The organism is Pedobacter aquatilis, assembly GCF_030409415.1.
Lineage (GTDB): Bacteria > Bacteroidota > Bacteroidia > Sphingobacteriales > Sphingobacteriaceae > Pedobacter > Pedobacter aquatilis.
Genome location: NZ_JAUFPW010000028.1, coordinates 57,672 through 154,469 on the forward strand (window position 1 = coordinate 57,672; position 96,798 = coordinate 154,469).

89 protein-coding genes and 1 pseudogene are annotated in these 96,798 nt (G+C 35.7%); 28 read left to right on the forward strand and 62 right to left on the reverse strand.

Features of this window, described 5'->3' with window-relative positions; translation table 11 throughout:
- Nucleotides 1-1,252: 1,252 nt before the first annotated feature.
- The 5 genes from QWY86_RS11465 to rfbB all read right to left on the reverse strand — a co-directional run bounded on the left by QWY86_RS11465 (nucleotide 1,253) and on the right by rfbB (nucleotide 6,041).
- Complete coding sequence (locus tag QWY86_RS11465; protein ID WP_290242186.1) at nucleotides 1,253-2,524, reverse strand: nucleotide sugar dehydrogenase; 1,272 nt, start codon at nucleotides 2,522-2,524, stop codon at nucleotides 1,253-1,255.
- An 88-nt stretch (nucleotides 2,525-2,612) separates the two neighbouring features.
- Complete coding sequence (gene rfbA / locus QWY86_RS11470) at nucleotides 2,613-3,473, reverse strand: glucose-1-phosphate thymidylyltransferase RfbA (RefSeq protein ID WP_290242187.1); 861 nt, start codon at nucleotides 3,471-3,473, stop codon at nucleotides 2,613-2,615.
- 105 nt (nucleotides 3,474-3,578) lie between these two features.
- Nucleotides 3,579-4,445, reverse strand: coding sequence for a dTDP-4-dehydrorhamnose reductase (rfbD, locus tag QWY86_RS11475; protein WP_290242189.1), 867 nt, complete (start codon nucleotides 4,443-4,445; stop codon nucleotides 3,579-3,581).
- Nucleotide 4,446: 1 nt separating this feature from the next.
- Nucleotides 4,447-4,989 (reverse strand): dTDP-4-dehydrorhamnose 3,5-epimerase, encoded by a 543-nt coding sequence (gene rfbC / locus QWY86_RS11480; protein WP_290242192.1) that lies wholly within the window; start codon nucleotides 4,987-4,989, stop codon nucleotides 4,447-4,449.
- On the reverse strand, nucleotides 4,989-6,041 hold the full coding sequence (rfbB, locus tag QWY86_RS11485) for a dTDP-glucose 4,6-dehydratase (RefSeq protein WP_290242194.1): 1,053 nt from the start codon (nucleotides 6,039-6,041) through the stop codon (nucleotides 4,989-4,991). Before rfbB ends, rfbC begins: the two co-directional genes overlap by 1 nt.
- 1,052 nt (nucleotides 6,042-7,093) lie before the next feature.
- Here rfbB and QWY86_RS20120 point away from each other — a divergent pair.
- Nucleotides 7,094-7,279: pseudogene (locus QWY86_RS20120) on the forward strand (S24 family peptidase); the annotation flags it as partial.
- A gap of 151 nt (nucleotides 7,280-7,430) precedes the next feature.
- Here the strand turns inward: QWY86_RS20120 and QWY86_RS11490 are convergent.
- The 11 genes from QWY86_RS11490 to QWY86_RS11540 form a co-directional block, all read right to left on the reverse strand.
- Entirely contained in the window at nucleotides 7,431-7,994 is a 564-nt protein-coding gene (locus QWY86_RS11490; protein WP_290242197.1) for a DUF3109 family protein, read from the reverse strand.
- Between the two features lie 2 nt (nucleotides 7,995-7,996).
- Nucleotides 7,997-8,767, reverse strand: coding sequence for a DUF3108 domain-containing protein (locus tag QWY86_RS11495; protein WP_290242199.1), 771 nt, complete (start codon nucleotides 8,765-8,767; stop codon nucleotides 7,997-7,999).
- 126 nt (nucleotides 8,768-8,893) lie between these two features.
- The gene (locus tag QWY86_RS11500; RefSeq protein ID WP_290242201.1) at nucleotides 8,894-9,409 is read right to left on the reverse strand and encodes a DUF2480 family protein; all 516 of its coding nucleotides are present in this window, start codon (nucleotides 9,407-9,409) and stop codon (nucleotides 8,894-8,896) included.
- A gap of 65 nt (nucleotides 9,410-9,474) precedes the next feature.
- On the reverse strand, nucleotides 9,475-11,559 hold the full coding sequence (locus QWY86_RS11505; protein ID WP_290242203.1) for a peptidylprolyl isomerase: 2,085 nt from the start codon (nucleotides 11,557-11,559) through the stop codon (nucleotides 9,475-9,477).
- Between the two features lie 130 nt (nucleotides 11,560-11,689).
- Nucleotides 11,690-12,265 carry an LptA/OstA family protein gene (locus QWY86_RS11510; RefSeq protein ID WP_290242205.1) on the reverse strand — a complete coding sequence of 192 codons (576 nt, stop codon included), beginning with the start codon at nucleotides 12,263-12,265 and terminating at the stop codon, nucleotides 11,690-11,692.
- Nucleotides 12,265-13,578 carry a BamG family beta-barrel-assembly machinery protein gene (gene bamG / locus QWY86_RS11515; protein ID WP_290242206.1) on the reverse strand — a complete coding sequence of 438 codons (1,314 nt, stop codon included), beginning with the start codon at nucleotides 13,576-13,578 and terminating at the stop codon, nucleotides 12,265-12,267. Before bamG ends, QWY86_RS11510 begins: the two co-directional genes overlap by 1 nt.
- Nucleotides 13,559-14,293: a type III pantothenate kinase gene (locus QWY86_RS11520; protein ID WP_290242209.1), complete on the reverse strand. Its 735-nt coding sequence runs from the start codon at nucleotides 14,291-14,293 to the stop codon at nucleotides 13,559-13,561. The genes bamG and QWY86_RS11520 overlap by 20 nt, the downstream gene beginning before the upstream one ends.
- Nucleotides 14,294-14,415: 122 nt before the next feature.
- Nucleotides 14,416-15,330 (reverse strand): DUF6427 family protein, encoded by a 915-nt coding sequence (locus QWY86_RS11525; RefSeq protein ID WP_290242211.1) that lies wholly within the window; start codon nucleotides 15,328-15,330, stop codon nucleotides 14,416-14,418.
- A 166-nt stretch (nucleotides 15,331-15,496) separates the two neighbouring features.
- Complete coding sequence (locus tag QWY86_RS11530) at nucleotides 15,497-16,486, reverse strand: glycosyltransferase family protein (RefSeq protein WP_290242213.1); 990 nt, start codon at nucleotides 16,484-16,486, stop codon at nucleotides 15,497-15,499.
- A gap of 23 nt (nucleotides 16,487-16,509) precedes the next feature.
- Nucleotides 16,510-17,361 (reverse strand): UDP-2,3-diacylglucosamine diphosphatase, encoded by an 852-nt coding sequence (locus QWY86_RS11535; protein ID WP_290242215.1) that lies wholly within the window; start codon nucleotides 17,359-17,361, stop codon nucleotides 16,510-16,512.
- Nucleotides 17,362-17,943: 582 nt separating this feature from the next.
- A complete protein-coding gene (locus tag QWY86_RS11540; protein WP_290242218.1) occupies nucleotides 17,944-20,448 on the reverse strand; it encodes a YfhO family protein in 2,505 nt (834 codons plus the stop codon).
- Nucleotides 20,449-20,652: 204 nt separating this feature from the next.
- On the opposite strand from QWY86_RS11540, the gene QWY86_RS11545 reads away from it, so the two are divergent.
- Nucleotides 20,653-21,159, forward strand: coding sequence for a GbsR/MarR family transcriptional regulator (locus QWY86_RS11545; protein ID WP_290242220.1), 507 nt, complete (start codon nucleotides 20,653-20,655; stop codon nucleotides 21,157-21,159).
- 63 nt (nucleotides 21,160-21,222) lie between these two features.
- Here the strand turns inward: QWY86_RS11545 and QWY86_RS11550 are convergent, their stop codons facing one another.
- From QWY86_RS11550 to QWY86_RS11570, 5 genes are all read right to left on the reverse strand, one after another.
- Nucleotides 21,223-21,474 carry a DUF4834 family protein gene (locus QWY86_RS11550; RefSeq protein ID WP_290242223.1) on the reverse strand — a complete coding sequence of 84 codons (252 nt, stop codon included), beginning with the start codon at nucleotides 21,472-21,474 and terminating at the stop codon, nucleotides 21,223-21,225.
- Between the two features lie 86 nt (nucleotides 21,475-21,560).
- Entirely contained in the window at nucleotides 21,561-21,758 is a 198-nt protein-coding gene (locus QWY86_RS11555; RefSeq protein ID WP_290242225.1) for a YwbE family protein, read from the reverse strand.
- 1 nt (nucleotide 21,759) lies between these two features.
- Entirely contained in the window at nucleotides 21,760-23,802 is a 2,043-nt protein-coding gene (gene uvrB / locus QWY86_RS11560) for an excinuclease ABC subunit UvrB (RefSeq protein ID WP_290242227.1), read from the reverse strand.
- Nucleotides 23,803-24,243: 441 nt separating this feature from the next.
- Nucleotides 24,244-26,616, reverse strand: a complete 2,373-nt coding sequence (locus QWY86_RS11565) for a M1 family metallopeptidase (RefSeq protein WP_290242230.1) — start codon at nucleotides 26,614-26,616, stop codon at nucleotides 24,244-24,246.
- Nucleotides 26,617-26,624: 8 nt separating this feature from the next.
- Nucleotides 26,625-27,212 (reverse strand): HupE/UreJ family protein, encoded by a 588-nt coding sequence (locus QWY86_RS11570; RefSeq protein WP_290242232.1) that lies wholly within the window; start codon nucleotides 27,210-27,212, stop codon nucleotides 26,625-26,627.
- An 86-nt stretch (nucleotides 27,213-27,298) separates the two neighbouring features.
- Here QWY86_RS11570 and QWY86_RS11575 point away from each other — a divergent pair, with 86 nt between their 5' ends.
- The 10 genes from QWY86_RS11575 (at nucleotide 27,299) to QWY86_RS11620 (ending at nucleotide 36,653) form a co-directional block, all read left to right on the forward strand.
- Nucleotides 27,299-27,811 (forward strand): DUF6702 family protein, encoded by a 513-nt coding sequence (locus QWY86_RS11575; RefSeq protein WP_290242234.1) that lies wholly within the window; start codon nucleotides 27,299-27,301, stop codon nucleotides 27,809-27,811.
- Between the two features lie 150 nt (nucleotides 27,812-27,961).
- Nucleotides 27,962-29,224, forward strand: coding sequence for a DUF7033 domain-containing protein (locus tag QWY86_RS11580; protein WP_290242236.1), 1,263 nt, complete (start codon nucleotides 27,962-27,964; stop codon nucleotides 29,222-29,224).
- 4 nt (nucleotides 29,225-29,228) lie between these two features.
- Entirely contained in the window at nucleotides 29,229-29,873 is a 645-nt protein-coding gene (upp, locus tag QWY86_RS11585) for a uracil phosphoribosyltransferase (protein WP_290242238.1), read from the forward strand.
- Between the two features lie 85 nt (nucleotides 29,874-29,958).
- A complete protein-coding gene (locus tag QWY86_RS11590; RefSeq protein WP_290242391.1) occupies nucleotides 29,959-30,657 on the forward strand; it encodes a YjjG family noncanonical pyrimidine nucleotidase in 699 nt (232 codons plus the stop codon).
- A gap of 9 nt (nucleotides 30,658-30,666) precedes the next feature.
- The gene (locus QWY86_RS11595; RefSeq protein WP_290242240.1) at nucleotides 30,667-31,191 is read left to right on the forward strand and encodes a DinB family protein; all 525 of its coding nucleotides are present in this window, start codon (nucleotides 30,667-30,669) and stop codon (nucleotides 31,189-31,191) included.
- 19 nt (nucleotides 31,192-31,210) lie between these two features.
- Nucleotides 31,211-32,530 (forward strand): flippase, encoded by a 1,320-nt coding sequence (locus QWY86_RS11600; RefSeq protein WP_290242242.1) that lies wholly within the window; start codon nucleotides 31,211-31,213, stop codon nucleotides 32,528-32,530.
- Nucleotides 32,527-33,174: a class I SAM-dependent methyltransferase gene (locus QWY86_RS11605; protein WP_290242245.1), complete on the forward strand. Its 648-nt coding sequence runs from the start codon at nucleotides 32,527-32,529 to the stop codon at nucleotides 33,172-33,174. Before QWY86_RS11600 ends, QWY86_RS11605 begins: the two co-directional genes overlap by 4 nt.
- Nucleotides 33,175-33,186: 12 nt before the next feature.
- Complete coding sequence (locus QWY86_RS11610; RefSeq protein WP_290242247.1) at nucleotides 33,187-33,948, forward strand: class I SAM-dependent methyltransferase; 762 nt, start codon at nucleotides 33,187-33,189, stop codon at nucleotides 33,946-33,948.
- Nucleotides 33,949-34,232: 284 nt separating this feature from the next.
- Nucleotides 34,233-35,147, forward strand: coding sequence for a glycosyltransferase family protein (locus QWY86_RS11615; RefSeq protein ID WP_290242249.1), 915 nt, complete (start codon nucleotides 34,233-34,235; stop codon nucleotides 35,145-35,147).
- Between the two features lie 54 nt (nucleotides 35,148-35,201).
- Nucleotides 35,202-36,653 (forward strand): alpha-L-fucosidase, encoded by a 1,452-nt coding sequence (locus tag QWY86_RS11620; RefSeq protein ID WP_290242251.1) that lies wholly within the window; start codon nucleotides 35,202-35,204, stop codon nucleotides 36,651-36,653.
- On the opposite strand, the gene QWY86_RS11625 is transcribed toward QWY86_RS11620, so the two are convergent.
- Together QWY86_RS11625 and QWY86_RS11630 are read right to left on the reverse strand one after the other, a co-directional pair.
- Nucleotides 36,648-37,400, reverse strand: coding sequence for a class I SAM-dependent methyltransferase (locus tag QWY86_RS11625; protein WP_290242253.1), 753 nt, complete (start codon nucleotides 37,398-37,400; stop codon nucleotides 36,648-36,650). The genes QWY86_RS11620 and QWY86_RS11625 overlap by 6 nt on opposite strands.
- A 214-nt stretch (nucleotides 37,401-37,614) precedes the next feature.
- Nucleotides 37,615-40,803, reverse strand: a complete 3,189-nt coding sequence (locus QWY86_RS11630; protein ID WP_290242255.1) for a S41 family peptidase — start codon at nucleotides 40,801-40,803, stop codon at nucleotides 37,615-37,617.
- A 74-nt stretch (nucleotides 40,804-40,877) separates the two neighbouring features.
- On the opposite strand from QWY86_RS11630, the gene QWY86_RS11635 reads away from it, so the two are divergent.
- The 3 genes from QWY86_RS11635 (at nucleotide 40,878) to QWY86_RS11645 (ending at nucleotide 43,707) form a co-directional block, all read left to right on the forward strand.
- Nucleotides 40,878-42,158 carry a glycosyltransferase family 4 protein gene (locus tag QWY86_RS11635; protein ID WP_290242257.1) on the forward strand — a complete coding sequence of 427 codons (1,281 nt, stop codon included), beginning with the start codon at nucleotides 40,878-40,880 and terminating at the stop codon, nucleotides 42,156-42,158.
- A gap of 136 nt (nucleotides 42,159-42,294) precedes the next feature.
- Complete coding sequence (locus tag QWY86_RS11640) at nucleotides 42,295-43,041, forward strand: glycosyltransferase family 2 protein (RefSeq protein WP_290242259.1); 747 nt, start codon at nucleotides 42,295-42,297, stop codon at nucleotides 43,039-43,041.
- A 105-nt stretch (nucleotides 43,042-43,146) separates the two neighbouring features.
- Nucleotides 43,147-43,707, forward strand: a complete 561-nt coding sequence (locus QWY86_RS11645; protein ID WP_290242261.1) for a type 1 glutamine amidotransferase domain-containing protein — start codon at nucleotides 43,147-43,149, stop codon at nucleotides 43,705-43,707.
- 60 nt (nucleotides 43,708-43,767) lie between these two features.
- Here the strand turns inward: QWY86_RS11645 and QWY86_RS11650 are convergent, their stop codons facing one another.
- The 3 genes from QWY86_RS11650 to typA all read right to left on the reverse strand — a co-directional run bounded on the left by QWY86_RS11650 (nucleotide 43,768) and on the right by typA (nucleotide 48,200).
- The gene (locus QWY86_RS11650; protein ID WP_290242264.1) at nucleotides 43,768-44,958 is read right to left on the reverse strand and encodes a serine hydrolase domain-containing protein; all 1,191 of its coding nucleotides are present in this window, start codon (nucleotides 44,956-44,958) and stop codon (nucleotides 43,768-43,770) included.
- Nucleotides 44,959-45,004: 46 nt separating this feature from the next.
- Nucleotides 45,005-45,931: a lysophospholipid acyltransferase family protein gene (locus QWY86_RS11655; RefSeq protein WP_290242266.1), complete on the reverse strand. Its 927-nt coding sequence runs from the start codon at nucleotides 45,929-45,931 to the stop codon at nucleotides 45,005-45,007.
- Nucleotides 45,932-46,397: 466 nt separating this feature from the next.
- Nucleotides 46,398-48,200: a translational GTPase TypA gene (gene typA, locus QWY86_RS11660; protein WP_290242268.1), complete on the reverse strand. Its 1,803-nt coding sequence runs from the start codon at nucleotides 48,198-48,200 to the stop codon at nucleotides 46,398-46,400.
- A 399-nt stretch (nucleotides 48,201-48,599) separates the two neighbouring features.
- On the opposite strand from typA, the gene QWY86_RS11665 reads away from it, so the two are divergent.
- A complete protein-coding gene (locus tag QWY86_RS11665; protein WP_290242270.1) occupies nucleotides 48,600-49,745 on the forward strand; it encodes a retropepsin-like aspartic protease in 1,146 nt (381 codons plus the stop codon).
- A 17-nt stretch (nucleotides 49,746-49,762) separates the two neighbouring features.
- On the opposite strand, the gene QWY86_RS11670 is transcribed toward QWY86_RS11665, so the two are convergent.
- Entirely contained in the window at nucleotides 49,763-50,572 is an 810-nt protein-coding gene (locus QWY86_RS11670; RefSeq protein WP_290242272.1) for an alpha/beta hydrolase, read from the reverse strand.
- 172 nt (nucleotides 50,573-50,744) lie between these two features.
- Between QWY86_RS11670 and QWY86_RS11675 the strand changes: the two genes are divergently transcribed.
- The 9 genes from QWY86_RS11675 to QWY86_RS11715 all read left to right on the forward strand — a co-directional run bounded on the left by QWY86_RS11675 (nucleotide 50,745) and on the right by QWY86_RS11715 (nucleotide 58,309).
- Nucleotides 50,745-51,452: an esterase family protein gene (locus QWY86_RS11675; RefSeq protein WP_290242274.1), complete on the forward strand. Its 708-nt coding sequence runs from the start codon at nucleotides 50,745-50,747 to the stop codon at nucleotides 51,450-51,452.
- A gap of 71 nt (nucleotides 51,453-51,523) precedes the next feature.
- Nucleotides 51,524-52,564 (forward strand): ATP-grasp domain-containing protein, encoded by a 1,041-nt coding sequence (locus QWY86_RS11680; protein ID WP_290242276.1) that lies wholly within the window; start codon nucleotides 51,524-51,526, stop codon nucleotides 52,562-52,564.
- A 29-nt stretch (nucleotides 52,565-52,593) separates the two neighbouring features.
- Complete coding sequence (locus QWY86_RS11685) at nucleotides 52,594-53,694, forward strand: carboxylate-amine ligase (protein WP_290242278.1); 1,101 nt, start codon at nucleotides 52,594-52,596, stop codon at nucleotides 53,692-53,694.
- Between the two features lie 8 nt (nucleotides 53,695-53,702).
- Nucleotides 53,703-54,527 carry a type 1 glutamine amidotransferase gene (locus tag QWY86_RS11690; protein ID WP_290242280.1) on the forward strand — a complete coding sequence of 275 codons (825 nt, stop codon included), beginning with the start codon at nucleotides 53,703-53,705 and terminating at the stop codon, nucleotides 54,525-54,527.
- A gap of 121 nt (nucleotides 54,528-54,648) precedes the next feature.
- On the forward strand, nucleotides 54,649-55,836 hold the full coding sequence (locus tag QWY86_RS11695) for a hypothetical protein (RefSeq protein WP_290242282.1): 1,188 nt from the start codon (nucleotides 54,649-54,651) through the stop codon (nucleotides 55,834-55,836).
- A gap of 116 nt (nucleotides 55,837-55,952) precedes the next feature.
- A complete protein-coding gene (locus QWY86_RS11700; RefSeq protein WP_290242284.1) occupies nucleotides 55,953-56,111 on the forward strand; it encodes a FeoB-associated Cys-rich membrane protein in 159 nt (52 codons plus the stop codon).
- Nucleotides 56,112-56,123: 12 nt separating this feature from the next.
- Nucleotides 56,124-56,711, forward strand: a complete 588-nt coding sequence (locus QWY86_RS11705; RefSeq protein WP_290242286.1) for a Crp/Fnr family transcriptional regulator — start codon at nucleotides 56,124-56,126, stop codon at nucleotides 56,709-56,711.
- A gap of 166 nt (nucleotides 56,712-56,877) precedes the next feature.
- Nucleotides 56,878-57,408 carry a YceI family protein gene (locus QWY86_RS11710; protein WP_290242288.1) on the forward strand — a complete coding sequence of 177 codons (531 nt, stop codon included), beginning with the start codon at nucleotides 56,878-56,880 and terminating at the stop codon, nucleotides 57,406-57,408.
- A 31-nt stretch (nucleotides 57,409-57,439) separates the two neighbouring features.
- Nucleotides 57,440-58,309, forward strand: coding sequence for a pirin family protein (locus QWY86_RS11715; protein WP_290242290.1), 870 nt, complete (start codon nucleotides 57,440-57,442; stop codon nucleotides 58,307-58,309).
- Between the two features lie 54 nt (nucleotides 58,310-58,363).
- Here the strand turns inward: QWY86_RS11715 and ispF are convergent, their stop codons facing one another.
- The 3 genes from ispF to QWY86_RS11730 form a co-directional block, all read right to left on the reverse strand.
- Nucleotides 58,364-58,843 carry a 2-C-methyl-D-erythritol 2,4-cyclodiphosphate synthase gene (ispF, locus tag QWY86_RS11720; protein ID WP_290242293.1) on the reverse strand — a complete coding sequence of 160 codons (480 nt, stop codon included), beginning with the start codon at nucleotides 58,841-58,843 and terminating at the stop codon, nucleotides 58,364-58,366.
- Nucleotides 58,844-58,894: 51 nt separating this feature from the next.
- Nucleotides 58,895-60,082 (reverse strand): type IX secretion system outer membrane channel protein PorV, encoded by a 1,188-nt coding sequence (gene porV / locus QWY86_RS11725; protein WP_290242295.1) that lies wholly within the window; start codon nucleotides 60,080-60,082, stop codon nucleotides 58,895-58,897.
- 201 nt (nucleotides 60,083-60,283) lie between these two features.
- The gene (locus QWY86_RS11730) at nucleotides 60,284-62,872 is read right to left on the reverse strand and encodes an AsmA-like C-terminal region-containing protein (protein WP_290242297.1); all 2,589 of its coding nucleotides are present in this window, start codon (nucleotides 62,870-62,872) and stop codon (nucleotides 60,284-60,286) included.
- A 246-nt stretch (nucleotides 62,873-63,118) separates the two neighbouring features.
- Here QWY86_RS11730 and QWY86_RS11735 point away from each other — a divergent pair, with 246 nt between their 5' ends.
- Entirely contained in the window at nucleotides 63,119-64,774 is a 1,656-nt protein-coding gene (locus QWY86_RS11735; RefSeq protein ID WP_290242299.1) for an SUMF1/EgtB/PvdO family nonheme iron enzyme, read from the forward strand.
- A gap of 51 nt (nucleotides 64,775-64,825) precedes the next feature.
- On the opposite strand, the gene QWY86_RS11740 is transcribed toward QWY86_RS11735, so the two are convergent.
- The 9 genes from QWY86_RS11740 to QWY86_RS11780 form a co-directional block, all read right to left on the reverse strand.
- On the reverse strand, nucleotides 64,826-65,326 hold the full coding sequence (locus QWY86_RS11740; RefSeq protein ID WP_290242300.1) for an acyl-CoA carboxylase biotin carboxyl carrier protein subunit: 501 nt from the start codon (nucleotides 65,324-65,326) through the stop codon (nucleotides 64,826-64,828).
- 2 nt (nucleotides 65,327-65,328) lie between these two features.
- Nucleotides 65,329-65,913 (reverse strand): DUF4159 domain-containing protein, encoded by a 585-nt coding sequence (locus QWY86_RS11745; RefSeq protein WP_290242304.1) that lies wholly within the window; start codon nucleotides 65,911-65,913, stop codon nucleotides 65,329-65,331.
- Nucleotides 65,914-66,056: 143 nt separating this feature from the next.
- Nucleotides 66,057-66,761, reverse strand: a complete 705-nt coding sequence (locus QWY86_RS11750) for a 16S rRNA (uracil(1498)-N(3))-methyltransferase (RefSeq protein WP_290242307.1) — start codon at nucleotides 66,759-66,761, stop codon at nucleotides 66,057-66,059.
- Between the two features lie 8 nt (nucleotides 66,762-66,769).
- Nucleotides 66,770-68,125, reverse strand: a complete 1,356-nt coding sequence (locus QWY86_RS11755; RefSeq protein WP_435406635.1) for a hemolysin family protein — start codon at nucleotides 68,123-68,125, stop codon at nucleotides 66,770-66,772.
- A gap of 71 nt (nucleotides 68,126-68,196) precedes the next feature.
- Nucleotides 68,197-68,748 (reverse strand): inorganic diphosphatase, encoded by a 552-nt coding sequence (locus tag QWY86_RS11760; RefSeq protein WP_231458761.1) that lies wholly within the window; start codon nucleotides 68,746-68,748, stop codon nucleotides 68,197-68,199.
- A 2-nt stretch (nucleotides 68,749-68,750) separates the two neighbouring features.
- Nucleotides 68,751-69,407 carry a DedA family protein gene (locus QWY86_RS11765; protein WP_290242315.1) on the reverse strand — a complete coding sequence of 219 codons (657 nt, stop codon included), beginning with the start codon at nucleotides 69,405-69,407 and terminating at the stop codon, nucleotides 68,751-68,753.
- Between the two features lie 370 nt (nucleotides 69,408-69,777).
- On the reverse strand, nucleotides 69,778-70,953 hold the full coding sequence (locus QWY86_RS11770) for an ATP-binding cassette domain-containing protein (RefSeq protein ID WP_290242317.1): 1,176 nt from the start codon (nucleotides 70,951-70,953) through the stop codon (nucleotides 69,778-69,780).
- A 213-nt stretch (nucleotides 70,954-71,166) separates the two neighbouring features.
- The gene (locus QWY86_RS11775) at nucleotides 71,167-71,316 is read right to left on the reverse strand and encodes a hypothetical protein (RefSeq protein WP_290242319.1); all 150 of its coding nucleotides are present in this window, start codon (nucleotides 71,314-71,316) and stop codon (nucleotides 71,167-71,169) included.
- 179 nt (nucleotides 71,317-71,495) lie between these two features.
- Nucleotides 71,496-71,678 carry a hypothetical protein gene (locus QWY86_RS11780; protein ID WP_290242322.1) on the reverse strand — a complete coding sequence of 61 codons (183 nt, stop codon included), beginning with the start codon at nucleotides 71,676-71,678 and terminating at the stop codon, nucleotides 71,496-71,498.
- Between the two features lie 232 nt (nucleotides 71,679-71,910).
- Here QWY86_RS11780 and QWY86_RS11785 point away from each other — a divergent pair, with 232 nt between their 5' ends.
- Nucleotides 71,911-72,600, forward strand: a complete 690-nt coding sequence (locus QWY86_RS11785; RefSeq protein ID WP_290242324.1) for a LytR/AlgR family response regulator transcription factor — start codon at nucleotides 71,911-71,913, stop codon at nucleotides 72,598-72,600.
- Between the two features lie 4 nt (nucleotides 72,601-72,604).
- On the opposite strand, the gene QWY86_RS11790 is transcribed toward QWY86_RS11785, so the two are convergent.
- The 23 genes from QWY86_RS11790 to QWY86_RS11900 all read right to left on the reverse strand — a co-directional run bounded on the left by QWY86_RS11790 (nucleotide 72,605) and on the right by QWY86_RS11900 (nucleotide 95,031).
- Nucleotides 72,605-73,978, reverse strand: coding sequence for an NADH-quinone oxidoreductase subunit N (locus QWY86_RS11790; protein ID WP_290242327.1), 1,374 nt, complete (start codon nucleotides 73,976-73,978; stop codon nucleotides 72,605-72,607).
- A 3-nt stretch (nucleotides 73,979-73,981) separates the two neighbouring features.
- A complete protein-coding gene (locus tag QWY86_RS11795; protein ID WP_290242329.1) occupies nucleotides 73,982-75,463 on the reverse strand; it encodes a complex I subunit 4 family protein in 1,482 nt (493 codons plus the stop codon).
- 19 nt (nucleotides 75,464-75,482) lie between these two features.
- Nucleotides 75,483-77,384, reverse strand: a complete 1,902-nt coding sequence (nuoL, locus tag QWY86_RS11800) for an NADH-quinone oxidoreductase subunit L (RefSeq protein ID WP_435406634.1) — start codon at nucleotides 77,382-77,384, stop codon at nucleotides 75,483-75,485.
- Between the two features lie 13 nt (nucleotides 77,385-77,397).
- A complete protein-coding gene (gene nuoK / locus QWY86_RS11805) occupies nucleotides 77,398-77,727 on the reverse strand; it encodes an NADH-quinone oxidoreductase subunit NuoK (protein WP_010601897.1) in 330 nt (109 codons plus the stop codon).
- Entirely contained in the window at nucleotides 77,727-78,230 is a 504-nt protein-coding gene (locus tag QWY86_RS11810; RefSeq protein WP_290242407.1) for an NADH-quinone oxidoreductase subunit J family protein, read from the reverse strand. Before QWY86_RS11810 ends, nuoK begins: the two co-directional genes overlap by 1 nt.
- A gap of 165 nt (nucleotides 78,231-78,395) precedes the next feature.
- Nucleotides 78,396-78,899 (reverse strand): NuoI/complex I 23 kDa subunit family protein, encoded by a 504-nt coding sequence (locus tag QWY86_RS11815; protein WP_154279595.1) that lies wholly within the window; start codon nucleotides 78,897-78,899, stop codon nucleotides 78,396-78,398.
- A gap of 2 nt (nucleotides 78,900-78,901) precedes the next feature.
- A complete protein-coding gene (nuoH, locus tag QWY86_RS11820; protein ID WP_290242347.1) occupies nucleotides 78,902-79,939 on the reverse strand; it encodes an NADH-quinone oxidoreductase subunit NuoH in 1,038 nt (345 codons plus the stop codon).
- Entirely contained in the window at nucleotides 79,939-80,949 is a 1,011-nt protein-coding gene (locus tag QWY86_RS11825; RefSeq protein ID WP_290242349.1) for an NADH-quinone oxidoreductase subunit G, read from the reverse strand. The genes nuoH and QWY86_RS11825 overlap by 1 nt, the downstream gene beginning before the upstream one ends.
- Before the next feature lie 122 nt (nucleotides 80,950-81,071).
- The gene (gene nuoF / locus QWY86_RS11830; RefSeq protein ID WP_290242351.1) at nucleotides 81,072-82,439 is read right to left on the reverse strand and encodes an NADH-quinone oxidoreductase subunit NuoF; all 1,368 of its coding nucleotides are present in this window, start codon (nucleotides 82,437-82,439) and stop codon (nucleotides 81,072-81,074) included.
- Nucleotides 82,440-82,515: 76 nt separating this feature from the next.
- Entirely contained in the window at nucleotides 82,516-83,031 is a 516-nt protein-coding gene (locus tag QWY86_RS11835) for an NADH-quinone oxidoreductase subunit NuoE family protein (protein WP_290242353.1), read from the reverse strand.
- The gene (locus tag QWY86_RS11840; protein WP_290242356.1) at nucleotides 83,024-84,238 is read right to left on the reverse strand and encodes an NADH-quinone oxidoreductase subunit D; all 1,215 of its coding nucleotides are present in this window, start codon (nucleotides 84,236-84,238) and stop codon (nucleotides 83,024-83,026) included. The genes QWY86_RS11835 and QWY86_RS11840 overlap by 8 nt, the downstream gene beginning before the upstream one ends.
- Nucleotides 84,239-84,243: 5 nt before the next feature.
- Complete coding sequence (locus tag QWY86_RS11845) at nucleotides 84,244-84,744, reverse strand: NADH-quinone oxidoreductase subunit C (RefSeq protein WP_290242358.1); 501 nt, start codon at nucleotides 84,742-84,744, stop codon at nucleotides 84,244-84,246.
- On the reverse strand, nucleotides 84,744-85,286 hold the full coding sequence (locus QWY86_RS11850; RefSeq protein ID WP_039472971.1) for an NADH-quinone oxidoreductase subunit B: 543 nt from the start codon (nucleotides 85,284-85,286) through the stop codon (nucleotides 84,744-84,746). The genes QWY86_RS11845 and QWY86_RS11850 overlap by 1 nt, the downstream gene beginning before the upstream one ends.
- Before the next feature lie 149 nt (nucleotides 85,287-85,435).
- Nucleotides 85,436-85,807, reverse strand: a complete 372-nt coding sequence (locus QWY86_RS11855) for an NADH-quinone oxidoreductase subunit A (RefSeq protein WP_290242367.1) — start codon at nucleotides 85,805-85,807, stop codon at nucleotides 85,436-85,438.
- 82 nt (nucleotides 85,808-85,889) lie between these two features.
- A complete protein-coding gene (locus QWY86_RS11860) occupies nucleotides 85,890-87,605 on the reverse strand; it encodes a tetratricopeptide repeat protein (RefSeq protein ID WP_290242369.1) in 1,716 nt (571 codons plus the stop codon).
- Between the two features lie 106 nt (nucleotides 87,606-87,711).
- Nucleotides 87,712-88,614, reverse strand: a complete 903-nt coding sequence (locus QWY86_RS11865; RefSeq protein WP_290242371.1) for a substrate-binding domain-containing protein — start codon at nucleotides 88,612-88,614, stop codon at nucleotides 87,712-87,714.
- Nucleotides 88,615-88,839: 225 nt separating this feature from the next.
- Nucleotides 88,840-89,658 carry an energy transducer TonB gene (locus QWY86_RS11870; RefSeq protein WP_290242373.1) on the reverse strand — a complete coding sequence of 273 codons (819 nt, stop codon included), beginning with the start codon at nucleotides 89,656-89,658 and terminating at the stop codon, nucleotides 88,840-88,842.
- An 18-nt stretch (nucleotides 89,659-89,676) separates the two neighbouring features.
- Nucleotides 89,677-90,180, reverse strand: coding sequence for an ExbD/TolR family protein (locus QWY86_RS11875; RefSeq protein WP_290242375.1), 504 nt, complete (start codon nucleotides 90,178-90,180; stop codon nucleotides 89,677-89,679).
- A gap of 3 nt (nucleotides 90,181-90,183) precedes the next feature.
- Nucleotides 90,184-90,798, reverse strand: a complete 615-nt coding sequence (locus QWY86_RS11880; protein ID WP_290242377.1) for a biopolymer transporter ExbD — start codon at nucleotides 90,796-90,798, stop codon at nucleotides 90,184-90,186.
- Between the two features lie 77 nt (nucleotides 90,799-90,875).
- Nucleotides 90,876-91,706 (reverse strand): MotA/TolQ/ExbB proton channel family protein, encoded by an 831-nt coding sequence (locus QWY86_RS11885; RefSeq protein ID WP_290242378.1) that lies wholly within the window; start codon nucleotides 91,704-91,706, stop codon nucleotides 90,876-90,878.
- Nucleotides 91,707-92,008: 302 nt separating this feature from the next.
- Nucleotides 92,009-93,604: a phosphoenolpyruvate carboxykinase (ATP) gene (pckA, locus tag QWY86_RS11890; RefSeq protein ID WP_290242380.1), complete on the reverse strand. Its 1,596-nt coding sequence runs from the start codon at nucleotides 93,602-93,604 to the stop codon at nucleotides 92,009-92,011.
- 177 nt (nucleotides 93,605-93,781) lie between these two features.
- Nucleotides 93,782-94,132: a translation initiation factor gene (locus tag QWY86_RS11895; RefSeq protein ID WP_290242383.1), complete on the reverse strand. Its 351-nt coding sequence runs from the start codon at nucleotides 94,130-94,132 to the stop codon at nucleotides 93,782-93,784.
- Nucleotides 94,133-94,149: 17 nt separating this feature from the next.
- Nucleotides 94,150-95,031, reverse strand: a complete 882-nt coding sequence (locus tag QWY86_RS11900) for a diacylglycerol/lipid kinase family protein (protein WP_290242384.1) — start codon at nucleotides 95,029-95,031, stop codon at nucleotides 94,150-94,152.
- A gap of 227 nt (nucleotides 95,032-95,258) precedes the next feature.
- On the opposite strand from QWY86_RS11900, the gene metK reads away from it, so the two are divergent.
- A complete protein-coding gene (metK, locus tag QWY86_RS11905; protein ID WP_290242386.1) occupies nucleotides 95,259-96,545 on the forward strand; it encodes a methionine adenosyltransferase in 1,287 nt (428 codons plus the stop codon).
- Nucleotides 96,546-96,798 lie beyond the last annotated feature (253 nt).

Sequence of the window (96,798 nt, forward strand, 5' to 3'; positions counted from 1 at the left end):
CTAGCTAATTACCAATACCTGATACCCTGACCCTATTTGAATTGCTATTCAACTTGTCGCCATGAGCGTGGTTGAAGGGCATTCCTCATTTCGTCGTGCCACCCTATTTATGTACCTTTACTACTCCGTCATCATCTCAACCGAGGCGGAGAGATCTTTGAACCATTCTCGCCCTTATCTGTAGTCATGCTGAGCGTAGTCGAAGCACCTTCATAACTTTTATAAACGGGTAAGAATTTCAATTTTGAGGTAAAAAACTCACCTCCTTATTTTCAAGGAGCGTTCATCTCGACTATTCGGGAGGTTGGGGGTGGTTTATTTTATCTTTCTTGCCCCCTTGTCGAAAAAAAGTGCTTTTTAGCCAAGTATTCAATCACAGTACTGTAAATACACCTCCCAACCGTTCCCTATCTGATACCTATCCTAGTGCTATATCAGGATACTTGCTTCTAAACGCTATTCGCCTTGGATAACGCTTGATGGGAGGAGAACAGTCGCATGGTGCAGATGCGATCGAGTTTGTTTCGCCATGTATTCGCAATTAAGTCGAGAAAGAATTCAATATGGTTCACCCCTTATTCGGTTTAACTATACCAATTTTTACTTCCGCTTAACCCTTTCGTTATCCTTTAACTAATTACTGGCCGACCAAATACCTATTTGAACGTAGGTATGGGGCGAATGGTTACCGAAGCAGACCTAAATCAGGGTAAAAGCAAGAGTCAAGCAAGCATAGCCGAAACACGGACTGTACACGGACTAGAGTCGGATTTGATACGGATGTGTTAGTTGAGATTAGGAGAGTTTTTTGTGTTGGATTGATCAATCCCTTTGTAAAATCAAATATAATCAATTATGGCTACATGAATGGGATTGTTAGATTTTCCGTTCAAACGGGTGAACTTATTTTTACCTATTAGGAAGAGTAGATGTTGTAAGAAGTAAACCTACTCATCATCAACCTTTTGAGAACGATAAAAAAGTGCCAGAGATTTTGGCGAAGCGAATAAGGGTTCGGCTTTTGTCTATAAGGCTTTTGTTTAAAGGATTGCAAATCCTATTTTATAATAAGTTCGAGATGCCCTAAGGAAGAGCAAGTTACTTATTCCTTTTAAATCCTTATCGCTTGTCGCCGAGAGCTCGTCGAAGGGCACATTACAGGAAGTTCGTTCTTGTTCTTCGATTCCGCCGAGAATGACAAATTGAATGTGCTCAGCAGGAAAATACTACTTCGTTCAAGTAGACCAAAAGGTTAAAGCCTTGCATCAACAAACTCGCGGTTTATAAAGGCTTTGGTGTCAAATATGATGCAATTATTGGCTTTAGCGGTCTGGTAATCCAAATTTATAAATTGATGATGGGCAACGGCTAATATTAAGGCATCGTAGTTTAGGTTATCCAGTTTGCTTGTTAATTCAAAACCATGTTCTCGTTTAACCAACTCGTGATCTGCCCAAGGGTCGTAAACATCAACCTCTACAGAAAAGGATTTTAGCTCTTTATAAATATCAATTACACGGGTGTTTCTGATATCCGGACAGTTTTCTTTAAAGGCAAAGCCTAATATTAATACCCTTGCATTTTTGATAACCTTATCTTTAGCTACCATCATTTTTACGACCTTATTGGCCACAAAAGTGCCCATATTGTCATTTACGCGCCTTCCAGATAAAATAACTTCTGGTTTATAGCCCAATGCTTCAGATTTATGCGCAAGGTAATAAGGGTCTACACCAATGCAATGGCCGCCTACCAAACCTGGTTTATAGTTTAAGAAATTCCACTTAGTTGCAGCGGCAGCTAATACATCACTGGTATCAATACCCATTTTATCGAAAATTAAGGCCAATTCATTTACGAAGGAAATGTTAACATCCCTTTGTGCATTTTCGATGGCTTTAGAGGCCTCGGCAACCTTTATGCTTGGTGCAAGATATGTACCGGCAGTGATGATGCTGGCGTACAGTTTGTTGATTTTGGTAGCGATTGCGGGCGTTGAGCCAGAAGTTACTTTCTTAATTTTAGTTAGGGTGTTTACCTTATCGCCCGGATTGATGCGCTCAGGTGAGTAACCACAAAAGAAATCTATATTATATTTTAAGCCGGAAATTTTTTCTAAAACAGGTACGCAATCTTCTTCCGTACAACCCGGATAAACCGTTGATTCGTAAATCACAATATCACCTGGTTTTAACACAATACCCAGCATTTTGGAGGCACAAAGTAGTGGCGTAAGGTCGGGTTGTTTTAAGTGGTCAATCGGTGTTGGCACCGTTACGATATAAAGATTGCAATCGCTAATGTCTGAAAGTTGGCTACTGAATTTGATTTCATGCTTTGTAATCACTGTATTCAGCTCCTCAAGATTTGCTTCTTTAGTGTGATCATGCCCATTCTGCAATTCTTGTACACGTGTTTTATTAATATCGAACCCTATAAGCTCATATTTTTTTGCAAATGCTATTGCAAGTGGCAGGCCAACATAACCCAATCCAATGATTGCTATTTTTGTTTTTTTGTCCATTCTCTAAAATCAACTGTATAGCTTTAAATAAAAAAAGCCGTATTAATCCTTATCAGAATGAATACGACTTCAGTATTTTTTAATGGCTTTACTTTATTTGTTTCAGCAAATATGCACCATAACCACTTTTAACAAGCGGTTTAGCAATTGCCTCCAACTGCTCAGCAGTGATAAATCCCATACGGTAAGCAATTTCTTCAATACAACCGATTTTTAAGCCCTGGCGTTCTTCTATAATCTGAACGAATTGGCCTGCTTGCATGAGCGAAGTAAAAGTTCCGGTATCTAACCAGGCAGTTCCACGGCTTAACACGCCAACTTTTAAGGTTCCGCGATCCAGGTAAACCTTATTTACATCGGTAATTTCATATTCACCTCTTGGTGATGGCTTGATGTTTTTCGCAATTTCTACCACATCATTATCGTAAAAATATAAACCTGGTACTGCGTAGTCCGATTTTGGATTTATTGGCTTTTCTTCAATTGAAATGGCTTTTTTATTTTCATCAAATTCTACAACGCCATAACGTTCCGGATCTGAGACCTGATAAGCAAATACTACTCCACCTTCAGGTTCAGAACTGGCTTGCAAAAGTTTAGCCATTCCATCTCCATGAAAAATATTATCGCCTAATACCAAGGCTACCTTATCCTTACCGATAAATTCTTCGCCGATTACAAAGGCTTGTGCTAAACCATTAGGCTCTGCCTGCACCGCGTAGCTGAATTTACAACCTAGTGAAGCACCATCGCCTAATAATTTTTCGAAGTTCGGTAAATCGTGAGGTGTAGAAATGATTAAAATTTCTTTAATACCGGCAAGCATTAACGTGGATAGCGGATAATAAATCATCGGCTTATCATACACAGGCATCATTTGTTTGCTACATGCTAGTGTTAAGGGATGTAAACGTGTGCCACTTCCGCCGGCTAAGATTATACCTTTCATATTTTCGTGTTTAATTGGTTATTCGCAGAGCATTTTAAGTGTTTACCAGCTCGTATATATAACCTACTATTGTTTATTTTTTATTTGATTAAGCGATTTAAACAATTAACCGTTTAAAGCTTGTACTTTAGAAATGCATACTTCCAGACTATCTCTCCAGTAAGGAATTGATATATTGAAAGTATTTTTGATTTTTGATTTATCCATCACTGAAAATGCTGGTCGCTTAGCTTTAGTTGGATAAGCAGAGCCCGGAATCGGGTTGGCTTTAACCTGGGTTGCACTAATGTCGAATATGGCTTTGGCAAAATCGTACCAGGAGGTTACGCCTTCATTACTGTAGTGATAAAGTCCGTAACTATCAGATTTAGAATCTATAATATCAAATATGGCGTTGGCTAAATCGATGGCGTAGGTTGGTGTACCAACCTGATCGGCAATAATGCCTAATTCCTCTCTTTCTGCACCAAGCTTTAACATCGTTTTTACAAAGTTATTGGCATATTCTGAATACAACCAGCTGGTACGAAGGATAAAGTATTTATTCAAGATAGAAATTACCGCTTTTTCTCCATCCAATTTTGTTACGCCATATACATTAATTGGCTTGGCCTCATCTTCCTCCTTTAGCAACGTTACTGCGTTGCCTTCAAACACAAAATCTGTAGAAATGTGTATGAGGGTCGCATTGGCCGCTTTACATGCCCTTGCTAAATTAGCAACTCCTGTTTCGTTTACAGCCTTTGCTAAATCCGTTTCATCCTCTGCTTTATCTACAGCAGTATAGGCTGCACAGTTGATGACAAAAGATGGCTTTTCTTTTTCGAGTAAAGTATTTAATAAAGCTTCATTCAAGATGTTTGCTTCCTGTTCTACCGGAAACACAATTCCTGTAATCCCCCTCCGTTCGGCTACCATTTTAAGGCATTGCCCTAATTGACCACCAGCACCTATAACTAATATTTTACTCATATTATTTTAAGGACGAAAAGGCATTTAAAATTAAATCTTTATCTGAAACTGATGCGTCAGCCTCTGGAATCATCCAGTCTATATTAAAATCTTTATCATTATACATAATTCCGATTTCAGCAGATTTTTCATAGAAGTTATCACACTTATAAAAAAACTCCGCGGTTTCGCTCAATACAGAAAAACCATGAAGGAAACCTCTCGGTACATATAATTGAAGCCTGTTCTCTGCACTTAGTTTTACGGAGATGTGATTTCCAAAAGTTGGCGAACCCGGACGGATGTCGACAGCAACGTCTAACACCTCACCTTTTAATACACGAACCAATTTTGCTTGTGCAAATTCACCTGCCTGAGCATGTAAACCTCTGATTACTCCATAGGTAGAAAATGATTGATTGTCTTGAACAAATGCGCCAGACATGCCCGTTTTTTCTTCAAATGTTTTTTTGTTGAAGCTCTCAAAAAAATAGCCTCTTGAATCTTCAAAAACCCTTGGCTTAATAATTACACAATCCTTTAATCCCGTTTCCTGAATCTCCATTATTTGTTATTGTATTGTTTTTCGTAATAAGATTGATAATTACCTGACGTAACATTATTTAACCAATCTTCGTTTTGTAGGTACCAATCAACGGTTTTGGCTAAGCCTTCTTCAAATTGTAAGCTTGGTACCCAATCCAATTGGTTTTGCAGTTTGGAAGAATCAATGGCATATCTTAAATCATGACCCGCTCTATCAGTAACGTATGTAATTAATTTAGCAGATTCTCCTTTTTCACGCCCTAATTTTTCATCCATTATAGTGCATAACAGGTTAATTAAATCTATATTTTTCCATTCGTTATGTCCACCAATATTATAGGTATCCCCGTTTTTTGAGGTATGGAAAATCACATCAATTGCACGGGCATGATCTTCTACCCATAACCAATCGCGTACATTTTCGCCTTTACCATAAACCGGTACTGGTTTATTATTTTTAATGTTATTGATGGCAAGCGGAATCAATTTCTCGGGGAAATGGTGTGAACCATAATTGTTCGAACAATTAGAAATTACACAATCCATACCGTATGTATCGTGATAAGCACGTACAAAATGATCAGAACTTGCCTTTGAAGCCGAATATGGACTATGTGGATCATACGCGGTTGTTTCTGTAAACATACCTTCTTTCCCGAGTGCGCCATAAACTTCATCAGTACTTACATGATAAAAGCGTTTTTTATCATAATCACCCTTCCAGTATTCACGGGCCGCATTTAATAAGTTTACAGTACCAATTACGTTCGTGATCACGAAAGCGGTTGGGTCAGCGATAGATCTGTCTACATGGCTTTCTGCCGCCAGATGAATTACGGCATCGAAATTCTCTGCTTTGAACAGTTCATTCATTGCGGCAGCATCTGCGATATCTTCTTTAACAAACTTATAGTTTGGTTTATTTTCAATATCCGTTAAGTTAGCCAAATTACCAGCATAGGTAAGTTTATCTAAATTGACTATCTCATACTGAGGATAATTGTTTACAAAACGGCGTACTACATGAGAGCCGATGAATCCGGCACCACCGGTAATTAGAATTTTTTTCACGTTGTTATCAAAGATAATGGGTTTCAATCCGCTAAAATAAGATACTTATTATAAATAAGCAATTTATGTGCTAGTTATCTACAAACATAGTGCAAATTTAACTTCAACTTTTTCGAATAATTTGAAATGTTTGATCTTTTAAATATTCTTTTGCTGCATTACCAGAATAAATAATACTCTAGCATTTTTTTTAACTTCTTGTAAAGCTTGACTACTGTTTGATTTTCTGATTCTGTGACACTATTACTTTTATTTAAACCATAATAAAGCCATTCTTGCAAAGCATGCCTTATGGTTTAGTATGTTTGAAGTTTAAATATTGTTTTAAAATAATTAAAGGCTCTTTTCTTTCCTTTTGGTTTAGTAAAAGTATCTAACAATCAGCATCTACACTACTTGATTTCTGAGCCATTTTAACCCGACTTATCCAGTCGCTAAAAATTAAAGCATGTTCGCTATAGGGCTGTCTTCTTTTGTAACTTAAGTTATGTTGTATGATCAGGTAACCGGAATGGATTAATTGAACCAGTTGCCCATGAAAAAATATTAATTGATAGGCTTTCTTAATGCAATGCTGATTAGATGAGGCAGCATCAAACCATTCCTGTAAGTCACTTTTATGCCGTCCTAGGCTTGCGAGACTAAAAAAAGACTATATCATTAAATGTGGATCTTCTTTATATGTTCCTTGCAATAAAAAAGGTAGGTCAAAGACTAAAAATTTTAATAGACCTCTTAAAATTTAAAACCCAAAAAGATTTTGCCGATGCCTTAAAAATTAAGGCAGGTTCACTCTCAGACATATTACGTGCACGGGGTGGAATGGGAATTTCAGAAAGTTTTTGAGATAAATTAGACCTTAGGTTTAATGTAAACATTGAAAGGTTAGAAACCGGTGTAGGAGAATCTCTTCTTAAGCGTGGGCCTGCAGTGTCAGAGAGTAAGGAGGTTGTTCCTTATTTCGATATTAGTTTATCAGATACCGAAACCTTAATACTCAAAGAGGAGAAAGCTGATTACTTGTAAATTACAAACCATTTAATGATTGCACAGCTTACTTACCTGTATATGGAGATAGCATGTATCCTAAATATGCATCAGGTGAGATTATTATAGTTAGAGCGCTAACCAATTTTGATGTTCTACAATCGGGAGAGGCCTATGTAATTATGACCAATGAGCAATCAAATCATTTACGAAGCATTAAATTGATTTTTGAACACAACGACAAAAGTTAGTTGATTTTACGTTCTTCAAATTCTAACTTTAAGGGTGATACCATCATTCTAAAAGAAAGCATTACACCCTGTATATTATCAAAGGAAAAATTACGAGAAACCTGATTTAAATAAAAAATCACGACCTGTAAGATTGTGATTTTCTATTTATTTACATCGCTGCAACAGATTCTTCCAGCTCCTTGTACCAATGTTCGCCGTACTTACGGATAAGTGGTCCTTTAAGAAAGCTGTAAACCGGAACTTTTAATTCTCTTCCAAAAGTACAAGCATCGTGGCAAATGTGCCATCGATCGTAATTTAGCACCTCGAATTCCGGGTATTTTGTGATTCTGATTGGGTACAAATGACAAGAAATTGGTTTTTGCCAATCGACGATGCCTTGTTCATAAGCTTTTTCGATAGCACATTTAGTTATACCATTTTCAAAAAGTACATAGGCGCATTCCTTATTTTTATCTACGCATGGCGTGGTCAGGTCTCCATCTTCATCAACAACATATGCACCTTGTTCTTCAATTGCTTTTATACCCTTTTCGTTTAACAAGTGCTTTATTTTTGGATAGATCTCTTCCAAAATTGCAGTTTCATCATTATCGAGTGGTGCGCCCGAATCACCTTCTACACAGCAGATTCCCTTGCACTTACTTAGGTTGCAAACAAAATTTTCTTTTAACACATCTTCGTGCACCAGCACTTGTTCTACCTCTATCATGATTATTCTTTTGCTAAAGCATATTTTAAACCTGCTGCTGATTTCAGTTCCATGGTAACTGCACCAACCAAAATTTCTACCTGAGCCTTCACCGGTACACGGTTTCCATCATCAGTAACCCAAAGATACAAACGGCTATCCTTTTTAAAAATCCGACCTGGTTTTATAGATGGGCTAAATTTTAAACAACGGATGCTTCCCAGTTTGCTTTTCACCACTTCCTTGCCAATATATTCAACTTCCAATGCAGAAATTTCATCACCGAGGAAGTAGTTCAGTTTAAATTTATCTCCGATTTTTATTTTAGATATGTCCAGACTCCTGGCAAAATAATAAGCAGAAACCAAATCAAAAGTTTGGGTAGTTGGTGTTGTAAAGGTACCTCTGTTAGAAACGACCTTTTTGCCCTCCTGATTAAACCTTGCCTTATCTTGTCTTTTATAACTCGCCTCTCTTATGTTTTCCTGGTAAAAGTATGGAGTAAGCTCAGTTTTATCGATGTAAGAATCGTAATGATCTCTAATCTTGTAGAAGACATCAAATGTTCCAGATGTTTGTGCATCTACGGTTAGTTTGTAAGTTGGTTTATTATCAAACTTTAAATCTGAATTCTGAACCTTGATGGTTGCCTCTGCGGCAGTAATAAAACCGTAACGAAGTTTATAGCTTAACACCTCACCTTCCTGAAAAACTGCCTCCTTTTTGAGCGGAAGTTCTTGAGCACTAGTGTAAAATGAAGCGCATATGAATAATATGATTAATAACCTGTTCATTAGTTGTGTGTTTTGTTTGTGTTTTTACTGCATCATAACGTGTGATTTGCAGCTATCATACAAGATATACAAAAAACAATCCAAAATTTAATTTAAGCACATGCTCATCACCAACAATAGCAAAAGTTAATCTTTTCTTTTGTACACAGGAACGGTTGAGCAAGGCTCGCCAAACATAATACTTTTAACCACGGGTGTAAGTAAATTGGTAATCTCCACATATGCCGAAACCGGAATATCGATATCACCACAACCCTTTACCACAACACGTTCGTTAGCAAAATTTTCGGGATTAATTTTTGAAATGGCTTTTGAAAATAATATGGCCTCCAATGTTTCCAAGCTTCCAAAAACGACTTCACTCGCGTAAGGTTTTAACTTGTTAGCCAAAAGCATATAAGCCCAGGTTGGCACAATGGCATCTGTTGAACAGATAACCGAGATGTTTTTTCCCTGGTACTGCGACCAATCATGTGTTTTGATAAAATCCCTGAAATCTTTCTCCCTCAACATCAATCCATGAAAAAGATTGTCTTTAATATCGTAAACGATTCTTTCTCCCGGATGGTAATACTCTTCCAGATTTAAAGTGATTAAACCGCTGTTGGCAACCTTATTTATGATGTTTTCCTGAATCTCCATGACTTATAAATAAAAAAACCGTTCTGACTCCACATCAGAACGGTTCAAATTTACGGAATTTCTTATTAATAGAATTTCACGCGATTGTCTTTTATCTTCGCATTATCTTGTAATGCCTGGAAAGCTGAACCTAAAGAACGCTGACCAATTGTCATCAACATACTTTCTTTCTGTTTGAACATATTTGCAATTGGTGCAGGATTTGTAAATCCATCAACAGTAAATACATAAACACCACGCTCACCCTGAACAGGTGCTGATACTTTACCTGGCTGAGAACCAAATACAGAACCTACTAATTTATTCTCTTGTGATACACCAGGAATGATTGGGTTAGCGAAAACAATATTTTGGATTGGAACCACAGTACGACCTACCTTTGATGCAATTTGAGCTAAGCTACCTTTTCCAGCACCTTCAAATTTAGCAGCAAGTAATTTTCCTTTTGCAGCACTTAGAACCATCGGCTGAATTTCCTTTTTTACTGCATCCAAAGGTAAAACACCTTTTGGTTTCACATCAGTTAAACGAGCGACAACATAAGCATCACCCATCGTATAAATTTCAGGTAAAACATCACCTTTATCAGCTGCGTAAGCATCCTGAATTAATTTACGAGGATTATCCAAGCCTGGCGCAAAACCTTGCGTAGCGGTAATTCTATCAGCAACAGCAATTTTTAATTTATCTTTCTCTGCAAGTTTTGCGAAGTCGTTTCCTTTTACATTAGCTAAGAAGTTACTAGCTGCTTTGTAAGCTGCCGCTTGAGTTTTGCTACTAGCTGCCAAAGATTTCTCGATATAAGCTAATTTTGCAACTTTAGAAGAACCAATCTGTTTCTCGATTTTAATTAAGTGTACGCCAAATTGAGATTTAACAACTTTTAAATCACCTGTACTACCATCAAAAGCTGCATTTTCAAACTCAGGAACCATTGTACCACGAGCAAAAGTACCTAAATCGCCACCTTTATCTTTAGAACCATCTACACTGTAGATTTTTGCCAAATCTGATAAACTCTTTCCGCCAGCAATTAAGCTTTTCAATGAATCTGCCAGTTTAACTGCTTTATCTTCGCCACCGACTTTAGCAGGGTCGATTAAAATGTGACTTGCTTTAACTGAATCTGGAGAGAAACGTGTAGCCACAACTTTAATCACTTTGTAAGAGTTACCAGATAATGCTGGTCCATAATAACTTCCGGCAGGTAAAGAGAATACAGCTGAATCAACTGCAGGATCTAATTTTCCTTTAGTTAAATATGTAAACGGAACTTTAACATCAGAATTAATAGCTGCATAAAGTGAATCATTTTTAGCAGTTCTAAAATCAGCAGCGATTTTATCAACCTGTGCTTTTACAGCAGCCGAATCAGCCTTGGTTGGTTTTATGCTAAAAGTAACATACTCGAAAGAACGTAATTCCTGAGCATTATTAAAACGAGCCTTGTTTGCATTGTAATATTCTGAATAGTCTGCATCCGTTAATTTTACTGAAGCATCTGGAATCGAAGCATAATCAAGGCTTACATATTTAAAGTTAGCTAGTTTGTTACGATTGGTATATTCATCAGTAGCTTCTAAAGAAGTAACATAAACTGAATTACGAACTAAGTTCGAATATTTTTGTTGTAAAGCCTGATTTTTGATTTCAGTTTGCAACATTAAAGATTGACTTTGTGCCTGTGGCTCTTTAGATTTTAAAAAGCTGTTTAAAGACATTCTATCCAATTGCCCTGTTTGAGGGTTTGTAAAGTATTGCTTAATTAATGGGCTTGGGTTTTGACCAACCAATAAATCTAACAATTCGTCTTCAGACACGGTTAAGCCTAAACGATCGTATTCTTTTGTTAATAATACGTTAGCTAATTCTGCATTCCAAACCTGATCAACAGCCATTGATTGCATTTGAGCATTAGAACCGCCACCATATTGTTGTTTAAACTGATTTACACTTTGTTCTACCTTTGGACCAAAATCATCAATACTGATGTCTTTCCCGTCAACCGAACCAACAGTTTTTTGGTTGGCTGCCCAAAAAGGCTTACCCACGTTAATTGCATCACCTACTAAAAATGCAACAATTGCAAAACCAATCATGAATACAAGAATGTATCCGGCACGGTTACGCAAAAATGTCATTAATCCCATATTGTACTTTAAATTATTTAGTTTTTTTTAAGAGGGCGCAAGATACAAATTTGCCTTAAAAAAGAAAACACTAAATTTTATTTATCAAGTGTTTAATTTTTAAGCAAATAACTTGCATTTAAAAGGGGTTTTAAGGGGCGATTGCGTCTTTCATTACAGCTTGCCCGGTTGCAGAATTAAATGTATAAGTGCTAAAATCTTGGGGAGCCTCAAAATCTACACCATCCAAAACATTACCGTCGATGGTTTTAACCGTTACCTTTTGCTTTGAATAGAATATCTTCTTGGCTTCATCCCAAATCAACTCTTCAGAAGAAAAGGTATCACCCTTAACATTCTTAACAATAACATTTTTTCTGAAAATGGTTTTTTGCTCCTGAGAACGACGAATGGCATAATCACTAATCAAGGTGCCATCTATGGCTCCGGTTTGAGCGTTAAAAAAATCTATCTTAACGCCTTTAACCATCTCCTGATATTCCCCACCTGTTGTAGGGGTAACTTTATCCATAATTGGAGCATTACCTTTCGCTTTAACCCTTGCCGAATCACTATAAATGATTTCTACACCGATGGTTCTATCCCTATTCAGGCTAAGCTTTTGATTTTTAACAGCATTTGCTTTTTTAAGATCATCATCACTACAGGAAACCAAAAACAATGGTAATACCAGCATTAAACCAAATAACAATGCTTTGTGGTTCATTAATCTACTCTATACTTACGGAACCAAGTATCATTCAGTGTAAAGCCTAAATGAAAATTAATATAGCGCTCTTTTACAAGGTTGTTCGCCACTGTTCCACGCTGACCAACTTCTGTAGTAAAGTTAATTTTATAAAAAGTTGAACCAACGTTAGCAGATGCCAGCGGAAAGCCAAAACCTAATGAAGCACCCATCTGTTTTATATCCTGGCTGCCAATTTTAATGTAAGTTTTATCATAGTTAACACCCAAACGATAATCGATACGTTTAAAATAGTTATTGTATGAGGTAATATCTGGTGTGAATTGTCCACCCAATGAAGCACCATAGCTATTTTGTAAACCCTGATTAACATTATTAAGGGTTACATCTGCCCATTTACTCATTCTAAAATCTGCCCCAATTAACCATTTATCAGTTTGTTGTATGGCGATACCAAAGTTGTGAGATAATGGAAGCTTTAAATGAGATTTGGCACTAACTACAGAATTTAAGGTATCTAGCGCTGTATTTTCGTTTCCATTCTGATCCCGCTGATAAATCGTAGCAAAATAAGATTGGCTAGAATTAATTTTACCTGAGCTGCTTCCAGAATAACCTAAAGTGACAAGGGTTTTTGGAGCAATATTGAAATTATACTGAATACCGTAGGAATAATTTAATCCTCCAACGCTGTTCTTATTCTGCAATTTAGAGTTTAAGGCACCTACTTCAGCATATTCAGTTGCTCTGGTAGAAATCAAATTACCAAAAATGTATTCTACGTTAGCACCAATGCTTAAGTGATCGCCAAAGCGATAACCATAACCAAAATAAGCCTTTGACAACCCACCTTCACCTTCATAAAGCTGATCGACAGACATTGTATCAATTTTAACTGAGTTTTTGTAGCTGTAACCCAAATCAGAATACGGCAAAACCCCAAAACTGATTGCTGAACGCCTGCTTACCGGAACTGCAAAAGCAATGTGACTGAAAGTGGAGTTAAAGTTGGTTTCGCTTGCGTTATTTCTGGTAAGATTATTTAATCCGGCACTCATCCCAATATCGATTGTAGTTAAGGTAACGCCCGAATAAGATGCTGGGTTTTGCATATTGATATAATTGAACCCATTAACCTTACTTACAGCGGTCGAAATTCCTCCCATAGCACGAAGCTGGGGCAACAATGAGCCTTTAACGTTTCCAAATCCGTATCTTGAATAGGGTGATGATGTGGTAACCTGTGCTTGAACACCTAAACCACAAACTAAAACGAGTATGGCTGCAATATAATTTATTCTCTTGTACATTTTAATCTGCAATAGCTTCATTTAATCCTTTTAATACCAAATAGGAATCTTTAATTATTAGAGGCGCAAAGATGCTGTTTTGTAATTGGTTAACCAAAAAATCAGCATCACCCCCAGTTATAACCACCCTTAAGGCACTTTCTTGTATCTTATTCAGGGAAATAAACCCTTCAATTTCATTTATTATTCCTTGCAAAATGCCATTTTTTATAGCAGTTTGAGTATCCGTTCCTGCCGGGATTGACTCTTTTGCGTTCCAGTTTACCAAGGGTAACCTACCCGTAAAATGATGAACTGCTTTAAATCTCATATTAATTCCCGGGCTGATACTACCTCCGAAATACTCAAGATTTTTGTTCAGCAAATCATAAGTAATGCAGGTTCCGGCATCAATTATCAGGCAAGCTTGTACTCCAAAAACTCCCTTTGCGCCTAGCACCGCAGCCCATCTATCCAAACCTAAGGTTTCGGGTGTTTTATATTTATTCTGCACTCCATTACTCAGCAATGTCGAGAAACGTATGTATTGAGTTTGATTACTTAAAAATTCCTCCAGTTCGGTAATATCTTCATCAACAGAACTAATTATCGTTTTCTGGATATTAAACTGATTGATAATTTGTGATAAATCGTCTGCTTCCAGCACATCAAATCTCTGATAATGAATAATCTCTTTACCAGAGAAAACGGCAATCTTTGTAGAAGTATTGCCAATATCGATACTTAAATTGTGCATTTACCTTAAAAGGAATCAATTTTCAATGTTAAAAACTAATATAGAAAAGCTCAAAACTCTTCAATCAGCCACAAAGCTATTAATCTTTAACAAGTTTCGAGGTATCATTTTGTTAAAAAAGGTTAAACAAAAAGAAAGTACTGTACAGAGAGTAAAAACAAGAGAAATAATGTTTCGTAGAACCACTTTTTTTTTGCGTTGCTGAAATAATATGCTAAAAGTACGGCGCCTGGCGGAACACAGAGCAAAAAGTGTGATACTCTAAAATCAGGCTTTAAGTAAAAGCTTACACCTGCTATTAAAAACATAAAAAACAGCATCTGGAATCCCTTACGTGTGCTTATAAAGCTTCTGAAAAAGTTTTCACGAAGTTGTAATGAAGCTAAAACGATGATGACCATAACCGGAATCAATACCAGATAATCGTTATAATTAATTTTGAAAACGGCAGGAAACTTATTCGCTAAAGGTTTCCATATTTGGTAAAAGGAACTGATATTACCTTTCCAGTAGTATAGCACTGCCAAAAAGAAAAATATCGTTAAAAATCCAACTAAACCTGCTATCCAATCTCGCCAATTAAACGCTCTAAAAAGCAATAATGACAAGAAAATCATTAACAGCATTGATATAAACGGGAAATAAATTAATGTGCCTAAGCCGATTATCATACCGATATCGAATACCGCAGTTATTGAATTTTGGTTTTTGTTGAGCTTCAGAAATTTATCTATTATCCAAATTAGCAAGAAATTACAAATTAATGCCGGTGTTAAAACCATAAATGGCAGAAACAGACTTGCACCTGTTATGTACATTAATGCTGGTAAAAAGCTGGGCTTAAGTAATAAATTTTGGGTGTTTATTACCCGGTTAAATATTAGTGCCTGAATGTAAACAAGAACGGCAGCAAAAAAAATATTTGCCGTAGGCGAGAACATATTAGTAGGGTCGTAATGTATTAAAAGGCGGGCGAAAGGCTCCAAAAAATCAAAATTAATTTTATCAGGCACTTCATAAAAAAGAACTATTCGCATAACAAAGGTGTATGCGAGTAGTAATATGAGGTTAACTGGGTTTAATTTTCTAAACTGATTAATCATGCCTTGTTAAGAGAAGGGCAAAGTAAAGATAAAAAGCGCAAAGATGAAAGGGTAATGATGAAGGAGCAAGGATTAAAGAACAAAGAAGAAAATTCTAAAACTAAACTCTTGCATACTTTTTAACCATATTATCAATTATCTGAGCGGTTTCGTCAGGAAAGTTAAATTGATGTTTCTGTGGTTTTTTTACCCATTCTTTAATTATCGGTAGCCAATTTTTGGTACTTCCCCAAATAACAGGCAAACCAAGTTCTTTTAAAGCGTAGGCATTACACTGTTGCTCAAACTGAAAACGCATTGGGGCAACTAATAATTTCTTACCCAAAAACAGCGCTTCTGATGGACCCTCAAAACCACCACCGGTAAAAAGACCTGTGCAACTTGCCAAACTCTTATTGAACTTTTCGTTGTTTACCGGCTCTACAAAAACATTTTCAAACTGATACGCTTCCTTAGTATGTTTAGAGAAAACCTGCCAATTAACAGATGGAATTTGGCTTAGCAATTTTACCAAACGTTTATCGTCTATAGCTGGAAGATAAACGGTATAATGACCTAGATTTGTAGGTTGCAATTGCCTTATCTCGGAGCGGATTACGGGTGTGTAAATAAAACTATCGTATCTATCAAAATGAAAACCAATATGGTGTTTTGTTGGTGCATAATGGCTAAGTATCACTTTTCCCCAATCGATTGTTTTAGGGCGAGGTACTTTTTTTGATTTAAACGCAGCCTGGTGACTTAAAGAAACGCATTCAATTCCCTGCAATTTACAAGCCCACGCACTAACCGGCTCGAAATCGTTTACAATTAAATTATAATCCTTTAGCGGCAATTGCTTCATATCTTTTCTAAAGCGGAAAAGATTCATGTTAAGCCAGGTTTTAAAATGATGCACACCACCTTTTTTACCAAAAATAAAGCTAAAACCATGCAGTTGGTATTTTACCGGCTGACTTAATTTAACATCAGCCTGTGTTCCGCTAACCAGAATATCCAATTCACCATATTTTTGCAACAAAGGTATAATTTCCCTTGCCCTACTGATGTGACCATTTCCTGTACCTTGAATTGCGTAGAGTATTTTCATTTGAGCCCGAATATCTGCAATTATCAGGCTATTTCGTACTTAATATTTTTCAACAGTAAATTAATATCCAATTTACTTTTCAAATCTTCCGCATCAGATAGAATACCCTCGTCTGTTTCATCTTTCATAAAATCTTTATGATCGTACTTAAATATCTCCCAGTTTTTGTCCTTGTATTCTAAAGCAGTTAAACTTTCAACCCAATCACCACTATTCAAATAAGTAACGGATCCATTCTCCGCTGTAATTTCTCTTTTTTCGGATTGATGTATGTGCCCACAAACTACATAATGGTAGCCTTTTTCTATGGCCAATTCTGCTGCAACCTGTTCAAAACTGTTTATAAACTTTACAGCATCCTTAAATTTAGCTTTAATTTTTTTAGAGAAACTCATTTTCTCTCGCCCTAAAATGTTCAAAAACCAGTTTACAAAGCTGTTGATTAAGATTAAGGTATCGTAACCTACAGCACCCATTTTCGCCAGCCATTTAGAATGTTGCATGGTAACATCGAAAACATCTCCGTGAAAAAACCATGCTTTTTTGCCCTCTAATTCCATCACCAGCTTATTACTTAAGTGGAAAGTTCCCATCTCCATACCATCAAATTTCCTAAGCATTTCATCGTGGTTTCCGGTTAGGTAATGAACCTCCACCCCTTCAGAAACAAACTTCATTAGCTTGCGAATAACTTTCATATGCGACTCTGGCCAGTAACTCTTGCTAAATTGCCAGATATCGATTATATCTCCGTTAAGAATTAATTTTTTTGGTTTGATGCTTTTAAGGTATTTTAAAAGTTCTTTTGCATGGCATCCATAAGTACCAAGATGCACATCAGATATCACAACAATATCTACATTTCTTTTATCCATAATCAATATGAGCTATTGGTATAAAAAATTATTTTTGACACTAAAACCTGTGTTTTCATATTAAATGAGCTTGTTTTGTCCTGGCCGGACAGAAAGAAAAAATACCGGCTGAAAATTTTTCTATTATAGTAAGTGGGTTGGACTTGACATTGCTTACCGAAAAAATTGTTAGGCCGGGAATAGGTATAACGAAGATGTGGTATTTGGACTTAGCAAAACGTTCGTGCATATCAATAAAATTAATACCCATAATTCACATTAGTTAAGAAATTTTTGGGGGAGGGATTTTATTACCGCTTCTTTAAAGCAGTTTACATTTTTGGAAAGATTGCTACCACTCTTCTTCCTCATCGAGCTTTACCTCAAAAGGACTAAAAAAATAGATAACAATAATTAACAGGCATATCGCAAAAAATAATTCTAGCATAATATCTGATTTACAAACAAAGATAAGACGCTGTTTATCAAACAAATGTTACGGGATTGTTAAATCTTGTTACGCATTATTAAAATTTGTTAAATGCATAAAAAAACCCACAAGCGCTTTGCTTGTGGGTTTTTTATTTTCCAATACTGTCTAAATTATACCTTCGCTTTTTTCTTCTTATTTTCTGAATAAAAACCTAAACCTAAACCGGCTATTAAAAGTATCGAACCTGCTAATGAAATATTTTCACCAACATAATACGATGCCGGGTGGAAAATAAATTCGAGCTTGTGGTTCCCAGCCTCCAACTGCGCCGCACGAAGCACGTAATCTGCTCTAAAATAAGGTTTTTCTACACCATCAATATACATTTTCCAACCTTTGTTGTAATAAATTTCTGAGAAAACAGCAACCACATCTTTAGCAGAAGAATACTCATAAGTTAAGTGGTCTGGTGTATAAGTTGTAAGCTTAATAAAACCTTCTTGCCCGGTTCCTAAAATTTTACTGTTTAGTAAACTTTTAAAGCTTTCATCAACAATTGCCTCTTTTTTAGCATCGAAGCTATTAATGGCTTTCATTTCCTCATCAGAATTTTTAACGTACTGTACGCTTTGTACAAACCAAGCATTACCGCAAGCAGTTTGATTGCGCTGCATTTTGTAAGAACCATTCTGTTGATCTTGTGTGATGATGTATCTGGTGTTCAACATATCTAAAACATCCTGATTAATGCTTTTGGTTAATTGATGATCAACCAATTCCTGAAAACGCTTTAATCTTGCAGAGTGGAAACCCCCAACTGTTTTATGGAAGTAAGAAGTTTCAGCGCTTTTAAATGGATCGCCTAAAGTTAAATCGAAAACCCTGAAATTGGGATCTTTATCAGCAGCGATAAAATTATCTACATCTCTGGCTTTATAATGGTCTGTTAAATCAGATTTATTTACAAAGTTTAAATTGCTTAAGTATCTGCGATCTACTTGCCATAAATCGATAAGTATTGCCAATGCTAATAAGCCAAAGGCAAGTTGCATATTAAGTTTTTTGGTGATAAACGCCCATATTAAACCAAAACCAATGGCAATAAATAATAACGAACGCAAAGCATCTGCTCTAGCTAATGAAACCCTATCCGCAATAACTGCATCGGTAATTCTGGCAACTAATGTTGCATTATTCTGAGTAATCTGATTAAGCCAAGTTGTAATTTCAACCTGGTTTGCACTTTTGAAACTGAAAAATACAGTTGGCATTAATACAATTAATAAAGCAAAGCCACCAGTTATAGCTGCCGACCAAGTTAATCTCTTCACTAAATATTTCTGATCATACATACCATCCTGCGCTTCCTTAATCGCTAAAACGGCTAAGAATGGCACTAACAAACCAACAACAGCTAAAATAGATTCAACTGCTCTAAATTTATTATATCCTGGTAAGTAGTTAAAGAAAATATCAGAAATTAATGGAAAGTTAGAACCAAAAGAAAGGAAAAGCAACAAAATACTTGTGCCTAAAATCCACCATTTCCAACGATGTTTTACGATAAATAATCCGAATACGAATAAGAAGCAAATAATAGCTCCGAAGTAATATGGGCCTGATGTACCCGGCTTATCGCCCCAATATTGTGAGCCTGCTTGTTGTGCAATCGCATTCAGCGCTTGATTGGTGTTTTCGCCATACAACGGACCTAAAACGTTTGCTACAGTTCCATCTTGTAAAATTTTAACAAATTCGCCTTTTGGATCTAATGCACCACCACTTGCGCCACCATATAAATTTGGAACCAGAAACGTAAAGCTTTCTCCTACACCCTGACTCCATTGATAAGCATAAGCTTTATCTAAACCAGTTGCTGGCTCAGCTTTATCTATGGTTAAATTAGATTTACCACGAATAGTTTCTTTACCATATTCGTATGTTGACCATAATGCAGAAGCATTAACTAAAACACCAATAAGAATACCGCCGAAAATGTAAGCAACGGTTTTGCCAAATACTGGTAATTGCTTTGCTTTTACGGCGTGATAAAGTTCTATACACCCTAAAATAAATATAGCTATGAATAGATAATAGGTCATTTGAACATGGTTAGAACGAATTTCTAAAGCCATAAACAAAGCTAAGAGGCTCGCTCCAACTAAATATCTGCCTCTTAAAACTAAAATAATAGAGGCTAATATTGGTGCAAAAAAGCCGATTGCCAACGCTTTACTACTGTGCCCAGCAGCAATAATAATAAAATTATAAGATGTAAATGCGAAAGCAACAGCACCAGCTGCAGCAAGCCACGGATTTACTTTTAGCACACAAAACAACAGATAGGCGCCTAAAAGGTATAATAAAACTGTTCCTACTGGATCTGGAAATACACCTTTAATAATATCAATACCATAAGATGCTACGTTCATTGGATATTGAACCCAGATTTGATAAGCTGGCATTCCACCGAACATCTGATTAGTCCATAATGGCCCTTTACCAGTTTGTTCTTTAACATCCATAATTTCTTTTTGCATAGCCTTCGCCTGCAAAACATCACCTTGCATTGGTGCTTTCCCCTGTAATACAGGACTGAAATAAGCAAAACAAATGACTACAAAAATTGCAATAATGGCTAAGTGAGTGCCATTGTTTTTAAACCAGTTATTCATTAAGGTTTGTTTAAGTTTAAACGAACGTCAAAAATAAAAATTTGCATCGTATATTAAAGGAATAAATTAACTGTACTGATAATTAATAATTTCATCAATTGGAATAGTTATTGATTTATAGAAAAATCAATGTTTTGAGTAGAAATTAATAGAATATATTTTCAATAATTTTTGAAAGTTTAAGAAACATAATTATATTTGTTTATGGATTTAGCAGCGGGAAAATTAAAATTTATAGAGGCTTGGGGTAAGTTAGGCTCCGAATGGGGGATAAATAGAACGATGGCACAAGTCCATGCTTTGCTTTTAATATCCCCAAACGCATTAACAACGGAAGAAATTATGGAAACCCTGAGTATTTCGAGAGGCAATGCGAATATGACGCTTCGTGATTTAATTGGTTGGGGGCTTGTAGAAAAGCAACATAAAGCTGGTGAGCGTAAAGAATACTTTTTTGCGGATAAGGATGTTTGGAATATTGCGAGGCAAGTAGCCAAAGAACGTAAGAAGAGAGAGCTGGAACCTGTGTTAAAGATTCTTTCTGAACTTTCTTCTGTAACTGGTGATGAAAAAGACCCTGAATACGCTACCTTCAAAAAGTCTGTTACAGACATTAATAAACTGGCAAATAATGCGGATAAAACTATCGAAACCATGTTAAAAGCAGAGGAAAGTTGGTTTTGGGGTTCAATTTTGAAAGTATTTAAGTAGCAGACATTTAAAATATCTGTGGCAACACAATAAAAAAAGTCCTGATTTTCATCAGGACTTACATTATTTAACTTCTTCGTAATCTACAAAATCACCGAGTTTATCGGTTTTACTCTGGTCTGGCTTTGGTGGCATGTAATCAATTGAAATTGAACCTTCAGGTTTTTTCTTACGCTGTTGATACTGCTGACCTGTAGCTTGCTGCTGCATTTTACTTGCCATATTATTAAACAACATTGGTAATATTAAACGAATTAACATTCGGATAATCCAAAGCACTAATATTGTTATAAAAATGAATTTAACTAATCCCATTCTGATTTAACTATTATACAAATATAGACGTAGTGTTAAATAATTTGTTACTTTTTTGAAGATTAATTGCATTTTCATTACAAAACCTAATCTTCAATAATTTCGCATACCCGACCAATTTGACCATCTTCAAGCCTAACTTTTATACCTCTTGAATGAAAGGCAGATGAGGTTAATAAATTTTTAACCACACCATAAGTTACATTTCCATTCCGTTGGTCTTTCTTTAAAATTATACCCACATCAAGTCCGGGAAATATGTCTTTTCTATTTTGTCCTTGCATATTACTTAGGAAACTTTTCGTTAAACATTTTTTCTAATGCAAACATTTCATCACGCAATTTGGCAGCTTGCAAAAAGTCCATTTCTTTTGCCGCTTTTTGCATATCCTTTCTGGTGTTATCTATTGCTTTCTGCAATTCGGCTTTACCCATGTACTGCACAATTGGGTCGGCAGCTATACTAATTTCTGCATTTTCGATGTATGCCCTTGCTTTATTATCGCTGGCTTTCTGAGAAAAATCCAACACAGAAGTTTGTTCTAAAATTGCTTCGCGAGATTTGCCTACGGTTAATGGCGTAATGCCGTTTTCTAAATTATAGGCAATTTGTATATCACGACGGCGGTTGGTTTCAGAAATTGTCTTTTCCATGCTTTCTGTAATACCATCAGCATACATAATTACTCTACCCTTATCATTTCTTGCCGCTCTACCAATGGTTTGAATTAATGATTTTTCAGAACGTAAGAAACCTTCCTTATCAGCATCCAAAATGGCAACCAATGTTACTTCAGGTAAATCTAAACCTTCCCTCAGTAAGTTAATTCCAACCAATACATCAAATTCTCCTAAACGTAAACCTCTAAGTATTTCAACACGTTCAAGCGTTTTAATTTCAGAATGTATGTATCTCGTTTTAATGTTTAACCTATCCAAATATTTAGTTAACTCTTCAGCCATTCTTTTGGTTAAGGTTGTAACTAAAATTCTGCCGCCTTGCTTAATTGTTAAGTCAATTTCATCAAGTAAATCATCAACCTGGTTAATTGCCGGCCTAATTTCAATAACCGGATCAAGCAAGCCTGTAGGTCGAATAACCTGCTCAACAACCACACCTTCCGATTTTTCCAGTTCATATTCTGCCGGCGTTGCACTCACATAAATGGTTTGTGGTGCAAGCGCTTCAAATTCGGTAAAATTTAGTGGTCTGTTATCAAGCGCAGCTGGTAAACGGAAGCCATATTCAACAAGAGATAACTTGCGTGAGCGGTCGCCGCCATACATGGCCCTAATTTGAGGAACCGTAACATGACTTTCATCAATTACCATCAAATAATCTTCAGGAAAGTAATCAAGCAAACAGAAAGGACGCATACCAGGTGAACGGCCATCGAAAAACCTTGAATAATTTTCAATACCAGAGCAGTAACCTAATTCTTTCATCATTTCGATATCGAAGTTTGTCCGTTCTTCCAGTCGCTTAGCTTCTAATAAATGCTTATCACCAATTAGTTGATTCTTTCTAATTTCGAGTTCTTCCTGAATTCCCCAAATAGATTGATTAAATTTATCCTTTGGTGTAACAAAAAGATTTGCCGGATAAATCGCCATATCCTCAAGTTTCTCAATTGTTTTACCAGAAACAGGATCTATTGCCGAAAGTTCTTCAATATCATCACCAAAAAAAGAAACACGATATGCATGGTCGAGATATGCCGGAAAAATATCAACCGTATCGCCCTTAACCCTAAAAGTTCCACGTTTAAAATCAGTAGTTGTTCTGGCGTATAAAATTTCTACCAAACTGTGTAAAAACGCATTTCTCGAGATTCTTAAACCAACCCCAAAGCGGAAAACCATTCTCGAAAAATCTTCCGGGTTTCCCATACCATATATGCAGGAAATGGAAGAAACGACGATAATATCTCGTCTGCCGCTCATTAAAGATGAGGTAGTACGAAGCCTTAGCTTTTCAATCTCTTCATTAATGCTCAAATCCTTCTCTATATAAGTATTGCTCGATGCTATAAAGGCTTCAGGCTGATAATAATCATAATACGAAACAAAATAGTTTACAGAGTTTTCAGGGAAGAAATTTTTAAACTCACCATAAAGCTGCGCTGCTAAAGTTTTGTTGTGACTTAAAATTAAAGTCGGCTTTTGCGTTTGCTCTATCACATTTGCAATCGTAAATGTTTTACCAGAGCCAGTAACACCGAGCAAAGTTTGATAATTTTCGTTCGCATTTACCCCATCTACCAACTGTTTTATGGCATTAGGCTGGTCGCCGGTTGGCTTATATGCCGAAGTGATTTTAAATTTCATAAGCGGGATCTAATTTAGCTAATATTGCATTGCAAAACAATTTCAAAACCTGTTAGCATTACCAGTTAAACGTAATAAAATTCACATAGTTTTTTTATTTGAAAAGCAGGCTTCGGTGTTTCTCGGTTCCGAAAGCCCCGTTATCCGCTTTACTTGCCCGAGAAAATTCGGGCTTCGTGCCTCGCTCCTACCGGGTTTAGTTAATGGGAGTTTTAGGCATTTAAGCTGATTATTAATCAATTGCAATAGTAATATTGAAAAATAACCGTCATTGCGAGGCACGAAGCAATCCCTCAACTACCGCTTTAAGATTGCTTCGTGCCTCGCAATGACGGAAAAAAGCCCTAAAATCACGTTAGTTAAAAAAGTCTTTTCTTCAAATGGGAACTCAATAAAAAAGCCCCGAGATTTCGGGGCTTAAATCTTTAAGTCAAACTGAGCTTATTTACCTGCGGCTTTTTGCATTGGGTTCATCCCAACTGATTGACCTCTGACTGCTGTTGCAGTTTTAGCTTTAAAAACCTTGAATTTGCTTTCCTTAGCTTTACCACCCCAACTGTTGTTACTGGTATCAATATCTGCAGTTTCCCGTAGTGGGTCAATTAAAATAGATTGCACTTCTTTATCCTTAACATAAAATTTCGATGTTTTCAACTCGTTATGCCTCCATATTTGAGCTGGAATGCGATCGATTTCGTTAGTTCCATCTGCATAAGTAAATTCCACAATGATCGGCATAACCAAACCACCTTTATTGCTAAATACAAGCTCATAAAAAAACTTATTTTCATATTTTGCTTGATCATCTTTAGGTACTGTTTCTAAACTCGAGGTAGTTTCTACTTTTACTGCTGATGTAGTATCTACACTTACCAACCCTCTATCATATTTATAATAGAAATCTTGTGCTGCAGGCGTTTTATCTGTGTAGAAACTTATTTTTTTATCCGCTCTGTTTCTTATTTTCGAAATATCTTGAAAGGCATTAACCGCAGGTTTATCAATTTTTACCATTCTTGATCTTGCTTCGGGAACTGAAGTTGGAAAATCTGCCTTCGCGAATTTTACGCTATCCAATGAAATATCGCAAGGCTCTGTTCCATAAAACCAACCTCTCCAAAACCAATCTAAATCTTCGCCACTTGCATCTTCCATTGTACGGAATAAATCTGCCGGTTGTGGATGTTTAAAAGCCCATCTTCTAGAATATTCTTTAAAAGCATAATCGAATAGCTCTCTTCCCATAATGGTTTCACGCAAAATATTCAAACCTGTTGCCGGTTTAGAATAGGCATTTGGACCAAAACGTGCAATGTTTTCAGAATTGGTCATGATTGGTTCAAGCTCATCTTTCGGCAATTTCATGTAATCGACAATTGTATAAGCCGGGCCCTTTTTACTTGGGAAAGTATTATCCCAAAGTTCTTCAGTTAAATATTCAACAAAAGAGTTTAAGCCTTCATCCATCCAGGTCCACTGGCGTTCATCGCTATTTACAATCATCGGGAAAAAGTTATGCCCAACTTCGTGGATAATCACCCCAAGCATTCCGTTTTTCGTGCTTTCGCTATAGGTTCCATCAGCATCCGTACGACCATAGTTAAAGCAAATCATTGGGTATTCCATTCCGTTCGCCGCTTCAATACTTTGTGCAACTGGGTAAGGATAAGGAATCGTAAAATCAGAATACGTTTTAATGGTATGTGCAACTGCTCGGGTAGAGAATTTACTATATAAATTATAAGCTTCCTTACCATAAAAACTCATACACATTACTGTATTGTTGTTGGTTTCTATTTTCTGAGGCATGGCGTCCCAAATAAACTTACGGGAAGAAGTCCATGCAAAATCGCGTACATTGTTGGCTTGAAAAACCCAGGTTTTGGTTGCGGTTGATTTTCTGGTTTCTGCCAATTTTGCTTCGGCAAGAGTTTGAATTTCTACCGGAGCAGTTGCTGTTTTTGCAGCATTATATCTGCTTAATTGAGTTGGATTTAAAACTGCGCTATAGTTTAAGCATGCACCAGTTGAGCCCACAAGGTGATCAGCAGGAACCGTCATTTGCACTTTAAAATCACCGAAGGTTAAAGCAAATTCGCCCCTACCTGTAAACTGATGATTTTGCCATCCCTGAAAATCGCTGTACACACATAAACGCGGATACCATTGCGCCATGGTGAACAGGTAGTTGCCATCTCCTGCAAAATACTCATAACCGCCGCGGCCACCTACCGTCATTCTATCAGTAATTTTGTAATTCCAATCGATATTGAAAATTAATTTCTGTCCGGTTTTTAATGGTGCCGGTAAATCAACACGCATCATTGTTTTATTAACTGTATAACTTAGTTTTTTACCCAAGGCATCAGTTATTTTTAAAATGTTAATTCCGAAACCATTATCTGTTTTGGAGCTTAAAGCATCAACAGTTTTTGTTGTACCTGCAGCAGGCATTTTTGTAGCATCCTGATAATTTGCATTTTTACTCGTGCTATGCTCGTTTTCATCAAGTTGCAACCATATATAAGTTAATGGATCTGGCGAATTATTGGTGTAGGTTACGGTTTCGCTCCCTGTCAACAATAAATTCTTTTCATCGAGTGTACACTTAATGTTATAATCGGCTCTTTGTTGCCAATATTTAACACCTGGTGCGCCACTGGCCGTTCTTTGCTCATTTGGGGTTGGTAAAATTGTGCCCAATTGCTCAAACTTATTCCCGTGGTTGCTACCCGGATTATTTTGGATATTTTGCGCTATTGCTAAGCTTCCTGTAAAAAGCAATAAACCGGTTAACGTAAATAATTTATTCATAATGATATCTATAAAAAAGGAATTCTTTGTAACGACATTTGTAAAGCAAGACTAAAAACGGCGGCTGAAATAAATAAAACCCATTCTTTGCGTTTAATTCTTGTGTAATTAAAAATAATCCAGGTGATGGCCAGAATTATCAACACCATAAATACTTGTCCGGCCTCTAAACCTATATTAAATCCAAACAAACCCCAGCCAATATTATCGCCTTTAGCAAGCATTATCCTTATTGAATTTGCAAAACCCATTCCGTGGATTAGACCAAATACCAATGCAAGGTAGTAGTTTATTTTAATAGATTTCAGCGAAAAATCTCTACGAAAAAGATTGCTTATGGCCGTTAAAACAATAGTGCAGGGTATTAAAAATTCTACCCATTTACTATCGAAGCGAAAAACATCTGTTACACTTAAAAACAATGTAAGCGAATGCCCAATGGTAAAGGCGGTAACTAGAATTAAAACCTGCTTAAAATTTTCGTAACTGTAAATAGCCACTAAAGCTAAAATGAAAAGTTGATGATCCAATGCATCAGCACTGATGATGTGTTCCCAACCGAGTTTAAAATAAAATAAGAAATCTTGCAACGGCATTATAAATTAGCTTTGTGTAATAAGCTTTAGTATTTTTGAATCCTTAAAATTAAAATTTTAATTGTAAAAAAATTAAAATCGACGAAATGCCAGCACTAAACACCAAACTTGTTACCTTATTTTTGATTATTTCTTTACTTGTTAATAGAAATAGCGAAAAACATCCACTTCATGTAAGTACAACCGAGGTAAGTTTTAATCAAAAGGATAAAACACTGGAAGTAAGTTGCCGGATTTTTAGCGATGATTTTGAAAGCATATTGGCAAAAACCTATAAACAGAAAACAGATTTGGTTAATCCGGCCTTAAAAAACCAAATGGATGCTTTAGTAAAAAAATACCTTCAAAATCATTTAGTGATTAAAGCAAACGGAAAACCAGTTAGCATAAATTATATCGGTTTTGAAATTGACCACGAGGCCACAATTATTTATCTGGAAGTTGAAAAAATATCGACCGTTAAAACCCTCGAAGTAAACAGTTCAATTCTTTACGATCTCTTCGATGACCAAATGAGTATCGTACATTTAGTTAAAGGTGCAACGAGGAAAAGCGGTAAAATTCTTTATCCCGATAAGACCTTTTCGGCAAACTTTTAATTGTAATTTTTGTATTAGATATTAAATTAAGGTTAAAAAACCTTAATTTTAATAGATGCCCTAATCGTAAGATAATGTGAAAAGGCAATATTTGGCAGGATAAATTGTTTAAGAAATTAAGTTTATACCGCTCCCTATTGTTATTAAGATATGCACGTAATCGTCTTTTCGCCTGTATTAACACCTCGGATAAAGTATATCTTCACCTTTATATTTAAAGATATATTAAAAACTGAGCTAGAATTTACTGGGAATAAAGAATACTTTCTACAAAGCGATTTGGCAAAAATCAGCTATGCTGATAAACCTTTGGGCAATGAGCTATTTTTTAAAAACTCAAGCCTGCTTCTATCTAACAAAGTTGAAGAACTGAAGCTAAAATCTATTCAATTTGATGATTATAAGGTTCCCTTTCCAGTAGATGATTCACCTTTTCCCTTCGATGTTTTTGCAGCTTCATTTTTTATCCTAAGCAGGTATGAAGAATACATTCATAAAGAAAAAAGTAGCTCAACTTTCAAAGCCGAGAAAAGTTATCAGCATAAATGGAAACTTCTAAACAGGCCAATAATTGATGAGTGGGCCTTGATGATAAAGAATCTTGTTAGGAAGAAATATCCTTCCATTAAGTTTTTGGAAAAGAAATTTACGCATCAGCCAACCATAAACTTCACTTTAAAATCTGATGTTCCAGAAGGTTTTATACCTAAAACAAAGTTTATTTTTAGCTCAGTTTTTAACAAGGAACAGAAATATTTAAGTTCGGTTTTTGATGATATTACAGGACTGAATGTAAATCCTGACATCACAATAGAATCGCTAACAAGCATTAATTTAAATCAAAAACCCATTTACTTTGTAAATTTTCCAGCCGATTCTAAAAACAGATTAAAGTTTGAAAAAAGCAGTTCGTTTTTGAGGGATAAAGCAACCGGACTTTTCCGTCCTTGCACAAGCGATAAAGAAAAATCAGCCTCCTTAAAAATTGATTTGCTGAAATTATCAAAAATACAAAACAGCACTATTAATTTATTGAGTCAGCAAACGGAAGATTTAAGATTACCTTCATGCTACTTAAATTTACTTTCTGCCGGCATAAGTTCTGATTTTTCGATGGGTTATGAAGATACTCCAGGTTTTAGAGCCGGAACTTGCACACCTTTTAACTGGTACGATTTACAATTGGAAAAAGTTACACCAATTATTGTAAACTCTTATTCGCTCTGCGATAGTGCAATTCAATATTTAAATCTGAACGATGCCATTAAAATTGTTCATACCTTTATTGATGTTGTAAAAGTGGTGAATGGCCAATTTTACAGCAGCTGGAAGTTAAAAAACTTGTCAGAAAACGTTAAATTTAAAAAATATCGAACAGTTTATATCGAAATGATTAAATATGCCGGAAACTAAAGTTATGACATTCGATCTTAGCAAAACTAAATCAATAGCAAATACTTTTATTGCAGAACTTCGCGATGAAATTGTACAAAAAGATTCAATGCGTTTTCGTAAAAACCTTGAACGATTAGGTGAGTTTTTCGCTTATGAAATCAGTAAAACATTGAAATTTAACCAGAGAGATATTATAACACCCTTAGGAACATCAACATGCGATTTTCTAGAAACGCAACCCGTACTTGCTACAATTTTACGAGCTGGATTACCCTTGCAACAAGGCTTATTAAATATTTATGATAAAGCCGAATGTTGTTTTATTTCTGCCTTTAGGAAGGTTGAAAAAAGTGGCGATTTTATTATTCAGATGGACTATATTTCTACACCAGATTTAGATGGACGGATTTTAATAATGGCAGACCCAATGTTGGCAACCGGGCAAAGCATGGTTATGTGTTGCAAGGAATTGTTAAGCCGTTATAAAATTGCAGAATTACATATTGTGGCTGCAATTGCGAGTACTGAAGGCGTTGCGCATGTTAAAGCTAATTTACCTAAAGCAAAGCTCTGGCTTGGCGCAATCGATGAGGAAATGACGAGCAAATCTTACATCGTGCCGGGTTTAGGCGATGCCGGAGATTTAGCTTATGGTGAGAAAGTTTGAACAGGATTTATAGGATTTTAAGATTACACGATTAAGTATTCAAAACATCGCAACATTACAACCTTCAACTTTAAAACAACACAACATCTTGAAAAACAAAAAACATATATTTTTCGACCTTGACCATACAATTTGGGATTTTGACAGAAATGCAGAAGAAACTTTAAATGAGCTTTTTCATACTTATAAGTTAGGTGATTTAGGATTGAACTCTTGCGATGAATTTATTACAACCTACACAGAAAATAATCACCAACTTTGGGCAGATTATCACTTAGGAAAAATTACCAAAGAATTTTTAAGGGCAGAGCGATTCAGTACAACCTTTATACAATTAGGCATTCATCCCGATATAGTTCCACAGCAATTTGAAGATGATTATGTTAGTATCTCGCCAACAAAAACAAATCTATTTGATGGCGCAGAAAATGTTTTAAGTTACCTTCAAGATAAGTACACTTTGCATATAATATCCAATGGTTTTAAAGAAACTACACTGACCAAAATGGATTTGTCTGGCTTAAACCCTTACTTTACCAGTGTAATTATTTCAGAAGATGTTGGCGTAAACAAACCTAACCCATTAATTTTTGAATATGCTTTGGATAAGGCGAAAGCTGTTAAAGAACATAGCATTATGATTGGGGATAGTTTGGAGGCGGATATTTATGGTGCACTTGGTTTTGGAATGGATGCGATATTTTTTAATCCGCTAAAAAAAGAAAAACCAGCAGATGTAAAGAAAGAAATTACGCATCTCGAAGAATTACTGCATCTATTTTAATTTCTACAAATGAATTCAGCCAAAATAAAAGTTTCGATACAGCAAGTAGTTGATGCTTATAAAACTAAATTATCATCATATAAAGATGATAATTTTGAAACCACACCACCAATTAATGGCTGGAGCTATAGCGAAGTTTTTTGTCATATTTTCGATTCGAGCATACTCTCTACAATTACGCTTGAAAATGCGGCAAACGGTAATGGCGAAAATAAACCAACACACTTTATTGTAAAACTTATTCTTTTATTTGGCTCTTTACCTCCGGCAAAAAAATATGAAGTACCCAAAAGATTAGCGAGTAGAGTAAAGAAAATCAGCAAAACTGAGGCTTTAGATTTTATTTTAGAATTTGAAAAGGCATTAGAAAATGTATATCCACTTGTTGCTGGCGCAAGCAAAACGATGAAAACCAAGCACCCACGTTTAGGTTATTTAAATGCGAAACAATGGTTAAGGTTTATAGAAATCCACTTGAAACACCACTTGAAGCAGTTAATTCGAATTGAGCAAAGTTTTCAGCAAAGCATTTAAAATTCACATCTTTGCTTTAATGAAATTACCCACCATAAAAGGTTTTGATGAGGAGGCGTTTAACAAGTATTTAAAAAATACGGGTTGGTTAATGTTTGGTAAGATACTAAGCTTAGTTGTTGGGCTTTTTATTGCCAGATATCTGGGGCCGGATTTATTTGGAGACCTAAACTTCGGACTTTCGTTAGTTGCCATATTGGCTGCAGTTGGCGCATTAGGCTTAGATACTTTCATCATCAGAGAAATTATTAAAGAGCCTGGCAAAAGAGATGAAATCTTGGGCACTTCATTATGGTTAAGATTAGTTACAAATGCAGCGGCTATACCCCTTGCAATGGCTATTTACTACATTAGTCATAAAATTTCATCAAACCCTGGAGAACCACTTACCCTAATTGTAGGCTTACTTGCATTGGCTTCATTCTTTAAATCCTTTAACGTTATCGATGCTTATTTTCAATCTCAGGTACAATCTAAATACGTTGTACAGGTTCAAAACATTTGTCTGATTATCTCGGCAGCAGTTAAAATTATCTTAATTTATTTAGGGTTGCCACTAATTTATATCGTTTTAGCGCTTGTATTTGATGGGCTAATTTTAGCTTTGGGTTTAATCATTATTTATCAAAAACGAGGTTTACAAATTTCCCAATGGAATTTTAGTTCCAGCCGGGCAAAATCGTTATTAAAACAATCTTCGCCTTTAATTTTATCAGCCGTGATGGTGTCAATCTACATGAAGATTGATGTTGTAATGCTTAAGGAAGTTGGGAGTAAAGCTGTTGGTATTTATAGTGCTGCAGCCAATATTAGCGAGGCCTGGTATTTTATCCCGGTTGCTATTGTAACTTCTGTTTTCCCTGCACTTATAAATGCCCGCAAAAATGATTTAGAACGCTATCACAAACGATTAGGCAATTTATACGATTTACTGGTATTTATATGTTTACCAGTTGGAATTTTTATCAGTTTTACTGCTGATTACATTATCCATTTTCTCTATTCGAATAAATTTGAAGGTGCCGGCGCAATGCTTTCTATCCATATTTGGTCGGGGATTTTTGTGTTTTTGGGCAGTGCAAGTTCTCAATATCTTATTGCAGAGGGTTACACAAAAATATCTTTTTACAGAACTGCTGCTGGTGCCATTGTAAATATTGCACTTAACTTTTGGTTAATTCCAAAATATGCCGGCGTTGGAGCGTCAATTGCTACATTGATAGCTTGTTTCGTTTCAACCTTTTATCTTTTATTAATTCCAAAAACACGCCAACAAGGTATAATGATGTTAAAATCATTATTTTTGATAACTGCATTTCAAAAAATATTAAAACGTTGAGTACATTAAAAGCATTAAGCACATTGATTGCTAAACCTTCGAGGTTGAAGGCATTATTATCATACGGACATAAGGGCTACCTAAACAGCATTGGCTGGTTTACTGCTTTTGATAACAAACAAGCTGTAGATGGCGAGGGAAAAGCACTTCCCTGGGTTACTTATTCTTTTATCGATTTTATTAAAAACCGAATAAATAAAACGCACAATATTTTTGAATATGGCTCTGGCAACTCTACCATTTTTTATGCGGATAAAGCTGGTTCGGTAACATCTGTAGAACACGATAAAAGCTGGTTTGAAAAGGTAAAAAACACAAGTCCGTCAAATGCAGAAATGATTTACTGTGAATTGCAACGAGATGGAGCCTACGCTAAAAAAGCAGCCTTACTAAATAAGAAATTCGAAATTATTATTGTTGATGGCAGAGATAGAGTACGCTGCTGCAAATATAGTTTGGATGCATTAACAAATGATGGTGTAATTGTTTTAGATGATAGTGAACGTGAGGTTTATAATCCGGCAAGGGTTTTACTTTTAGAGCAGGGATTTAAGGAAATTAGTTTCAGTGGAATTTCTCCTGGCTTATTTTACGAAAAAGCAACCTCAGTTTTTTACAAGGCAAATAACTGTTTAGGCATTTAATTCACTTATACTATGCTTAGCGAAGAAGTAAAAACCGCCTACGATAATTTTTATACGAATAGCGATGTTGCATGGAGAATGCTGGGTGCAAAATACAAAGCAAAAAACATTGTAGAAGTTTGTAGGCGTATAAAACCTGCAAAAGTTCTGGAAGTTGGCGCAGGCGATGGTAGCATTCTTCATTTTTTAAACGAATGGAATTTTGCACCTGAACTTCATGCTTTGGAAATAGCAGAAAGTGGGGTAAACATTATTAAAAGCAGAAATTTATCTAGTCTGAAATCTGTTCAAACCTTTGATGGATACAAAATTCCATTTGAAGATAATACATTCGATTTGGTGATTTTAGCACATGTATTGGAGCATGTGGAGCACGAAAGAATTTTACTTCGTGAGCTAAAAAGGGTTTCGAAATATATTGTTGTAGAAGTTCCGAAAGATTATCGTTTTGGTGTAGACCAACGCATGAAGCATTTTCTTGATTATGGGCACATCAATATGTACACGCCAACATCTCTAAGGTTTTTATTGCAAAGTGAAGGGCTTGAAATTATAGAGGATAAAGTTTCGATGACTGCCACCGAAACTGTTAAATTTAATGAGTTTATCAATAAAAAAGCGCCTAAAACCTTTACCAAAAATTTAAAAATAGAGCTCGAATATAGAATTAAAAAGACGCTTGGAAACTTCCTTGGGAGAAAAAAACAGGAGCAGTTTGCAAATGCTTATACGGTTTTGACTAAAAAATCAGATTCGAATTTGCATATATTTTAAAAGGGAGTAATTAATTTAGATTGTCTTGGCCAGACAGGCTTTTTTCTTTTGACAACAAAAGAAATAAAATTGCCGGCTGAAAATTTTTGTATTAAAGTTAGCAAGTAGGCTTTGATAGTGCAACCCCAATCCCGTACGTACGGGAGGTTAGGCCGGTTTAAAGTAGAACGAAAATTTAATGCTTTGGCTTAGCTAATAGCAAATCGAGAAGCGATTAAACAGGAAACCTTTGGTACATTATAAATCATCATCCAATTCAAAGAACATATAAGTTAAATAAAAGCATGCAAAACCTTGCGCCAATAGCACTTTTCGTTTATAATCGTCCGCAGCATACGGAGCGTACTTTGAAGTTTTTACATCAAAATGAACTTGCTGTCGATAGCCGTTTATACATTTTTTCGGATGGTGCTAAAACTGAAAACGACATTGATAAAGTTGAGGAAGTAAGGTCAATCATTAAAAAAATTGATGGCTTTAAATCTGTTAAAATAATCGAAAGAAAAGAAAACGCCGGACTTGCTAATTCTGTTATAGCAGGTGTAAGTCAGTTGATAAAGGATTATGGTAGCGTTATTGTTTTTGAAGATGATTTAGTTACTTCGCCTTACACTTTAACTTATTTTAACGATGCTTTAAACCGTTATCACGCAGAAGAAAAAGTTATGCATATTGGTGCATACATGTATCCTTTGATAGCTGAAAATCTACCCCAATCTTTTTTCTTCCGGGCGGCTACAAGTTGGGGGTGGGCAACCTGGGCAAGGGCGTGGGAGCATTTTGAACCAAATATCGACACACTGTTAAATCAATTTGACGCGAAAAAGAAATCAGCTTTTGCCATTGATAATACCATGAATTTTTGGAAGCAGATGCAGGAATTCAAAAAAGGTAAAAACAATAGTTGGGCAATCCGTTGGTATGCATCCATATTTCTAAAAAATGGCTTAACACTAAATCCGGCTCAATCTCTAGTTAATAATATTGGGCATGATGGCACTGGCGTTCACTCTGGTATAAATGATATTTACAACGTAATCATCAACCCAAAACCTATAACCGAATTTCCAGAAATTATTGCTGAAGATAAAAATGCTTACCAAGCGATTAAACACTTTTTAGGAAACAGAAAAGGTAATATGGTTTCGAGAATTAAACGTTTTGTAAAAGAAAAGCTCACTCAGTACTTTTCAAAATAACAAGTAGGCTATTCTAAATAATTCTTTGTAATTTGGGTTTCCAAAACCATAATTATGAGGGTTCTAACTGCCTTATTTATATTAATCTCTATAAATATTTTTGCTCAAACAGCGCCAAAACCCTATGGTGCTCTTCCATCTAAAAGGCAACTCGCCTGGCATGATGTAGAAGTTTATGGTTTGATACATTTTACGCCTACAACATTCGAAAATAAAGAATGGGGATTTGGTGATGCAGACCCAAAAACCTTTAATCCTTCAGATTTTAATGCGGAACAAATTATTAATGCGGCTAAAGATGGCGGTTTAAAAGGCATCCTTTTAGTTGCCAAACACCATGATGGTTTTGCGCTTTGGCCAACAAAAACAACTGAATACAACATTACTAAAAGTCCATTTAGAAACGGAAAGGGAGATTTGGTAAAAGAAGTTGAACAAGCGGCTAGAAAAAATGGTTTAAAATTTGGTGTTTATTGTTCGCCATGGGATAGAAATAATGCGCTTTATGGAACTGATAAATACCTAGCCATTTATCAAGCGCAGCTTAAAGAATTGTACAGCAATTATGGCGAACTTTTTATGAGTTGGCACGATGGTGCTAACGGTGGTGATGGTTATTATGGTGGTGCTAAAGAAAAGCGTTCTATTGATAATACAACCTACTATGATTGGTATAATACCTGGGCGATAACCCGTAAAATGCAGCCAATGGCAAATATTTTCAGCGATATTGGTTTAGATGTAAGATGGGTTGGAAGTGAAGATGGTACTGCCGCAAAAACAAGTTGGGCAACTTTTACGCCGCTTCCGCCAGAAGGTAAAAATGTTGCTGTTCCTGGTCAGGCGAACTACCCGCAAAGCCCAATGGGCATTAGAAATGGTAAGTTTTGGATGCCTGCAGAATGCGATGTACCGTTAAGAAAAGGATGGTTTTACCACGAGGATGAAAAACCAAAATCATCAGAAACGCTGTTCGATTTATATTTACAAAGTGTAGGAAATGGTGCTGCTTTAGATTTAGGCTTGGCGCCTGATACAAGAGGACAATTACATAGCGACGATGTTGCCGCTTTGAAAGGTTTTGGTGATATGGTTAAGCATACTTTTGCTAATAATCTGGCTAAAAATGCGCAGATAATTCCAACCAATACAAGAGGCAAAAATTTTAATGCCATTAGCCTTATAGATGGTATTAAAAATAGCTATTGGGCCACGGCAGATGCAATCCACACAGCAAGTTTAGAAATCGATTTAAAAGACGCTAAGACTTTTGATATTATTAGTTTACAGGAATACATTCCCTTAGGACAAAGAATTGAGGGATTTAATGTTGAAGTTTTTGAGAACAATATCTGGAAAAAAATCTATAGCGGAGAAAGTATCGGTGCAAAAAGATTAATCCAATTGGAGCAACCCATAACAGCACAAAAACTACGAGTAAACATTACAAAAGCGCCTGTTTGTATTACTTTAAGCGAGTTTGGCGTATATAAGAAAAGTTTATAATGGCTTCTTAGCTTCAATTATAATATATGGCGATAAACTTTGGCTCTCAAAAGGAATTATCTTGGTGAAAACTTTGCCTGTTAACCAAACTGCTTTTTTGAATAAACGAACACTTGCAGATTTTTGACTTTCATTTTCTAACCAAACGCTAAAACGACCAAAGTAGCCTGATTTTACTTCTTTTAAGTTTGCCCTTTCACAGATTGATTTTAGTAATTCTGGATTCATACTATCGATATTGTGTTTATCGTAGTTTTCTTTGTCAAAGTTTTTTTGAAACCAGCCGTTTACCGCTTTAAAGTTTGGCAAGGTGATGAATAAAGTACCGCCAGGTTTTACAAAAGCAATATGGCGGTTTATAATATCTGCTGTATCGTTAAAATGTTCAATCAATCCGCAGCTTAAAACCAAATCATATTGTTGTTCTGGTTGATAATTAAATAAATCTGTTTCGATGATATTAATGTCTTTTTCCGATAAATTATTTTTCTCCAAAAGCTCATTTACCACTGGTGGATGAACGAAATAATCTAATAAAGTTACATCAAGCTTGAAAAACTTTTTTAAAAACACAGCATAATAGCCAGGAAAACCACCAAGCTCAATTGCTGTTTTTACGTTGTCCTTTTTTATCACTTCGGCAAGCTGCTTGTGGAACAGGTAGTTTTCTGGTAATTGAACTGCGAGTCCTTTTTTACTTTCCCAATAATTTACCCAAAAAGCCCTGTCGGTTAATAAATTTGCCATGTTTCAATAGATTCCAGCTTCAAAGAAACGGAAAATTTGGTTAACTGTGTGAAGGATAAACTGGTTAATTGCGAAATTGGTTAATTGAAAGAAACTAACGACCCAAAATAAAAATTGGGAAAATTTGGTTAAATGTTGAAATGATAAATTGGTTAATTGCAATGTGAAATCTACATCTACAATTAACCAATTCAAACAATTAACCAATTAACGTTTACTTCAAATCTTTTAAAATTTCAGCAACTGCTTTTTCTAACTGTGGGTCTTTATCTTGCAAACGGTCTTCGAAAGTATTTTTTACATAGATATCTGGCATTACACCCTCTTTTTCGATGTTTTTGCCATCCATTGTATAACATCCCCAAGATGGTAAGCGATATGAAGAACCATCAACCAAACCTTTAGCCGAAGTAAAAATAATCCAACGGTAAGTTTCTGTACCGATGATTTTTCCAAGTTTTAGCTGTTTAAAACCTGCTGCGGTCATTTCCGCATCGCTTAACGATTGTTCATTTATTAATAATACAATTGGCTTAGCTGCCGGACCAAAATTGCTTTGTGGTGCCATTTTTCCACCTCTGTATTTCCATTTCAAATAAGGTTTTTGAGATAGAAATCTCAATACTGCATCATGTACATTTCCGCCTGTGTTGTAACGTAAATCCAAAATAATGGCATCTTTATTCTCTTCCTGCTCTACCATATCTAACAGAAAGCGCTCCAATTCTCCGCTTCCCATGTTTTTCATGTAAGAATAAGCAATTCTGTTCTTGCCCCATTTATCTACATTTTCGCGGTTTTTTGCAATCCACTCATCGTAAAGATTATTTCTCAAACTTGCAGCGCTTTGTGGATGAATATTTACATTAACTTCCTTACCACTTCTGGTAAAAGTTAATGTCATTTCTTTATCTAACGAAGGCTTGCTGAAATAATAATCACGGTCGATTTTTTCATCAACTTCTATCCCATTAACTTTCTTTAAAATGTCGCCAGGCAAAACATTTACGCTACCGTAAGATGAATTGCTTTTTGCCGCAACACGATCAATTTTTAAAGGGTTTTCATTATCGAAAATGATACCTGTTTGGTTGGTGATGTAATTTAAATTTTTCTTTTCTTCAGCACCGAAACTGTTGAAACCCATGTGTGATGAATTTAATTCGCCAAGCATATCGTTTAATAAAATCCTTAAATCGCTGCGATTGTTAACGTATGGCAAATAAGCAGAATAACGAGTTTTCATTTTTTCCCAATCTACACCATGGAAATTTTCATCGTAGAAATTCTCATCTAAACCAACCCAGGTTTCGTAAAACATCTGGTTAAATTCGGCATTTAGATTTCTGGCAAATTTGTATGCATGCTCTACTTTATCAAGCTTGTTGGTTTCCAGGTTGTATTTATTTATAGCATTACCAATTAATGCAAAAAACTTATCTCCGCTTTGAATAATTGTATAATCCTGTCCATCGCCAACTTTTTCGGTTTTATTTGCTTCGAATGGTTCAATAGTCGTTCGGTATAAACCAAATTTTCCACCTTCGTGGTTAGAGCTGTAAAAAACATAAGTTTTATCGCCTTTGGCAAAAACATCTGTTCCAAACTGGCTACCAAAACCCGGACTAACTAGCTCAATTCTATCTAAAATATTCTGCGTGTTAATTGTAATAATGCTTGCAGGTTTTGGTGTTGGTTTAACATCAGTTTTCTTTTTGGCGGTATCTGTGGTTTTTTTAGTTTTTTTACCTTCTGATGGTGTAACTTCTTTTGGTGCAATTGGTGTTTCTTTAAACAAATCATCAAATTTATCGGCACGAAATGGTGCATCATAATTGTTTAGCGCCATGCGATAAATGTGAACATTTGCACTTCCGGATGGATAGAAAGGATCTGTACGAGCACTTGTAAAGTAGATATATTTTCCATCAGGCGACCAAGCCGGAGCAGTTTCTGTAACGCCCGTATTGGTTAAATTGATGGTTTTGTTTCCTTTTATGCTGTGCACCAAAATGTCTTGCTCGAAATTACGGTAAGCTGTAAAAAGCACATATTCATCATTCGGAGAAAAACTTGGCGTAGAATTCTGAATTGCCCAAAACTCATCCGTTACCAACGTTTTGCTATCAAAAGTTTTTAAATCGATAAGCTTTAATTCGTTTCTCCCGCTTAAATAAACGCCCAGAGTTTTAGCTTTATTCAAGGTGATATCTCTGTTGTTGGCTTTATCCTTCGTTAACTGCTTTATTTGTCCTTTTCCATCGCCTGTTATTGTAAACCAATTTTGGTAGCCATTCCAGGTTTGGCTAAACAATATGGTTTTATTATCAGCCAGCCATTTACATTGCAAAGCCCTTTCGCCGCTATTGGTTATTTTACGGATGAATTTCCCATCGGCATCGCTAACAAAAACTTCTCCTCTGGAGATAAATACTGTTTTCTTTCCATCTGTTGAAACATCAAAAGCCGATATATTTCCACGAACATCATATTCTTGCTCCTTGCTTAAAACCTGATTTCTTGAGGTACTAATGTTAATTTTCGTTGCTTTCTTTGAAGCAACATCATAAGTATAAAGTTGATAATCCTTCTCAAAAACAATTGTTGAACCATTCGCAGACACAAAAGGACGTTTAATTGAAGAATCAAAGTTGGTTAAAGCAGTTTTTTTACCGCCAAGGAACGTGTAAAGATTGTATTCTTCATTTCCTTCATCCGATACAAAATAAATATTGCCTTTTTGGTCAACGCTTGTCCAAAAATCTTTACCGATATAATTGGTATATTGCTTATAAGCCTTCGTTTTCGGATTGTAAGATTGAATATCAGGATTGTAGGCACCTTTGTAATGCTTACGGTTGGCGAAACGATAGCTTTCCCAAGTATCACTAAAAAATAATTCGCCGTTTGGAGCTTCGGCAATATGGTGTGTGGTGTTAAAATAATTATCGAACATGCGAACAGCCGTACCGCCATTTATACCAACTTTATAACTCGAAAATGAGTTGAACCTACCGGATGTAAAGTATATCGTTTTAGAATCCCAGCTCCAGTTATCCACTTCGTCGGCTGCATCGTTAAAAGTAAGCTGTTTAATATCGCCACCCGCCAAAGGCATTACGTAAACATCATAATTTCCAAACTGATTAGAAGAAAAGGCCATCCATTTCCCATCTGGAGATATTTTTGGATTAATTTCTTCGCCTTGCATCGCCGTTATGCGTGAAGCAACACCACCGCTAGATGGCACTTTCCAAATATCACCATCGTAGGCAAATACTATTGTTTGTGCATCCGGCGTTAAAGCTGGGTATGCGGCAAAATAAGTTTGGCCCTGAGAAAATGAATTAAACGGCAACAAAAAAGCTATTGCCGCTAGCGATTTAAATAGTTTTTTAATCATGATTTTGTTTGTTTGGCTTTAGAAGGATGAAAATACGCAACAGTTTTTATAATCGTAAACAATAAAATGTATTTTTGAGTGATTTGAAAGTTGTACACCTAAATACCTATGACGGAAATGGCGGAGCAGGAAGGGCCTGTTTACGCTTGAGTGATGCGCTTAAAGCAAGCGGTATCGATTCGAAAGTATTGGTTTATTACAAATTTGGGCAGAACCCTGATGTAGATACATTTAGCAAATCGCCATTTCAAAAAGCTAAGGCCATTTATAATATTTTTTCTGAAAGATATTATTCCAAATGGCTGAGCAAATCGGTTAAAACACCTTTTAGTTTGCAATGGTTTGGTCGCTCGGTTATTAACCACCCCGATGTAAAAAATGCCGATGTAATTCATTTACATTGGGTTAATCATGGCTTTCTTAATCCTAAATTTTTAGCACAGCTTGATGAATTGGAAAAACCAATTGTTTGGACATTTCATGATAGTAATGCTTTTACCGGTGGTTGCCATGTGCGTTATGGCTGCGAAAACTTTCATCAGCAATGCGGTAATTGCCCGATTTTAACAATAAGTGGCATAAATGATATTTCGCATAAAACATGGTTACGCAAGCAAAAAGCTTATACCGAATTAAATTTCCATATCGTAGCACCAAGTAACTGGATGGCTCGTTCGGTAAAATTTAGCAGTTTGCTCGGCACAAGGCAAACATCAGTTATTCCAAATACCATCGAAACTAAAATTTTTAAGCCGTATGTTAAATCAGAAGCTAAGAAAATTCTTAAAATTAATCCGGAAAAATTTGTGTTGATGAGTGGTTTTATGCCATCTAAAAACGACAAACATAAGGGCACACCTTATTTAATTGAGGCTTTAGAAATTTTATCACGCAGAAAAGGTGTTGATAAGGAAAATATTGAGCTGGTAATTTTTGGGAATAGGGAAAATGCCGAAATGCCTATTTTCCCTTTTAAAACAACTTTTTTAGGTACGATAAACAAAGACGAGCATTTGGCTAAATGTTATTCTGCTGCTGATGCTTTTATAACGCCTTCTTTAGAGGATAACTTACCAAATACGGTTATGGAAAGTTTAGCCTGTGCAACACCGGTTATCGCCTTTACAACTGGCGGCATTCCGGACATGGTTAAGCACATGCAAAACGGTTATTTGGCCGAATATAAAAATGCTGAAGATTTAGCCAATGGAATTGAATGGCTTTACCATCGCCCGAATAAAGAAGAATTACACAAAGCTGCCAGATTAAGTATTTTAACCGATTTTTCGGAAGAGGTAATTGCCGCTGAACACATTAACCTGTATGAAACGCTAATTAATTTGCAGCCGAAGTAATATGGAATTATCTAAACTTTTTAAAGGAAATTAAAATTAGTCCGACAGTGACGGACCAATTAGAAAATATGTTTGCAAGTGTTAGTTTTACGCATCATTTGGAAATTATCTGATACAAAAAATTAATGGATTAATAATGCCTAAACTAACCGTAATAACAATCGTTTACAATAACGTTCGGGATATTGAGCGAACGATAAAATCCGTTATTAATCAAACTTTTAAAGATATTGAGTACATTATTATCGATGGTGCATCGAACGATGGGACGCTGGAAGTAATCGAAAAATACCGGAACCAGACTGCAAAAATAATTTCTGAGAAGGATAAAGGCATTTACGATGCCATGAATAAAGGCCTTGCCTTAGCAACGGGAGATTACGTATTGTTTATGAATTCTGGTGATGAAATTTATGATATGCAAACCGTTGAAGACATTTTTGCTACGGCAAACGGAGCAGACATTTATTATGGTGAAACAGAAATGTACAATGATAATTGGGAAAGTTTGGGAAAAAGGCGACATGAAGCTCCCGAAAACTTTACCTGGAAGAGCTTTAAATTTGGAATGAGCATTAGCCACCAGGCGATTTACATTCGCCGCAGCATTCTTACACCATACGATTTAAAATACAAATACAGCTCGGATATCGACTGGATTATTAAGGCGGCAAAAAAATCATCAAATATTGTAAATGTTCATCGCTACGTGGCTAAATATCTGGTTGGTGGCATGAGCAAGAAAAAGCATCGCGAAAGCTTAAAAGAACGTTTTGAAATTTTTACCAAATATTATGGCTTAATTCCTAACCTATTTAACCATTTGATAATTGCAGGAAATTTAGCTTTCTATTTCTTGAAAAATAGAAGAACAAATGATTAAATTCCTTAATACTTGTAATCTTTAAACTACAGAAAACTTATTTATTAAAACAATATCTTCTCTACAACTGTCTTAATTACATCAACCTATTAAAAAATTAAGATTATGGCACAATTAAGCAACCGTAACATTGCAATATTATCAGAAAGCGGATTTGAGGAAGTTGAATTAACAGAACCGGTAAAACGTTTAAAAGAAGAAGGTGCAACTGTACACATTATTTCTTCAAAGAGCGGCAAAATCAAGGCATGGAATCACGACCATTGGTCGATTGAAGTTGATGTTGATAAAACCATTTCAGAAGTTAATGCAGCGGATTATGATGGATTGGTTTTACCCGGAGGCGTTATAAACCCAGACCAATTACGTGTTAATGAAGATGCAATTACATTTGTTAAGGCTTTCTTTGAAGCCGGCAAACCTGTTGCTGCGATTTGCCATGGCCCACAAACTCTAATTAATGCTGATGTTGTTAAAGGCAGAAAACTTACTTCGGTTAAAAATATTTCTCAGGATTTAATTAACGCTGGAGCTGATTGGAGCGATGAAGAAGTGGTGGTTGACCAAGGTTTAGTTACCAGTCGTACGCCCGAAGATTTACCTGCATTTAACGACAAAATTGTCGAAGAATTTGCAGAAGGTGTGCATGATGGACAGCATGCCTAAAGGGTTTGGACGCTCTTTCTAGATTACTCAAAACGGCTGACCTTGGTTGGCCGTTTTTATTTACCGCTTGGGATAAGAAAATGGCTTACCGGCCAAATGCCTGCTAATTTTACGATAAGGATAATCGCCCGAACCACGGTTTGCAAATTGAACAATTATGGTATTAGTTTTCGGATCAATGTATAATCTCTGCCCACGCATACCTTCTGCAGCGTAATCTCCGGCATCACCTTCTTGCGGAATCCACCATAAAAAATGGTGGGCAGATTTTTGCCACCCTTTGGCAGAGGCCGGCCTTTCAGCCCCGATGTTTACAGATTGATTAATCCAGTTTTCAGAAAGAACCTCTTTGCCATTTAAGTTGCCTTTGTTTAGAAATAACTTGCCAATTTTTGCAAAATCAATTGCTGCAACCTGAAACCGACTCGCGGTATTTGCCAACCCATTTATATGATCTAACCCAAAACTTGCATTATATTCAGTCCCTAAATTTTTCCAAATATTTTCCTCGAAAAATTCGGAAACCGATTTCCCCGTGGCTGCTTCTAAAACCCAGGCCAAAAGAATCGGGTCGATGCTTTTGTATTGCCAAACTGTTCCAGGTTTATTTACAAGTTTTGCCTTAAGCAATTCAGCTTTCATGTCATGTGTATAAAAGTATTTAGCTTCATCAGAAAAGAATGCTTTTGTAATACCACCCAGTGCATCTTGAAATTCCAAACCCGATTTCATATCCAACAAGTGTTTTATGGTAATATCTTCGAAAGCAGGTTTAGCTTTTAATTCAGGGATGTAAACTGTAACCCTTTCATTTAAACTTTTAATATTTCCATTATCCAATGCCTTTCCTATCATAATAGAAATGATGCTCTTTGCTCCAGAAAATACAGTTGTTAAAGTACTATCAGCATAACCATTTTGGTATTTTTCATAAAGAACAGTATCGTTTCTAATCACCAAGAATGCATTAATTTCTCCGTTTTTGATATAATCTTTAAAAGTTATGTATTGATGATTTCCATCAAAAACATGGAGCGTATCCAAATCACTTCTGCTTTTTGTTGTTCTGATGAAATAAGATGGGGAATTGCTTTTGTGAACTACAGCCTGAGGAAAAATTTTATAAGTATTTGCATCAGGTGTTCGGTATTGTAAAACACGAATTAAATATGGGTGCCGAAAAAACAATCCGACAGAAAATATAATAAGGAATAATATTAAAGTATATAAACTTCTTTTAAAAAATTTCATTAGTTGCGTGTTAACCACAGCAAATATAGAGTTTAGCTAAAAGAATTTAAGCTAAACTATCTGAAAGGTTTTGCTCCCTTTCTTTAAATCTGGCAGGCTTAACATCGCGTTTATATTTCCATCTTCTATGGCTCCATAACCAATATGCAGGCTGTTCATTTATCATTTCTTCCAAAAATCTGGTATGAAGTTCGGTAATTTCAAACTCTGCAGTTTCTTTAGGATGCAGGCAAATTGGAACACAATCTACTTCATAGTAGCCACGTTTTAAATAGTTAATTTTTAGATAAAAAACCGGACGATTTGTTTTCTTGGCAATCTTTTCCACACCAAGCTGAACCGAGGTTTCTTGATGGAGGAAATTAGTCCAGTAGATTGATTCTTCTTTCGATGGTGCCTGGTCGCTGCCGAAAGTAAACATACTTGCGCTGTTTTTACTTGCTTGTACGGCCCTTAAAGTTTGACGCATAGAAACCATTTTATTTCCAAACTTACTTCTCATATTAAGAAACCAGTTATCGAAAATTTGACTACTTAAAGGTTTGTAAATTGGAAAATGCTGACCAGAAAAATTTAAGCCAATTGCCATGCAAACCCATTCGTAGTTTCCATAATGAGAAGAACAAAAAAGCACACTTTCGTTATTTTGCAAATAAGCTTCAACCAAATCTTTGTTCTTGAACATAACTCTTTTGTTAAGCTCATTTTTTGAGATACTTTTCATTTTAATTACCTCCACGAACAAAGAAGATAAGAATTTATAATATGCTTTCTCAATAGAATTAAGTTCTGGTGAACTTTTATAGGGAAAGGCATTGTATAAATTCTCTTTTACCACTTTTCTACGATATTTTACAACGTGAAAAATCAATAAATAAAAAGCATCAGCTAATCTGTAAAGCAGAAAAAGTGGCAAAAGAGAAAGTGCGTTTAAGAAAAATATTCCCATTCGGGATAAAACCTTATTAATCATAATAGGCCTGATTAGTTTACTAGTACAAATTTAGATGCAACGTAAAAATCAATTGCCATGAAATTGTTAGAATTTTATTCCAAAAAGGAGTTTTGAAATTCCGCTGACGAAAAATCAATCAAGTGATTAATTTTTTAATGGGCTGATATGAAAATCGTTGGTTATTGCAAAGCCGAATTTCTTTAAACCTTATTGCAGCGGTATCCTTTTGGGCTGTTATCCGGAGCTTGTCGAAGGACAGCCAAAAAGATTAAGCGGAAAGAAGGACAGACATTAAGTGAGGTTCAGAAAATTGCTTTTCATAAAAAATTAACCATCTAAGAAAACTTCGAAAACCTAGGAAATATTTCGAAATTCTGCAAGCTTATATTTCTCAAATGGTTTGAATTAAAACAAAAAAGCCCATCTCAATTAAGAAATGGGCTCAAATGTATTTAAAATCCTCTTCGAGAAAATTTAGTAGTTACTAGTTTTTACTACCGTTTGCTTTACGTTGTTGCTCTGTTAAGAAAATTTTACGTAAACGCATGCTTTGAGGCGTAACTTCGATGTATTCATCAGCCTGGATATACTCCATAGATTCTTCTAAAGAGAATTTAATTGCTGGTGCAATACGCGTATTATCATCTGTACCAGAAGCACGCATGTTGGTTAACGCTTTTCCTTTAACGATGTTAATTACTAAGTCGTTATCACGGATGTGCTCTCCTAAAATTTGTCCTTCGTAAATATCAACACCTGGATCTACAAAGAAACGACCTCTATCTTGCAATTTATCGATTGAATAAGCTGTAGTTGTACCTTTATCCATAGATATTAAAACTCCATTTAAACGACCAGGAATTGTACCTTTCCAAGGCTCGTAAGCTTTGAAACGGTGTGCCATAATCGCCTCGCCAGCAGTTGCAGTTAATACGTTGTTACGTAAACCAATAATACCCCGAGATGGAATCTCGAATTCTAAGTGTTGTAAATCGCCTTTAGGTTCCATAATTAATAACTCACCTTTACGCTGCGTTACCAATTCGATTACCTTACCAGAAACTTCAGCAGGTACGTCAACAATTAAGGTTTCAACTGGCTCATGTTTTTTACCGTCGATTTCTTTAACAATTACCTGTGGTTGCCCAACTTGCAATTCGTAACCTTCACGACGCATCGTTTCGATTAAAACAGATAAATGTAGAATACCACGACCATAAACCAACCATGAATCTGCACCTTGAGTTTCAACAACTTTAAGTGCAAGATTTTTCTCCATCTCCTTCATTAAACGATCTTTGATACGTTGTGAAGTAACTAACTTACCTTCCTTACCAAAGAATGGTGAATTGTTAATAGTAAACAACATATTCATTGTAGGCTCATCAATGCTAATTACTGGTAATTGCTCTGGATTTTCGAAATCAGCGATGGTATCGCCAATATCAAAACCATCAATACCTACAACTGCACAAATATCACCAGAACCAACTTCTGTAGTTCTAATTTTACCTAAACCTTCGAAAGTATAAAGTTCCTTTACTCTTGATTTAACAATTTTGCCATCGCGTTTAATTAAAGTTACCGGCTGGTTTTCTTTAATTGTACCACGATGTACACGGCCAATTGCAATACGACCTACGAAAGATGAATAATCTAACGAAGTGATTTGCATTTGTAAGCTACCATCATTAATTGGTGCAGCAGGAATATTCTCTACAACAGCATCTAACAAAGCAAAAATGTCAGTTGTTGGTTTTTGCCAATCTGTACTCATCCACCCTTGTTTAGATGAACCGTAAATAACCGGGAAATCTAATTGATCTTCAGTTGCCTCAAGGTTAAAGAATAATTCGAAAATTTGCTCGTAAACCTCTTCCGGGCGACAGTTTTCTTTATCAACTTTGTTTACAACCACAATTGGTTTTAAACCTAAAGCCAAAGCTTTTTGCGTTACGAAACGCGTTTGAGGCATCGCACCTTCAAATGCATCGCAAAGTAAAAGTACACCATCAGCCATCTTTAAAACACGCTCTACCTCACCGCCGAAATCCGCGTGACCAGGTGTATCAATGATGTTAATTTTTACATCCTTGTATTGAACAGATACGTTTTTAGATACGATTGTGATACCACGCTCACGCTCCAAATCGTTGTTATCCAATATCAACTCTCCTTTTTGTTCGTTATCACGAAAAACAGAACAAGAGTGTAAAATTTTATCAACCAATGTGGTTTTACCGTGGTCAACGTGTGCTATAATAGCTATATTTCTAATCTTTTGCATAAAATGCGCCTATAAATTTGGCGCAAAGATAGTGTTTTTAAATGAAATTTTAAGGGTTAAGCCTACTATTTATCTCATTATGTTTTCGTTAAATTTTGATTGTCAATAGTTTAATACATCAAACCGACACCAACGCAATCAGAAAATCTCATTTGGTAAAAAGCGGGTTGTGAGCATCATAAAAATTTGTAAAGCAAAAACAGCATTTCATTTTGATGTTCGCCCCGCTATTTTTTTACTCCGCTACGCTCCGTGTTCACTGCTATCGATTTAATTAATACATTTCGGTGCGCAAATTAAACACCTGCAGAAACCAAAATTCAAAACTTATTGTCAATCAAAAGTGAAGCAACATGCAACCTATCTTTCAAATGATTCGTCATGCAGTAAAACAATTATATGAAGAAACCAATTTTAATCTTTACGATCATCCTAACCTTTACGATTAAATCTTCTTCGGCACAGAATAATCTGATAGATAGCCTTTCATTCAATACCGAAAAAGGACTTCTAATATTCGAGGGCTACTTAAATGGTGTGAAAACAGATTTTGCATTTGATACTGGCGCCAGCTTGGGCGCATTGAATAGCAAAAACCTAGATGAAGCAAAGATTGAAATATCGGGCTCAAAAAACATTAGAGATAGTCAGAAAAAATCAGCAAAATTAGATTTAGCCAAGATAAATACCTTAAAAATTGGTCCGCATAGTTTTTCAAATATTACCAGCGTTGTTGCAGATATGCCATTTCTTTTCTGCAATAAAACTTACCTTCTAGGCGGAGATATCATTAACAAACTAAATTGGAAATTCGACTTTAAGAAAAACATCGTTTATTTCTCTAAAACGGCCTTTACTCCAGAAAATAATATGCAGCAAATGCCATTTAAAATTGTTGGAAACAGGCATTTCACAAACTTAACTATTGCTAATACACCCGTAGATAATATATTAATAGACTTCGGCTATGCCGGAAATTGTACAATGGATGCCAACATTAAAAGCACTAAAGAAGTCGCTAAAAAAGTGTTGCCTGAGAATTTATACAAATTCAAAAGCTCATCAATGGGCATAAACACAATGTCGTCTGGTAAACCAACCAATACGTTTTTTATGGATTCAGTAGTTTTTGGAGGAGTTGTATTAAATAACTTTAAGATAAATGCTATGGTGAATACGCATAATAAAATTGGACTTTATTTTCTAAAAAACAATTTTAACCAGCTGATAATAAACAGTATTGACCTTAAATATTGGCTACTTCCAAATAATATTGCACCAAAAAGGCAAATGAATTTTGATGCCAGCTTCCATTTTAATGATAAACGTAAAATTGAGGTTGTTGCACTAAATGGTTCAGCTGAGCACAGCGCAAATCTGCTAAATATCGGACAAACAATTACAGAGTTGAATGCCAGAAATGCGGACAGCTTTACTGATAGATGTGATTTTTTAATATGGTATGCCGAACAAGCTAAAAAAGAAGAATTTTCAGTGATTACTGATAAGGGAGAAAAATTAACCATCAAAAAATCAGTTTTTTAATGGTTAATTTTTATTTCTTAAACCTCAAAAGCCCAGTTTAAAAAGGCAGGCATCGCATTTTCCCAAGTTGGAACGTCATGCTTTCCGCCAACTTTTTCGTAATAGAAAATATGTTCGGGGCGCTTATAATTTTTCTTCATTAATGATTTTACAACATCAATGGTATCATCAATAGAATCGATAATAAAGTTTTTGTTTCGGTCTGCCTTTTCATCTTCCGTACCCGTCATCAACCAAAATTTCATATCTGGTTTGGTAGAGGTCGTATCGATAAGTTCGTGCATAATTCTATCAGCATCGGTATAACCATCAGCTAAATCTTTTTTACGCCACCAAAAAGCACCAGAGAAAACACCTATGGCATCAAAAACAGAAGGATTTTTCCAGGCAATATCAAAAGCAGATAAACCACCCAAAGAAAAACCTGCAAAAGCAACTTTTCCATTAATTGGCATCGCAATTTTTTTCTTTACAAAAGGCAATAACTCTTTAATAATAAAATCAGAATATAAATTTGCCTTAGCACCACGACCTTTAAAATCGGGCGTACCTGCTACACCATATTCCATTAAACGTTCTGTCGATGCCTTAATGGCCACAACAATTAAACGGTGATTTCTTTTATATTGATGGGCGTCTTGAAGAATTTTTGCAAAATCCATTTTTGCAACATCCTGCCCATCATTTAGTAGTAATAATTCTATTTTTTCATTTCCCAAAATACCTTCAGGAGCATATATATCTATTTCAACTTCGTGCTTTAAATAAGCCGAAGGAACTTTAAAACTACTGGTATTAACCTTTACAGATAAAATTGTACTATACATAATTATTCAAAACCCCTATCACATGGCAACCGCCTCAAAATTTTAGGCAAAGTTACAAATCTTGATAAACTATTAAATATCAGTTACCATTTTTTACATTAAGCTTTAATTTAAACAAAAGCATTCAATTTTGTAGAATTTAATTTATACCTTAAAGCATTAAAATTTTTGTATGGTTAAAGAAGAACATAAAAAGTGGTACAGCCCAAATTTAAGTGCTGAAATCGACATGCTCATCTTTGGTCACGGTGGTATCCCTATTCTACTGTTCCCAACGAGCATGGGGCGATATTTTGAGAATAAAGATTTCAAATTGATAGATTCTGTTGAAGGATTTATCAACGAAGGAAAAATTAAGATTTATTGTCCTGACGGCATTGATAAATTAAGCTGGTACAACAAAAGCATACATCCCGCAGATAGAGTAAAAAATCATATTTGGTACGATAAATACCTATTAGAGGAAGTAGCGCCTTTAGCCCGACATGAAACCGGACATAGCAAAATTATAACCGCAGGTTGTAGTTTTGGCGGTTATCATGCAGCAAACTTTGCTTTCCGTCATCCATGGTTAGTTAGCCACATGTTTAGCATGAGTGGTGCTTTTGATATTACTGGTCAGCTAGATGGATTTTATAATGACGATGTTTATTTTAACAATCCGGTTGATAATTTAATGAACAATAGCAATCCAGAACTTCATTATATGAAAATAGTTTTGGGTACAACCGATAGAGATATGTGCAGAGGTGATAACGAGAATTTATCACGAATTCTATCTCAAAAAGGAATAAATCACTGGCTTGATATTAGGCAAAATGCCGACCATGACTGGCCAATATGGAGAGAAATGTTTCCAAATTATATTGCACAATTATAATAAACAGTTGTTCGTTGCTTGTTTTTCGAAAAACGATAGACGATCAACGATAAAACATTAAATATATACCAATGAAAAAAATAGGGATCTTATTTGGCCAGGAACGCTCTTTTCCTGAAGCCGTAATTGAAAGAATCAATCAGAAAGCTGAAAAAGGCATCATTGCCGAAGCCGTTAAAATAGAGAAAATATTCCAAAATGCACCGCTGGGTTATTCGGTAATTATCGACCGGATTTCGCAAGATGTGCCTTTTTACCGTGCATCGTTAAAAAATGCCGCCATTACCGGAACTGCTGTCATTAATAACCCATTTTGGTGGAGTGCCGATGAGAAGTTCTTTAATAATGCCCTGGCAGAACAAATTGGTGTACCTGTACCCAAAACCGCATTAATTCCATCAAGACAACATCCAACAGGAACAACAGGCGAATCTTTTTCTAACCTTGCCATGCCTTTAGACTGGGATGCCATTTTTGAATACACAGGCTTTCCGGCTTATATGAAACCTTATGATGGCGGTGGATGGAGAGATGTTTATAAACTTCATGATAAGGAAGATTTCTTCGACAAACATAGCGGAACTGAACAATTGGTTATGCTTCTACAAGAAGAAATTATTTTTGAAGAATATTTTAGATGTTATTGCATTGGCGGAAAACACGTTCGCATAATGCAATATGATCCACGCAACCCACACCATTTACGCTACGCAGTAGACACCAAACCATCGAGCGAAAAATTATTAAAAACCGTTGAAGAATATACTTTAAAACTTTGCCAATATTTAGGTTACGATTTTAATACGGTAGAATTTGCTGTGCGTGATGGTGTGCCTATCGCGATTGACTTTTGTAACCCTGCACCAGATGCTGACATTAAAAGCGTAGGCCAGGAGAACTTTGATTGGGTTGTAGAAACTACTGCTAATTATGCAATTGAGAGAGCTAAGGCACAAAAAGATGGTCAGGATAATTTAACCTGGGGAGAATATATTAAATCTTCTGTTTCAGGAAAACCACTTATTGGAAATGCAGCAACTAAACCAGCTGTTAAAAAAACTGCATCAGAAAAAGCACCTGCAAAAACTAAAAAACCAGCTGCAAAAAAATAAACGGGATTTAGAATTTAATAACCATCAGGATGAATGAATTTACGCTTGGTATAGAGGAAGAATACATGGTAATTGATCCCGTTACCAGGGAACTTACCTCGCACGACCAAAAAATTGTTGAAGCAGCGCAAAAAATACATAAAGACCAGGTTAAAGCAGAAATGCACCAGGCTGTTGTAGAAGTTGGAACCGGAATTTGTAAAACAACAAGCGAAGCCCGAAAGGAAATTTCGCAGTTGCGTTATACCGTTTCGCAACTTGCAGGCGAACAAGGTTTACGTATTGGCGCTGCCGGAACACACCCATTTTCACATTGGGAAAAACAATTGATTACTGAACATCCCCGTTATAATGAAATTGTTAACGAGTTGCAGGAAGCTGCACGCTCGAATTTAATATTTGGCTTACACGTTCACGTTGGTTTTCAATCGCGTGAGCTTGCCATACACATTGCAAACCAGGTAAGGTATTTTCTGCCTCACGTTTTTGCGCTATCCACAAATTCTCCGTTTTGGGAATCAAGAAATACAGGCTACAAATCTTTCAGAACCAAAATTTTCGATAAATTTCCACGCACCGGAATTCCAGATATTTTCAATAGCATTGAAGATTACGATAGCTATGTTAAGCTACTAATTAAAACCAATTGCATGGATAATGCGAAGAAAATTTGGTGGGACATAAGAGTACATCCATTTTTTGATACAGTTGAGTTTCGAATTTGTGATTGCCCAATGCTTATTGATGAAACAATGGCTTTTACAGCTTTGTTTCAGGCACTCTGTGCTAAGCTTTATAAACTTCGCTTACAAAACATGACGTTTATTAATTATTCGCGTGCTTTAATTAATGAGAATAAATGGCGTGCTGCAAGGTATGGAATTGATGGAAACCTGATCGATTTTGGTAAAGAAATGGAAGTAAATTGCCGAAATCTTGTTTTAGAACTTCTGGATTTTGTAGATGATGTTGTAGATGAATTAGGCTGCCGTGAAGATATAAATTACGTACATAAAATTTTAGAACACGGTACAGGCGCAGATAGGCAGTTGGCAGTTTACGAACAAACTGGTAACTTTGAAGCCGTGGTAGATTACATTACCACACAGACACTTATAGGTGCAAAGTAAAAATTATTATGGATAAAAGGAGCTTAAGGGTTGCCGTTATTGATATGAATAACGGCGCTCCAAATCAGGGCATGCGGGGAATTCAGGAAATTTTATCCCGGTACAAAATTGAACACAATATAAATTTAACCTTCGATATTTTCGATTTAAGGCAAAAGGGCGAAATCCCGGGCATAGATTACGATGCTTATATTTCAAGCGGTGGTCCGGGAAGCCCCATAGAAAGCAAGGGCGAAAAGTGGGAAAATGATTTTTTTCATCTCTTAGATAAAATTGAAGACTTCAATGCTTCCAACGATGAGAAGAAATATGCTTTTCTAATTTGCCACTCTTTTCAGTTGGCTTGCCGAAAATATAATCTGGGTAATGTAACAGAAAGACGCTCCAACGCTTTTGGTATTTTTCCAATTACCCTTACCGAAGATGGTGAGCAAGATGAAATTTTCGAAGGCATTACAAATCCTTTCTTTTCTGTTGACAGTAGAGATTGGCAAGTAATTGAACCAAATTTAGAAGCTTTTGAGGTAAAAGGAGCAAAATTATTAGCTATCGAAAAAGAGAGAAAACACGTTGATTTAGAACGTTGTATGATGTCAATTCGATTTTCTGATGAGATTGTTGGCACTCAATTTCATCCGGAAGCAGACCCAATTGGTATGAAAATGTATCTTCTGCAGGATGAAAAGAGAAAAGTTATCATCGACACACACGGAGAAGCAAAATATTACGATATGCTGAATAGTTTAGATGATCCGGATAGAATTGTACTAACTCAAAGTGTAATTCTTCCAAACTTCTTGAATAAAGCTGTAGGAAATTTACAAGAGGCATAAATGCCAAAAAATTGAAATAAAAATCTAAAATGGCCGTCATTCCGAGGCACGAAGCAATCCTTTTTTGAGGGAGACTGCTTCGTGCCCCGCAATGACGATTACGCTAACCTTACCAAATATTATGATACCTGCTCAACGTCAAAAATTCAATCATCAGTTTACTGAAAAAAAGTATCAAGATTTCTTGGCAGATTTGCAAGAAGGTTATCCTGAAATTCCATTTAGAGTTGCAGAAACGCCAATATTTGTTCCACAAGAGCTTAAAGAAAAACTGATCGCCGCAGGCGAAGAAATTATTAATTTAATTAAGCAACCAAACTTCAAAGAATTAACAAAAAGTTCAATTCCAAAGGATTGGAATGTGCCTAACGAAAACGAAAAGCCTCACTTCTTAACTTTCGATTTTGGAATTTGTAAAAATGATGCAGGTGAACTAACACCCATGCTAATCGAAATGCAAGGATTTCCCTCGTTATATGGCTTTCAAAATCATTTAGCAAAAACTTTTAGAAAGAACTATGAAATAGATGATTCACTAAGCTATCTACTAAATGGTTATGATGAAGAAAGTTACATTAAGCTTTTAAAAGAAGTGATTATCGGGCAACATCAACCTCATGAAGTTGCCTTAATGGACGTTGATGCCAAAAACCAAAAAACCGCTATTGATTTTTTTGTTACGCAGAAAATGTTGGGTATTAAAATACTTGCGTTAGAAGACATTAGGAAAGTTGGCAAACAGCTTTTTTATGTAGAAAATGGTCAGCAAATTCAACTTAAAAGAATTTATAACAGATTGATTTTTGACGAAGTTGCAGCTAACACTGAAATTTTTAAGAATAGTTTCGATCCCAGAGATGAACTCGATATTGAATGGGTTACGCACCCGAATTGGTTTTATAGAATCAGTAAGTATACCATGCCTTTTTTAAAAAGTGAGTTTGTTCCTGAAACCAGGTTTTTAAATAAAGTGAAATCAATACCCGGTGATTTAGAAAATTACGTTCTGAAACCACTATTTTCCTTCGCCGGCATGGGAGTAATTATAGATGTTACAGAAGCTGACATTAAAAAAATATCAGACCCTGAAAACTGGATTTTGCAACGTAAAGTAAGTTACGAACCTGTTGTTCAATCGCCTGATGGCGGCGTGAAAGCTGAGATTAGAATGATGTATTTATGGCCCGATGGTGGAGAACCACAGTTGTGCATAAACTTAGCACGATTAAGCCGCGGAAAAATGATTGGTGTTCGTTACAACGCAGATTTCGATTGGGTTGGCGGAACAATTGGTTTTATGGAAGAATAAGATCTTTATTAATTAATCACCATAAATTTTAATTTACTAATCTGAAAATCTGTGGCTAACCCACCTTTTTACATTTAACTGAAAGCAAAACGAGTAAAGCTACTTATATTTGTTTTATGAATACTCAAACGATTTTAGTCTTTTTACTTTTTGCGGTTGCATTGGTATATGTAGGCCGTTTGGTTTATAAATCTTTACAGGTAAAAAAAGATGGCTGCGGTGGCAATTGCAAATGTGGCGTAGATTTTTCTGATATTAAACCTGTAAAAAAGTAATTTATATTCTTTATGATTGATCAGTTTAGAAATTATCTCAAAGAGAAAATACAAATTACAGATGATCAATTTGATAGCATTTCCTCTGATTTAAAAATAAAAAAGTTCGATAAAAACGAAATTATCCAATACACCGGCGACATTACAAAGCATGGTTTTTTTGTTTGCAAGGGATTATTAAGGGCCTACTCTATTGATTCAAAAGGCAAGGAACACATTCTTCAGTTTGCACCAGAAAACTGGCTCATGTCTGATAGAAATAGTATGAATAATGAGCCTTCAGTATTTTTTATAGATGCGATAGAACAAACGGAAGTTGTAATTATGCCAAATGATTTCATGGAGCAAGCCGGCATAAAAGTTCCTTGTTTACAACCTATGCAAACCAGGTTACTAAACAATTCCATTCGTTTTATGCAAAAGCGAATCAACATGCTTTTAAGTGCAACGGCAGAAGAGCGATATCTTGATTTTATTAAATTATATCCAAATTTAACCTTACGCGTTCCGCAATGGATGATTGCTTCCTATCTGGGTATTACACCAGAATCATTAAGCAGGGTTAGAAAAGAGCTTGCAAACAAACATTTCAGACCATGATAATTTCGAATGAGAGAATGATTAAAAGAGCATCATTAATCAATCATTCAGTCATTCAAAACTCAACCCTTCTTTAATCCAGGCATTACTTACCATACATCAATTTCAAACCAAACCCCTTGCTTTACTTTTGTGTTGTAAATATTAAAAATTAAAACCAAAAGATATGGCTACTACTAAATGGACATTAGATCCAACCCACAGCGAATTACAATTTAAAGTTAAACACCTTATGATTACTACGGTAACTGGTAATCTAAAATCTTTTTCTGCTGAATTAACATCAGAAGGTGACGAATTTGAAGAAGCTCAAATTTCATTCTCTGGGGATATTAATTCGTTGGATACTGGAAATACTGATCGTGATAACCATTTAAAAAGTGGTGATTTCTTCGATGGAGAAAAATTTTCAACCATCGAATTCAAATCTTCATCAATGGAAAAAGATGGTGATGATTATATTTTAAAAGGGGATTTAACCATCAAAGGCGAAACGAAGCCTGTTAAATTAATAGCCGAATTTGGTGGTATTGCAACCGACCCATGGGGAAATACGAAAGCAGGTTTTACATTGAGCGGAAAAATTAACCGTACAGATTTCGGACTATCTTGGAATGCTGCTTTAGAAACCGGTGGTGTGATGGTGAGCGAAGAAGTTAGAATATTAGGCGAATTACAATTCGTTAAACAAGCATAATTCGGTAAAGCCGATTTAATTATTTCCTGTTATGGAAAAAAAACAAGTTGCTGAAGTATTAAAAGCGCCAGCACCACACATGGTTGGCGATGGATTTAGAGTGCATAATTTTTTCCCAAGTGGATATAAAATTGATATGAATCCATTTTTTTTAATGGATTATGGCTCGAAGATAGAATTCTCAGCTCGAAAAAATCCTCGCGGTGTTGGCGTTCATCCACACCGCGGATTTGAAACCGTAACCATAGCTTATCATGGTGCTGTTGCGCATGATGATAGTGCTGGTAATAGTGGCGTTATTTATCCTGGCGATGTCCAATGGATGACTGCTGGAGCTGGTATACTGCATAAAGAATATCACGAAGCGGAGTATAGTCTTAATGGTGGTCCGTTTCAAATGGTGCAGTTATGGGTTAATTTGCCCGCTCAAAACAAAATGAGCCAGCCAAAATATCAGGCTATTAAACAAGCTGATATGCCTGTTTTCAATTTACCCGATGGTGGAGGGAAAATCGAAATTATTGCTGGAAATTATAAAGGCATTAAAGGTTCGGCAGATACATTTACACCAATTGAAGTTTACAATGCTCGCCTAAACAAAAATGGAAAAGCTGAATTTATTTTCCCTAAAAAACACAATATAGGCCTTATGATAATTGAAGGTTCGATAATTGTAAATGAGCAGGAAAATGCAAAAGCTGATTCATTTATTTATTTTGAAAACGAAGGCGAATCGATTTCTATAGAAGCAATAGAAAACAGTATTATTTTAGTTTTAAGTGGCTTACCAATCAACGAACCTATCCACCAATATGGTCCTTTTTTAATGAATACAGAAGCTGAAATTCATCAGGCTATTGCAGATTACAACCAAGGTAAATTTGGCTATTTAGAGGAGTAAACAGGTTTAAATTTATATTACAACCGCCGGCAAGCAAAAGCGCACTCGGTTTTTTTATGTCCTTTCGATTAAACATACCGCATAAGCAACAACACCCTCTTCCCTGCCAACGAATCCCATCAGTTCGTTAGTGGTTGCTTTTATCGAAATATCCTCTGTAGAGATGCCTATTGCCTCTGCAATATTTTTTTGCATGTCTGGTATATGTGGATTTATTTTTGGAGCTTCCAAGCAAAGCATAGCATCAATATTTCCGACCTGCCAATTTTTTTCAGCTAATAATTTTACGGTTTCCTTTAATAAAATAATACTGCTGATGCCTTTCCACCTATCATCGGTATTTTTAAAATGAAAGCCAATATCTCTTAAATTTGCCGCACCTAGTAAAGCATCGCAGATTGCGTGGAGCAATACATCTGCATCAGAATGACCAAAAGCTCCTTTATGATGTTCGAGCGTTACACCACCAACAACAAAAGGATGTTGTTCTTTTAATTGATGAACATCAAATCCGAAACCTACCCTAATCTTCATAATGAATTTTATAATTATGGCACGAAATTGCCAAAATATTTCTAAACGAAACTATCTAAATGTTTTTTTATCCCCGAAATTAAAAAGGAGACTGAAGCGCAATGTATTTGCTAAAGGACTGGTTTGAGCATCTGCAATTAAATAAGCAAAATCGATGTTAAACACATTATATTTCAAACCAGCGCCTAAAGTAAAATATCTGCTATCGCCCTTTTGCGGACTTTGGTAATTATATCCTCCTCGAATTGCAAATTGCTGATTATACCAATATTCCAACCCAGTAGAAATTCCTACTTCTTTAAATTCTTCACTAATACCACCTGGAGCATCGCTAAACGAGCCAAAAATCCCCGCCGGTACAGAACGGTTTGGATCTTTACCTTTTAAAATATTATTATTGGAATCGTAAATCGGTTGCGTTGGAACCAAAAGTTTATTAAAATCTAAGGCAAAAGTGAAAGTATTAAAATCATCAATCTCTATTGTTGATGCACCACCGAGTTTAAAATTTGTTGGTAAGAAGTAATTTTCGCCACCATCCGAATAGCTCATTTTAGTACCGATATTAGAAATATTTGCCCCGGCAGAAACTATTGCATTTTTACCAAACATGGTTGTTGGCGTTTTATACAAACCGGCAATATCAATACCTAACGCATTACCTGCTCTAACCTGGCCAGTAGAAGAAAACTGACCGGAAGCAAGATTTGAATAAATATATCGCAAGGAAGTACCCAAAGAGAAGTCTTTACCGAAATTGCGGGCAAAAGTTACATCAAAGGCAAGCTCATTTGGATTTGCAATGCCTAAATCTTGCTGATTAATATCTGTTAACTGAATTTGGCCTAAAGAAAAATACCTTAATGACGCACCAATCGTATTTCTATCATCCAACTTGTAAAAACCACCAACATATGCAAGATTAATATCAGGCACTAGATTTTTTAACCAGGGGCTGTAGGAGAGCGAAAAACCATATGGCTTTTCTAAAAATGCAAGCTTTGCAGGATTTATACTTGCAGAATTTGCGTCGCCAATTATTGCTACCCCCGCATCGCCCATAGCACCAGCACGGGCATCGGGTGTAATTAATAAAAATGGAACAGCGGTAATGATGTTATTCGATTCACTACCGTTAGTTTGTGTATTGCCAATTGTTACCTGTGCATTCGCCTTGCCAAATACCAAAACTGCCGATAATGCAGAAAATGCAAGTTTACAAATGTACTTGAAATTCATCCTTAGGGTATGTATTTAAGATTTCAGGTAAGTTAATACTTTTAAAAGATATAATCATCAAACGTAAAAGCACAATTTATATTTTACAGTAAACTTACCATTTTACAAGTTTAGACTAACTAAAACTACGAATTTTTGTAAAAACTGAAAATCTTATTTACCAGATTTATTTCAACTGTTTTTCTATATTAAGTTTAATATTTAATTATTGTTCTTTTTCTTAAAAAGATTATTGAGTTTATCTGCAATAACATCCTTAACTTTTTCTGTAGCCTTTGCCTTTACGGTATCGATTTTTGCTTGCGCCTTAGTTTGTAATTCTGCTTTCTTTTCTGCTATTACATTATTTATGGCCTCCTTTGCTGTTGATTTTACATCAGCAATACCATACTTTAAATTTATTGTAGGTTTTAAAAAAGTACCACCCAATACCGCATTAACTTTAACATTATCGCCGACTGAAACATTAGTACCTGCTTTATTATTTAATTTACCAAGCATATTGTTAACAGTTTCGTTGGCTTTTGCACCAAGCATTGCTCGTGGTAAGTTCATAGCAAGATCATAATCCATAGTTTGATCTAAGCCGTTAGAGCCTTGGATATTCATAACAATACCATCCTTTTTAATATCGAATGGAGCAACATTTAGCCTTCCATCTTTGATTTTAAATTTTGTAATCACATTATTAAGCTCTAGTTTTTTCAATTTATCAGAACTTAATGAGGATGCTAATTTGTTTAAAGGTTCAAAACCATCAATCATTGCCTGAATAATATTTGTTAACCCTTCTGCATTGATGCTAGAGTAAACAGGCATCATATTTTCATCCAAATCAGAATTATACTTTAAATCAGTTGAGAAAGAACCCTTTGCATATTTTGCCACTGGAGCCAATAATTTTATTGTATTAAAAGCTTGAAAAGCTTTTTGAATGTTCATTTTATCAATTCCAAAATCAACATCAATTCTTGGTTTTTTAGGATTTAAAGTAGCATAAGTCCCATTCATTCTTAATCTTCCATCAAGCATACTCATGCCTAAATCCTTAAAAGTTATTGTATTATCTTTTACTAAAAGGATTCCATTTGCACTCGAAATATCATAATTATCATAAATTACTTTATTGGCTTTTGCAGCAATGCTAAAATTAATTTTATCTGGCACTTCAAATACTGAAAGCTTTGAATTTACATTTTTAGAAGATGTTGTTTGGGTAGATTTTGGCCCCATTAATTCGTTAACATTAACAAGGTTCGAAACCATACTAAAATTACCTTGTAGGGATTGATTTTTATTAAAAAAGTAACTTAAATAATTATTTAATGAGCCATTTGCAGCGAAATCGCTACTTCCAACTTTGGCAGATAAATTACTTAAAGTTATGTTTTTTGGGCTAAATATTAATTTTGCTGAAGGGATGCTTATCGGCATTGGAACATTCTTACCAGCATAATTAAAGTTATTAGCGATTATTTGTCCTGATGCTTTAAATGCCTGATATTGTTGCTTGTCAATTGAAGATTTACGACCAGCCGCTTTAACATCCGCATCCAAAATCCCGTTTAAAATCATATCCTTCATCGGGAAAATAGCTGTTAATTGTTTTAAATCCAATTTTCCCTTTAAAGCCATATCGACAAATGGATCGGAAACCGGGTTTTTAACCAACAGTTTGCCATCTACAGGAACCTGCCCGAACTCTAAATGAAATGATGGAACATTAATAACGGTATTATCAATCACACCATCGGGATTACTAATCTGTGATTTAATTTGAATATTATTTATAGCTGAGGGTAATGAAGGATATTTGATTTTCCCATTTTCTATATTCAAATTAAGGTTGAAAGCTGGTAATGATTTTTCATTATAAGTACCCTTAGCAACACCATTCATAGAAAATTTACCGGTTGCTTCTAAATCCTTAAAATTAGCAGCGTAAATTGATGGGATTAAAGAAAGAAAATTTTTCAATTCAGATTCCTTTGCATCAAACTTAAAATCCATTACCATATCTGTTTTATTTGGCATAGCCAAATATCCAACCGCGGATAAAAGGAGTTCGTTTAGTTTAATTTTATTATCAGCGAAAGTAAATTTCATGTTTTTCATGTCTACTTCAATAGGAAGTTCTGCATTCAACTTTATACCATTCAGATAAGGGATTCCCCCGTATTTAACCGTTAGTTTTTCAATATCCGATTCTGTATCAAGCGTAAATAAATCTTGTGTAAAATCTCCCTTTCCCGTGTGATTCAAGCTATCAAGTTTCATATAAAAACCTAATGAGGCATCATCATAAATAACAGTTCCCTGCTCTATAGAATATTTTTGTAATGCAGCTTTAAAAGTAGTTGGTTTTGATTCGTTTGAATTTTGAGCTGAATCGGGCTTCCTAATATCCCAATTTGCCTTTCCACTTTTGAGTACTTTTGCAAAAACTTTTGGTTCCTCAAGATTAATGGAATTAATTTGATAGGTTTCGCCCTTTAAAACACTCAATAAATTAACATTTAGTTGCAGTTGTTTAACATTTGCGAGTGTATCTTTATCAAAACTATCTATACCAATTATGGAAAGATTGTTGATTTTTATGCCCAGGTTGGGGAATGACGAAATCAGTGACAAATTGAGTTCTTTAAAATCAACCTTCGCATTTACATTTTTGTTTATCGATGATTTAATTTTAGCATTAATTTCCTTTTTAAAAAACAGCGGAATAGCTGCCGCAGCGACCAACAACAACACAAATAGCGAAATAACTATTATTATTATTTTCTTTAACATAAACCTAACCTTTTAAAATATATAATTTGGAGATATTTATGGCAATAAGCACACCAATCTATGTTCAAAACTTTTAATAAATCAACTTTATAAAATATTTCTAATAAAACACAATACATTGATTATTAATACGTTTTGCTTAAAAAATTATATCGAGAACAATTATTAACACAAATTTTACTAAATCATTTTAATTTCCGTAAATTTATCGGTTGAATAAGCCCTAATCCGCGATATTGCATCAATATGAAAAAACAATTACTATATTCTATTACCTTCATTGCTTTTGCTGCACTTATATCTTCTTGTGGAGGTAATAAAGGCGGCGTTTCAAGTAAAACAGGTATTCCTTATGCTGATAAAAACAACAAAACTTACGGTAGTTTTGCTGTTGCTACAAAGTACAAACGTGCACCCGGACCAGGTTTAATTCCCATTGAAGGTGGTGTTCTTGTTGTTGGCGGTAGTGCTATCGAAGTAGCCGGAGTAGAGCCAAACATTTACAACTATAAGAGACAAGTTACCGTACCATCTTTTTACATGGACGAAACAGAAGTTTCTAATACAGACTGGCTGGAATATTTACACTGGATCAGAACAAGTTATCCTGAAGATAGAGAATTTTATTACAATGAGCTTCCTGATACTTTAGTTTGGCGCCGTGCTTTATCTTACAATGAGCCTTACGTAGATAACTACTTAAGACATCCGGCTTACAGAGATTATCCTGTTGTTGGCGTAAGCTGGGAACAAGCCTCTCGTTTCTGCGAATGGAGAACTTCTCAGGCAAACGAATATATTCTTCGCCAAAAAGGTATTTTAACTGATTACAAAACACTAGCGCAAGGCAATAGCCCTGCGAGAGGGAATACAACTACGGCTGCTACTACTGCAAGACCAGACAAACCTTTCAATACTGATGCGTATCTAAATGGCCAGTATGACGATAAAGGTAAAAATGCGCCTAAGGATTACAATGCTAAAGCTGGTGCATCTGTTGGTGCTGCCGGTGGACGTGGTGGCAATGCAACACCAACAAGAAACGCAACATTGGAAGATGGTGTGATTATGCAACCTTACCGTTTGCCAACTGAGGCAGAATGGGAATATGCAGCATTAGGTTTAATTGGTAATACTGAATATGAAAACATTAACCAAAATAAAATCTATCCTTGGAATGGTTTAGGTGTTAGTTCTGCAAGTAAAAAAACCAGAGGTTTGGTTCAAGCCAACTTTAAAAGAGCTCCTGGTGATTATATGGGCGTTGGTGGTTCGTTAAATGATAAGGCAGATTTAACTGCACCAGTTCTCTCTTATAATCCGAATGATTTTGGTTTATACAACATGGCTGGGAACGTTAATGAATGGGTCAACGACGTTTACCGTACAGGTACTTTCACTGATGCTGAAGCATTTAATCCTTATCGTGGTAACCAATTTCAGGATAAACAATTAGCAGATGCAGCTAATGGTAAAATTGCTTTGGACAAATATGGTAAACCAATTAAAGCAAATGCTTATTCTGGTAAAAAATTAACTTGGGCAGAGAAGCAAGCTTTGGCAAAAAGAGCTGATTCAATTGCTAAATCACCAGATCCAACATCAGCAGTAACAAGTTATCAAGCAGATGAGCGTGGATATCGCGATAGACAGAATAAACTTCTTAATGATGAAGGAATTTCATTGGTGAATGATAAATCCAGAGTTTACAAAGGCGGTTCTTGGAATGATATGGCTTACTGGTTAAATCCGGCAACCCGTCGTTTCTTACAACAAGATGATGCTTCTGCAGAGGTTGGTTTCCGTTGTGCAATGACTATGCTTGGCGCACCTGAAATTAGTACGGCAGGTAAGCGGAACTTTAAGCAAGCAAAGCCAAAGCCATTTAATCCGAAAAGATAATAAACGCAAAAAGCCCCGAAAATTTCGGGGCTTTTTATTTGAATAAGTTTTTTATTTAAACTGAAGTAGAACTTGGTTCTTTTCTACCTTATCTCCCTTTATAATGGATAGCTTTTTTACAACCCCATCTGCTGGAGATTTAATAATATTTTCCATTTTCATGGCTTCCAGAATCAAAAGATTATCTCCCTTTTTTACTTCAGTACCTTCTTCTACGATAATATCTAAAACTAAACCTGGCATTGGCGCCTTTATTTCAGCAATTTTAGCCGATGCAATATTATCTAAACCAAGTTGCTTTAATAACTGATAAAATTTATCTTCCACTTTTAGTGTATAGTTATTTCCATTAACTTTTATAGTACAAGTCTTTTCAACTTTGTTAAAATCGATAACTTCAGTATTGAATGATTTGTTGTTTAAAATAATACTGGCTGTGTTAGGAGCTGTGGTACTTAAATTTACATTTAATTTTGAACCATCTACAAAAAATTCGTTTGACTTTTCTTCAACGTCAAACTGAAAATTATCATTAACTTTTATTTTAAACATAATTATTGAGTTAAAGCATACTGAACTAAGTTAGCGCCCATCTTAAGAGCATTTGAACGAGTTTCCTGAGTGTCTTCCGGATAAGTACCAAAATCTTCCCACCCATTACCTAAATCGCACTCGAAAGTATAGTAACAAACAACTCTACCTTTATAGATTAGAGCAAAGCCTTGTGGTCTTTTGTTATCATGCTCATGGATTTTTGGCAAGCCATTTTGAAATTTGAACTTCTGATTGTAAATAGAGTGATTGGCAGGCAATTCGACAAAACTTAATTCTGGAAATACCTTTTTCATCTGCGGACGAATAAATTTGTCCAAGCCATAATTATCATCTATATGAAGGAAACCACCACCAGTCAAATATTGTCTTAAGTTTTTGGCTTCCTGGTCGCTAAAAACAACATTGCCGTGTCCAGTCATGTAAATGAAGGGAAAATTAAATAGTTCTTTACTTCCAACCTCCACAACACTTTCTTCTGCATAAAAGTTCGTTTTTAGATTCGAATTGCAGAATGCAATTAAATTCGGAAGTGCTGTTCTATCTGCATACCAATCGCCACCACCATTGTATTTTAATTTGGCCATGCGATATGAGGGAGGAAAACTAAAAGAACAAAGAGCAAAGATTAAAGAACAATGAAGTAGAAATGATAAGATAAACGAAATAGATTTCTTCTTTCTTAGTTTCTTGAAATCGTAAATCGTAAATCGTAAATTGTAAATCAAACTCATCTGTTTAGGTAATTGATTTCAAAACAGGCTGCAAGTGCTGCAGTTTCAGTTCTCAATCTGTTATTACCTAAAGTTAGTGGTTTAAAGTCTTTATTCAAAGCATCGTTGACCTCGTTAGGGGTAAAATCACCTTCCGGACCAATCAAAATTAAATATTTTTGAAATGGTCTCACTAAATCTGAAATATATTTTTTTTCCAGATTATCAATGCAATGTGCTATAAGCTTATCGCCTTCAAATCGCTGTTTCATCAAACCATCAAAAGAAATGGCTTCATTCAATTTTGGATGATAAGCTTTAATAGATTGCTTAACTGCAGATGTTATAACCTTATTTAATCGATCCGCTTTAACAACCCTTCGTTCAGATCTATCTGTTATGATTGGCGTAATTTCATCAATACCCAGTTCCGTAGCTTTTTCAAGAAACCATTCCAGCCTATCAATGTTTTTAGTTGGTGCAACCGCAATATGGAGGTAGTGATTTCTTTTTCCATATTCGGTTTCTGCTTTAATAACTTTAAGCGTAACCCGTTTTGGATTGTCAGAAGTAATCTCGGCCGTGTAAAATCCACCAATGCCATCAACCAAATAAACCAATGCGCCAATAGGTAAACGTAAAACCCTTGCACAATGCTTACTTTCTTCTTCGTTAAGCGTATAAAATGAATCGGTTATATCTGGAGTATAAAAAATATTCATAGTTGAAATTAGTGATTATCAACCATATCTTCTTTATTAAGGACTAATTCTAATTTAACGGTTTCGATATTTTGCTCTGTTTTTTTAAGGATGGTAAACAGATAACCGTAGGATTCATTACTTTCTCCCACTTCAGGAATTCGCTCGAAAACGTGAGAGACCAATCCTCCGATTGTATCGAAATCTTCATCCTCTGGCAAATCATGCGGCAGATGTTCATTTACATCATAAACCGTTGCAAAAGCATTTACAATAAATTCATTATCAGATACCCGCTCAACCAAAGGTTTTTCCTCATCATATTCATCTTGAATTTCTCCCACGAGCTCTTCAACAATATCTTCGAGTGTTACCATTCCGGCAGTACCACCAAATTCATCTAAAACAATGGCAATTTGAATGCGGTTGCTTTGCAGCTCACTCATCAAATCGTTAATTTTTTTTGTTTCTGTAACGAAATAAGGTTTACGGATAATATCGCTTAATGTCCAATGTTGATTACCAGCTGCAACTAAAGGCAATATATCCTTGGCATGAATGATACCAACAATTTTGTCCATGATTTCATCATAAACAGGTAAACGGGAATAGCCTTCCTTTATAACTTTATCAATAACATCTTCTTTAGTAGAGGATAATTCAATACCCGAAATTTTGGTTCTCGGAACCATAATGTTTTTTACAACACGCTCATTAAAATCAAAAACGTTTTTAATAAGCTCATGTTCATTATTGTCTAAAGCACCGCTTTCTTTACCCTGGTCGAGTAAATACTGTAATTCTTCTGTACTGTGTAAAGATTCATGTCCGGCAGAAGTATCAATACCGAATGGTTTTAATATAATGGCGGCAAGGCTATTTAAAGTCCAGATAAATGGTTTAAATACAACATAGAAAATCTGAAGTGGAACCGACACAAAAAGTGTTGTTGCAACAGGTCTTTGAATTGCAAACGATTTAGGCGCTAATTCGCCAAAAACGATGTGCATAATGGTAATAAGTGAGAAAGCTACAATTGTTGAAGCCGTATGGATTGTTGCATCACTAAATCCCCATCCTAAACTATCGAAAAGATTTTTGAAAATGGTATGCATAACGCCTTCACCAACCCAACCTAAACCAAGCGATGCAAGCGTTATACCTAATTGTGTTGCTGCTAAATAACCATCCAAATTATGAATGATTGTTTTAGCCATTTTGCCAACTCGACTGCCCGATTTTGCTTTTATTTCGATTTGTGATGCCCGAACTTTAACGATTGCAAACTCTGCAGCAACGAAAAATCCATTTAAAAGCACCAAAAATAGAGCAAAAAATAACCGCCATCCCACTGATGAAGTATCAGTTTCCTGTAAGGCAACCATCGCCAAATTTGAGGATGGTAGGATTGCGTTTAACTTTAAATTTAAAAACAAACAGACCGTGGGTAAATCCATTAAGCTAATTCTCTAAATGTTGTGTTGTATAGTTCTATACTTTCTCTAATCACTTTGTGTGCATAACGTACGCCAAGTAAGTGCTCAATCGTTACATTTTTTTCTTCTAATGCTTTGTAATCCTGGAAGAAACGAACAATTTCTTTCATAGTATGTGGAGGTAATTCATCTAAATCGTTGATGTAATTTACCGACATATCATTTTTTGCAACAGCGATGATTTTATCATCTTGCTCGCCATTATCAACCATGTGCATTACACCAACAACCTTAGCCTCTATAACCGTCATTGGATAAACATCTACCGAGCAAAGTACTAAAATATCTAATGGGTCTTTATCATCACAATAAGTTTGTGGAATAAAGCCATAATTTGCAGGGTACATTACTGATGAAAAAAGAACTCTGTCTAATTTAATTAAACCTGATTCTTTATCTATTTCATATTTGGCTTTTGAGCCTTTTGGAATTTCTATAATTGCATTTACAATTTCTGGTACGTTTGCTCCAGGTGATACGCTATGCCAAGCGTGGTTTTCTTCTTTTGCCATTTTTAATTTAAATCTGTCTTTTCCTCTTCAGCAGTTGATACTTTATTTTTTACAAAGGTAATTAATAATGGGATAGTTGTGATAAGGATGAAGCCAATAATAATATATAATAAATAATCGTTTATTTGTTTTTCAAATCGTCTGCCCAAAAAATAGCCTAATAAAGTGAGCGAGCAAATCCAAAGCAATGCACCAACAACGTTATAAAGCGCAAATTTTTTAAAATCTAATTTTACAACGCCAGCAAAAATCGGCGCAAAAGTTCTTACAATTGGCACAAACCTGCCCATAATTAATGCAAACGCACCTTGCTTGTTGTAGTAATTCTCTGCGGCTTTTAAATAGCGTTTTTTAAAGAAAAAGCTGTCTTTTCTGGTATATAGCAAAGGACCGGTTCTACGCCCGAACCAATAACCTGTAAAATTACCTGAAATTGCAGCCACACATAGTCCGGCTAACAAAACCGCAATGTTTACATCGAGTTTGCCTGTCGCAACAAACATACCTGCAAGAAATAATAAATAATCGCCTGGCAGAAAAAAGCCAAAAAACAAGCCCGTTTCTGCGTATATAACAAACACAACAAGATAGAATCCGCCCTCCCTCAATAGTTTTTCGGGAGAGATTAGATGCTGAAGGTTAGTCCAAAAATCGTGCATATTGAATTATTCGTAAAACTACAAATAATTTTTAAAGAAAGAGGGGTTGATGTCTTTATTATCCATTACAATTATAACTCAGGAAAGATTTCAAGACAAAATAAAATCTCCCCCAAATTTTTCTCGCTACAATAAACATATAAAAAAATCTCCAAAAAACAGCAAAACCGTTTTAAAAGAGAAAGAGTTAGTGTCTTTTTTCATATTTATCAAATCAATGATAGCCAAGTTAATTAAAAATGTTAAATTAAATTTACATGCTAAACTTTTATAAGTTTAATTAACAACAGATTTTGATATTGGTGAATGATAAACTACTTTTATAGCAGTAGTGAGTATTACCCAATATAGAATTTCTTTTAAAGTAATCTTAATGAATCTCACTCTTTTCTTTTTGATGTTTACTTACTCCATTGTTAATTTCATAAATTCTATCGGCTATTTTTATTGTACTGTCTTTGTGCGCAATCATTAAAATAGTCATTTTGCTTTTCAATTTTATTAATAATTCTAAAATGAATTGTTCTGTTTTTGGATCAAGAGCTGCTGTTGCTTCGTCCAATAATAATAATTGTGGTTTTGTAAATAGCGCTCTTAAAAATGCTAAAATTTGCTTTTGACCGCCTGAAAGATTTAAACCATCTTCACCAACCTTTGTAAATAAGCCACTCGGAAATTGGTTAAAATAATTACCTAACTTAAGCTCTTCGCATAAATCAAAAACTGTCTTAAAATCATCTTCATTATCACTTAAACATATATTTTCTAGAATTGAGCAGTTAAATATTTTAACTTCTTGAGGAACTACAGAAATTATACTTCTCCACCTTTTTGTAGATAAGTTATTTAGGCTAAATTTTCCGTTAATTAAGATATACCCCGATTCATGTACATAGAATCTTTGGAGAATTTGAAATAGAGTGCTTTTCCCACAACCACTTTCACCTAATATTGCTACAATTTCGTGATGGTTAATTTTTAGGTTAATATTTTTTAACAGTTGACTTCTGCCAGCAAAGCGAAATGTTAAGTTTCTTAATTCTAAATGTTCAAGCCTATTATCCCATTCATCATCTTCGATTAAAGTAGTTTGAGTGTCTTCTGGTTCAATAGAAGCAAATTCATACATTCTATTATATGCAACTTTGGCTTCTTGGAGTTGAAAGTTTGTTAACATCAACCTTGTACATGATGGTAATATTCCTATACCAATTGAAAGTATAGCCATCATTTCGCCAATTTTCAATGTTTTTTCTAAGGTAAGGTATGCCGTTTCAGCCATTATTGCAATAACTATTATGGTTGATAAAACTTCAACTATCAAATTAAAGCGGTTTCCTGTTTTACCAAGATTAATACTTTTTGCTTGAAACTGAGCAAAATATGCGCTTATTCTATTTTTAAAAAGACTTTCCTTGTTAATTGATTTAATAACGGCTATCCCTTGAATATTATCAATGTAATTACTTTCGTTAGCAGCATAACCGCTCATAACTTCTATTACCCTCAATAATTTTGCATTGTATTTCCAGACAATAAAACCCATTAACGGAATAGCAGTTAAATTTGCTCTTGAAACGTATTATAGTAAGTTTCTCTTGTAATTAACCAATTATTGATAATAAAAATAAGTATAACTGTACTAATGGCTAACCCAGTGTATAAATAAATATTTTTATTAATATGCATTTGTTAAATATTAATTAGAGAAATGCTTACAGAAGGCACTCTAAAAACCAACCTTCTGTAAACAATTTGTTTATTCTGAATGGCTATTGTTCCAGCATTCAATTACCGCATTAGCATTTAGCGCTACACCAATCAATCCAAGCCATAAACCTGCAACATGATATATGCATTTTGCTCCTCCATTAACAGAAGACATTTTTTCATTTGAAATCTTTACCACTTTTTATTAATTTAATTAATTCAACCCCATTGTACATAAAAATTATTATCATGAAAAAAAACTTCCAGCTAGGATCTAAGAAATCATACTTGTCATTAAATATGATAATTACAACACTTAAAATTATTGTAATGAAAAAAAAATATGCTTCCCTTTTTTTCATGATATTAATCACTTCATTAAAAACAGTCTCCACTCATTGCAGCTAAAAATGCTCCCCCAGACAGAACAAATCCACCTGCAAAACCTAGAAGACCTACCCCACTTCCAATAATAATTGTAGCACCAGCAATCATACAATTTCTTTGATTCATGCCGCCACCTACAAGAATTTCCATTTGCTTAATTTTTAATTTTTTCATTTTGTTTTAAATTTAAGTTTAACATTAATTAAAAACTTCTGGCCAGTTGTTTCTGTAGTACAATACTGGCAAAAAGAATATTCCTTTTCTCATTTCAAGGATGAAATCGTGTTTTTCAAGGATGAAATTTTAAAAAACAATAAATTAAGCCTAAATTATTGTCTTACATTTGTTACACTAAATTTTACCAATCATCCCTTCGGTAAATGCTTTCAAAATAAACGAAGAGAAGATGACGCTAAATTGCATCGTAATAGATGATGACCCAATAGTTATTGAACAGATAAAGGAATATATAACCAATACAAAGGATTTAAAATTTGTAAAAAGCTATACAAACCCTAAAAATGCGATGAGCGACATATTAAACGGTCAGGATAAAATAGACATTTTATTTACGGATATAGAAATGCCTGAGCTTTCAGGTTTAGAGCTTGCCACTAAATTGAGGCATAAAACCAGATTTCTAATTTTAATGAGCGGGCATCTCCACTATGCAATAGATGGTTATGATTTAAAGGCAAATGGATTCTTATCAAAACCTATTGCTTACAAAAAATTCATATCGGCAACCAAAAGTATTTTTGAAACCTTACAGGTAGACAAACCATTCATCATATTCAAAATTAAAGACAGTAAAGAATTAGTGAAAATTTGGCTTGAGGAAATTATCTATATCGAAGCAAATGGAAATTATGTAATCATTAATGCTACAAAAAAACAATTTACAACGCTAATGAAGCTTTCAGAAATTGAAGAGCGACTATCATCTTTCAAACGATTTTTAAGAATTCATAAGTCATTTATTATATCTACAGCTTTTATAGAAAAGTATCAAGACGGCTTCATATACCTCTCAAATAAAAAATCCCTGTCGGTAACTTCTACCTACAGGGATGATTTATTAAGTTTTTTAGATTAAAAGATTAGATCAGATTTAAAATTATTGCAGGATAAATACCCAAAATTAAGGTAATGGCTACTGAAACTGCCAAAACAACTTTGTATTGCATTGGCGTAGAAAGTTCAACTTCAGCACCATCTTTAAACCACATAGCTACAATAACCTTAAAATAATAGTAAAAACCTACTAATGCATTCAATACTGCAAATGCGACTAATAGTATTTGATACTCGCCCATTACGTTCAAAAACATCAGGTATTTACCAATAAAACCAGCTGTTAGGGGAATACCCGCCAAAGATAACATGGCTATTGTTAGTGCCATCGCCACTAAAGGATTTTTCTTACCTAAACCATTAAAACTTTCAAAGCTATCGCTACCTGTTTTTTGCTTCACTAAGATTAATACCGCAAAAGCGATGATGGATGCGAAGGTATAAGCGGCTGCATAAACTAAAACGCTATTTTCCGAATTTGCGCTAATCACGATTAAAGAAAATAATAAGTAGCCCGCATGCGAAATACTTGAATAGGCAAGCATACGCTTGAAGTTCTTTTGAAACAATGCGGTAACATTACCAATAAATAAAGTAATGCAAACAATCACAATTAAAGGCACAACCCAAAAATCATGAAGCGGTGCAAAAGCATCAGCAAACAATCTTAAGAAGGCAGCAAAACCAGCAGTTTTAACAACTGTACTCATGAAGGTCGTAATCAAGGTTGGTGAACCTTCATACACATCTGGAGTCCAGAAATGGAATGGAGCAGCACCAATTTTAAAGCACAAACCAATCATCATCAGGATAACACCTGGATAAAAAATTGACGAAATCGCTTTGCTATTTTCTACTAAGTAAGCTTGAATTTTATCTAAATCGAATGAACCTGTCGCACCATAGATTAAAGTAATACCGAAAAGTAAAAACCCTGTAGAGAAAGCACCCATTAGGAAATACTTTAATGAAGCTTCGTTAGAGGCAAAATCTTTTTTACGGATACCCGCAAGGATATATAAACTCACTGACATGATTTCCAGGCCTACAAACAGCATCGCCATATTTTTGTACGAAACCATCATAATCATCCCCGCCAGGGCGAAAAGAATTAAGGTGTAATATTCGGCTATGTTATCGCTCTTTGAGTGGAAATAGTTTTGGGTAAGTAAGAAAATCAACAATGTTCCAACGATGCAAACGCCAGAAAAAGCCAGAGCAAAATTATCAGTTTGCATCATTCCGAAATGAATGGCATTGCCATTCCATGCAGCAGCTGTAAAGCCTAATGCAGTAAGTAAGCCAACAACGGTAAGCGGCAATAATGCTTTCTTTGCTTTAAACAAACCTGCATAAAGCACAATAAAAGCGGTTATACTAATGGTTATAATAATATTCATTGCTTATTTTACTGATGTTAATTTTTGATTTACCTGTTCTAATAAATGTTGTACAGATGCCTCTGTTAAGTGCAATAATGGTTTTGGATAAACACCCAAAACAATAATTAAAGCACAGATAATATAAAGAACCAATTTTTCAGTTCCTTGAATATCGGTGAAAGTAATGGTCAGTTCGTTTGTTTTGCCAAGCATTACGTTCTGGTACATACGCAACATATAAACGGCCCCGAAGATGATGGTTAAGCCCGCAATGGCAGCCGCCCAAATGCTATAATGATAAACACCCATTAACAATAAGAACTCACCAATAAATCCGTTGGTACCTGGTAAAGCAACAGTTCCTAAAACGATGATTAAAAACACAATTGCCAATTGAGGTGCTGCTTTAGCAATACCGCCTAATTCTTCAATTTTATTGGTTTTTGTACGAGAAAAGATAATATCTAAAACGAAAAATAAACCGACTACGTTAATACCGTGGCTTAACATCTGCACCATTGCACCTTGCATCCCTTGTAGACCAAGATTTCCAAGATTAAAGGATGCAAATATACCTGCCGAGATTAATCCCACGTGGGCAATTGATGAGTAGGCGACCAAACGTTTTGCATCTTTTTGTGTAAATGCAATTATTGATGCATAAACAATACCGATAATAGAAAGCACCATCGCCAGGCAAGACCAATCTTGAACACCTGTAGGTACAATTGGCAACAACCATCTGATTACACCGTAAATACCCATTTTTAACATGATACTTGATAACAACATCGTTCCTTGAGTTGGAGCAGCGGTATAGGTATCGGGTTGCCAGGTATGGAATGGGAAAATCGGCATCTTAATCGCAAATGCAATAAAGAAAGCCCAGAAAATCCAGCCTTGCTGTGCACTATCTAAGTTTAACTTATAAAATTCTGCAATTTCAAAATTGTTAGCAGGGTTTTGTAAGTACAAGTAAATAATACCCATCAACATAAACAATGAACCTGCAATCGTATAAACGAAGAACTTCATGTTAATGCGAACCCTATCTTTTCCACCCCAGAATGCGCAAATAAAATAGATTGGAATTAAAGCCGCTTCCCATCCGATGTAGAATAAGAAAGCATCCATTGCAGTAAACACCAATAATAAACCAGCTTGCATAAAAAGTATCAATGCGTAAAAGGCAGATGGATTTTTATAGTCGTGTTTGTAGCTCGACAAAATGATTATCGGGATTAACAAATTGGTTAGCAAAACCACCAACATACTGATACCATCGATACCTGCATGAAAGCGGATGCCTAAGTCTGCAATCCATGGTAAATTTGCCTCGAACTGTGTACTTGCATTTGGAATGAAGTTACAGGCAATAAACAAGGCTACGCCTAAAGATGCAACCGCAATCACGGTCGAAACGATTTTAGCCGACTTACCTGAAAATGCCGTAATGATAGCACCAACAAGCGGAAGAAATATAAGTAGTAAAAGTTGTTCCATTATTATTTTTGAACCCTTTTTATATGTAATAAAATGTATAAGCAAGCAATGCGATGATACCAATAATCATCATAAATATGTAGAAACCTACATTTCCGCTTTGTAATAAACGAACGCCTTTACTGGCTTCGTTTGTACTCCAACCCAATCCGTTAACAATGCCGTCAATAAATTTAGTATCGATAATTCTGTAAAAGAATTTCGAAAATGCATCTAATGGTTTTGTAATGATGAAATCGTAAATCTCATCTAAATAAAATTTGTTGTAAGATAGTTTAGCCAATGCTGAACGTGGTGCTTCATCAGCAACTGGTACGCGTGCACCTTTTACATATCTGGTGTAAGCATAAAGCAAAGCGATGATTGCCGCCACAACCGAAACACCCATCAAACTAAATTCTGTTGAATGACTTAAATCTAGTTCATGTTGCGAAATACCTGCACCAGTTAACCAATGCGCCAACCACTCGTTCCCACCGAAAACGTGAGGAATATTAATCGCTCCACCAATAGCAGCTAAAATTGCTAAAATGACTAATGGCGTAGTCATCGCCGCTGGCGATTCATGAACATGGCTTTCTTCGTGATGTGTTCCCCTATATTTTCCAGAGAAAGTAAGGAACATCATTCTAAACATATAAAATGCGGTTAAGAATGCAGTTACCACACCAACACCCCAAAGAATAGGACTTGCCTGGAAAGCATGCGCTAAAATTTCATCCTTTGAAAAGAAACCCGAGAATGGCGGTAAGCCTGCAATTGCAATGGTACCAATCATCATGGTTAAGAAAGTAACCGGAAGTTTCTTTCTCAATCCACCCATATGGCGCATATCTTGTTCATGATGCATGGCATGAATAACCGAACCTGCGCCTAAGAATAGTAATGCTTTGAAGAATGCGTGGGTTAATACATGGAAGAATGAACCTGTATAAGCACCAACGCCTAAGCCTAAAAACATATACCCCAACTGAGATACGGTTGAATAAGCCAATACTTTCTTAATATCTGTTTGCGTTAAGGCGATAATTGCAGCGACCAGTGCAGTTGCAGCACCTATTATCGCTATAATGTTTTGCGTAAATGGCGCAAGATCAAACAATACGCTTGAACGAGCAATCATATAAATACCAGCCGTTACCATCGTAGCCGCGTGGATTAATGCCGAAACAGGTGTTGGTCCTGCCATCGCATCTGGCAACCAGGTAAATAAAGGCAACTGTGCCGATTTACCACAAGCACCAATAAATAATAAAATGGTAATTAAAACCAGGGTATTATTTCCAGGCAACATATTTGCCGCTTGAGGGAAGATTTTTGAAAACTCCAAACTTCCGAAAAAGTTGAACATTAAGAATACACCTAACAAAAAGCCTAAATCACCAATACGGTTCATTACAAAAGCTTTTTTCGCTGCTGATGCATAAGCGCTGTTTGTGTACCAAAAACCGATTAACAGGTATGAACATAAACCTACGCCCTCCCAACCGATAAACATAACGATGTAGTTTGAACCCAATACCAATAACAGCATGAAGAATACAAACAGGTTCAGGTAAGCGAAAAATTTACCAAATCCTGCATCATCATGCATGTAGCTGGTAGAATATAAGTGGATTAAGAAGCCAATTCCTGTAATTATCAAAAGCATGATTGAACTCAATGGGTCAACCAAAAATGAAAGTGGAATGTGTAATGCGCCTGCGCTAATCCAATCGAATAAAAATACTTCGTGAGATTTCTGTGTATCGCCTTGTAAACTAAAGAAAATAACTACGCTGATGATGAAAGAAGCTAAAATTACACCACTTCCAATAATGCCAACAAGTCCTTTAGATAGAGAGTTTCTGCCCAGCCCATTAATTACAAACCCTAAAAGGGGAAGTAAAGGAACCAACCAAATCAATTGTTCTATTGTCATTCTTAATATATATTTACCACTTAAGGCGATTTAAAACATTAATATCTATCGATTTCGTATTTCTGTAAACCATTACGATTATGGCCAAACCAACTGCAACCTCTGCAGCAGCAAGCGCCATAATAAAGAATACAAAAACTTGTCCGGATGGGTCGTTGCTATGCACAGAGAAAGCAGTTAAAAGCAGGTTTACTGCATTTAACATCAACTCAACCGACATAAAAATTACGATTGCATTTCTACGGGTTAACACGCCAATAACACCTATCGTGAAAATAATTGCACATAAGTAGATGTAGTGATTTAGCGGAACGCCTGCCATTTGTGTAGTTAAATTTTCCATTATGCTTCTACCTCATCTCTTTTAGATAATAAAACTGCTCCAACCATTGCGGCCAATAGTAACAGAGATGATAATTCGAATGGTAATAAGAATGGCCCGAAAAGCTCCTTGCCTAAGTTTTCTACCAAACCTAATCCCTGGTTTTTTAATACCAGCGGACTATTAATGCTTGCCGCTTTAAACGAACCAACTAAGGTTACCGCTAAACAAGATCCTGCAATTACACCAACAATTTTAATCAATGGCGATTTTACGGGCTCTGTTTCCTTGTTCAGGTTAAGGAGCATCAGTACGAATAGAAATAATACCATGATGGCACCCATGTAAACAATGAAGTTTACAACGGCCAAAAATTGTGCATTCAACAATACATAATGTACCGTAAATGTGAAAAAGGTAAGGATTAAGTACAATACGCTATGGATTGGATTTTTTGCAAAAATCACCATCAGCGAAAAGATGATACTTAATGTGGCTACGAAATAGAATACTTGTGTACTCATTAATTTGTTATTTGTTTTATTTGTTTCTTCGTCCGTCATTGCGAGGTACGAAGCAATCTGTTCCATGGTTTGTGTCTCCACAAACCATTTTATATTTCGTTTCGTGAAAACACGAACTGAGGCTTACGCCAATTGCCATGGTTCGTGTCTTCACGAACCATAAAATTATTTTTTCATCTCCAACGGAGCCTCAACCAATTTATCTTTTCCGTAAATAAAATCTTTACGTAAATAATCTGCTGGTACAATTGGTCCGTCTAAATAAATCGCCTCTTTCGGACAAGCCTCTTCACATAATCCGCAGAAAATGCAACGCAACATATTAATTTCATAAGTTGCAGCGTATTTCTCCTCGCGATATAAATGCTTCTCATCGTTTTTACGTTCAGCAGCAATCATGGTAATTGCTTCCGCAGGGCAAGATAATGCACATAAACCGCAAGCAGTACAACGCTCTTTGCCGTTCTCATCACGTTTAAGCGAGTGCATGCCTCTAAAGTTCGCAGAAAATTCTCGTTCTACCTCTGGATATCTTACTGTAGCCTCTTTTTTGAATAAGTGACTAATGGTAATGCCCATACCTTTTGCAATTGCAGGCAGGTACATACGTTCCATAAAGCTCAATGGCTTTTGTTCCAGTACTTTTTTCTTATTACTTAATGATTCCATAATTAAAACTTCTCAATAATCGCAATCACAATACCTGTTATTATAATGTTGGCAATGGCTAATGGAATTAACCCTTTCCAACCTAAATTCATCAATTGGTCATAACGGAAACGAGGTATTGTCCAACGTACCCACATGAAGAAAAAGATGAAGAAAATGATTTTAGCAAAGAAAACAGCTGTTCCAAACAACGGTGCCCAGGTTGGACCTAACCAAACTGCCATCGAATCCATTCCTGGATAGTTGTATCCGCCAAAATATAAAGTTGCCATTACTGCTGAGGATACAAACATGTTGATGTATTCAGCAAACAAATAGAAACCCAATTTCATGGATGAATACTCTGTATGGTAACCCCCGATTAATTCAGTTTCACATTCTGGTAAATCGAAAGGCGCACGGTTTGTTTCTGCAAATGAGCACACCATGAAAATTAAAAAACCTAGTGGTTGATATAAAACATTCCAATGCCAGCCATGTTGTTGGTCAACAATTTCTTTTAAGCTTAAGGTATTTGTCATTAAAAGCAAAGCGATGATAGACAAACCCATTGCAATTTCATAACTGATGTTTTGCGATGCCGCACGAATAGCACTCAATAAAGAATATTTATTATTCGATGCCCAACCGCCAATCATTACGCCATAAACCCCTAAAGAAACCACGCCGAAAATGTATAATACACCTACATTAATATCAGCAACTTGTAGTGGAACCATTTTGCCCCCAATTTCCATCGGGCTACCCCAAGGAATAACTGCCGTACCAATACAGGCACAAAGTAGAGCTAAACCCGGACCAACGATAAATAACCATTTGTTAGATGATGCAGGAATAATTTCCTCTTTCATAAACATTTTAACACCATCGGCTAATGGTTGCAAAATACCAAAGGGACCAGCTCTATCCGGACCTAAACGGTCTTGCAAATAGGCTGCAACCTTACGTTCTGCATAAGTAGAATACATGGCTACAACTAAACTGATGCCGAAAATTACGGCAACCAGAATAAATTTTTCTATAACAAAACTTAACTCCATTAGTATTTTACGGTTTTATGTAACTCAATTTCATTAGCCGCTTGTAACGCCGCATTTGGCTTAATTACAGGAAGTGGTTTTAATGTTTCGTAATGGTTTGATGCAATTACTGAAGTATCATCAATGTGTGTTGGATGTTCGATAGTCCAATCTGAAGTTGCTTTTTTATCAAAACGACAAGTATTACAGATAAATTCTTCAACTTCACCAAATTGGTCTTTACGAGCAGTAACACGTAAAACATCTTCACCCTTATACCAAAGTGTTACTTTTCCATTGCATTTTTCGTGGTCGCAATTGCGATGTCCATCTACAGGTTTAGTAAACCAAACACGGTTTTTAAAACGGAAAGTTTTATCGGTTAAAGCACCAACCGGACAAACATCAATTACGTTTCCTGAGAAATCGTTATCAACCGCCTGTTGGATATAAGTAGAAATTTCTGAATGGTCGCCACGGTTTAAAATACCATGAACACGTTTGTTCGTAATTTGGTCGGCAGTGAAAACACAACGGTAACACAGAATACAACGATTCATGTGCAACTGAATTTTATCACCAATATCAATACGGTCAAAAGTACGACGCTCAAATTCGTAACGGGTCTTCTGTAAACCGTGTTCGTAGCCTAAGTTTTGTAAATCACATTCACCGGCCTGGTCGCAAACTGGGCAATCTAAAGGGTGGTTAATCAATAAAATCTCTACCACGCCTGCACGTGCTTCCAAAACCTCTGGTGAAGTAATGTTTAACACTTCCATACCATCCATAACGGTTGTACGGCAAGATGCAACCAATTTCGGCATTGGGCGAGGGTCTTTTTCCGAACCTTTTGTTACCTTAACAATACAGGTACGGCATTTACCACCACTGCCTTCTAACTTAGAATAATAGCACATCGCTGGTGGAACAATATCACCGCCTATTCGCCTTGCAGCATTTAGGATAGTGGTTCCATTGTCAACCTCTACTGTTATTCCGTCTATCGTAACCTTAACTTTTTCACTCATGGTTAATGATAATCTTTTATTTTTTTATGCTTAATGCCGTCATTGCGAGGCACGAAGCAATCTCTATATTTTTTACGTCTACCGCATTAGGATTGCTTCGTTCCTCGCAATGACGTTGAGCTTTATTTTTCTTCCGTTACCGGAGTTTTCTCAATCGGTACTGCATAACTCGCGATACCATAATTTTGTTGTTGGCTTTTAACTGGCTCTTTAATGTGCCACTCAAATTCATCTCTAAAATGACGAATTGCACTCGCCACAGGCCATGCTGCTGCATCACCTAATGGGCAAATGGTGTTTCCTTCAATTTTGCGTTGAACATCCCATAATAAATCCACATCCTCCATGCTTCCATGTCCATGCTCAATTTTATGAAGAATTTTCTCCATCCATCCTGTACCTTCACGACAAGGAGAACATTGTCCGCAACTTTCGTGATGATAAAAGCGAGCGAAGTTCCAGGTATTGCGAACCATACATTGGTCTTCATCAAAAGCAATAAAACCGCCAGAACCCATCATGGTTCCAGTTGCAAATCCACCTTCTGATAAAGATTCGTAACTCATTAAACGAGGCTCACCGTTAGCATATTTCAATGTTAAGTTTGCTGGCAAAACAGGTACAGATGAACCACCTGCAACTGTTGCTTTTAAACGTTTACCATTTGCAATACCACCACAATATTCATCAGAATAGATAAATTCTTCAACTGGTAAACCTAATTCAATTTCATAAACACCTGGTTTTACTAAATTACCTGATGCTGAAATTAATTTTGTCCCTGTACTTCTACCGATGCCAATTTTTGCGTATTCATCGCCACCGTCATTAATAATTGGCACTACGGCAGCAATAGATTCTACGTTATTAACTACCGTTGGGCAACCATATAATCCCGCAATTGCAGGAAATGGTGGTTTAATTCTTGGATTACCTCTTTTACCTTCAAGTGATTCTAACAATGCAGTTTCTTCACCGCAAATGTAAGCACCGCCGCCTGGCTGAACATATAATTCTAAATCGTAACCTGTTCCTAAAATATTTTTACCTAACCATCCGGCAGCTTTTGCCTCAGCAATTGCTCTTTCCAGAATACGGATTTGAGGCATCATCTCTCCACGAACGTAGATATAGGAAACCTTTGCACCTAAGGCAAAACTCGAAACAATCATTCCTTCAATTAAAGCATGAGGAATGTAAGTCATCAGGTAACGGTCTTTGAAAGTTCCTGGTTCAGATTCATCGGCATTGCATACCAAATAGCGTGCAACTCCTTCTGGTTTAGCCAAAAAGCTCCATTTCATCCCGGTTGGGAAACCCGCACCACCACGACCGCGTAAGCCTGATTTCTTAACTTCTTCAACAATCTCCTCAGGTGTTAAAGTTTTAAGGGCTTTTTCCACGGCACGGTACCCGCCTTTTTGGCGATAGACCTCAAGAGTATTGATGCCAGGTACGTTTATATGCTCAAGTAATAATTTGCGACTCATTTTTATTAGTCTATAGTCTGTAGTCTATTGTCTATAGTCCAAGAATCATAAAGACTCCCGACTGCAGACTTTTGACCTAGGACTTATTTTTCAAATCTTCTATCAATTTATCTACACTATCGGTAGTCAGGTTTTCGTAAAAGGTATATTCCGGGCTAATTTGTAATACCGGACCGAAACCACATGCCGCTAAGCATTCAACTCCTCTAAAGCTGAATAAACCGTCGGCAGTAACTTCACCCTCTTTAACACCCAACTTATCTTCTAAGTGGCTTAATATTTTTTCTGCACCAACCAAGCAGCAAGGACCAGTACGGCAAACCTCCAAAGCATATTTACCTTGTGGTTTTAAAAAGTACATGGTGTAAAAAGTAGCTACCTCGTAAACTTCAATGGGCTGAATATTTAAGTATTCGGCAACTTTATCCATTGCAGATGTTGGTACCCAAAGAAATTCTGCCTGCACCAAATGCAATAATGGCAGCAAAGCTGATTTCTCTTTACCCTCAGGATAACGACTTTTTACATCATCAAATTTGGCCAGCAATTCTGATGAGAATTCTACAGGTGTTTGTTCTTCTACTTTAAGCATCTAATTCTCCTGCAATAATATTCATACTACTCATGTTTATAATGGCATCAGATAATAACATACCTTCGCTCATTGGTGCAAACATTTGGTAATTTATAAAACTTGGTCTGCGGAAGTGTAAACGATATGGTGTACGTCCTCCATCATTAATCAGATAGAAACCTAATTCACCATTTCCGCCTTCTACAGCGTGATAAACTTCTGCCTTTGGTGCATCAATTTCGCCCATCACAATTTTAAAGTGATAGATTAATGCTTCCATATTGTTGTAAACCTCTTGTTTTGGAGGAAGATAAAACTCAGGAACATCAGCATGGAAAATGCCCTTTTCTTCTGTTTTCAACTTTACAATTGCTTGTTCGATGATGCGCAAACTTTGCCACATTTCCTCGTTACGCACTAAATACCTATCGTAGATATCGCCACTTGTACCTACCGGAATTTCAAAATCAAAATCCTGATAAGAAGAATACGGGTCAGCAACGCGAACATCATAATCAACACCAGCCGCACGTAAAAGCGGGCCAGTCCAGCTGTATTCCAACGCAGCTTCTTTAGTTACTTCAGCTACACCAGCAGTTCTATCGATAAAAATACGGTTACGCGTTAAAAGGTTTTCGAACTCCTTTAAAGCAACCGGAAATTCTTTTAAAAATTTATTGATTTTCGCAAAAGCGATGTCGTTAAAATCTCTCTCAAAGCCACCAATGCGACCAATATTCGTAGTTAAACGAGCACCACAAACTTCTTCGAAAATCTCGTAAATGTGTTCACGGAATTGAAAAAGGTAAAGGAAAGTTGTTGTTGCACCGGTATCCTGACCAATAATCGTGTTACAGATAATGTGATCGGCAATACGCGAAAGCTCCATGATGATTACGCGAAGATAATCAACGCGTTTAGGCATTTGGATATTTAACAATTTCTCAACCGTCATGTGCCAGCCCATATTATTAATTGGCGATGAGCAATAGTTTAAACGGTCGGTTAATGGTGTAATTTGATAAAATGGGCGATGCTCGGCAATCTTTTCGAAAGCACGGTGAATGTACCCAATTGTAGAAACGCCGCTTACAATACGCTCGCCGTCTAATTGCAAAACGTTTTGAAAAACACCGTGAGTTGCAGGGTGCGTTGGACCTAAGTTTAAGGTTACCAGCTCACTTTGCGGGTCGTTATCTGTAAATACCGGATGGTTATGATTCATATAAATTACCTTCCAAAAAATTCGTCTTTTTTATCTACTCTGTTCGGATCTTCCAATGGATATTGTTTCAACATCGGATGAACACCTAGATCATCCATATTTAAAATACGGCGTAAATCAGGGTGACCTTCAAACTTAACTCCAAACAAATCATAAGTTTCACGCTCCATCCAGTTTGCACCTTTCCATACCGTTGTTGCAGTAGGAATGGTTGGATTTTGCTCAGAAATAAAAACCTTAACCCTGATTCTTACACGCTCTACCATGTTGTTCAAATGGTAAACTACAGCAATACCATGATCTTTACCAGGGTAATGAACCGCAGTAATATCAGTCAGGAAATTAAACTTTAACTCTTCTTTTAGATGCGAAAGTACATTTATGATAACATCTTTAAAGGTTACAACAGTTAGTAAACCATAAGGCTCAGAAACAGCAGTAACTTTATCGCCAAACTTTTCGCTAAGCTTAACGTGGATATCGTTATTTAACGTTGTTTCTTCCATTATTTAATGCCGTATTGACCTAAGAGTTCTTTGTAATAATCAGAGTTTCTTCTTCTGCCCGATTCGTTTTTAACCAAATCCTGAATGCGTTGAAAACCATCTAAAATAGCTTCTGGTCTTGGTGGGCAGCCCGGAACGTAAACGTCAACAGGAATAACCTCATCAATACCTTGTAAAACAGAATAAGTATCGAAAATACCACCACTACTTGCACAAGCACCAACAGCCATTACCCAACGCGGCTCTGCCATCTGGATATATACCTGCTTTAGTACAGGAGCCATTTTTTTAGCAATAGTACCCATTACCATTAAAACATCGGCCTGACGAGGAGAAAAGCTTAAGCGCTCTGCACCAAAACGACCTAGATCGTAGTGAGAACCCATGGTTGCCATAAACTCAATTCCACAACACGAAGTTGCAAATGGTAGAGGCCATAATGAATTTGAACGAGCCAAACCAATCACTTTATCTAAAGAAGTGGCAAAGTAGCCAGGTCCTTCGGTACCTGGAGGCGCATCAACTATATTAATTTCACTCATGTTTATAAACAAAAAATGCTCACCCTTTTACAGAATGAGCAACAAATTTACAATATTTAAAAGGCAATTAAACTAGTTTAACTTGATTTAGAACCTTTCTAAATAAATTGAAAAACCTTTAGAAAGTGTATTCGATACACTTCATTTTTCTAATTCCAATCTAATACTTTTTTCTTAATTACATAAACAAACCCAAGCAACAAGGTGCCCATAAAAATGAACATTTCAATCATACCATCCATTTTAAGTTCGCGGAAATTTACTGCCCAAGGGTACATAAAAATCACCTCAATATCGAACAAAACAAATAGAATAGCCACTACAAAATATTTGATAGAAAATGGCTGACGGGCATTACCGATGCTTTTAACACCTGCCTCAAATACTTCAAGCTTATCACTTGTTTTACGCTTTGGCCCTAAAAAGTGAGTTGCAACCAAGGTGGTTACCACAAAACCTAAAGCCACTATTACCTGAAATATAATCGGTAAAAAATCTATTGAAGTACTCTGCGCATGCATAATCTTAATTTTCTGATGCAAAAGTAAAAGAAAAAGGCAGAGTAACAAAACTCTGCCTTTTCTAAATTATTTAACTATTGAATTATTTACCTTTTCCTTTTGGAGCCGGAGCTGCTAATTCTTTCAATTTAGCTGCTGCAAATGTTCCAGTTGGATAAACAGCTACACTCTTATCAAAATATTCCTTAGCTTTAGTTTTATCACTAGTGAAATAGTAACCACCTAAGTTATCATATGCTTCAGATAATTTTTTAGCATTTGGAGTTACTAACTCTGGCTTTGCTGTAACTTTCTCAATAAAAGCTTCAAAATGCGGAACCATCAAACCTTTTGGTGCCTTCTCATCATCTAATAAGCTATTAATACGAGCTCTATACAAGTATGCGTCAGTAGTTTCTGGAGAAAGCTGAGCAACTTTAGCAATCGCAGAGTCTGCTTTAACTAATAAGTCTTTTGATGGGTTTTTCTTAGCTGAATATTGCGTTGCATATTCAAAGTAATAAGCCAAACCATCATAAAAATAGCTGTACAATACCCCTTTAGAATTAGGGCCCGCAGCAATTACTTTATCATAAATTTGCGCTGCTTTAGCATATTTCTTAGCATCAAAAAAAGTTTTAGCAACTTCAGCTAATGCATCTGTATTACTTGAATCTTTTTCAACTGCTTTTGTAATGTTAATTAATGCTAAACTATCCTGACCAGCTTTCAATTGTGCTTTTCCTAAATAAAGATAATCGAAACCTAAAATTTTTGTGGTATCCTTTTGCTTAGCAAAATATTCAGTCATGTTAGTTAAAGCCTGAGGATAGTTTTTATTCTCATAAGCAGACCAACCTTTTAATCTTGAAACGATAATACCTTTTGGATCGTTAGCTGGAACCTGAATTGATGATGCAAGTTGCTCCAATGCCTGAAAATCCTTTGCATAGAATAAGAACTGCATATAACGTAACTGAGACTCTAAAGATTTATCTGTTAAATCAATATATTTTTTATACAATTCAGTTGCTTTTGCAGCCTTTTCTTTATCAGTACCAAAGCTACTCCACTGTAAGTATAACTCACCTAATTCGCGGTAAGCCGGGCCATAGTTTGCATCAGCTGCAATAACTTTATTTAACTCTGCTTCACCTTCAGGGAATGAGCGTGCTTCCTTGTACATTTTACCAACCTGAGTTCCGGCTCTTCTATTTGTTGGGTCGATATCTGCTACACGGAAATATGGACCAATTGCCTCGGAGTTTTTCTTTTGTAATGCATAAGCATCACCTAAACCAATAAATACTTCAGCATCTTTATCTTTCGAATCTAATTCGTCAGCTTTAGTTAAATTAGTTATAGCATTAGCAAAATCAGGTTTCGAAACATCCTCACTAGGTTTATCCTGAGCTAAATATGCTTTACCAATTGCTAAATATGTTTTATAATCTTTTGGTGCTACTGAAACCGCTTTATCAAAGTTTGTTTTAGCAGATGTTGCGTTGTTTGATAGTAAATCTGCCTGACCTAAACCTGCAAAATTGGAAGCATTTTTTGGATCAGCCGTTGTACCTTTAGTAAATACAGCTCTAGCTGAATCAATATAGCCGGTTCTTAAATAAACAAGACCAAGGTTATAATAGTTATCACCATTCGACGCTTGAGAGTTTACCAATGTTTTAAGCATTGATGTTGCTTTTTGGTATTGTTCAGCATCAATCGCTTTTTTCGCGTCGTTTAAACTTTGAGCAAAAACTGCAGAACCCATCAACACCAAACCTACATTTAAGGTTATTGCTTTCTTTAAAATTTTCATAGTTCTTTTTTTGTTTTTTAATGGTTATCAAGTTTACATAAGCTTATGCAAGCTTCATCTGATATTTTTTTGTTTGATTACTTAAGTGCAATCGTGGTTCAATTTATTATTTTTTTGTTATGTTAAGCTCTCTTGGCATTAATTTATGTGGTGCCAGTTCAGATTTCAGTACAATTAACTGACCTCTTTGGCTCCTTAACCATGTTGCAAATCCTGTGCCTAAACCGCCTCTTCCCTCGCAATCTATAATATTAATATTCCTCAAGAGCGGGTAAACCCCATCAATTAAATTTAATTGAGTCGGTTTATAAAACTTATCATCGCCAGGGCTTCCTTTTAAATTCTTTACTCCAAGTATTTTAATTTTACTTTCATTTTTTGACATCTCCGGATTCTTTTCAGAAAGCCAATTAACACCTAAAACACCAATAAAACTTTTATCTTCTGCAATAAGGTTAATTACCTCGTTACTGGAATTTTTAGAATATACACCTTTTTGGGGAAACTGACTGATATTAGCCAGTTGTTTAAAGTACTTAAAAGTACTGGAATAAGCGTTATCAAATACCAATTTCTTACCCGAATCCTTGCCCTGCAATATATCAATAATTTCTCTAACGTTAATAGTGCTATCAATATTGCTTGCGTTTGTAATTAATGCAATTCCATCAACCGCAAAACGCGAAGTATTAATTTTGATTTTACGCTGGTTGTAATATTTTTCCTCTTGCTTAGTTAGCATTCTCGGTAAAACGATAACCCTTACACTATCATTTAAAAAAACGGGCAATAACTTTTCTTCAGGCTTAAAAGTTGTAATAAATGTTGCCTGCGGATAATCCATTTTAAAAATATCAATCTCATCCTGAACAATCGGACCTACAGTTTCATCAACCAATATTTTTAAAGTTCCGCTTGTTCTGGTCTCTTTAACCTCTTGTTCCTTTTTATTATGATTACATGAAGAAAATGTAAATAGAGCCAGTAATAATATTAAGATATATCTCATTGATTTTAATCGCGTCTTCCTAAGCTTAATAATCTGATAAATGCATAAACAATAAGAAATATTCCAATTGCAACTTTATATGGATAAGCTATATTTAAAGGTAGATCTTTCCAAAATATGCATGCTAAACCTATAACCAGGTAAAACACAAACATGATTAGGCCTAAAATGAGCAAAAACCGCTGTTTAGGCGATTTTTGCTTAAAAATATCAAAATTTAACATTTTAATTGCTAAGTGTAAAGTTTACCTGGATGTTGTACTTTACCCTAACTGGTTTACCGTTCTGAATACCTGGAATCCAACGTTTACTTGCTTTAAGTACACGTACAGCTTCTTCATTAGTACCACTACCAGGGCCACGAATAACATTAATGTCAGTTAATGAACCATCTCTCTCTACTACGAAAGATAATGATACCTTACCTTGAACATTATTCTCCTGTGCCATTGGCGGATATTTAATTGCTCCACTTAGGTATTTGTAAAACGCTGGCAAACCACCTGGATATTCAGGAACCTTCTCGATACTAACAAAGTCATAAACCTTGTTGTCATCAACTGCTACTGCAGCTTCTCTTTTCGGTCCTTCACCTACAGGCTCTGCGATAACAATATCAGCAGTTGGGTCACCCTTAATATCTTTCTGTCCTGGGTCAGCCTCCTTAAGTTTTTCAACTGTAGGTGGTTCATCCTGAACTTCAATATCAGGTTTTACAATCGGAGGTGGCATTTTTACCTGATCCACTTTTGGTGGTGGTGGCTCTACCGGTGGCGGTGGAGGTGTTTCCGGGTTAACCGGTGGTGGCGGCGTAAGTACTACCTCTTGTGCAATTTCTTCTTTTTCCTCTGGTAACGATCCTTTGATGATACCATAAATTTTTGGAGCAAAGAACAAAACAAGAAATACTACAGAGCCATAAATTAGTGCCTTTGTGGTATTAGCCGGAGATGACTTACGTAACTCGTAAGCACCATAGTTTTTGTTTTTACCCTCAAAAACTACTTCCAACCATTCCTTTCTAAATATATCTAATTTCGACATGATTACTGGTTTAGTTGATTATAAAATACCTTGTTCTTTCATGAATTGCTTTTCATTGTCAAGGATATTGTCATCATCAATCTGACGAGCTCTAACCTTTAAAATTTCCAATTCATCCATCATATCAACAAAGTTTTGAAACGTAGAGCCTGACGTTGGTTTTACCAAGACAACGAATGGATCCTTTTCGGTTTCGTTTGAACCTTTTTTATTTTTAACAATTGCTGCCTCAATTGCTTGTAATGGTTCAATTGTTGGAGAGCTTTCTCCTGCTTCACCCATATACCATGCAACCTTATTATTTTTACCTAATAAAATTGTCATTGTTTTAGAAGCTTTTAGCGCCAATCTGTTCTCTGGCAAGTTTTCTTCTTTATCGGGCTTGGTAATATCCATCGCCTGTGGCGTAGATATACTAGTCGTTAAGATAAAGAAAGTTACCAAAAGAAACATCAAATCCACCATCGGAGTCATATCAACCCTTGGTGTGGCTTTCTTCCCGCCTGTGTTTAATTCTGCCATTTCTTATTTTCTTGGAGCTTCAGAGTTTGTTACTAACAAAAATTTATTCACTTTTTGTTTTTGCAAAACATCGATAACTTTTTTAACAACTGGATATTCTTCTTTCGCATCGCCTTTAATACTTACACGCATTGCTGCGCCATTAAGTTCTTGAGTAGCTTTACGAGCATTTAAAACCCATGAGTTTAATTGGTTGTCAGTCGAATCCGTAGGGATACCTGGCTGAACACCTGGTTTCATACGATCTGCACCAGACATACCAATAAACTGCTTAAGATTCGAAACAGGAACGCCGAATGAGCCTACTACAGAGAATCTGGTAATCTCATCAGGAGTAAAAGTAACTTTGTACTGCTCTCCCATTAACTGCAACGTTCTTGCCCTTACTTTTTGTCCTGCTACCTCAAAGAAAACCTTACCTTGTCCGATTGTTAAAATCGCATTGTTTTCGGCAGGCACCTTAAATACATAAGTAGATGAAGGTGTAGATACCGCCAAGGGTTCAGGTTGCTTAGCCGTAGCAGTTAATATGAAGAACGTAAGTAACAGTGCAGCTACGTCGCACATGGCGGTCATATCTGTTACCGTACTGGTTCTTTTAACTTTAATTCTAGGCATAATATTTAATACTTTTTAATAATGATGATCTTTTTTCCGGTTTTCCATAAAGCCGGTAAAAATTATTTTCATTTATTTTATTTATGCGTAGAAGCATAAGTTTGAACGATGCTGAAACCAGCCTCATCAATAGCATAAGTTAACTTATCAATTTTTGAAGTTAAGATGTTATACATGATGATCGCTAAAGTAGAAACAGAGATACCTGTCATTGTATTGATAAGTGCCTCAGAGATACCTACTGCTAACGCAGACTGATCCGGAGCACCTGAGTTTGCTAAACCTGCGAATGCACGAATCATACCTGTTACCGTACCCAATAAACCGATTAATGTACCGATTGATACTAGAGTTGCAATGATGGTTAAGTTTTGCTCTAACATTGGCATTTCTAATGCTGTAGCTTCTTCAACTTCTTTTTGGATAGCAACAATTGATTGCTCAACATCCATATTCGTATCTGCTTCTACTTCGCTATATTTTTTCAAGCCTGATTTAATTACTGCTGCAACTGAACCTTCTTGTTTGTCACACTCAGCTTTTGCAGCTTCGATGTTACCAGAATTTAATAAACCTTTTACTTTGATGATGAAACTATCTAAGCTAGTTTTTCCGCTTGCTTTACCAATTACGATTAAACGCTCGATAGAGAAAACGATTGTAGTTAATAATAAACCGATTAATACTGCAACGATTGGTCCACCTTTATAAGCTGTACCTGGATAGTTATTAGGTAATGGCAGGTTTTCATTGTTATTATCGATAAAGTTTGATGGATCTCCTAATACAAATTTCCAGATAACAAATCCAATAACGATACAAATTGGAATAACTAATGTTGCAAATACATTTGAAGCACTTGAAGAGCTCTCTTTTTTAACAGTTGTTGGTTTTGGTGCGTTTGCCATTTTTTTAATTTTTAGTTTTAGTTCTTGTTTTTAATTTTTTTAGCTGTTTTTTCTTTTACTATTACCACAACGTAGGCTTAGCCGATTTTGTTGCGAAAACAAATTTATAAATTGATTTTAAATTACAAATTAATAAATCAATAAACAATTAAATCGTTACTTAAATTTTTAGTTCACGGCTTAAACTATATATGGTATATAACAAAAAAATTGCCTCAGCCGGAGGCAATTCTTTCACAATAAAAACTAAAAAAAAATCGAATTGCAAATTTTTTGGCGAAAAAATGCATTTAAACCTACATTTAACACATTTTTAACGGTACTTCTTCATTATTTTTAACTTTTGTAAGTTCAAACTGTCTAAAATTTCGTTTAAACGCCTCCGACAATTCGTATGCTTTTAAAAAATATTCTTCCTGATTATTCCATGTTTTGGATGGGTCTAAAACTTCATCCGGCACGTTAACACAATGTAAAGGCATCATTAATTTAAAAACATGATGTAACTTATAGTTATTATGCTCTAAATCTCCGTTTATTGCGGCCTTAATCATCGCTCTTGTATGCCCTAATTTCATTCGCTTTCCTACTCCGTAAGGTCCGCCAGTCCAACCTGTATTAACTAACCATACATTTACTTCTTCCTGTTGCATTTTCTTTCCAAGTAAATCAGCATATCTGGATGGATGTAATGGTAAAAATGCTTTACCAAAACATGCAGAGAAAGTTAGTTGAGGCTCTGTAATTCCGGCTTCAGTTCCGGCAACTTTTGCAGTATAGCCGCTCATAAAATGAAACATCGCCTGGTTTACATCTAATTTTGATATTGGGGGCAAAACACCAAAAGCATCAGCCGTTAAAAAAAAGATATTTTTTGGGGTTGAACCAATCGATGGTAAAACGGCATTATCAATGAAATTTATTGGATAAGCAACCCTTGTATTTTCGGTTTTTTCGATGTTAGAAAAATCAACATCGTTTGTACCCGGATAAAAATTAATATTCTCTAATAAAGAGCCGTGTTTTATGGCATTATAAATCTGAGGTTCTTTTTCTAGTGTTAAATCGACACACTTTGCATAACAACCGCCTTCAAAGTTAAAAATAGAATTTTCGCTCCATCCGTGTTCATCATCACCAATTAATGCTCGTTCAGGATCTGCAGATAAAGTCGTTTTGCCAGTTCCGGATAAACCGAAAAAGATTGCAGTGTCTCCATTTACACCAACATTTGCCGAACAATGCATAGAAAGTGTATTCCTATATACCGGAAGTATAAAATTTAAGACAGAGAAAATTCCCTTTTTAATTTCGCCTGTATAACCTGTTCCACCTATAATAATCATCTTTTTGGTAAAGTTGATTATAGAGAAGTTTTCTTGTCTGGTTCCATCCAGTTCTGGATTAGCCAAAAAGCCAGGTGCAGCAATTATAGTCCACTCTGGTGTGGTGTTCAAGTCTTCATCCGCAGGGCGGATAAATAAATTATTTGCAAATAGATTTTGGTAAGCTGTTTCTGTAATTACCCTTATGGACATACTGTAATCAGCACTGGCGCATGCCGAGCAATCTCTAACATAAAAAGATTTCTGATTTAGATAGTGGGTGAGCTTAGTAAAAAGGCGATTAAATTTTTCAGGCTTAAATTTAATGTTGATATCGCCCCACCAAACTTCGTTTTCTGTAATGTTATCGCAAACTATAAATCTATCTTTAGGAGAACGCCCGGTAAATTTCCCGGTATCAACGGCAAGTGCGCCCGAAGAAGCCAAACTCCCTTCTCCATTTTTTAAAGATTCTTCAATGAGTTCAGCCGCTGATAATTGATATTTTACATCCAAACCGGCTTTCAGATTTAAATAGCTTAAATCTGGCGTTTGCAATCCTTTTTTGCTCATAACAATAAGTTAGTTAGTGCGCCAAAGGTATGCAGATAAAATGCAAAAAAACCAATTTTATTTAGTCTTTTTTTACATATTGTAGTCTTTACACTATGATTCAATACTCTGATTTACAATACTTTATATACGATTTTAAACTTATAAATTTTCGTAAAAAAATACACTAAGCCAATATCAACCGCCGGCTTTTTTTGCCTTATAACCATCTTTTTGTAAAATACCCATAACTTTATCCCTTACATCACCCTGAATCAGGATTTCACCATCCTTTACAGAACCACCAACGCCGCATTTATTTTTAAGTAATTTACCCAAGATTTCCAAATCTTCGTTTTTCCCTCTAAACCCAGTTATTAAGGTTACGGCTTTACCCCCTCTGTTTTTCTTATCAAGCATTACCCTTAAATCCTGTTGCTGGTTTGGCGCAGTTACGGTATTATCAACCTCTTGCTCAAATTCAAAATCAGGGTTTGTAGAAAACATAATTCCACCCAAATCACTTAAATTATTTTTTTTCGATTTCATATACACTGAAATTTAAACTAAGGAACAATAACTTTTAGAGACAATGGCTTTACTAAAATCTCAATTTCTTTGCCCATGCATAAAGGCTCTCCATCTACATGAACCGGACCATCCTTATCCCGAACAATTTTTATGTCTTTGCCTTTAATAATCTCAATTAAATCTGAAGTTTCTGCCTTCCCCTTAAATAAAACATAACTTAGAGCTGGCAATTTTAATATAGAGAAAGGCTTGATGATGCAAACATCTAATAAACCATCTTTTACCGATGCATTTGGAGCAATATAAACATTGTTACCATATTGAGATGAATTTGCAACACTCACGGCAAAGGCTTTTCTTTGGTATTCAACCCCATCAATCGTTAAGTGATAAACTTCTGTTTTATAATTTAAAACCTCTTTTAAGGCTAATTTCATATAACCGGCTAAGCCACGTTTTTTATCGTGAGAAAATGCAGCGCTTAAATGAGCATCGAAACCTATACCTGCAATATTAAAAAAACACATATTGTTAAAGCTAGCCGTATCAATTTCGTCTGTCTTTAATTGATTTAGAAGCAGAATAGCATCTTTTAAATTTTGTGGGATGTTAAGAAACCTTGCCAAACCATTTCCAGAACCTAAAGGTAGTACCCCTAAAATTTTATTATGTTGCATTACCTTCGATGCAACCTCATTAATGGTTCCATCGCCGCCCGCAGCCACAATAACTTCGAAATTTTTGGCAATTGCTTCTTCAACAATTTCTGTTGCATGGCCAACAAATTCCGTTAAACGAAAATTAGCATTAAATTTTTCCTTATCCAGATACTTATCAATTAATGCAGGAATAAGCGTTTTTGCCCGACCTCCAGAAATTGGATTGATGATGAATAAAATGTTAGTTTTGAGTTGCAAAGCTTGAGAATGAGGACACAAAAATAATCTATAATTTCTTGAAATAAAGAAAATATACTAATTTTGCAACATTAACAGTGGATTGATTTGCGATGTTCTGATAAATGAACGGGATTGCAACCACTCTAAAAAAAGTGCTAATACCTTCCTCAATTCAAATGAACCTGTTTTCAGGGAATTTTAGCACTTATTAAATTGTTTATTTTCATCTTTAAATTTTTTAATAAATGTCATATTTATTTACATCAGAATCAGTATCTGAAGGTCATCCAGATAAAATTGCCGATCAAATTTCGGATGCATTAATTGATAACTTTCTAGCTTTCGATGCTGAATCGAAGGTTGCATGCGAAACTTTAGTAACTACAGGGCAAGTTATTTTGGCTGGAGAGGTTAAATCTAAAACTTACCTAGATGTTCAACAAATTGCTCGTGATGTAATCAAAAAAATTGGCTACACTAAAAGTGAATATATGTTTGAGGCAAACTCTTGCGGTATTTTATCTGCAATTCACGAGCAATCTCAAGATATTAACCAAGGTGTAGATAGAGCAAGTAAGGAAGAACAAGGTGCTGGCGACCAAGGGATGATGTTTGGTTACGCAACTAACGAAACCGAAAATTATATGCCATTGGCACTTGATTTATCTCACGCACTTTTAAGAGAACTGGCTAATTTAAGAAGAGAAAATACTGAAATTACCTATTTACGCCCTGATGCAAAATCGCAGGTAACGTTAGAATATTCTGACGATAACAAACCTCAAAGAATTGATGCTATCGTAATTTCGACACAGCACGATGATTTTATTAAGCCTGCTTCATCTTCAAAAGAAGATAAAGATAATGCGAACGATGAAATGCTGACTAAAATAAAAAGCGATTTAGTTTCAATTTTAATTCCGAGGATTAAGGCTAAATATCCACAATATGCACATTTATTTAACGAGGAGATTACTTATCACATTAACCCAACTGGCGTTTTTGTAATTGGTGGTCCTCATGGTGATACGGGATTAACGGGTAGAAAAATTATTGTTGATACTTACGGTGGTAAAGGTGCTCATGGTGGTGGTGCTTTCTCTGGTAAAGACCCTAGTAAGGTAGATAGAAGTGCTGCTTATGCAACCCGCCACATCGCTAAGAACTTAGTAGCAGCTGGCTTGTGCGAAGAAGTTTTGGTTCAGGTAAGTTATGCAATTGGTGTTGCGAAGCCTACATCGATTAATGTTGTTACTTATGGAACAGCCAAAGTTGGGTTAACGGATGGCGAAATCAGCAAAAAAGTAGAGGAGATATTTGATATGCGCCCTTATTTTATTGAGCAACGCTTGAAATTAAGAAATCCAATTTACAGTGAAACAGCTGCATACGGCCACATGGGTAGAAAACCTGAAACCGTAAATAAAACATTTAGAACTCCAAATGGTGAAGAAAAAAGTGTAACTGTAGAATTGTTTACCTGGGAGAAATTAGATTTCGTAGATAAAGTAAAAGCTGCATTTGGCATTTAGTATAAAAAAACTAATATAAATAGCCCCCAAGAAGTTAAATACTTTTTGGGGGCATTTTTTATGTATCATATCCATTATTTGGTTTTATCCATGTAGATACATTCATAAGTATTTCCAGTTATCAACGACCGAGTTGACTCGCATTTTGTGTCGATTCCTGAAAATGCTATACACTAAAATCAGTGTATGGAAATAAAAGAAACAGAGTTTATCTATTCCGCCCGGAGTAGTAAACAGCAGAAGTTTGACAAAC

Excerpts from the sequence above, each read along its gene's own strand:
- QWY86_RS11645 (WP_290242261.1), top strand. The coding sequence starts at position 43,147 with ATGGCACAATTAAGCAACCGTAACATTGCAATATTATCAGAAAGCGGA.
- nuoL (WP_435406634.1), bottom strand. The coding sequence starts at position 77,384 with ATGACAATAGAACAATTGATTTGGTTGGTTCCTTTACTTCCCCTTTTA.
- QWY86_RS11530 (WP_290242213.1), bottom strand. The coding sequence starts at position 16,486 with ATGAAAATACTCTACGCAATTCAAGGTACAGGAAATGGTCACATCAGT.
- upp (WP_290242238.1), top strand. The coding sequence starts at position 29,229 with ATGACATTCGATCTTAGCAAAACTAAATCAATAGCAAATACTTTTATT.
- QWY86_RS11790 (WP_290242327.1), bottom strand. The coding sequence starts at position 73,978 with ATGAATATTATTATAACCATTAGTATAACCGCTTTTATTGTGCTTTAT.
- QWY86_RS11895 (WP_290242383.1), bottom strand. The coding sequence starts at position 94,132 with ATGAAATCGAAAAAAAATAATTTAAGTGATTTGGGTGGAATTATGTTT.
- QWY86_RS11750 (WP_290242307.1), bottom strand. The coding sequence starts at position 66,761 with ATGAATATTTTTTATACTCCAGATATAACCGATTCATTTTATACGCTT.
- porV (WP_290242295.1), bottom strand. The coding sequence starts at position 60,082 with ATGAATTTCAAGTACATTTGTAAACTTGCATTTTCTGCATTATCGGCA.
- QWY86_RS11535 (WP_290242215.1), bottom strand. The coding sequence starts at position 17,361 with ATGGATAAAAGAAATGTAGATATTGTTGTGATATCTGATGTGCATCTT.
- metK (WP_290242386.1), top strand. The coding sequence starts at position 95,259 with ATGTCATATTTATTTACATCAGAATCAGTATCTGAAGGTCATCCAGAT.
- QWY86_RS11525 (WP_290242211.1), bottom strand. The coding sequence starts at position 15,330 with ATGCGAATAGTTCTTTTTTATGAAGTGCCTGATAAAATTAATTTTGAT.
- QWY86_RS11510 (WP_290242205.1), bottom strand. The coding sequence starts at position 12,265 with ATGAACCACAAAGCATTGTTATTTGGTTTAATGCTGGTATTACCATTG.
- QWY86_RS11880 (WP_290242377.1), bottom strand. The coding sequence starts at position 90,798 with ATGCCTAGAATTAAAGTTAAAAGAACCAGTACGGTAACAGATATGACC.
- QWY86_RS11520 (WP_290242209.1), bottom strand. The coding sequence starts at position 14,293 with ATGCACAATTTAAGTATCGATATTGGCAATACTTCTACAAAGATTGCC.
- QWY86_RS11675 (WP_290242274.1), top strand. The coding sequence starts at position 50,745 with ATGGTTAAAGAAGAACATAAAAAGTGGTACAGCCCAAATTTAAGTGCT.
- uvrB (WP_290242227.1), bottom strand. The coding sequence starts at position 23,802 with ATGAAATTTAAAATCACTTCGGCATATAAGCCAACCGGCGACCAGCCT.
- QWY86_RS11780 (WP_290242322.1), bottom strand. The coding sequence starts at position 71,678 with ATGAAAAAATTAAAAATTAAGCAAATGGAAATTCTTGTAGGTGGCGGC.
- QWY86_RS11545 (WP_290242220.1), top strand. The coding sequence starts at position 20,653 with ATGGATTTAGCAGCGGGAAAATTAAAATTTATAGAGGCTTGGGGTAAG.
- QWY86_RS11695 (WP_290242282.1), top strand. The coding sequence starts at position 54,649 with ATGATACCTGCTCAACGTCAAAAATTCAATCATCAGTTTACTGAAAAA.
- QWY86_RS11640 (WP_290242259.1), top strand. The coding sequence starts at position 42,295 with ATGCCTAAACTAACCGTAATAACAATCGTTTACAATAACGTTCGGGAT.
- QWY86_RS11785 (WP_290242324.1), top strand. The coding sequence starts at position 71,911 with ATGACGCTAAATTGCATCGTAATAGATGATGACCCAATAGTTATTGAA.
- ispF (WP_290242293.1), bottom strand. The coding sequence starts at position 58,843 with ATGAAGATTAGGGTAGGTTTCGGATTTGATGTTCATCAATTAAAAGAA.
- QWY86_RS11680 (WP_290242276.1), top strand. The coding sequence starts at position 51,524 with ATGAAAAAAATAGGGATCTTATTTGGCCAGGAACGCTCTTTTCCTGAA.
- QWY86_RS11795 (WP_290242329.1), bottom strand. The coding sequence starts at position 75,463 with ATGGAACAACTTTTACTACTTATATTTCTTCCGCTTGTTGGTGCTATC.
- QWY86_RS11630 (WP_290242255.1), bottom strand. The coding sequence starts at position 40,803 with ATGATTAAAAAACTATTTAAATCGCTAGCGGCAATAGCTTTTTTGTTG.
- QWY86_RS11540 (WP_290242218.1), bottom strand. The coding sequence starts at position 20,448 with ATGAATAACTGGTTTAAAAACAATGGCACTCACTTAGCCATTATTGCA.
- QWY86_RS11465 (WP_290242186.1), bottom strand. The coding sequence starts at position 2,524 with ATGGACAAAAAAACAAAAATAGCAATCATTGGATTGGGTTATGTTGGC.
- QWY86_RS11835 (WP_290242353.1), bottom strand. The coding sequence starts at position 83,031 with ATGCTTAAAGTAGAAGAACAAACACCTGTAGAATTCTCATCAGAATTG.
- QWY86_RS11565 (WP_290242230.1), bottom strand. The coding sequence starts at position 26,616 with ATGAATAAATTATTTACGTTAACCGGTTTATTGCTTTTTACAGGAAGC.
- QWY86_RS11600 (WP_290242242.1), top strand. The coding sequence starts at position 31,211 with ATGAAATTACCCACCATAAAAGGTTTTGATGAGGAGGCGTTTAACAAG.
- QWY86_RS11815 (WP_154279595.1), bottom strand. The coding sequence starts at position 78,899 with ATGGAATCATTAAGTAATAAGAAAAAAGTACTGGAACAAAAGCCATTG.
- QWY86_RS11650 (WP_290242264.1), bottom strand. The coding sequence starts at position 44,958 with ATGAAATTTTTTAAAAGAAGTTTATATACTTTAATATTATTCCTTATT.
- rfbC (WP_290242192.1), bottom strand. The coding sequence starts at position 4,989 with ATGGAGATTCAGGAAACGGGATTAAAGGATTGTGTAATTATTAAGCCA.
- rfbD (WP_290242189.1), bottom strand. The coding sequence starts at position 4,445 with ATGAGTAAAATATTAGTTATAGGTGCTGGTGGTCAATTAGGGCAATGC.
- QWY86_RS11495 (WP_290242199.1), bottom strand. The coding sequence starts at position 8,767 with ATGAACAGGTTATTAATCATATTATTCATATGCGCTTCATTTTACACT.
- QWY86_RS11580 (WP_290242236.1), top strand. The coding sequence starts at position 27,962 with ATGCACGTAATCGTCTTTTCGCCTGTATTAACACCTCGGATAAAGTAT.
- nuoF (WP_290242351.1), bottom strand. The coding sequence starts at position 82,439 with ATGAGTCGCAAATTATTACTTGAGCATATAAACGTACCTGGCATCAAT.
- QWY86_RS11505 (WP_290242203.1), bottom strand. The coding sequence starts at position 11,559 with ATGGGATTAATGACATTTTTGCGTAACCGTGCCGGATACATTCTTGTA.
- QWY86_RS11875 (WP_290242375.1), bottom strand. The coding sequence starts at position 90,180 with ATGGCAGAATTAAACACAGGCGGGAAGAAAGCCACACCAAGGGTTGAT.
- QWY86_RS11490 (WP_290242197.1), bottom strand. The coding sequence starts at position 7,994 with ATGATAGAGGTAGAACAAGTGCTGGTGCACGAAGATGTGTTAAAAGAA.
- QWY86_RS11685 (WP_290242278.1), top strand. The coding sequence starts at position 52,594 with ATGAATGAATTTACGCTTGGTATAGAGGAAGAATACATGGTAATTGAT.
- QWY86_RS11595 (WP_290242240.1), top strand. The coding sequence starts at position 30,667 with ATGAATTCAGCCAAAATAAAAGTTTCGATACAGCAAGTAGTTGATGCT.
- QWY86_RS11655 (WP_290242266.1), bottom strand. The coding sequence starts at position 45,931 with ATGATTAATAAGGTTTTATCCCGAATGGGAATATTTTTCTTAAACGCA.
- QWY86_RS11670 (WP_290242272.1), bottom strand. The coding sequence starts at position 50,572 with ATGTATAGTACAATTTTATCTGTAAAGGTTAATACCAGTAGTTTTAAA.
- bamG (WP_290242206.1), bottom strand. The coding sequence starts at position 13,578 with ATGAAGCTATTGCAGATTAAAATGTACAAGAGAATAAATTATATTGCA.
- QWY86_RS11705 (WP_290242286.1), top strand. The coding sequence starts at position 56,124 with ATGATTGATCAGTTTAGAAATTATCTCAAAGAGAAAATACAAATTACA.
- nuoH (WP_290242347.1), bottom strand. The coding sequence starts at position 79,939 with ATGGAGTTAAGTTTTGTTATAGAAAAATTTATTCTGGTTGCCGTAATT.
- nuoK (WP_010601897.1), bottom strand. The coding sequence starts at position 77,727 with ATGGAAAATTTAACTACACAAATGGCAGGCGTTCCGCTAAATCACTAC.
- QWY86_RS11745 (WP_290242304.1), bottom strand. The coding sequence starts at position 65,913 with ATGGCCAAATTAAAATACAATGGTGGTGGCGATTGGTATGCAGATAGA.
- QWY86_RS11715 (WP_290242290.1), top strand. The coding sequence starts at position 57,440 with ATGGAAAAAAAACAAGTTGCTGAAGTATTAAAAGCGCCAGCACCACAC.
- QWY86_RS11760 (WP_231458761.1), bottom strand. The coding sequence starts at position 68,748 with ATGGCAAAAGAAGAAAACCACGCTTGGCATAGCGTATCACCTGGAGCA.
- QWY86_RS11870 (WP_290242373.1), bottom strand. The coding sequence starts at position 89,658 with ATGTCGAAATTAGATATATTTAGAAAGGAATGGTTGGAAGTAGTTTTT.
- QWY86_RS11770 (WP_290242317.1), bottom strand. The coding sequence starts at position 70,953 with ATGGGTTTTATTGTCTGGAAATACAATGCAAAATTATTGAGGGTAATA.
- QWY86_RS11755 (WP_435406635.1), bottom strand. The coding sequence starts at position 68,125 with ATGGTTGCCTTACAGGAAACTGATACTTCATCAGTGGGATGGCGGTTA.
- QWY86_RS11810 (WP_290242407.1), bottom strand. The coding sequence starts at position 78,230 with ATGAGTACACAAGTATTCTATTTCGTAGCCACATTAAGTATCATCTTT.
- typA (WP_290242268.1), bottom strand. The coding sequence starts at position 48,200 with ATGCAAAAGATTAGAAATATAGCTATTATAGCACACGTTGACCACGGT.
- QWY86_RS11615 (WP_290242249.1), top strand. The coding sequence starts at position 34,233 with ATGCAAAACCTTGCGCCAATAGCACTTTTCGTTTATAATCGTCCGCAG.
- QWY86_RS11730 (WP_290242297.1), bottom strand. The coding sequence starts at position 62,872 with ATGTTAAAGAAAATAATAATAATAGTTATTTCGCTATTTGTGTTGTTG.
- QWY86_RS11690 (WP_290242280.1), top strand. The coding sequence starts at position 53,703 with ATGGATAAAAGGAGCTTAAGGGTTGCCGTTATTGATATGAATAACGGC.
- pckA (WP_290242380.1), bottom strand. The coding sequence starts at position 93,604 with ATGAGCAAAAAAGGATTGCAAACGCCAGATTTAAGCTATTTAAATCTG.
- QWY86_RS11610 (WP_290242247.1), top strand. The coding sequence starts at position 33,187 with ATGCTTAGCGAAGAAGTAAAAACCGCCTACGATAATTTTTATACGAAT.
- QWY86_RS11710 (WP_290242288.1), top strand. The coding sequence starts at position 56,878 with ATGGCTACTACTAAATGGACATTAGATCCAACCCACAGCGAATTACAA.
- QWY86_RS11860 (WP_290242369.1), bottom strand. The coding sequence starts at position 87,605 with ATGAAAATTTTAAAGAAAGCAATAACCTTAAATGTAGGTTTGGTGTTG.
- QWY86_RS11885 (WP_290242378.1), bottom strand. The coding sequence starts at position 91,706 with ATGGCAAACGCACCAAAACCAACAACTGTTAAAAAAGAGAGCTCTTCA.
- QWY86_RS11665 (WP_290242270.1), top strand. The coding sequence starts at position 48,600 with ATGAAGAAACCAATTTTAATCTTTACGATCATCCTAACCTTTACGATT.
- rfbA (WP_290242187.1), bottom strand. The coding sequence starts at position 3,473 with ATGAAAGGTATAATCTTAGCCGGCGGAAGTGGCACACGTTTACATCCC.
- QWY86_RS11700 (WP_290242284.1), top strand. The coding sequence starts at position 55,953 with ATGAATACTCAAACGATTTTAGTCTTTTTACTTTTTGCGGTTGCATTG.
- QWY86_RS11850 (WP_039472971.1), bottom strand. The coding sequence starts at position 85,286 with ATGAGTGAAATTAATATAGTTGATGCGCCTCCAGGTACCGAAGGACCT.
- QWY86_RS11500 (WP_290242201.1), bottom strand. The coding sequence starts at position 9,409 with ATGGAGATTCAGGAAAACATCATAAATAAGGTTGCCAACAGCGGTTTA.
- QWY86_RS11765 (WP_290242315.1), bottom strand. The coding sequence starts at position 69,407 with ATGCACGATTTTTGGACTAACCTTCAGCATCTAATCTCTCCCGAAAAA.
- QWY86_RS11555 (WP_290242225.1), bottom strand. The coding sequence starts at position 21,758 with ATGCAAGGACAAAATAGAAAAGACATATTTCCCGGACTTGATGTGGGT.
- QWY86_RS11865 (WP_290242371.1), bottom strand. The coding sequence starts at position 88,614 with ATGAGATATATCTTAATATTATTACTGGCTCTATTTACATTTTCTTCA.
- QWY86_RS11855 (WP_290242367.1), bottom strand. The coding sequence starts at position 85,807 with ATGCATGCGCAGAGTACTTCAATAGATTTTTTACCGATTATATTTCAG.
- QWY86_RS11625 (WP_290242253.1), bottom strand. The coding sequence starts at position 37,400 with ATGGCAAATTTATTAACCGACAGGGCTTTTTGGGTAAATTATTGGGAA.
- QWY86_RS11570 (WP_290242232.1), bottom strand. The coding sequence starts at position 27,212 with ATGCCGTTGCAAGATTTCTTATTTTATTTTAAACTCGGTTGGGAACAC.
- QWY86_RS11550 (WP_290242223.1), bottom strand. The coding sequence starts at position 21,474 with ATGGGATTAGTTAAATTCATTTTTATAACAATATTAGTGCTTTGGATT.
- QWY86_RS11840 (WP_290242356.1), bottom strand. The coding sequence starts at position 84,238 with ATGAATCATAACCATCCGGTATTTACAGATAACGACCCGCAAAGTGAG.
- QWY86_RS11825 (WP_290242349.1), bottom strand. The coding sequence starts at position 80,949 with ATGAGTGAAAAAGTTAAGGTTACGATAGACGGAATAACAGTAGAGGTT.
- QWY86_RS11735 (WP_290242299.1), top strand. The coding sequence starts at position 63,119 with ATGAAAAAACAATTACTATATTCTATTACCTTCATTGCTTTTGCTGCA.
- QWY86_RS11740 (WP_290242300.1), bottom strand. The coding sequence starts at position 65,326 with ATGTTTAAAATAAAAGTTAATGATAATTTTCAGTTTGACGTTGAAGAA.
- QWY86_RS11575 (WP_290242234.1), top strand. The coding sequence starts at position 27,299 with ATGCCAGCACTAAACACCAAACTTGTTACCTTATTTTTGATTATTTCT.
- QWY86_RS11845 (WP_290242358.1), bottom strand. The coding sequence starts at position 84,744 with ATGGAAGAAACAACGTTAAATAACGATATCCACGTTAAGCTTAGCGAA.
- QWY86_RS11620 (WP_290242251.1), top strand. The coding sequence starts at position 35,202 with ATGAGGGTTCTAACTGCCTTATTTATATTAATCTCTATAAATATTTTT.